Here is a 115,343-nt window from a genome sequence, read left to right as displayed (position 1 = left end):
TTATTTTTTATTAATGAATAATGTCACTTACGAAGAATAGTAGAAAATGGAAAAGATAATCCCAACGTTAGTTTTTCAAAGCGAAACCAATGAGTGTGGTTTGGCCTGTATTGCGATGCTGGCACAGACGCAAGGCATCAACGCACCGCTGGAAAGCTTACGGGAACGCTATCCTGCCTCTGCGCACGGCACGTCACTGGCCACGCTGTGTACTATTTTGTCGGAATTGGCAATACCGGCTTATCCGGTGGTGTTTGAGCATCAGGAGTTGTCGGCTTTACCGCTGCCAGCCATTTTGCACTATGGCGCAAACCATTATGTCTTGCTTGCCTACCGTAAAGGCAATTATGTCTGTGTCATGAACCCGGCTATTGGGCAGCAGTTATTGCCGATGGATGCATTAAAAGCAGAAATTAGCGGCTACGCATTGGTGCTTGATCCAGAAACACCCGCGGATCCTGAAGCGGCGAAGAAGATCGAACACAGCAAGCGGCTCAGTGCGCTTGATTGCATGAGTTTGAAAGAAACCGCCAGTGTTCGGGGTATTTACTGGCTGATGACGCTGGCATTTTTGATCTCCCTGACACTGTTTATTATGCCGACCATGGTCAGCAGCGCTATTAATGACGTGTTTTCTTCTGCGGGCGATAAAGATTTCCCTTATTTCTATTTCCTCCTGGCTTTTGTGGTGTCCACTTCACTCGCTTTTTGCGTGCGATACATCACCGAGCGTTATATCAAACACTTTGTGGTGCTTAACAGTGTCGCCGGTTTCTCCCGCTTACTGAGTCACTCGCTTAACTTCTTTGATAAGCGAGCACCGGGTGACATTTTCAGCCGGTTCTCGAACTGGCAGATGGCCGCCACCCAAAAAATCGAGCTGGATAACGGCCTGCGTACCGACTGGATAATCGGTGCCATCGCGCTGGCGGTGATGTGCTATATGAGCCCATTGTTGGCGATGGTTTCTGCTATTGGCGTTATGTTGATGGGGCTTATCAGTATTTGGGCTATCTATCGTGACCGCTATTACACCCAGCAGTTGCAGGTAAAAAGTGCCGAGCAAAGTGATTTCATTTTGGAAACCATTCAAGGTTTTTCCACCATCAAATCTGCCGGTTTATCCAGCCAACGCCAAGGGGTGTTTGCGGGCTTGGCGCTGTCATTGTTCACGGCATTACAGAAGAAGAAAATCTACGATCAGGTGAAAAATAGCCTGTATCAGCTGATTGGCAGTCTGGAAATGGTGTTCTTTATGCTGTTGGCTTTGCCATTGTTGAAGCAGGGGACTCTGAGCTTGGGCGAATTCTTTGCCTACAGTTTCGTGCGCGAGATTTTCACCTCGTACATCACCAAGATTTTCTATGCCATTTTGCAAAAGAACCAGTTGCACGTCATTGATATCCGCGCGCGTGACTTGTTCCCTGCCGGGCAGTCAACGCCGTCGGAGAAGAGTTCAGCCATTCCAGCAGCGCCGCCTACATTTGCGCATAAGCTGGTTTATCAGAACATTCGTTTTGCCTACGACGCCAGCCAGCCGGTATTGCGCGATTTGTCGTTGTCACTGACGCGCGGGCAAAGTGTGGCCATCATCGGTGAGTCCGGTGCCGGGAAAAGCACCTTGCTGAAAGTGATGGCGGGGTTGATGCCGCCACAAGAAGGGCAGGTTTTGGTCGATGGTGAAGTGGTCGATTTCCAACAGGCCCATGCGTTGTTTTTCCTGCAAAGTCAGGAAGACATTCTGTTTAATGCCTCGGTATTACAAAACATCACTTTGTTTGATGGGAATCTGGACACCGATAAACTTCAACGTATCGAACGTTCATTGCAAGGGCTGCAATTAACTTCAGTTATCAATAAGTTGCCCGGCGGCCTCAGTGCGCTGGTGCGCGAAAGTCACGCGGCACTCTCTTTAGGGCAACGTCAACGGTTGTTACTGGCTCGTGCCATGTACAGTGATTGCCCGGTATTAGTGCTGGATGAGCCTACCGCCAATCTGGACGAAGATACTGCCCAGCAGGTGATGCAGGCATTGTTGGCCCATTGTCGTGAATATCAGAAAACATTGATAACCGTGACCCACAGTGAAAGTGTCTTGCCGCTGTTTGATAAGGTTGTCCGCTTGGATGACGGCCAGTTGGCGCATTTTACTCAGCCAGCGACATCAAGTCGCCTGACACCTGCGGCGGTTAACTGATGCGTATCAAGATGACGAACAAGAAACTGCGTTTATCGCTGGCATTACTGTTGCTGCTGATTATCGGCGGCGGGATTGCGCTGTCATTATCGGGCAGTCAGCAGGATACCCCGCCGCGCACCGAAACCATTGGGCGCGGTGATATTGAAAAGTACGTCATGGCGACCGGCAGTTTAAAACCGTCATTACAGGTTAATGTGGGCGCGCAGGTTAACGGGCAGTTAACCAAACTTTATGTCAAACAGGGCGACCGCGTGACCCGTGGCCAACTGTTGGCAGAGATTGACCCAACCTTGCAGCAGAATGAATTGCGCAAGTCAGAAGCCGAATTACAAAGTGCGCTGGCGCAAAAACAAGTGGCGCAAGCCCTGTTACGCCAATATCAGTTGGAGTTCCGCCGTCAGCAAACATTGGTAGCGGAAAACGCTGGCGTGAAAAGTGCGTTAGAGAAAGCGCAGGCGCAATACGAGAGCCAGCTGGCGCAATTACGCGTTAATGAAGCTTTGATTGAGCAAAGTCAGGTCGCGCGGGAAACGGCAAAGGCTAATTTAGCTTTTACGCGGATTATGGCGCCGATTGACGGCGAAGTATTGGGCATCGTCACCAAAGAGGGGCAAACCATTGTTTCCTCGCAGACGGCACCGACCATTCTGGTGCTGGCGAATGTCGATACCATGACAGTCAACACCCGTATTTCAGAAACCGACATTCTTAAAGTCAGTGTTGGCCAACCATTATGGTTCTATGTGGTGGCTGATCCCGAGCGCCGCTATGAGAGCCAGATGGGGGCTATCCAAGCGGCTTCTACCGACAGTTTGCGCGAAGACAGCGCTGTGCCACAGACTAACCAGCAACCCTCTGCGGTTTATTACAATGGCATATTCAATATCGCCAACAGTGAGCGGCTATTGCGCACCTCAATGACTGCGCAAGTATTCATTATTACTGCACAGGCAAAAAATGTGCTTCGGGTGCCACTGGCCGCTCTTGGTGAACAACAGGCGGATAAGCGCTATCGCGTTCTGGTAAGTAAAAATAGCAGCAGTAAAAACGGGGTGAGCAAAGATCCGCAGACCATGGTGCGTTGGGTGTTGCTCGGCTTGCGTAATGACCAATATGCCGAAGTGAAAGAGGGGCTGGAGCCGGGTGAACAGGTGGTGTTAATGGGGACGCCGTCGGGAGCTAACAATGCACATTAATGCTGTTCATACCGCGGATGCTACCCATGACCCTTTGATTCAACTCAAGGGGATTTATCGTCATTTTACTTCTGGCACAGAATCGGTGGCGGTGCTTAAGAATATTTCACTGTCAATTCACAGTGGTGAAATGGTGGCGATTATTGGTGCTTCCGGCTCGGGTAAATCGACGCTGATGAATATCATCGGCTGTCTGGATAAACCGACGCAGGGTGAGATGTCAATCCACAGCATCCCGACGCGGCAGGCCAGCAGTGAACAATTGGCGCAATTACGCAGCCAATATATTGGTTTTATTTTTCAGCGCTATCATCTGATGCCGTATCTGACGGCAATGGAGAATGTGGTGATCCCGGCACTTTATACCGCGATGACCACTGCCGAGCGTCAGGAGCGTGCCGCTTATTTGTTACGCCGTCTGGGGCTGGGCCAGCATTTGTTGCACAAACCGGCGCAGTTGTCGGGTGGGCAACAGCAGCGGGTGAGTATTGCCCGTGCGCTGATGAATGGTGCCGGTATTATTCTGGCCGATGAGCCGACTGGCGCACTCGACAGTGCCAGCGGGCAGGAACTGATGGGCATTTTGCACGGCCTGCACCAATCCGGTCACACCATTATTATCGTGACTCATGACCGCAATATCGCCAATCAAGCGCAGCGTATCATTGAGATTAGTGACGGTGAAATTATTGCGGATCGCAATAATGAGGCCATCGGCACAACGGCCATCCACGCCGCATTGCCCAGCCCGGTTGCCACTGGCCGCCCACATTGGTGGCTGAGTGTGAGAGAAGCTATCAAGATGGCGTGGCGGGCACTACTTGGTCACCGAATTCGTGCCTTTTTATCCATGCTTGGCATCATTATCGGTATTTCCTCGGTGGTTTCTTCCATGGCGGTTGGGGAAGGCGCACGTCAGGAAATCCTCAGTGAAATCAGCCAGCTGGGTATCAGTAATATGGAAATTCGGCCAGGACTCGGTTGGGATAAACCGCGCCCTGATTTCGAGCGCGCCCTCAGTGTGGCGGATGTCGAGTTACTCAGCAGCCAGCCCTATGTCGAGAACCTATCGCCAGTGGTCAGTAAAATGGTGACGGCGATCCACGGGGACAAACAGGTGGCTATCATGCTATCTGGTGTCGGCCAGGGATTTTTCAAGGCGAGCGGGCTGAATATTATCGCCGGCGATAGCCTGACTCAACACCATGTTAATGCCCGCGAGCCGGTGGTCATTTTGCAACCTGAGCTGCGCGATACCCTGTTTGCTGCCGGGCAAAATCCAATTGGCGAAATTGTCCAATTGGACGGCATTCCATTGCGGGTGATTGGTGTTGCCAAGCGCGCTGGTTCGTCCTATGGCGGATTATTGGCGGCCTGGATGCCCTATACCTCTCTGACTGAACGTATTTCGGGTGATATTCCGCTGGAATCTATTGCTGTGCAGATTGGTGAAAACTACAGCCTGAATGAAGTGCAGCGCGATATTGAAAAGGTGCTGGACCGGGCCCATGGTCAGCGGGACTTTTTCATCCTGAGTAATGACCAGATGAGTAAAGCCATTCAGAAAACTTCTGACTCGATGACGTTGCTGATCACCTCGATTGCTGCGATTTCACTGCTAGTGGGCGGTGTGGGCGTGATGAATATCATGTTGGTGTCGGTGACCGAGCGCACCCATGAAATCGGTATTCGCCTGTCGGTAGGTGCCCGCCCGAGCGACATCATGACTCAGTTCCTGATTGAGGCAGTGGTGATTTGTACTCTCGGTGGCCTGATTGGCATTATAGGCTCCGCATTGGCAGGGGTGGTTTTTTCGTGGGTGACTCAAGAGTTCACCATGATTTTCACCTGGCCACCGTTAGTGATGGCATGCAGTTTCTCTGCACTTATCGGGTTAGGTTTTGGCTTTTTCCCGGCGCGCAATGCCGCTCGTTTGCACCCCACTGAGGCATTGGCACGAGAATGAAAAGATTGATTAACGCCATGTTATTTAAAAGCTTAGTGCTAATGATCAGCTTGGCACTCGCGGGCTGTGGCGCATTACTGAAAAGCGACTATCAGCGCCCGATGGTGTCCATTCCCGACGAATGGCGGATTAAAGACAGTGGCGGCAGCTACCTGCATCACAGTGTGCACTGGTGGGAGAATTTCGACGATCCACAATTATCAGAAAGCATCAGCCGCATGTTGGTCAGTAATAATGACCTGGCAACAGCGGGCTTGAAGTTACAGCAAGCGCGTTTGACGGCCGGGCTGACCAATACCAATATGACCCCGAATGTCACTTTGACCGGCGCGGGCAGCAATACCCGATCTCTGAATGAGAATACTGAGCCGCGCGAAAGTTATAGCACCTCGTTTGGCTTGAGTTACGAGCTGGATTTATGGGGTAAATTGGCCCGCGCCCGTGAGCAATCCGCCTGGTTGGTCAATGCGACTGAACAGGATCGACAGGTCACCGCCCTGTTATTGATTGGAACCACCGCCGATCTCTATTGGCAGATTGCGAAATTTAATCAGCAGTTAGATTACCAACAGACGGCACTGGCTATCTCGCAAGACACCCTCAAGATTGTGCGCTCGCGCTTGGCGGCGGGGGATGCCAGTGAAATCGAGTTGTTGCAGGCGCAACAAGCTTTGCTGGATAGGCAAAATCAGTATCAAAATCTCGAACAGCAGCGCGAAGTTGCGCGTAACGCCATGGCTTTGCTGTTTAACCGCGCCCCTAATTATCGTCAAGCGGAGCGTAAGTCATTGGATTTACAGCAACAGGTGCCGATTGCCGCCAGTTTACCGCTAGAAGTTATTGCCCAGCGTCCGGATGTACAGGCGGCCGAGTGGCGCTTGCGCGCCGCCTTAGCCGGGTCTGATGTGGCAAAACTGAATTTCTACCCGACACTTTCGCTGGGCGCCACATTGGATGCCGGTAGCTCGGTATTTTCACAATGGTTTAGCAATCCGAGCCGGACACTCAGTGTCAACAGCGCGCTGCCTTTCTTGCAGTGGAACACGGTGCAGCTCACCATCGACCAGTCAAAGGTGGACGTGAAATTAGCCGCGGTCGATTTCCGCACTAAAGTCTACAGCGCACTGAAAGATGTTGATGACGCAATGATAGGGCGGCTGAGTTATCAGCAGCAAAAACAGAATCAGTGGCAGAACCTGCAACTTAGCCAGCGTCGGCTCAGCCTGACGAACAGCCAATATCAAGCAGGTGCCGTTTCATTTCAGACCTTACTGGATGCGCAGGATGCCCTGCTGACCAGTGAAACCAGTTTGCTCGAACTTCAATATAACTATTTGAATGCCACCATGAAATTGTGGTTAGCATTAGGTGGCGGTGTTGATAACAGCAGGGACAGTAAAGGAATTAAATCATGACGAATACAGTTAAACAGCGCCGGGTTGTTGTCACCGGTTACGGCTCGGTAACTCCTCTGGGCATGACCGCGCAGCAAAGCTGGGCCGCGATTATGGATAACAAATTGGGTTATCGCTATTACGATAAATCCGAGCAGGGTATCAAATCGCGCTTTTTTGGCCTGTTGGATGCAGAACCCAATTTGAAATCAGTCCCTGCCGCGATACGCCGCCGCTTGCCGCGTTATGCCCGGTTGGCACTGGCTGCTGCCCGCGAAGCTATGGAGATGGCGTTCGCTGAGAAATCTGTCGCAGATTATTATGATTTGCTCGATTGCGGCACTATTATCGGCAGCGGTTGGGCTGGGCAGGATGAAACCCACGATAACTATGAAGGCTATCTGGAAACCGGGCTGGGCACGCCGTTCGGCTGTTTCTTATCGATGCCGAATGCCGGCACAGCCGCATGCAGTTTGTACTGGGGATTACGCGGCTATCAGAACTCCCCGATTGCTGCCTGTGCCACTGGCACCATTGCTATTGGCGATGCATTTGAAATTATCCGCAGCGGGCGAGCATCCATGATGTTGGCTGGAGCGGGTGAATCTCTGCGCAGTGATGCGGCAGTATGGAATATCGATATTTTAGGCGCATTGGCGCGCGAGCAAGAAGATGCCAGCAAAGCCAGTTGCCCATTCAGTTTGGACCGAAACGGCTTTGTATTATCCGAAGGCGCGGCGGTGCTATGTTTGGAAGAGCGGGAAGCGGCGATTGCTCGTGGTGCCAACATTCTCGGCGAAATTAAAGGTTACGGTAACTATTCCGATGCATTTGATTTCACCGCACCGGCTGAAGATCGGGTTGCACGGGTGAAAACTATTCAGCACGCCTTACAGCAAGCGGGTTTGAGCGCCGATGAGATTGATTACGTGAACTTGCACGGCACCTCGACTCAGCTTAATGACCTGAATGAAACCCAATCCATTAAACAGGCCTTTGGCGCAGCGGCTTATACTACGCCACTGTCCAGTACTAAATCCTATTCCGGTCATTTGATTGCGGCGGCGGGCAGCTTTGAGTCCATTATCTGTCTGCAAGCACTGGCGCATCAGATGATGCCCGCGACTTGTAATCTGAAAAATGCTGACCCGCAATGTGATCTTGATTACATCAGCGAAGGGCATCGGCCAAAAGCTTTGCGCAATACCCTAAACCTAAGCTTTGGCTTTGGTGGGGCGAATGCCGCATTGGTTATCGGGTTGGATTAAGCATGATGGTTAACACGACGTTTAACTACAATTACAACCTCAGTGATGCGGAACGTTGGGCTGAATTTTCTGGTGATTACAACCCGATCCATTTTGATCTGCAACATGCGCAGCATTTGGGCCAGGAACAACTGACGGTTCACGGGATGCGCGCCATGCTGGATATTAAATATCAGCTCAGCACGGCGTTATTACCGATATTGCCGCCAGCGGAGTTTCTGCGTTTTAACGCGCGCTTACGCCAACCGGTACGGTGCCATATGCCGTATCAACTGCAAGTCAGCCAAACGGCAGGGCAGGTGAGTGGCAATCTGATTGATATGAGCAGCGGTGAGAATTGCTTTAACGGCAAGCTGCGCAGTGCGCCCGCGCTGGTACAAACTCACAATGAACAGTGGGCTTCTTTGTCTGCGGATGAGGTTTTCCAGTCAAGCCAGCAATTCCTGGGTGATGTATCACAACCGGCTGAATGTTGGGGTTTTTTTGATGCCTTGCTGTTTAAACTGTTGGTTGCTGCGCCGCAAACATTGGCCACCGCCAAACAGGTGTTACCGGGGATTGAGGCCGAAACCTTGATTGATGTTTTCAAGTATGTGCCGGTTATCCAGACTCATCACGATGTGCATTTTAGTGCGGATTTACTGCGCATCAATAATCCGAATCTATTTGTCCGCAGCGCACTGCATTATGCCATTGAGCCGACACTGATTGTCGGCAACCCGAATGATGGCTGGGTATTGCGCGCGGCTATTGCGGCCCGTTCCGACTTAGGGCCATTAATTACCACAGCTGTAACATTGAAAACGTGGCCGTTAGCCGCGCATTAAAAAAGGATAAAATCATGGAAAAGTATCAACACGTTTATGACACCGTATGTGAAATGTTGTGTGACGCCAAAGACTTAGAGATGTCGGCACTGTCACCTGAAATGCCGTTGCATCAGCTAAAACTCGACAGTCTGGATTATGTCGAATTGATGGTGCTGGCAAAGCGCGAATTCGGCGCGACGCTGAATGCTGAAATGTTTATGGAAAGCCCGGACATGACTTTAGGAGAGCTTTGCCAGAAGTTGGCCGAGCAAAAGAAATAATATTATGAGCAAGCAATGGGTGTTAATTACCGGCGGCAGCCGTGGTATTGGTCGCGCCTTGGTCGAAGAATTGGCCAAAGAGTGGAATGTGGTGTTTACCTGGCGCAATGGTGAACAACAGAGCCGCGATGTTATCGACAGCTGTGAAGGGCTCCCCGGTAAGGTGACTGGCTATCGTTGCGACGGCAGCAATGAAGCGGATGTTGATGCACTTGCGCCGCAATTGTTAGAAAAGTATGGCCCACCCGGCGCGGTAATTCATAATGCCGGTATTACCGGTGACAGCTTACATATTCAGCAGAATGGTGATAACTGGCGCAATGTGCTGGATACCAATCTGAATGCGGTTTTCTACTGGAATAAGCATGTTTTGCCAGCAATGATGATGCAGGGCGAAGGTGCCGTGTTGCTGATGTCCTCAGTGACCGCGATAAAAGGCAATATCGGGCAGAGCGCTTATGGTGCCAGTAAAGCGGCGATGATTGGCCTTGGCCGATCACTGGCGCTTGAGATGGGCCGCTTTAATATTCGCGTTAATTGCTTATTGCCAGGAGTGATCGACAGCGATATGACACGCGACATGCCTGCCGATGCCTTAAAAGGGTTGCGTAAGCAGATACCCTTACGGCGTTTGGGGAGTGCGCAAGAAGTCGCTCGCGTCAGTGCTTTTATGATAGGTAATGATAGCCGCTATATGACCGGCCAGACCTTGGTGTTGGATGGCGGGTTAACAGCGTGATGAATCTTGCCATGGATGGCAATGTCATCAACGTCATACGCTATTGCCAGCCACAGGTGCTGGCAATCAGAAGTCGCTATTCGGATATATTCCATTGATGCGCTAATATGGATTTTGTCTCGCCAGCCAGCCATTGGTTTACTTCTTTCAATAACGGCTGATTATCTTTCTCCATCATATACACTTTGTAGCTACCGGTGCCGGGTAATATTTCCGGTGTTGCGACACAGAATACGCCGGGCTCTTTGCTCTGGTAATAATCCCCTTCGATTAAGTCAGTAAACATAATATCCGCACTTTGATCTCGGACACCCTGCAAATTAGCCACGTTATCTTTGGTTCGGATGATTTGGGCTTGCTTGATATTGGCGTCGACAAAAGATTGGTTGGTGCCACCAGGATTGACAATAACTTTCACCGTCTTGCGATCAATCGCCTCCAGTGTGGGGAATTTTTGGGATTGTTGGCAATTGGCCAAGGCAATTTTGCCGTTCTTCACCACTGGGCTGGATAACGCAAATTGTGCTGCACGCCCAGGTGTTTCTGTGACACCACCCATCGCTATATCAAATTTGTCTGCCGCTAAATCTTCCGAAAGCGTTGGCCAACTGCTGGGCACAAAATTGACTTTAAGCTTCAGACTTTCCCCCAGGGATTTTGCCATATCAATATCGTAACCAATCAATTCCCCCTGTTTATTATGAAAGGCCAAAGGGGCGTAGTCACCGGGAACACCAATCCGTAATTCTCCGCTTTGTTTAATTTCTTGCCAGCTTTTTGCCAACACTTGTTGACTGCTGATTAACGCTAAAATCATCATTCCCAGAGGTAACTTTTTCATTTCCATTCCTTTTTTATTATGAAATTCAAAATGAGAATAACGTGATGTCTTATTTTTAATCAATGATTTTATTGGAGAATAAAAAATGGGCTTCCTGCGTTACCACAAGAAGCCCTCTATCAGATACTTTATTTAGAAATTAACGCGGAAGCCGATGTTCGCCATTATTGGTGATTCGACATACGTGCCCTTACGATAATTGGCTTCAGCATAAACCGTGGTTTGCTTGGTCAGGTTAACATCCATACCCAGCCCATACTTAGCCGTATTACCAGAAAAATCATTATTAAAATCATTCAATTGGTTAATCGTCACGGTGTTTGACGTAATAAACTCTCGTTCAATCGCGACTTTAGCGTAAGGGCGAATAATCGCGCCATTTTTCAGATCAAATTTCGTCCCAACCTGGGTTCCTAATTCGCCTTTTGCTGAGCGGTTATGATCAATGTTCGCTTTCATGCCATTGCTAAGTGCAATATCTTTTGCTTGTGCGGTGAAATAACTGGCACGAGCATAGGGTTCTACAAACCAATTATCAGAAAGTTTGTAATGGTAACCCGCCTCAAGTGACCCACCGACGGCACTTTGGTTATAATCACTTTGTACTGAACCGCCGTTAGTCATATTGGCATTCAGTGAATTTTTAAAGCGGTTAGCTTTAAGAACAGTATCAATATAATAGCCGCTGTTATCGAAATAACTGCCATAAGCACCCAGGCTGTAACTATCAATCGAACTATTCCCACCACGGGCATGTTTCACTCGGTTATTGCTATAAGAGGTAAAACCGCCTAAGACTAACTGCCCTGAAGACAAACCAAATACTTTATCGGCACCGATTTCAAAGCCATCTTGCTGTAAACGATAGGCAGCATTATGAGTGGCATTGACGCGAGTATTATTGGTCAAATAGCGGCCCCAAACACTGGCGTTATCACCCTTACTGTTATTTAAATCACCTTTGCGTAAGCGCAGATTTTGCAATTCGCCATCAAAAATAAACTGGTTCGCAGAGGCCATACTTAATACAGCATCAGTGGATGGCGTTGTTTTCAATCCTGTGTCTGGTGTTGGCTCTACCGGAGCCGGTCCAGGTTCAGTTGTTACCGGTGCCTCAGGTTCAGGTTCTGCAGGTGTTGCGGGCTCTTCTGGCTCCGGTTCTGCAGGTGTTGCGGGCTCTTCTGGCTCCGGTTCTGCAGGTGTTGCGGGCTCTTCAGGCTCCGGCTCTGCAGGTGTTGCAGGTTCTTCAGGCTCAGGTTCTACGGGTGTTGCAGGCTCTTCAGGTTCTGTAGGGATGGCCGGTTCTTCAGGTTCAAGACCCGCATCTAAAGTGCTGCCTAAATACCATAAATTACCTCCAGCTCGTGCCGAGTTATCCCACTTTTTCAGGCCATAGACATATGTACCACCATCAATTTCAGTGATGTTTGCACCGGTGAGTGAAGCGAGAGTGAATTGAGCATGACCACTGAGATCGTGAATAAGGTCCAATGTTGTCTCGCCTGGCGCGGTTATCTCAGTGCCAGAATCATTTACCATCACTTTGTGCAAACCGCTGGCATTCGCGATAGTAACAAAGTTACCTTTACCTTCAGCAATTGACGTGTTGAACAGGAAAGAGCCTGAGCCCGAAAGTGTCCCAATATTTAATGAGGTATAATTACTGCCAGTACCTGACTGGAACGCAACCTCACCGCCATTCAAAATTAAATCATCAATGGTTGCAAAGGCATTATTCGCAGCATTATATCGCACGACTAAATGAGTATCTTCACCATTAAGCACGACATTTTGCGCGTAAGCTCCGTTAATTTCATCAGTATCAAGATATACAGAAGCAGCATTATTGACTTGCGTCAGCCCAGTTAATTTTCCTCCGGCTCGCACCCAAGAATAAGCTTGATCAAATAAGGTCGTATCTTGTGATTAACCACCGGTATAAATATTTTGGTAAGCGGCACCGTTAAATATGGCAGCACTAGCAAGCCCTGTATCATCAATGCGCTGGGAGGCTTTATCGTAAAATGTTGCATCAACACTATGACCATTGGCTGCGATAACCTGACGGCTGGAGTCTACAAATTCCGAGTTATATGATGTGGCTTTGGTATCCCAGTTTTTTGACTCTTTTTTCATTCCCCACAACATTTCATAGGACGTATCTTGATAGCGACTATTCGTTATGTATGGGTCGAACTCAATACTGCCATCCTCGGCAGTTTCAGTATAAATATTCCCACCCATTGCGAATTGTGTGGAAACCACTACCGCGGAGTTACCTTTGGCAAGCGTTTGGTCTGCCGATGTCATTACCCACATTAAGCTATTGTTTAGCGTGGTATTTTCTGCCCGCCCTTCATAGGTTGGGCCACCTTGATAATGGGTGCCAGTAATAGTAAAACGGCTGTTGTTGACCTCGGTATAGCGAATAGTACCCAGGGCTACCGCGGCAGAGAAATAATCATGAGGTTTATATAACTCATACCCTTCACCATTAAAGATGAAATGGTGATCTTCTGTCCCGGCCGTTACGCCGTCTCCGAGAGAAATACTGTGAAATTCACCTGCACCAGATTTTGTTTGTTCGCAAATATCATTGACGGTGTAGCCCACACAAGGCGCAGCATTAATATTTGCTGTGTAAATAATAGATGAAATAGCAATACTTAAATAGGTTCTTTTTATATTAATATTCATTGCGGCAAGATTCCTGGTTATTTTATAAATTTATTGATATTCGCGTATTCTCAGTTGATACGTTATTATTTAGAGGTGTTTATTGATTTGATGCGTGGTATTTTTAACAAGTATAATGATGATTATTTTAAATGATTTATAAATTCAAATTAATGAATGTCAGTGTTTTAAATCAGTGAATGGAGGGTAACAAACTAATCTTTGGTAGAGTATGGGAACTCACGAGTATCTTTGTAGGAAAAATCTTAGCTGCGCATGAAAATGATCCAGATCAATATTAAGATAATTGACTGAATATTCGTTAGGTGCGGTTATATTTGACTCATCATGAGTGAGGAATATCCGCAGATTATCAAGGCTGCGGATATTGATGATATTAATTCTTGTTACTGATGTGGAATATATTCTCCGGTCAGGCTTTCAAGGAATGCGACGATATCTTTGACGTCTTGCTGCGGTAGGTTAGTCCCCACTTGATATTTCAACATCATCTCAACGGCCTGATTCAAATCTTCGGCCTGTGCGTCGTGGAAATAAGGTGCCGTCAGAGCAATGTTCCGCAAACCCGGTGTTTTAAAACGGTGCATATCACGGGGATCTTTAGTGACATTAAAACGCCCATAATCATCAGCCGTTAGCTCTTTGGGTCGGTCGGCAAAGTAATTAGCTTTTAATCCCATCAGGTCATAGGACTGCCCGCCAATATTCTTACCCACATGGCAGGTATCACACTTATTTGGCTGGAATAATGCCAGGCCATTTTTCTGACTGGCGGTGAGGGCATTGGCGTCACCTTTCAAATAGCGGTCAAAAGGACTATTTGGCGTGGTCAACGTTTTCTCAAATTCAGCAATGGCATCAGTAATGGTGTGTTCGGAATAACCTTGCGGATAAACTTGAACAAACTCCTGTGTTAACTGTGCATCCTGTTGCAGCTTATTAATAATGTCATCCCACGAGGCTGATGCCATTTCCACCGGATTGAGTGGTGGCCCACCGGCTTGTTGCTGTAAATCAACGGCACGGCCATCCCAGAATTGATTCACATTGAATACGGCATTGAAGACCGTCGGCGCATTTATTCCGCCTTTCTGACCATCAACACCGGTTGAAGTCGCCAAATTATCGACTCCTCCTTTAGAGAGCAGATGGCAGCTGGCGCAGGAGACAGTGTTATCGCTGGACAACCGCGGGTCGTGGAATAAACGAGAACCCAAGGCCACTTTTTGACTGTCGACCGGCAATGCATCTGGCAGCGGTTGTAACGCCAAATGTTGCATGTCACTGCTGCTGGTGGAAGGGAAATGTTCCGCCCGCTGTGCTTTAACCCAATCAAGGATGTGGTTTCTTTCTTCAGCATTGATACCTGAAGCCCAGTGTAAAACGGCAAAACGCTGTGGTGGCATTTGTTCGCGAGCAATGGCCGACTCTATTTTGGCTAAATCAGCCTCCGGTATGGCGCGATTTTCTTTAATCGCTAATAAGGTCGGTTCCAGTGAGAAATATTGGCTGCCTTGTTGAATATCGTAATCCATTAATTGTTTTATACCCGGGATCGCTGCATAAAACGGCAGAGATGCACTGCTGGTGTGGCAATAATCGCAGCCTTTTTGATAAAACAGGTTACTGATCTGTTGGTTGGTTATTTTTGTATTGCTTACCGTGGGGGATGTTTCCTGGGATAATTGTTTTTCCTCGCTGATTAATGTGTTACTGCGCGTATTATCCGTCATGTAGATATAACCGGCTACACCCAGATAACCTGCAATTACTAATATACCTCCGCCAATTAGCCATTTTCTTATCACAGCAGCACTCCTTTGTTGTGTGGAAAGCGGTAGCCGCTTTCGCATTTATGTTTTTACCCTGCTAATAACCCTATTTATTAAATGGGATTATCTCTGGGTTGTGCTGAGGGAGGGTTGACTTTTATCAAGCTAGAAGGGCAGTTTTGCCTATCGTTGAGATAGCTTTGGTCTATTGATTCGTGGGGCTTCTTTCGCCTCTTCGAACAGGGGGAAGTTTGGGCGCTACTGGCATAAAGCGCTACTGTTTAAGACTCTTCTGCCATCTTCTTGAGCCAGCGAATAAAAGCATTAATTTTCGGCCATTGCCGCTCAGATAGTGTCGAGATGTAATAGCGCTGTTCACACCTCACTTCCATTCCAGGAAATGGCATGATCAGTTCCCTATTTTCCAGCCGTTTGGTCACCAGTTTCTTGCGCCCCATGGCGACACCGACATGATTAATCGCAGCAATAACGGCCAGGTCTGAGCGGTCAAAGCCCATACTGCGCTGTAGGGGCGCGAGATCAACACCCGCTTGCTGGCTCCAGGTATTCCACTCGCTGTTATCGGAATCATAACTCCAAGCTTGCCGGTCATGCAGTAAAGTACATTGTCGCAGATTGTTCAGATTGCCATAAAGTTGATGTTTTTCTGCATATTCTGGGCTACACACGGGCACCATAGATTCATCCATCAAGTGTTGATAAGACAATTTCTCCGGCGTTTTATCGTCAAAGTAAATAGCCAAATCAATACCGCCGCCTTGGAAATTGACATTCTCATTGCCGGTCAGAATATTCAAACTAATAGCAGGATAGTGATAGGCGAAATCAGCCAGTTTGGGCACCAGCCAACATTGGGCAATGGAGGGGCGAGAATAGACGGTGAGGGTGCCGGACAGCTCTTGATTCTTTATTTCCAGGATTTCCTGATTAAGGTATTCGAGTGAAGACTTCAGGACCCAAAATACACGCTCCCCCTCGCTAGTAAGTTCTACCTTGCGGTGAAAACGCTGGAATAATTTAAAACCTAATTCTTCTTCAAGACTATTAATCCGATGACTGACGGCACTGGGGCTGATTGATAACTCATCGGCGGCCAGAGCAAATGAGCTATGCCGCGCGGCAATTTCAAAGGTATAAAGTTTAGATAGCTGATAACCATTCAAGAGTTTATTGCGAGTGATATAGCTTTTTTCCGGGTACATAGCGGCCTCTCAGACAATCTATTCGTCTCAATAGCATATCTCATCACCCCGAAAACTACGTTCTTAGGATTATCTAATGTGATGCAAATCCGAATTAATGATAAAACTTTGACCCATATGACATGTTTGGTTCAATCTGGATCATCTGAAGGGCGTTTTTTATCATTTGTCAGTACCGGCTAATTCTTATTCAATGGAGACAGAACTTATTATTAGAAGAGGTTAGCTATGGACTCACAAATATGGGTAGTGGGGACGTTATTGTCGAGTATCATTATTATTATTTTCACCATTGTAAAACTGAAAATACATCCTTTTCTTGCACTATTATTAGCCAGTTTTTATGTCGGGCTATTAATGGGGATGAATCCGCTGGAGATGGTGAATTCGATTGAAGGGGGAATTGGCGGTACTCTCGGTTTTCTGGCCGCCGTGATTGGGCTGGGGACGATTTTAGGGAAGATGATGGAAATATCCGGTGCTGCAGAACGCATCGGAATCACCTTACAGCGCTGTCGTTGGTTATCTCCCGATGTCACCATGGTGCTGGTGGGGGTAATTTGTGGTATTACCCTGTTTGTTGAAGTTGGGGTTGTATTATTGATTCCATTGGCATTTTCCATCGCTAAAAAAACCAATACCTCACTATTGAAGTTAGCGATCCCTCTGTGTACGGCATTGATGGCGGTGCATTGCGTGGTGCCGCCGCATCCGGCAGCCATGTATGTCACCAATGCTTTAGGGGCTGACATTGGTACTGTTATTGTTTACGGGCTGGTGGTTGGGTTAGCTGCGTCATTAATTGGTGGGCCACTGTTCTTGCGCATTGTCGGTAATCGACTGCCGTTTAAAACAGTACCGCAAGCCTTCTCCGAAGTGAAAGTGCGTAATGAGGATGAATTACCGTCATTAGGCGCGACTTTATTTACCGTATTACTGCCCATTATTCTGATGCTGGCGAAAACAGCCGCAGAGTTGAATATGGAAAAGGGCACTACGGCTTATTTAATATTAGAGTTTATCGGTAATCCGATTACTGCCATGTTTATTGCGGCGTTTGTTGCCTATTACACTTTAGGTATCCGCCAAAATATGGGCATGAGCACTCTGTTGGCGAAAACGGAGGAGAGCTTTTCTTCTATCGCCAATATTCTATTAATTATCGGTGCCGGTGGCGCATTTAACGGAATATTAAAAGCCAGTGGGTTGGCAGATTCGCTGGCGGTGATTTTATCTAATCTGGATATGCACCCGATTCTTCTGGCATGGTTAGTGGCGTTAATCCTACACGCCGCAGTGGGTTCTGCAACGGTCGCTATGATGGGGGCAACCGCCATTGTATCCCCGATATTACCGATGTATCCCCATGTCAGCCCGGAAATTATCACTCTGGCTATTGGCTCAGGCGCAATTGGTTTCACTATTGTCACTGACTCGCTATTCTGGTTAGTAAAACAATATTGCGGCGCTACGTTGAGTGAGACATTTAAATATTACACCACCGCAACCTTTATCGCGTCGGTGATTGCATTAGGCACCACTTTCCTACTTTCTTACATCATATGATCGCAAAGAGACATTTTATGAAAAGCACCGAAATTGATAAATTAATTACCGACAACCCTTTGGTTAAAAAGCTTATCAATTTAGAGGAGGTAACTTGGTTTAACCCGCAGGCGACCACAGTTGAAAAGGGGTTGCCATATGTGGGGCTAACTGCACAGGATGTGGCTGATGCTGAGGCGCGATTGCAGCGTTTTGCGCCTTACTTATGCCTGGCATTCCCTGAAACACAGCCCACTAAGGGCATTATCGAGTCGGACGTTGTGGCTATCCCCGCCATGCAAAATGCACTGCAACAGCGCTATGGGGTGGAGATAACCGGCCGATTATTGTTAAAGAAAGATAGCCACTTGCCGATTTCCGGTTCAATTAAAGCCCGTGGCGGTATTTATGAAGTCTTAACTCATGCGGAAAAGCTGGCGCTAGAGGCCGGTTTATTACGGGAATCTGATGATTACAGTCAGCTATTTTCCGATGATTTCCGCCGGTTCTTCAGCCAATACCGTATTGCTGTGGGGTCGACCGGCAATCTGGGAATGTCGATTGGTATCATGAGTGCCAAACTGGGGTTCAGTGTCAGTGTACATATGTCGGCGGATGCGCGTGAATGGAAAAAACGCAAACTGCGCGAACATGGTGTCAATGTGGTGGAGTATGCCCAAGACTATGGCGTGGCGGTGGCTCAAGGACGTAAGCAGGCGGAATCAGATCCAAATTGCTTCTTTATCGACGATGAGAATTCACCCACTTTATTCTTGGGATATTCGGTGGCGGGCGGCCGATTGAAAAAGCAGTTTGCCGAACAACAGATTGTGGTTGATGAAAACCACCCGTTATTCGTTTATCTCCCCTGTGGTGTCGGTGGCGGCCCCGGTGGGGTGGCTTTTGGCTTGAAGCTGGCATTTGGTGACCATGTTCATTGTATTTTTGCCGAGCCGACGCATTCACCGTGCATGTTATTGGGTGTGTATACCGGGCTGCATGATGATATTTCTGTGCAAGATATTGGTATCGATAACATTACTGCCGCAGATGGTTTGGCGGTCGGCCGGGCCTCTGGTTTTGTCGGCCGTGCCATGGAGCATTTACTGGACGGTTTTTATACCTTAAGTGATGCAGAAATGTATGACTTGCTCGGATTGCTCAATCGCCATGAAGGTATCCGACTAGAACCGTCGGCATTAGCCGGTATGCCTGGCCCGGCGCGGGTTAGTATCAGCGCGGATTATTTAAAAGATCATCATTTTAGCGCAGAGAAAATGCGCAATGCGACTCATCTGGTCTGGGCGACAGGTGGGGGAATGGTACCGGTGGAGGAGATGGCAAAGTATCTCGCGACCGCGAAAATTTGATGTGATTTGATCATAACAGCATAAAAACGGGGCCGAAGCTGACCCCGTTTTTATGTGTTAATTAGCAGCGGAACAAACGCACTTTAATATCAGCGGGTGTTAGCTTTCTCTCTTTGCACAGGAAAAACGCAAATTTGCACTTATTTTGTGCGTGTCAGGGGCATTGTGACGCCACTTTCCTATCTCTCTTATCTCTCCATCAGTTTCTGCCATTGATCAATTAATCTAAAATAAAAGCATTAATTACAATGAGTTATATTTAATTTCTTTAATTCCCCTGTCACTTTACGCTGGCTGGCACAGTTCATGCTTATGTCATTACATTCAAGTCACTTGAATACACTTCACACTACTTTAAATGGGCGGCAATCATGACACGACGTAAACAGGCGATACCTTTGTGCTGGGCAATGCTGTGTGCGGCCAGCGCTTTCTCTGCTACTGCTCACAGTGCAGACTTGCTGGATAAAATTAAAGCCGATAAGACGATAACCATTGCAACCGAAGCGCGTTATGCCCCGTTTGAGTCGGTAGAGAATGGCAAGATTGTGGGATATGACGTTGATTTAATGAATCATATTTTGCAGAAAAATCTGCCCGGTGTTGAGGTCAAGCAACTTGATCTGCCTTTCCAGGGCATCTTGCCCGGTCTTGATGCTAAGAAGTTCGATTTCGTCGTCACCGCCGTGACGGTAAATAAGCAGCGTATGGATCACTTCGCGTTTACTGTGCCGATTGCTGAATCTACCGTGGCGCTACTCAAACGTAACAACGACAGTTCTATCAATACATTAGATGACCTGAGTGGCAAGGTAGTCGGCTCCCAAGCCGGTTCTGGTCAGCTTCAGGTGCTGCAAGAATTTAATGAAAAACTGAAAGCCAGCGGCAAGCCGGGCATCAAAGAAATCAAACAGTATGTCTCTTTCGACGAAGCCTATGCTGACCTGGCAAACCAGCGTCTGGATGGTGTCGCCCAATCGCTGGCCAACCTTGGCCCATTGATAAAAGCCCGTCCGGGAATCTTTACCACGCTGAAGCCGATGTTAGGGCCAACCACCTATTTTGGTTGGGTCGGGCGTAAAGGTGACGACAGTGCCACCTTGGTCAAGCTGTTCAGTGATGGCATCAGTGAAGCTAACCACGACGGCACCATGAAAGCATTGCAACAGAAATGGTTCGGCTTCGTGATGGATGTTCCGGCCGACCAAATGCCCGTACCAAGTTTGTAAGAGGACTGATGATGGGGGAATTTTTCCAGTTGCTGAAATCTTGGCTGCCGATGCTGATAGATGGCGCGGTGACTACCGCCTCGCTGTGTGTCGTAGCCATTGTTGCCGGTTTTTTTATCGGTGTGGTGATTTACCTGATGGAAAGCGGCCACTCACGATTTGGCAGAGGATTTGCCCGCGTCTATATCAGTTTATTCCGTGGTACCCCGGTTTTAGCTCAGGTTTTATTGTGTTTTTACCTGCCGGGGGAGTTGGGGTTGTCACTGCCGGGGTATCTGGCGGCGGTGATGGCCCTGACACTCAATACGGCGGCCTATCAATCACAAATTTTGCGCAGTGGTTTCGCGGCTATCCCGCCGGGGCAATTAGAAGCGGCGGCGATGTGCGGATTAAGCTCACGTCAGACGCTGTGGTATATCCAAATTCCGCAAGTGTTGCGTCTGACTATGCCGTCACTGATTTCAGAATTAATTGATGTGATTAAGGCCTCAGCGGTGGTGTCGGTTATTGCTATCACCGATTTGATGCGGGTCGGGCAGCAACTGGCTTCGGCGACCTACCGCCCGCTTGAGGTGTATATCGCGATTGCTTTGTCTTATCTGGTACTGACCAGCTTGCTGGCCCTGTTAGGCAGTTATGTTGAACGGCGCTGGCATAAGGAGAGCCGATGAACGATTTCTTCCTGTATTTGCCGGACTTTGCTCGTGCATTGGGCGTCACATTGGGCATCAGCCTGAGTGCGGCGGTCATCGGGGCTTGCGCGGGATTTATCTTGCAGGCGGTGTGCCGTAATAGCCGCTGGTTGTTCTGGCCGTGGCGCACTTATGTGTGGTTGATCCGTGGCACACCTTATCTGGCGCAACTGGCGGTGTTCTATTTCGGTTTGCCCGCCATTGGTGTGACGCTAAGTGCCGTCGAGGCCACAGTGATATCGCTGGCCATTTACAGCTCAGCCTATTTTGGCGAAATCTTTCGCACCGCCTGGAAAAGTATTGGGCACGGGCAACTGGAAGCGGCCCAAGTACATGATATTTCAGCCTGGAAAAGCTTTTGGTACATCCAAACACCACAAGCATTGCGCTTTAGTCTACCGCTGCTAGGGAACCAGTTCATTTTGACCATTAAAGAGAGTGCCGTGGCTTCAATTATCACCGTGCCTGAGCTGACCATGACCACCGGGCAGATAGTCGCGAACACCTATACCTACATTGTGCCTTATACCTTGTTGATTCTCAGTTATTGGCTACTGGCGCAAGGCGTCAGTGTTGGTGTGCGCTTACTTAGCCGTCAGGCCATAGAGGGATAACATCATGAGTCTCCAACCCATTATTGAATTACGCAATCTGGGCAAATCCTTTGCCGCCAACCGGGTGTTGACAGGGATTAATTTAACGGTGAATACCGGTGAAATTGTCACCTTAATTGGCCCGTCGGGGTCAGGGAAAACCACCGCCTTGCGCTGCATGAACTTCCTCGAAGCCTATGACGAGGGGGAGGTTCTGATTAAAGGGCAGTTGCTGGGCTATAGCAGCACTGGGCGCGAGCTAAAACACCGTGATAGTGCGGCGTTAATTGCTGAGGTGCGCCGCCCACTGGCGATGGTATTCCAGCAGTTCAACCTGTGGCCACATATGACGGTGCTGGAAAATGTCAGTGCGCCGTTGATTCTTGGTAAAAAACACTCCCGCGATGAAGCGCGCAAGAAAGCGGTGGCGGCACTGGCGCAGGTTGGCATGTCGGATAAGGCGCAAGCTCGCCCGGCACGGTTATCCGGTGGGCAGCAGCAGCGGGTTGGCATTGCCAGATCATTGGCCTTGGAGCCAGAGCTATTGCTGCTTGATGAGCCAACATCTGCTCTTGATCCTGAGCGGGTGGAGGAGGTGCTGGATGTGATTAAAACGCTGGCAAATAACGGGATGACCATGGTGATGGTGACACACGAAATGTCATTCGCCGCCAAAATTTCATCCCGTGTGGTGTTTATGGCCGATGGTTCAATTATTGAAAGTGGCGCGCCCGCGAGCTTATTCCGCCAGCCGCAGACTGACCGGTTGAAATCATTTCTTGCGCCATGGTTTAAACGCCCATTGCAATTAGATGAACTGGAGGCCGGGAATGCTTAATGGTGCAGGTGTTCAGGTCGCTGGTCATATTAGTCAACAGCGGTTGCTGGAGAAATTGGCACAATTAGCCCGCTTTGGCGCACTGGAGAATGGTGGGGTTAATCGGCAGGCTTTATCCGCAGAAGAGTTAGATGCTCGCGCTTGGCTAATTGATTGGGCCTATACATTAGGCTGCGAAGTGATTACTGACGATTGCGCAAACTTGTTTATCCGCCGCGCTGGTCGTGAGGATTTACCGCCCGTGGTGACGGGCAGCCATATTGATACTCAGCCCGGTGGCGGCAATCTTGATGGCTGTTACGGCGTGATTGCCGGAATGGAATGTTTGAGCGCTTTGGCTCAGACGGGCATCACCACCTTACGCCCAATTGAAGTGGCGGTGTGGATGAATGAAGAGGGCAGCCGTTTTTCTCCCGGCGCGATGGGGTCGAGTGCATTTGTCCAACCACAGCGCTTAATGCGTTACCGGAATCATCAGGATGCACAGGGCGTGACTTTGGCGCAGGCGCTGGAAAGTTGCCACCAGCGTTTTGCTCATTTACCGCGCCGTGCGCCGCTGCCGATGGCCGCTTTTGTCGAACTGCATATTGAACAGGGGCCGGTGCTGGAGCAGGCCAATCTGCCGCTAGCATTGGTGCAAGGAATTCAGGGAGTGCGCTGGTATCAGGTGACCTGTTTGGGGCAATCGGCTCATGCTGGCACCACCCCGATGGCGGTGCGCAAAGATGCAATGTCACTGGCGCGCCAAACAGCACAACAACTAGAGCAATGGGCCGCCACGCTGCCAGCCGATGAGTTGCGCCTGACTTTTGGCCGCTGGGAGGTAGAACCCAACGCCATTAATACTATTGCCGGTCGCGCTAGCTTTACCCTCGATTTTCGTCATGCCAGCCCGGCGGTATTAGCGCAGTTTGATGATTGGATGCAGCAAATCGCGGCTGAAAACGTGCAGGTCGAATGTGTGTTCAACCACCCACCGGTAGCATTCAATACCCAGTTATTGGCACAACAATATGCTTGCACCCAGGCATTACAGATAGATACCACGACGCTGACTTCAGGTGCCTTTCACGATGCCATGCATCTTGCCAGCCATTGCCCGACCAGTATGTTTTTCGTTCCCAGCCATAACGGCATCAGCCATAACCCGGCTGAATATACAGACCCTCAGTATCTGTACCTCGGCGCGCAGGCATTAGCCTGTTGCCTGACAGAACTGGCCAATCAACCCATAGGAGTTACTCATGAGCACCCACACTTATCCGACTTGCTGTGAAAAAGACAACGGTAGCGCGCTGGGCACCAATACTACTTTATCCTCGCCCATTTCTGCCGACGGGACACCCGTCCTTGGCGAAGTCTATACTGTGCCTGCCCGTTGTGGCCGGGCGGTGCGTTTGAGTCAAGGGCAGGTTATCCGCATCATCAACACCCCCGGCAGTCAGGTGTGTGATACCTGGTTATTCAATAGTGCTGATTTGAGTGAGTTTTCATCCATGGAACATACTCGCGCATTTATTGATAAAATCATTCCTCAGCCGGGGGATGCATTAGTCACCAACCAGCGCCGCATCATCGGCACATTGTTGACGGATACTTCGCCGGGGGTGCATGACACCCTGATCGCCGCCTGTGACCTTTATCGGTATAGCAATATGGGGATCACTGAATACCACGACAGTTGTGCTGATAATATGCGTCTGGCGCTGAATGCTATTGGGCTACGTGCGCGTGAAGTGCCACAACCTTTGAACCTGTGGATGAACATCCCGGTGAATCCGGATTACACCATTTCCTGGTTACCGACGGTGAGCCAAGCGGGGGATTATGTCGAGATCCGCGCCGAGCTGGATTGCATTGTTGTGATGTCTGCTTGCCCGCAAGATATTGTTCCAATCAATGGCTGTAACCCGCAGGATGTGCATTTTAGTGTTGCCGGGTAATGGGCCATAGTGTTCTGTAGTGATAACGTTGCCCGGCACGGATAGGCCGGGCGTTTGACTTTCTATGAGCAGCAGATATCAACTTATGAAAAAAAACGGCGATAACAGCGGTTTTGTTTTATCTGATTTAGGGATGCGTTTGCGTCATGCCCGTTTAGCGCAGGACATTACGCTAAAACAGTTGGCACTCAAGGTGGGGTGCTCAGAGAGTCTATTATCCAAATTGGAAAATGAGGTGGCCTCTCCCTCTCTGGCCATGTTGCACCGGCTGGCCAGTGCTTTGGAAACCAATATTTCTGATTTGATGGCAGAGAGTTGGGTGGCTGACTCACCGGTATTAAAGCCAGAACAGCGCATCCGTAAACGCTTTGTTCACCGCAACAAGAAAGGCGGTATCGCGCTGGAAAACCTGACTCATCATCACAAAGGCGGGTTGTTACAGGGAAATATTCATATTATTGAGCCAGGTATCGCCAGTGACGGGCAGATAGAACACCATGGCGAAGAGATGGGCTATGTGCTGGAAGGAGAGGTCGCGCTGTATTTAGGCGAAGAGACTTATACCCTCAGTGTGGGCGATTCTTTTTATTTCCCCAGCAATGTGCCCCACGGCTATCGCAATATTGGTCAGTCAATCGCGAAAGTGCTGTGGGTGAATACGCCGGTGACCTTCTGATTTTATGCCGAGGGAGATGTTGGGTTGCTATCTGGCTGATATAAAATCTGTCAGCAGATCATTTCCTTCTGGCTGTTTTTATATTTATGACATTTTATTTATTTGAAGTTCATTGTTTCACCCTATTTATTGATGCTGGCATTAAGGGGAATCTAATGCTGCGGTTTTAATCAATGCTATGTTAAGGGGGAGGGGTGAAAATCGGCGGTCTAGGGTTTCCTGTTTATAATAATAAAATTAAAAACAAATCTCAGAAAGAAAAGGAGATATTTAAACGTATACCTTATCTTTCGATAAAGCATGGCGGGAGTATTAGAAATGATAACTGCAAATTTAATTTCCGTGAAGATGATGGAAACCAAATAGTTTGCCGTCACTTGGCTGCACAATATGCTCTTGATGTACTTAATAATATGGTTCGTGGTAAAGTGAAAATGAGTGATTTCGCTACCCCTAAGAGCATACAGAACCATGTCACTAGTGAGGTTGAATTATATTACAAGGAAATTATTGAAAAATCACAGACAGTATATCTGATAGATAATAATGATTTTGGCCGTATGTTGGCCGATATTTTTAAAACTATGGAAAGCCATGGTGAAACTCACTTGGCATTATTTTTAGCGAATTATTATCATGCTATGGCAGTGCGTCTGAGTATTAAACGTGATAATAGATTGTATTATGTTATAAATTTTTATGATCCTAATGTCACAAACCATACAGTACGTTGTAAAATCTATGATTTATCATTGCTTGAAACTCACACATTAAAAAATTACTTAGAGGAAAAAGATTACTTTGAGTATTATCAGAATGATTGTGTCAATATAACAACAGCATCCATCTGTGAAGATCCTAATATCCTTTCCGTTCGGCAGCGAAACAGTGATAGAGAATTGACCCTAATTAACAACCAATTACCATTGGTTCCCTCTGGTCGCTTACTCATGTTGTTGGTAATAAATAATTTCCCGTTGGAGGTGATTAAATTAGTTAATAAGATAATAGAAGAATCTCTGTTATCTCCAAATGAAATTTATGACATTTTTAATGTCAACAAATCAGATGACATGCCTATACTTTACTACGCCTTACAACAGGGAGAATATTTAATAGTGCTTGCTTTAGGACGGTTAATTGAATGTATACCTGAGGAACGGCGTAAGGAAGTGCTGGACGCCAAAGATGACCGTGGCATTCCAGGTCTGCATATGGCAATGCTGGGAGGGCATGTTAGCAGCATAAAAGCATATGGCAAGTTACTCGAGTTGATACCAGAGAACCAACGTGCTGAGTTATTGGATATAAAAAACCCAACGGAGGATCACATTTTTTTTCAGGCCATAAAGAGGGGCGATAAGGAGGCGGCAATCGCATTTTTTGGATTGTTAGACTATTTATTACTGTTAGAAGAGGAAGGATTTATTGCCGCCACAGATAAGAACGGAAACTCGCTGTTAACACTTTGTTTAAAAACAGGTGGGAATATCGCCAGGGATACATTTAACGCCGTATTAGACAGTGTAAAAAATAACAGTGAAAATACCGCTGGTCAGGATTAACCAGCGGCGTTTTGTTATTACAGTGAGTTAGCCTTTATTACCCCGCGCGGCAATAATGGCATCGGCCACATTACGGGGCGCTTCGGCGTAATGCTTGAACTCCATAGTATAAGTCGCGCGGCCCTGTGACATGGAACGCAACACGGTGGAGTAACCGAACATTTCTGATAACGGCACTTCCGCTCGAATAATTTTCCCGCCACCGACCATCTCTTCCATGCCTTGCACCAAGCCACGGCGAGAAGAAAGGTCACCCATCACACTACCGGCATATTCTTCCGGTGTTTCCACTTCGACGCTCATCACGGGCTCGAGGATCACCGGCGAGGCGCGCTTAACCGCTTCTTTAAAACCAAAGATGGCGGCCATTTTAAACGCCAGTTCCGATGAATCCACTTCATGATAAGAACCGAACGTCAGGGTCACTTTCACATCTACGACGGGATAACCGGCTAGAACCCCAGTGTTAGTGGCTTCGATCACCCCTTTTTCTACGGCACCGATATATTCACGCGGCACCACGCCGCCTTTAGTTGCATCAACAAAAGCGAAACCGCTGCCCGGTGCTTGCGGTTCGAGGGTAAAGACCACATGGCCGTATTGCCCTTTACCGCCGGATTGACGGACAAATTTACCTTCAACGTCCGTCACAGTCTTGCGCACTGTTTCACGGTAAGTCACCTGCGGTTTACCAATATTGGCTTCCACACCGAACTCACGTTTCATGCGGTCGACAACTATCTCCAGATGTAATTCCCCCATGCCGGAGATAATGGTCTGGCCGGACTCTTCATCAGTCCGGATGCGGAATGACGGATCTTCCGACGCCAGCCGTTGCAGTGCGATACCCATTTTCTCTTGATCGGCTTTGGTCTTCGGTTCAATGGCTTGCGAAATAACCGGCTCAGGGAATTCCATGCGCACCAGTGTAATCACCGCATCCGGGTCACACAGGGTTTCTCCGGTGGTGACATCTTTCAAGCCGACACAGGCGGCAATATCACCGGCGCGAATTTCATCCACTTCAATCCGGTTATTAGCATGCATCTGAACAATACGGCCAATACGCTCTTTTTTGCCGCGAATCGGGTTGTAAACACTGTCGCCTTTGCTCAGCACCCCAGAATAGACGCGCACGAAAGTCAGCTGGCCGACATAGGGGTCGGTCATTAATTTGAATGCCAGCGCCGAGAATTTTTCATTATCATCAGCTTTACGATTCACTTCGTTACCGTCTTCATCTGTGCCGCTGACCGGCGGAATATCTATTGGTGATGGCATCAGTTCAACCACCGCATCCAACATGCGTTGCACACCTTTGTTCTTAAAAGCACTGCCGCACATCATCGGTTGAATTTCACCGGCAATCGTCCGGATGCGCAGACCTTGGGTAATTTCATCCACCGTCAGGTCGCCGGTTTCCAGATATTCTGTCATCAGCGCTTCAGAGGCTTCAGCCGCCTCTGACACCATTTTCTCGCGCCATTCATTGGCGGTCGCCAGCAAGTTTTCTGGGATGGGTTCATAGCTAAAGGTCATGCCCTGAGAAGCTTCATCCCAGATAATGGCGCGCATCAGCCGCAAATCTACCACGCCGGTGAAGTGCTCTTCACTGCCGATGGGGATCACAATGGGCACCGGATTGGCCTTCAGACGGTCAATCATCATCTGGCGTACGCGGAAAAAATCAGCGCCGGGACGATCCATTTTATTAACGAATGCCAAGCGTGGAACACGATATTTATTGGCCTGACGCCAGACGGTTTCGGATTGTGGCTGCACGCCACCGACCGCGTCATACACCATGACCGCACCATCAAGCACCCGCATGGAACGTTCCACTTCAATGGTGAAATCCACGTGCCCGGGGGTGTCGATAATATTGATGCGGTGCTCAGGTAAGGTTCCGTCCATCCCTTTCCAGAAGCAGGTCACGGCAGCCGATGTAATGGTAATGCCACGTTCCTGCTCCTGTGCCATCCAGTCAGTAGCCGCGCCGCCATCATGCACTTCACCCAGCTTATGACTGACGCCGGTGTAGAACAAAATACGCTCGGTAGTGGTGGTTTTACCGGCGTCGATGTGGGCTGAGATACCAATGTTGCGATAGCGCTCGATAGGAGTTTTACGTGCCATATTAAGTCCTTAGTGATGATGGCAATTTCGGGGCGGGCGGTTTGATGCCCTACCGGGAAGTTGTGAGTTTGGTTTAAGTTCAGCGTTGCTGCTAATGATCACTTGATCACCACTAGTATAATCTCATTGTACGAATATACACGTACAATTTAATTGTTTGTTCTAAAACTGTGCAATAATAGTGTTGAGCAATGGTTGAGGGGGTTTTCATCATTGCACTAGAATTTTTAGTAGGGCCAAAATGGAGTATAGGCTATATTGCCGCCCGCTAAGGGCCGTTTTATATGGTCGAATCTGGCAGTTTGACGGGGAATTTGTTCGTCGTCTGTGACTTATTAATAGGAACACTATGATTGCAAATCATCCTGAGCGTGAGCAGATCCGGCTGGAAAATGTGCTGACGGCTTTAGGTAATCCACTGCGGTTGGCGGTGGTGCGTAGATTGGCTGCGGGTGGCGAACATGCCTGTGGCACTTTGGTGCAAGGTTTATCTAAATCTACCCTGACACATCATTGGCGTGTATTGCGGGAAAGTGGTGTTATCTGGCAACGGCCTTGTGGTCGCGAGAGTTTGTTATCACTGCGGCGCGATGATATTGATGCCCGTTTCCCCGGCTTATTGGATGTGTTGCTCAATGCGGTAGCCAATGATGCGACTACCGATGAGTCGACGGCAAAACATCTACCGGAAGAGTGAGTTGAGGGCGGTTATGATATCAACCGCCCTTGATTGGCAGGTTAAATCTCTTGGGCGTGCGCCAGGACAAAATCTTCGGCGGCTTTTGACCACAATCCATCAGTTTCGCGCAAAATGACTTGCAGTTCCTGTAATAATGGCGAATCTTGCTCGGTACTCATCAGTTCACTTAATGAGGTCAGGGGCATATTTTTGCCGGTATAAACCAACTTTTTACCGCCGATAATTTGCGGTAAATTCAAGGTGGTTTCCGCCGCATCATTTAACCCGAGAATGTGAGATACCACTTTCCCCGCGTTCACTTTCTTCGCTTCAATTAACTTCACCGCTTCGCGCATGTCGTCGGTATTACCGCCTGAGGTGCCGACATAATGGGTAAAGGAGTAATGGAGGTCGTAGAAATTAACCGACGCCATAAAATTCTTATCCTGCGGGCCAGCAAAGAAATTAAAGCAGCCATCCGGAGCTAATAGGCTTGAAGCTAATGTGACCAACTCAGCTGAAGGGACGAAAACGAAGATATCGTCATAACCTTTGCCCTCCGTCAGTGCCATTAAACGTTCAAACTGATCATCAGTGTGTTTGGTATTCAGATAATGCACTTGAGTCTGCGGCTCGCTCGGATATAAGCGGGCGGCATAATCCAGCTTTTGCTGGTGGCGATCGGTAATAACCAATAATTGCGGATTAACGGGTCCATGCAACGCGTAATCAATGGCTAATAATCCCATCGGGCCGGTGCCACCCAGAATTAATACATTACCACCGGGTTTGATCCCCATTTTATGCTGATAAGTGCCGGGAACCAGATGGTAATTGGCATTAAATGCGCCGATAACACAAGAAAGTGGCTCTACCAATGAACCTTCAAAATAACTTTCCCCTTCATACGGCAGCAGGCAATCTTGCTCCATCACTTCATTGGGAATAACCACATGAGTGGCTTCACCGCCGACATAAGGGAAAGAGTAGCCGGGGCAATCTGGGCGGTCGGGTAATTGTAGATTAGCCTGAATCACATAACGGCTACCGGGTTTGAATTTATGCTGCCATTTTTTGCCGACTTGTAAAATATCGCCGCAAAACTCATGACCAATAATAATCGGATTTTCCGCCACATTATCTGGCACTTTTTTATGGTCAGCGCCCAAATTGGCTTCTTTCCATGAAGAGAGACAAATACTGTCAGTCACGACAGTGGCCAGAATTTCATCATCGCCTATTTCCGGTAAGTCGAAGCTTTCCAGCCGCAGGTCATTCTTGCCATATAAACGCAGTGCTTTAGTTTTCATTTGGAACCACCTCAATTATTTGTAAATACAAAACAGCCGATCGAATAAAAAACTTCAAATAGAATAAAAAACCTCCCGGCATTAATCAGGAAAGAATGCCAAGCCATGAGCCCAAAATTCCGAGGCCAAACAGGGAGAAGATGAGCCAAATAGGGTTAATTTTGCGCTTGAGTAAACGCATCATTAACAGGGTAAGCCCCAGCGCCAGCAAACCTGGGCAAAGCTGATCCAGAATATTCTGCACCGTCATGGTCACAGTGGTGCCGTCGTGACCCGGCGTTTTCGATATCACCAGCGGCACATTGATACTGGTCCATTTGGTGACCAATACCCCCATGATAAACAAGCCCAAAATGGAGGCGCCCTCGGTCAGTTTTTGCAGCAAATTCCCGCCAAGATCTTTGACGATATTGATGCCCTTGTTGAAACCGTATTGCAGACCGAACCATTTCAGCGCCAGGCGCACAGAATTAAAGGAAAGGAAGAACAGAATCGGCCCTAGCACATTACCACTCAGTGCCAGCGAGGCTCCCAAAGCGGCTGTGATTGGGCGCAAAGTCCCCCAAATCAACGGGTCACCGACCCCAGCCAGCGGCCCCATCAGCCCGATTTTCAAGCTATTGATTGCCCCTTCATCAATATCCGCACCATTGGCTCGCGCCTCTTCCATCGCGGCGGTGACGCCAATTACTGGCCCACAAACTGCTGGAGTGGTGTTAAAGAACACTAAATGGCGTTTCAGGGCGGCAATTTGGTCTTCTTTTAGCGGATACAAGCGCTTAATGGCGGGTACCATGTCGTAGCAGAAACCCAGGCCGTGAATACGTTCATAGTTAAAAGAGGCCTGTTGCAAGTTACTGCGTAAAAACATTTTAAACAGATCAGACCGGGTTAATCGTTTGTTTAATGTGGTCATGTCGGCGTCTCCTAATCTTCTAATTCATCAAGTTTGGCTTGGTTGGCTTGGGCTACAGCTGCTGCCGGTTTCTGATAAAGCGGGTTTAACTGGATATACAGCAAGGCAATAATCAGACCGATGCCGCCGAACGCGAGCAGGCTGAAACCGAGATAGCCTCCGACAATAAAACCGAGGAAGAAGAAGGGCATAAGGTATTTCACGCCCATCATGTTGAGCACCATGGCGTAGCCGACCACCACGATAAATCCGCCCGCAATTTGCAACCCATGGGTCACTACCGTTGGAATAGCACTGAGCATATGGCTAACGGTATCGGCGCTGACAAAGATAGACACGATCAATACCGGAATGGCAACTCGCATGGCCTGAACCAACAATGCCGATACATGCATAAAATCAATCATGGCGAAATTGGCTGTTTCCGCGGCTCGGTCAGCTGCGTGCTGGAACGCTACAGTGATGGTGCGGGCAAAGACCGTCAACACTTGGCCAGCAGCGGCTACCGGCAGGGCAATGGCGATCCCGGTGGCAATATTCTGATGGCCGACAATCACCAGAATGGTGGCGATAATACTGGCGAGCGCAGAGTCGGGAGATTGCGCGGCACCCACATTCATCCAACCAAGGGCGATTAACTCCAACGTACCGCCGAGGATAACGCCGGTGGTCATATCGCCAAGAATTAAACCAGTAATAGTGCAGGCGATTAATGGCCGGTGAGTTTGGAATTCATCCAGCACGCTGCCGATACCGGCAATGCATGAGAAAATAAAGATTAAGATTATTTGTAGTAAACTTATTTCCATGGTGGACCCCTTTGGACAATACAACGCGGTCATCACTGCTATAGTCGTGGACTATAATTAAATAGTTGTATTGCCCAGGTTAAGTAATAGGATTTAAATGTTTAATAAAACCTGAGTTATTATTTGTCTATTAATTGACGTGCCGTTATTTAGACTCCAACTCACGTAGTTTTTTAATCACATCCACATCAGGATCGGAAGTGACTACTCGTAAATCTAAATGAACACCACGTTCAGCTAATGCATAAAAGGCGTTAATATCATTTTTATCCACTGATACTGCTTTGGTTAATTGTGTTTTTCCTTGTTTAAAGGCCATGCCGCCAATATTAATCACGGAAATTTTCACGCCCTGATCTACCAATCGTAAAACATCATTTGGATTGGTGAATAAATAAAAAACTGTGTCGTTGATATAATTCGGGTTGTGATAAACTGCCACCGCCTTTTCAATATTAACGACATTCACTTTGATTCCCGGTGGTGCGGCCTGTTTTAATAATGTTTTCCGGATTTCATCGTTATAAACTTCGTCGCTACAAATAATAATACGCTCGGCTTTGGCTTCTTTGGCCCAAACCGTGGTGACCTGACCATGAATCAGCCGGTCGTCAATTCTTGCCAGATTGATTTTCATATAAAGTCGGCCTCTTCTTCTTCGCTATTTTGTTGGTGTCGGAATGACTGCACGCACTGTGTGCCGATATCGAGTAAATAGTCCGTCAGTTCTTCCGCCGCCATCACTTGCTGGTTATCAGCAATTTCCAATGCCAATGGCAAAGATAATCCGCTGATGACTTGAATTCGATTATCACTGAATGCCAGACGCGCGGCGGCGTTATAAGGGCTGCCACCTTGTAAATCCACCGCAATTAGCCAGGCGTCATTGTGATTTTTTGCCATGACATCCTGCATTTTCTTCACTAAGTCTTCGGCGTTTTCGCCTCGGTTAAATAGCAGCGGGGTAATATTTTGTGTTTCGCCATACACCATATTGACGGAGTTGAGCATTGAAACCGCTAAGTCACCGTGACCACAAAAAATGACATTAACCATTATGCCTCCTGTTAACCGCGAGTTTTGCCGCCGGCAATGTTATAGGTCACACCCGTGATATAGCTGGCGCGTTCGGATAATAGGTAAGTGACGAAATCAGCAATTTCAGAGAGTTTCCCTGCCCGGCCAATTGGAATGGCATTCTTGGTATAACCGTCGCGCAATTGTTCAACGGTGATATTGCGGGTGTAGGCCAGTGCTTCTTCATAATCGAGAGTGCGCAAACCGGTTTTTTCTAAAATGCCGGGTGCGACACCCACTACGCGGATACCGTATTTCCCCAGTTCTTTGGCCCACGAGCGGGTAAAGCTGTATAGCGCGGCTTTAGTCGCGGCATAGCAACTTTGGCCTTCTGAACCTTCCAATCCGCTTTCTGAGGTGAGGTTAATAATGACGCCATTTTTATTTTCTATCATATTGCGTGCTACAGCTTGTGACATCAGATAGACCCCTTTCTGATTCACATTAACCATTTTTTCAAATTCATTATCTTTCAGTTCATATTGGCTATGACTTTGCTTGGGATCGACCAACAGTCGTGGGAGATTAATCCCCGCATTGTTAACCAGCGCATCAATATGCCCGTGTTGAGCCAAAATATTATCTATTGCGGCTTGTACGCTATTACGGTCAGAAATATCCAATTGAATAAAATTCAATTGCGGATTATTTTTAATCTCACCCTCAAGTGGATTAACATCAGCTAATTGTACCTTGGCTCCCGCCGTCAGTAATTCTTCTACAATGGCATAACCAATCCCTGACGCACCACCGGTGACAATAACCACTTTATCTTTTAAATTTAGCCAATCGCTCATAATATTTCCCTGTCTATCTAATTTTGGATAATACTCGGCCACATACCGAAAGTATGATTTGTTAAATGGTCTTTAGGTTTTAAGGGGGAGTTAACCCCCCACTGTCATTATTAATGAATACGTTATGCCGTGAGTTTTAATATCTCCTCGGCAGTTTCTTTGGTGGTCACCAGGCTATTAATATATTTTCCTTTAATCGCGCCGATGATCCCGCTAATTTTCTCGTGAGAGTGCGCTATTCCAATGGAATAACGGGCTTTCTTAATTTTGTCCAATTGAATGGTAATGGTTTTATCCGAGATAGTGGTTTCAACCGGATTACCCTGTAAATCATAAAAGCGAGAACAGATATCACCCGCCACCTGTCGGTCATTAAAGTGGTCAATAACATCGCTACCATAAAAGGCACGCCAGGTAGAATTGCCAGAAATATTGGGTGAACCAATACCAAATATAGCGATATCCAGTCGCTGCCAATAATCGGCAATCGCCTGATAATGCTGAGATTGCACAATACCATCGCGGATAACACTTTTTTCCAGAATAGCCGGGAAATCGATCAGCAATGACTCGCCTTTTAATTTCATTGCGGCGCTGTAGACCAGTGTATTGACATGAAAGCGGCTTTCCAATTTACCTGAAGGGCCGCCAACCATGGGAATACAGGTTAATTGGCGCGATACTGGCGAGACATCCATTTGCTCAACCAGTGTGGCAATCGCACTGCCCCAGGAGAAGCCCAGAATATCGCCATTTTCAATAATTCTATTCAGTAATGCGCTACATTGTTTTCCCATCAATATCAGTTGCTGTTCCGGCGAGGTGTCCTGCTCGCAAGAAACGACAATCGCTTCGCGTAATTTAAAGCGCGATTTCAACTGCTGTTCCAACAACAAATTTTCGTTATAGTTATAGTTGATTGAAATAGTGACAATACCTTGTTCGCGTACTTTTTTGAGCATTCGGCTAATGCTGGTGCGGTAAATCCCCAGCGCCCGCGCTATCTCAGCTTGTGTGAAATTTTGCTCATAATACATTTGTGCAACTTTCACCATCAGGCGCAGATCATCGCTTTTTTCCATTTCAGCCTCTTGCACATTTGTGCAGATGTCATTAAGTTATCTATGACCTGATATAATCACTTTCTATTTTTTAAGTCAAAAGTACAAAATAACGAATATCTCACCAATGGCAAAACAATCCCCTAATAGACTCATTGGAATTAATTTCAGATATCGCACATCTGTGCAAGCTTCTTTAATGGATTGATTTGTATTAAATAAATATAAAAACGGTTTTTGTGTCTGCCCGCTTTATTCCGAACAAATATTCGATTCTGATCACATTTTTATTTTGCGTGATGTGGTGGGTTTTGCACATATGTGCAAAAAGCTCATTGCACAACCACTCCCGGCAGTCTTTAACCGAGAGTTGTTAGGGAGGGGGCTTAGCTCAGCAGCGGTTTATAGTGATGGGGCTGGCGCATGGCAACCAAATCTTTACGGCGCACCACATTGGTAGGGTAGGGGCTGCCCGCGAGGGAGCGAGTATCAATGGTTTGTGTGACGGTTTGCGTTTCTTGCCAAAGCAGCCGCTCAAGCCGTGGAAAAGTAAAGGTTTCTGGCCCGAACACTCCGCTATATCCTCCGCGTTGGTTGCTGCCATCGAGTGCATTGGCAAAGGCCAGATAAAGATTATTTTCCCCGGCACGGGTTCTGAATAAGTGCCAGTGCAGCGGGTCGGCCCCAGTCGGAATAGGGTAATTTTGTACCACAGCACTGCCCTTATGTGCGGCGGTAAAACCGGCCGGAAGGGCGGCAGAACAGGCGATAATATCACATCCCATCAGGGCCAGAATGCGCGCTGACTCGGGGAGTAGAGCATCATGGCCCAGCAACAATCCGACCCTGCCAAGCGCTGTATCAAACACCTGCCAGTGCTCCCCAGCGCTGGCCCACTGTTGATTTTGTTGAGAAAGATGGATTTGCCGGTAGCCGCCTATTATCCCCTCCGGGCCAAATAACATCTGCGTATTGTAGTTTTTATTCTGCTGTTTTTCAGCCATTCCCACCACCAGATAGACCCGCAATCTCATGGCCAGGCGAGCTAACGCCTGCACGGCGGGGCTTTCTGGCGTCTGTGCATTGACTGCACCGGCGTGATAGCCGGTCAGGGCTAACTCTGGAAACACAATTAGCTCGCTACCTTGTTGTAAAACGGCACTTTCTGTCATGGCGGTAATGGTCGCCAGATTCTCTTCCACCTGTTCAGTTGAGCAGAATTGCGCCACCGTGATGCGGCTCTGTTTGCCCGGAGGCAAAGGCTGCTGGCCGTAAAGCCCAAAGAAATCTTGCGGGTTCCACAAAAAACTGTCACTTAATAGCGCGTGATAATAGTCAGGGCGGCGCTGTTCAAACACTAACTCGCCCAATACCTGGCGCTGGCGGCTGCGGCTGATATCAACTTCGGCATAAGCTATTCCGTTGCCGTCATCCACCACTGCTGCAATGTTGCCATCAGGTTCAATGATGCAGCTGCCGCCGCTAAATTGGACTCCGCGCTCTCGCCCCCAGCGGTTGCTTTCCAGTAAATAACAGCCATTTTCCATCGCCCGGCTGATCCAGTAAGGGGCAGGGGTGCGCTCCGCCAGCCAATTGCTGATATGGCAAATCACATCAGCGCCATCCAGCGCCAGCAAGCGGGCGGTTTCGGGAAAATGAATATCCATACACACCAACATGCCGATACGCCCTAGCGGCGTATCAAACACTTGATGCCCGACATCTCCTGCAGCGGCCCATTTCGGTTCTGATATATAGGCGTGACTTTTGCGATGACAGCCAATGACCCCTTGCGGCCCGATGAGTACCGCACTGTTGTAATACAGCGCGGTTTCTTGGTCTACCTCCGGCATACCTAACACGATATAGCATTGATAACGTTGCGCTAATTCAGCGAAACGGGCAGTGCTTTCGCCGGGGACGGTTTCGACCATTGGTGCAATTTCCTGTCGATCAAACCAGCAGTAGCCGGTGGTCGCCATTTCTGGGGTGGTAATCAGACGAGCACCTTTCTGTGCCGCCTGTTCTACCAATGCCAATAATTGCTGCAAATTTGCTTCTTTGGCAAACATGCGGGGTTCAAATTGAATGGCGGCTGCAAGGTAAGGGGCTATCGACATGATTATCCTCATAAATTCTGAATGATGTTCTGGGGGAGCTCCGAACAATCGAAACTCAGTTCTTCCGGTTATTGGTGGCTCCTGGGGTGGTCCAGGAGAAAATATCATTGGCTTGAATCAGTGCGCATGAGATCTCTTCGACGGTAATGCGTTTATCCATGGCCTGATGGCGCAGGATTTCGTAGGCCTGTTCTTCGCCAATGCTGTGCATCCGCATCAGAATGGCTTTGGCCTCACTGACCTGGCGAACGCCCAGCACTTTTTTCTCCAATCGCTCAATACGATCACTCATTTGCCGCTGCTGTTGGGCATGGTGTAAAGCAAACACCATCGCCGACAGTAAACCTGAGGCGCGCAGCGGGGTGGTTATGGTGCTGTCCGCGCCCATCTTGAGTGCTTGATCAATAAATGTGGGGTTCTCATAGGCGATAACCGTTATCAGCGCATGTTTGTTGGGGGTGAACCATGACACATCTGGTTCTGGGTTATCTGATTGTAATGCATAGAAAATTAAGTCGGTATCGGCGGGCAGTTGCTCGGGAATGGGCCAGAAAGCCTGCACTTTAAACCCCATTCGGCGCAAATGATTGGTCAGGGTTTCGCCATCGTCGTCGTCGGGGTGTAGCACCACACAGCGGATCCCGCGGCTGAGTAAGAGGGCTGTCGCGCTGATTCTGCTGTCGCTAGGTCGCATGTGGATACCCCACTGTCGTGAGTTTGGTGACCCAATCGCCCTGAATTTGGTTGGTCATATAGGGGTCGGGTTCGACGATACGGCGAGATTCTTGCACGATAGTAAATTGCCCGCTTTCATTCGCCATACCAATGCGCGGATAAAGCCCGGTGTGTTGGTTCAGCGGGTCAATACGAATGCGGCCTTGTGGCGCATCAAATTGGCTGCCGCGCAAGGCGGCGGACAGCGGATAAATATGGTCACTGCCGCACTCGGCCATAGCTTTGGCGAATAAATGCACCTGACTGTAGGTGGCTTCCCAATTCATGTCGGTGGTGAATTCCGGCCCGAATTGCTGATGGAATTGTTTGAGTGCTGATTGATTCGCTTTTGTGCCAATGCTTTGGAAATAAGGGGCTGAGCTAAAATGGCCCTGTGCCACTTCCGCCCCCATAATGGCAATCTCAGTTTCTGATGTATTCAGGCTGCCAATAGGCATGCGGGCAGGATCTAGCCCTGCCGCCTGATAAGCTTGATACAAGAAAGGGACGGTTTGCCCGACCACCGTGCTGAAGATAAAATTGGGCTGCTTTTTGGTTATTTCCTCGATAATGGGCAGGAAAGCCTCATAAGGGGCATTCAGATCCAGGTAGCGCTCGCCAATCACTGCACCATCATGGCGTTGCAGAATGAGTTCCTGCATATTGCGATTACATTCGTAGGGATAGATATAGCGGGAGCCAATCAAATACACTCGCGCGCCAAATTGGCCCGTCAGATAGTCTGCTAGTTGTACGCAGTTTTGATTAGGTGCTGCGCCGCCATAGAAAATATTGTCAGAAAACTCAAAGCCTTCATACAGTTGTGAATAGAACAGCAGCCGCCGATATTTCTCTACAATCGGCGACATGGCTTTGCGGCTACTGGAGGTATAGCCGCCAAAAATTACATTAACCTCATGCTCGACGATCAATTGTTCGGCCAGAGCACGGAACTGCGCATCATCAGATTTTGGGTCAAAATGAATGGCATTCAGCAGCCTGCCGTTGATACCGCCATTTTGGTTAATTTCAGCAATCGCCTGTGTCGCCCCACGCCACTGCGACAATTCTTGTGCCGCCGTCACACCACTGAAGGAGTACAGCAAGCCAATATTGACCGGTGTTTCTGAACTCATAGCCACCTGCTTATGCTGTTGAGAATGGCGATTAGATAAACTTGAATAACAGCCCAGACTGCTGACAAAGTTGATAAGCGGGGAAATGTGCCGAATGGGTCGTAGTCGCGTAAGCGACCGGAGTGCCCATCGGTGCAGTCGCACCGCCAATCTCCGAGCTTTATCAATAACCTCACCCCGTTAACCTGGAGGCAAGGATGCTTGTGCTAGCCGTTTTTACTGCGCTAAAAGTTCTTTGTTAAGCATTGCGCCGACGGTGTATTTGGGGTCAACCATATTACCCAGCCGCACTTTGCCGCATTGGCTCAGTAGCATGTAGGCATCCCATTGTTCGAAACCAAAATCGGCCACCAACCAGTAAATCAGGTCACGATAAGCAATGCGGGTGGCATCCTCTAGTGGGCGTGCGCTGCCGATACTCATGATGGTTTCGGCGTTTTCCATCCGTGGCCAGGAGAGCTGCCAGTTTTTAATCAAATCCACTTTGATGGTGGTGATAGAGGCGAATTCCACCGCGGTGCCGCAAATTTCGCCATCCCCCTGACAAGCATGGGCATCGCCAATAAACAGGCGGCCGCCGGGGGCGCGTACCGGCAGATAAGTAATACTGCCCGGCCCGATGTCCGGCACATCCATATTCCCGCCGTGATTATCCGGTGTCAGAGAATTGATGGAGTCAATTTCCGGCGACACACTCAGGGTGCCAATATGCGGCTTATAGGGCAGGGTATGGCGCTCGCTCCAGTAGACTTTTTCACTATCGAGCTTAATCATGCGCACTTTTTCCGGCAGCGGATCATTGAGCATGGCGGTCAAATCTGTGCCGGTCAGCCCACCAAAGTGCGGGATCATGGCGCAGATGCCGTGCGGATTAACCCCACGCGGCAACATGGATTCGATATAGACCGCAATCACATCGCCTTTCTCGGCACCATTGACCATAATCGGGCCATTTTGCGGGTTGAGAAACGGCATTTTGAGCAGTTGGCTCGGGATATCCTGCTCTGAGCTAATCGCTCCCTCGAAAGCATCTCGCGTGTCTACAATCACCCGGTCACCGGGTTCAATGGTCAAAACCGGCGTTGAGTAAGGGCCGATGGTGTAGTGAAACTCTTTTTGCATCTCTTCCGTCAAATGATGAGTGACCGGTTTACGACCTGCACCGACACCGCGTTTAACCATGATTGATTCTTCCAGCCATTTCATTAGCAATTCTCCACATCATTAGGGCACCCGGCTACAGAGCCAGATGACGGCGCATTAAAAGATCATCAGAAAGTTGTTGTTTTGACAGGTTTTCGACTACATGGCCTTTATCCATCACCGCACAACGTTGTGCGGCCCGCTGGATCATCGCGATATCCTGCTCGACCAGAATCACCGCCACATGCAGCTCGCGGGCAATGCGCACCAAGGTATCGGCAATGATGTTGACGATAGAGGGTTGGACGCCTTCAGAGGGTTCATCCAGCAATAACACTTTGGGCGAACCGACCAAGGCTCTGGCGATAGCCAACTGTTGTTGCTCACCACCACTCATGGTGCCGGCTTTTTGTTTGAGTCTTTGACGCAAAATCGGGAAGTAATCTAGTACTCGCTCCAGTAAGTCTTGGGCAAACTCGCGGTGTTCACGGACAAACTGCATGCCGACTTGCAGGTTTTCTGCCACAGTTAGCCCGGCAAATACCTCGCGCCCTTGCGGAACATAGCCGATTCCCAGACGGGCGCGGCGCTGCGGCGAGGCCTGGGTGATGTCAATTTCCCCCAACAAAATCTGGCCTTGTCGCGCCGGAACGGCACCCATCAACGTGCGCATTAAGGTGGTTTTCCCCACGCCATTGCGGCCAATCAACCCCAAGACTTCCGCCGCGTGCAGTTGTAGCGTGACGCCATTGAGCACTTGCCCGCCGCCATAACCGCCAGTCAGTCCTTCTATGTGTAAAACCACGTTATTCATACTGCTTTCCCCAAGTAGATATCTGCCACATCCTCACGGGCTAGCACCTCGGCGGCATTACCGTCGGCAAACACTTGTCCGCCATGGAGCACAGTGACCTGTGAAGCTATTTGCCGCACGAATGTCATGTCGTGTTCCACCACCATCAATGTCAGGCCGTCACTTTGCATCTGCTTAATCAGCTCGCCGGTGAGATAGGTTTCATCAATAGATAACCCCGCGACCGGCTCATCCAGCATCAGTAAAGTGGGTTGTAGCGACACCGCCATGGCAATTTCCAACCACTGTTTCTTGCCGTGAGATAAATTACCGGCCAGCTGGTGGTATTCCGCTCTGAGCTTAAAGCGCTCTAATAGCTCATCGACACTGACCGCTTGCGCGCGAACCTCTGGGCGTAAGTGACTGAGTGATAGCTGTAAATGCTGCTCAACTGTCAGTTCAGGAAAGATGCCGGGGATCTGAAACTTAATGCTCATGCCCATACGAATGCGCTGGAAGGGCGGCAGAGTGTTCAGCCGTCGATTAAAAAAGCGGATATCCCCATCACTTGGCGTATGTTCGCCAGTCAGCAGTTTGAAAAAGGTACTTTTACCCGCGCCATTTGGGCCAATCACACAGCGGACTTCACCACGACGGATTTGCAAATCAACTTGATTGATAACCTGAATACCGCCAAAGCGTTTGCTTAGCCCACGGGTTTCGAGGATCAAATCTTGCGCTGCTGGATTCATAGCGACTCCCCTTTTTTCTGACGCGCAGTAGACCTGCGGGTGATTCTCTCTGCCAGCCAAGGTAATAAGCCGTTGGGCGCGGCCAGCACCACAAACAGCAGAATGGCACCCAGCAAGATCATGGCGTATTCGCTGCCGTAAATAGCCAGCCATTGGGATAACCACACCAACAGGGCGGTGATAACCGCGGTGCCAAAAATATTTTTCCGCCCAGCGGTCGCCACCCAGATAACTGGCATCGCGGCGGCGGTCAGCCCCATGGAGGACGGTGTAATATAAGACCCCCATAAGGTATACAGTGCGCCGGATAACCCGGAGAGCACACCGCCGAGCACGAACACCAGTAATTGGTAGCGGCGGATATCAATACCGAGCATTTCTGCCCGCCGGGGGTTCTCGCGGATAGAGGCCAAAGTCAGGCCAAAATCAGAGCGCAATACCCGCCTAACCCCCCAGTAAACACCGGCAAGCAACAGGATAATCAGGTAGTAAAAGGCATTGCCCTCCAGGGTCAGTAATTTGCCATCAAACCACGGCAGAGAGAGCGGCGGCATACCGGACATGCCATTAAAACCATTCAGTCGCGCGCTGCCGATCGCCCATTGCGGGCCAGCGGTCTGTGACATAAAGGTTTCCAGCACCAGTGTGAAAGACAAGGTCACAATGCCGATAAAAATGCCGGTCACTCCGCCGTAAAACATCAGATAACCCAGTGCCGCAGCCACGGCGGCGGCTACCAGCAAGGCCATAATCAAGCCCGACCAGGTGGAGAGCACACCATCGCCGAAATTTAAGGTCATCACGCCGTAGGTGTAACCGGCAAGGCCAAAGAACGCAGTCTGGCCGAAAGATAAAATGCCGCCATGCCCCCACATTGCCGCTAACCCAATGGCACAGAATGTCCACAGTAGGAAGTAGGAAAAATCGCCGATCATGGCGCTATCGACCACTAACGGCAGGGCAAGCGCACCCACCAAAATGAGCAGCGCTGCTAGCCGAGTGGTGGACGGCGTGCGTTGTTTTGCCGCCGATAAATGAACAGAAGTCGTTGTCACATGCAGCTCCTAGCGGTTACGGGTAAACAGGCTGCCAATACCGTTAGGTAATAAGCGGATAACCAAGACGGCGGTGACCAATAAGCCAACTTGCCCAGCTAATTGCCCATACCAGGAATTCAGCCCAGTTTGTATCGCGCCTAATGCAATCGCTGCAGGAATGGTGCCAACAAGTACATTTGCGCCACCCACCACCACTGAAACAAAGGCTTGAACAATAAAACTGCTGCCCATGGTGGGAACGGCCGTGAGTGTCGGGGCATAAATGGCCCCGGCCAATCCTGCCAGCCCAGCGCCTAGTGCGAATGTCAGGGTATAAATCCGGTCAGTTTCTAATCCCAAACAGGCAGCCATGCGGGCATTTTGAATCGTGGCTCTGGCACAGACGCCGTAATTGGTGTGGAAAAATAGCCAATAGAGCACCATTAAAATGGCAATGGCAAAGAAGGGCAGTAATGCTCGGTAAGTGGCAAAGGAGTATTCGCCGAGGGTGAATGAGCCGAACGGCGTAGACAGCCCCTCCAGTGATGGGCCGGCAATTAGCAGCATACTTTGCTGTACAATCAAGCTGATAGCCCAAGTGGCTACCACCGAATCATACAAACGGCCATAGAGATGGCGCACCACCAGGCGCTCGATGACGCCGCCGAAGAAGGCCGCCGCCAAAGTCCCGGCCAGCATGGCAAAAGGCAGTGGCAATCCCGCTTTATTCATCAGAATGGTGACATAAGCACCACACATAATGAATTCGCCGTGCGCCAGATTGATCACCCCCATCATGCCAAAAATAACCGCCAGCCCCAGTGCTGCCAGCACCAGATAGGCGAAGTTATCGCCAAACTGATAAATCACCGAATAGAGAAAGGATAGCGTTAACATCGATTGGCAATCCTGGGTGTCTTGATTGACACCATTGAAAATGGATAACACAGGGAAGTTCGCTCAAGCGGTGACTTCCCGACAAAGTTGCCCTTTCAGACTGCTGACAGAGCCAAATGAAGGGGAACCGTGCCGTTGGGGCCGTAACGGTATGAGCCGTCGAAGTGCCTCTAGGTGCGGTCAACCCTTCACTCACCGGTTTTGTTAGGCTTTTTTCGGTGGCGATGATGGGGTGTATTGGCTGTTATCCGGTTTCACCGGCAAATTACAACCGGCCTCACCCAACCAATACGGTTTGATGTCTGTCCACACTTTCGGAATCTCGATCGAGTGGTCGTCTTTGACATGGGCCAGATAGATGGTGTGGCTCAAATGATGACTTTTCGGATCGATACAAACTTTTCCTGAGGGGCCGTCAGTACAAATATCGCCACTTTCCAGTGATTTACGCACGGCATCCATATCTGTGGTGCCCGCTTTTTCCACGGCGGCTTTGTACAGATAAACCGCGTCATAAGCATTGGCCGCTTCCTGATTGATATAAGGTTCATTCGGGAATTTGGCGTGGAAACGCTGTTTGAAATCATTACTGGCGGGGCTATCCACCTCTTCAATGTAGTTAGCCGTGATATACATATCTTTCAATGCTGGGGCTTTAAAGCGCTTGTGCTCATAAGCCTGGCCGACACTGACGGAGCTGCCCATGGGCAAGTTCAGTTTTGCCGCCGCTTGTTGCTCGTAATAAGAGGATTGGTTTGCCCCGACCAGCAAGGTCATCACGAAATCAGGCTTGGCTTTCTGGATGTTTTGAATGGTTTGACCAAATTGTGAAACGCTCAGCGGGATAAACTCCTCACCCACCATGGTGCCGCCATTTTCTTCGACAATTTTGCGTACCCATTCAGCGGAGATTTGCCCGAAATTATAGTCGGCAGCAATGGTGTAAACTTTTTTGCCGTACTTCTCCATCATCCACGGGATCAAGGTTGAGAATTGCTGTTCAGGTACTGCGCCGGTGACGAACACATTGGAGTCACACACCCCGCCTTCATATTGATTGTTATACCAATAGAGCTGTTTTTCGCGATCCATTATCGGGCGGATAGCTTCGCGTGAGGCACTGGAAAACGCCCCAAATATCACATCCACTTTGTCATTTTTAATTAAGCGGCGCGCCATTTGTTGGAAGCGGGTGTTATCGGATTGTGTATCGTATTTGACCAATTCGATTGGGCGTCCGAGGATGCCGCCTTTGGCATTAATTTCTTCTACCGCAAGTTCTGTGGCATGAATTTTGGGAATCACCGGTAAAGCAAAGTTACCGGATGCATCTTCCAACAAACCAATTTTCACCGGTTTTTCTGCCGCCATCGCCATATCTGAGTAGGTCACGGCACAGGCAACGGCCAGCGCGATTGAGAGTGTGGTGGGATGACATTTCATTCTCGACCATTTTATTTTCGACATAAATACCCCTGATATTGGTTAAAAAAGTGGGTCTGAAAAAAAGCCAAAAAAAAAGCCCGGCAAAGTCAGATGACATTGCGAGGGCTCTATTGCCATAACCACAAGCCGACAACGTTGGCGTTCTTGCGGAGAAGTCATGGCCACTATAAAAAGCATTTAGAGTGGTTGTCAACGAAGAATTTTCAATAAAAATCAAATAGTAAAATTGAAAATCGTTGCACTAAATCAGGGCTTTCTGTTGCACGAAAATGGCTCATTAATGCGCAAGCGCTAACGGCGGGTGAAGAATAGCAAAGCGGTGAGATTATCTAACAGGAACGGGTGGAATATGGCGGTAGAGGTTAATAAATTGCACCAGTGGGGTGCTTAAAAATTATTCAAAATTTTGTCTGTTTTTACCGGTAATCATTTCATTGGTAATAGGTCCAACCCCGGCGAAACTACCGAGGTTGGATTTTGATGCTAACCGCAGCGGTTACATTTCGATGCCTGAATCTGTTGGAAGAAATCATTACCTTTATCATCCACCAAGATAAAGGCCGGGAAGTCTTCCACTTCAATTTTCCAGATGGCTTCCATACCCAATTCAGGATATTCCACACATTCCAGACTTTTGATACTGTTTTGCGCCAACACCGCAGCCGGGCCGCCGATGCTGCCCAGATAGAAGCCACCGTGTTTGTGACAAGCATCCGTCACTTGTTGGCTCCGGTTGCCTTTTGCCAGCATGATCATGCTGCCACCGTGGGATTGCAGTAGGTCGACATAGGAATCCATGCGGCCCGCCGTGGTTGGCCCAAGGGATCCGGAGGCATAACCTTCTGGTGTTTTGGCTGGTCCCGCGTAGTAAATCGGATGGTCTTTAATGTATTGCGGTAACCCTTCGCCGTTATCCAGCCGCTCTTTTAATTTTGCATGGGCAATGTCACGGCCAACAATAATAGTGCCGGTCAATGACAAACGGGTAGAAACTGGATACTGCGACAGCTCTTTTAAGATATCGGCCATGGGGCGGTTAAGGTCGATTTTAACCACTTTGCCTTCGGTGCTGTTGCGCAGGTGCTCAGGGATATATTTCCCCGGATTCTGCTCCAGTTTTTCCAGCCAGATACCTTTGCGGTTAATTTTGCCTTTGATATTGCGGTCAGCGGAGCAGGAAACGCCCATCCCGACCGGGCAGGATGCACCGTGGCGTGGCAGGCGAACGACGCGCACATCGTGAGCAAAGTACTTGCCGCCAAATTGCGCGCCCAGACCTAAGTCCTGTGCGGCTTCCAATAATTCTTGTTCAAGCTGAACATCACGGAAAGCTTGCCCGTGCTCATTCCCCTCGGTTGGCAGGCCATCGTAATACTTGGTGGAGGCCAGTTTGACGGTCTTGAGGGTGCTTTCAGCTGAGGTGCCGCCGATAACAAAAGCAATATGGTAGGGCGGGCAGGCCGCTGTACCCAAGGTGCGCATTTTCTCCACCAGATAGTCTTTCAACTTACCCGGTGACAACAGCGCTTTAGTTTCCTGATACAGATAGGTTTTGTTGGCGGAGCCGCCACCTTTGGTGACGAACAGGAATTTGTAATCTTCGCCCTCGGTGCTGTACAGATCGATTTGCGCTGGCAGGTTGGTGCCGGTGTTCACTTCTTTGTACATATCCAGCGCCGCGTTTTGCGAGTAGCGCAGGTTATCTTCAATAAAGGTGTTATACACGCCGCGCGACAGGGCTTCAGCATCATTGCCGCCCGTCCAAACACGTTGGCCTTTTTTACCCACGATAATGGCGGTGCCGGTATCCTGGCAGGTCGGTAAAATCCCTTTGGCCGAGATTTCCGAGTTGCGCAGGAATTGCAAGGCCACATATTTGTCATTTTCGCTGGCTTCCGGGTCATCCAAAATTGCGGCGACTTGCTTTTGGTGCGCGGGGCGGAGCAGGAATGAGGCGTCATGGAAAGCATGTTGGGCGAGGAGGGTCAGGGCTTCTGGCTCGACTTTCAGAATGTCGTGGCCTTCAAACTGTGCAACCGAGACGTGATTATTACTGACAAGGTAATACTCAGTATCGTCTTCCTTTAGCGGGAAGGGATCCTGATAGTGGAACGGTTTGTTTGACATATTTTTCTCACATTCAACATCAGTTAGCGAAAGTGTTCGATAACAGAAACAATCGTTAGAGGAACCATTAGCGGAGCCAAGTCGATATTTTTTTAACTCTGACTTTGGCGATGATCTTACTATAGATTGTCAGCGCGAGGCGACGGCTCAACCCTCTTTATAAAGGATGGGTCTCATTTTCCGCACTTATCGATGGTTCTCGTTGGATTACGGTGGGAAACTGGCCGACCGCCAATATTTATCTCTGTATAAGAATGCTTTTCAGTGTTGAAGTCTACATGCTGAGAGGTTACATCAGAGGCCAGCTCAGCTGGCATCGACGTTCGAGATAACCTGTTCAACATCATCCAGGGTGCCGATTTTCACTTCGCCGGTTCTGCACATTTTACTTTTGTCGATCAGTAAAATGGATTGTGTGGCGCGCTTCAGCAGCATGGTTTTGAATTCGGCATTAAATGGGTTGGAATCCCACATAATGCCGTCAGTATCAATGCCTTCACATGAGAAGATAAACAGGTCAATTTCGATGCTTTTCAGTAAGGAAAACAGTGCTGGATTAACATAACAGGCATATTTGCGCTGTAACCGCCCTCCGGCACTGATCAACTCGATATTTTGGTGTTTCGCCAATTCCTGACAAATCCGCACACTATTGGTAAACACCGTAATATCAATATCTGGCAGCTTCTTCGCTAAATACCAACAGGTGGAGCTGGCATCCAGCGCAATCACCATTCCGCTGTCAATCAGAGATAGGGCGTGGGCGGCAATACTGGCCTTACTGGAAAGATGGCTTTTCAGCCGCCTGGTGAAAGGATCACCGCTGTCTTTGGTGGCGCGTTTAATACTTTTGGCTCGTCCGTGCTGACGGATGATCAATCCCTGTGCTTGTAACTCATTCAGGTCACGACGAATGGTTTCCTGACTGACTGCAAGTAAGCGAGCCAGGTCTGCCGTCGTCAGCATTTCATGCTGTTTGATCTGTTGCAGTATTTCCTGGTGACGGGATGCTTTCATGATCCTCTCCATCAGCAATGCCATGTATTACATGCCAGTTTAATACCAACACTAAATACATGGCTAAAGGCGTGAGGTTACGTGATCATCGATTTAAAAAACAGGCGTTACCCCCTTCTTTAGGAGAATATTGCCATATTTGGCGGTCTCTCCTGTGATGACGATCGCAAATGCTTGTTGGGCGCGTTGGTAAAAAGCAAAACGGTCAATGCGCTCAATCGGTAAAGCTTTTTCTGCACCGAACAGAGCCTGTAGATAACGTTGTTCAACCGACGCGTCCAGCGTATCCCCCTCAACTGCGGCCATCATCACCAGTGGTGGGGCGTAGCTGTCTAGTTCGAACAGTGGAATAGTGGCTGCCAGTAAAGCGCTGACAGATAACCCATCAGCATGAATCACTTGTGGCCCACCATTTTTGCCAATGGCATGAGCGGGAAAATGGGCATCTGAGAAAATGATTTCATCACCGTGCCCCATTTCCGCCAATGTTTTTAGCAGTTGTGGTGATAGCAGTGGCGAGATAGTTTTAAGCATGACACTCTCCTGTTAAAGGTATGGTTGCAGCTAATGGGGCAGGACTTGCGTTAAGCGATTGATAAAACGGCTGTTGTTCGCCAGGATAATAATATTGATAGCGATAATTGACCTGTGCTCTGGCCTGTTCGGCACTGGCGTAGTAACCCGTTGCGTGCCAGGCAAATAGCGCTGCTCCCAGCACCGTGGTTTCCGACTCATCAATGACTTTAACCGGCAAATTGAGCACGTCAGCTTTGATTTGGTTCCACAGCATATTGCGGCTGCCGCCGCCGACCAGCAGTAATTCCCGAGTACGGAATTCGCCAATCCTTTCCAGCACTGCCAGATTATCCTTCAATTGCCAGGCCAGACTCTCTAACGCGGAACGGTAAAAGTGCCCACGCCCGCTCGATAGCGACACTCCTTGCCAGCCACCGGACAAATGATGACCCGCACTCCCCAGCAAGTTGCAATCCATGCGCATACCATTCGCACCCGGCGCAATAGCTGTCGCCTCGGCAATCATTTGCCGGTAAATGTCGGCACAGGCATCATCGTGCCAGTACAGTTTTCGTACCCATTCCAACACCCCTGAGGCCAACCACTGCAACCCTGGGTTAAATAAGCGCGAGCAACTGTCTAACTCACAGGTCGAACCGGTAAATTGTGGCAGCAGGGCGGTATTCACGTTCGGCGTGCGTACCATCAGGATTTCCCAAGTTCCTGATGACAACACCGGCTGGTCTAAATCTGCCCCTGAACCGAATAAAGCAAATTGGGTATCATGACCGGCAGAAATCACCGGTAAGCCCGCTGGTAGCCCCAAATCAGCGGCAATGCTCGGTAACAATTGGCCGATAATTTCACCCGCGGCGACCATCGGCGGGAATAAATCGGCTTGTATACCTATCTTTTGTAAAATAGCGTCACTGAATTGTTCCCGTTTCACATCGAGCAACTGGCTGGTGCCAGCCATAGTGCGGTCAGTGGTAAATTCCCCTGTGAGGCGCTGATTGATCAATGATGAAATAAATAGCCAGGCATGGGCCTGCTCAACCAAGTCCGGCTTATTCTCTTGTAGCCAAATCAGCTTGTATAAGGTGTTAAAACTGAACTGACCAATACCGGATATCTGTTGTAATTTTTCGGCAGACATATAGCGGGAGATATCTTCCATTATCGCTATGGTGCGCGGGCACTTCCAACTGATAATCGGGTACAGCATATTGCCACTGGCATCCACTAAAGCCCCGTCCACCCCAAAGGTGGTCACGGTCAGCGCATGGATCTTACATTGATGAATCTGTGGCAGTAATTGGCGACAACACTGGGCAAAACTGTGCAAAATGCCCTCCAGCGGCCACAATTGCCATTGTGGATTGGCTGAATCGGGCTGGCTGTGGTTGGATAACACGGCTTTGGCAACCACCACACCTTGAGGATCGACCGCAATCGCCCGGATATTGGTGGCGCCGCAATCTAAAACGATGACCACATCGCGCTTCATACATGCTCCTGTCACTCGGCCCAAAGGTTTTCCCCTTGGTTTGATATTGTTTGCTGTCGGAGAAGGGCGCTTCCCTGCACCCCATCTCAAACATCACATTATTTTTTATATAATGGGCCGTAATTGTGGCAGGCACGGTAATCCTGCCCTTCAATATCCATACCGTGTGCACCCCAAGCTGTTGGCCGGTAAACACTTTCTTCTTCTACGTTGTGCATACAAACCGGGATACGCAGCATCGAGGCCAACGTAATCAAGTCTGCGCCCACATGGCCGATGGTCAGTACGCCGTGGTTGGCCCCCCAATTCGCCATCACTGAATACACATCGCTGAATGGCCCTTTGCCGGTCAGGCGTGGTGCAAACCAGGTGGTTGGCCAGCTTGAGTCAGTGCGTTTATCCAAGGTGTCATGCACGGATTTCGGCAGCTCGACACTCCAGCCCTCGGCGATTTGCAACACCGGCCCGACGCCCTTAATCAGGTTGATGCGACTCATAGTAAATGGCACGCCACCGCGGGTCAGGAAGCGAGATGAGAAGCCACCGCCACGGAAGTATTCATGAATTGCCGGGCACCATTCGGTTGCCGCCAGACAAGCATCGGCTTCTTGTTGGCTGATTTCCCAGTGCGGTTTGATGGTCGGTTTACCTTGTGCATCGTTTTGGCTGCATGTGCCATCCAGTGCCGCAGAACCTGAGTTAATCAGATGGATAATGCCGTGCTCAGCTGCCCCTTCAAGTTGATACCCTGTCACACGCTGCACCGCCTCTGGAGACCAGTAGGTGCGTACATCGGCAAAGATCTGCGCGGTCCCCGTCAGAGTATGACCAAACAACATTGCCACGCCGTTCAGACTGTCGTTCTCGGTGGCGATAACCATCGGTTTACGCACTCCGTTCCAGTCAAACGAACTGTTTAGCAGAGCTTCGGCGGTGTCGCCGTTCGGGTATTGATCCGTCCAGTGGCGCTGGCCTTGGAAACCGGCTGCAATGGCGTTATAACCCAATGCTTCTTCACCAAAACCTTTGGTCGCCAGCTTATCGTTACCTTGCATCATGTCGCGGATACAGATGGCCATTTGCAGACTTTCACGTAGCACCGCTCGGCTACTTTCTGGTGAACGGCGATATTGCTCAGCGTTTTTATCTGGCCCAAACTTGAAGTTGTTATCGGCCCATGACAGTGCCAATTCCAGTTCTTGTTCGTCATAGATTTTGTGATCGATACGGCGGCGCAGTTCAGTCATATCAACCGCTTGCACTTTCATACCTAACCAGGACTCAAAGAAATTATGGTCAACGATGGAACCGGCAATCCCCATTGAGACTCCGCCCAGTGACAGGTAGCTTTTGCCTTTCAAACTGGCAACGGCTAACCCGGCACGGGCAAAGCGCAGCAGTTTTTCTTGCACATCAGCAGGAATGCTCGTGTCATTGGCATCTTGTACGTCATGGCCGTAAATCGAGAAAGCAGGTATCCCTTTCTGATTATGGGCAGCCAGTGCCGCAGCCAGATAAACCGCCCCAGGGCGCTCGGTGCCATTAAAGCCCCAAATAGCTTTCGGGCGGAACGGGTCCATATCAATGGTTTCGCTGCCGTAGCACCAGCAAGGGGTTACGGTAATGGTTAGCCCGATATTCTGTGAGCTGAATTTATCATCACAGGCGGCAGATTCGGCCATGCCAGCAATACAGGTATCTGCAATGACGCATTCAACGGGCGTTCCACAAGGATGGCGAACCAATTCTTGCAGGAACTCTGCTGTGGCACGGGCCATTTTCATGGTTTGTTCTTCCAGCGATTCACGAACGCCCATTCTGCGGCCATCAATAACCGGACGAATACCAATTTTTGGTAATTGAATTGTCTTTTTCATAATAGATCCTTATGTTCTGTAGCAAATTTGATTTATCAGTCACCGGCGAAATTAATTCGTAGGTACAGTCTTGAACTTGGCGAAAATAAAGATAATAGCGAAGCACAGTGCAGGAATAAGTTCTGCGGTCGGTATATTTCCTGCCGCATCACTCACCAGCCCCATAATAGGTGTCACAATACCGCCACCAACAATCGTCATTACAATAATCGATGCACCATATTTGGTATCTTGATTCAGGTTTTTAATACCTAAAGAGAATATGGTTGGATACTGTATTGACATAAACATACTACATAAAGTCAGTGCTAATAATCCAAAATGCCCCCCTAGTGCTGCTGAAATAATACAGAGCACCATTGAAATGAAAGCGTAGGCGGCTAATACTTTCTCAGGTGCGAAGCGGGTGATTAACCAAGTGCCACTGAATCGACCGATGAAGAAACAGACCATGGTGGCGGTTAAATAATTAGCTGCGTATCCGGGAGTTATATTAGGTAACTCCTCAATGGCGTAACGAATTAAATAACTCCAGCACGCAGTTTGTGCACCGACGTAGCAAAATTGTGCTAATACAGCCCAGCGCCAGTGAGTTATTTTTAATAAACGTGGTAATGATGCAAAGAATGAACCGTTATGTGTGTCGTCTGACTCGCTTTTTATTGTTGGGAAACGGGTAATAAGAATTAACAGCGCAACAAAAATAACCACTGCCACAATAATCAAATAAGGCAGTTGTACCGCTTTGACCAAACTATGATGGTAGCTATTTAAATCCTCAACCGACAATTTATCTAATACTTCCTGTGTCTGATGAGGGACATTGGAGAGGATTAAACTTTGCCCGAATACCACGGCGATAATGGCACCAAAGGAGTTAAATGTTTGCGCCAGGTTGATACGGAAATGGCTGCTTTTCTCAGGCCCCAACACGGTAACAAACGGATTAGCGGCAGTTTCAAGGCAACCTAAACCCGCAGCGATAATGAATAAACCGATTAAAAACAAGGTGTAATTCATCGTCTCAGCAGCAGGCCAAAACAGGGCTGCCCCAAAAGCGTAGAACAGTAATCCGGTAATGATCCCAGCTTTATAACTGAATCTTTTCATCAAGATGCCAGCCGGTATTGGGATCAAAAAGTAACCAAAATAGAAAGATGATTGAATCAGACCAGCTTGGAAATTGGTCAGAGTAAATGCCTGTTGAAACTGAGGTAATAAAATATCATTCAGGTTGTTTGCTACTGCCCAAAGAAAGAACAGTGAGCACAGCAATGCGAAAGGAATCAGATATCTTTTTTTATTTGCCGACTCGTCACTTACCGAGGCGGAAATTTTAGCGCTATCTGTTTGTATTAAAATATTTCCCATGATGCCCTCGTCAGATGTTGCACTTATTCTACTCGTCTTGAAATACGAAATGCTCGACGGAAGTCTTTTATTTAATGAATGATATTTTTCTCTAGCTGATATGAACTGCCTGAGTGCAAATTAAAATATCCTCATTGCGTTAAGTCCCGTTCTTTATAAGGTAAAAATCGCCAAAAAGTATGAGCTAAATCACATTGATAACTCAATGCTTATATTTTGTGATGATAGTCACTTTAAATAAAAATAATTAATGACCGTTTGAAATGAATTGTGTTTCAAACACACAGTCGAGATGACCGATTTTTTTGTTTCTGTCACAAACGGTCAATTAGGTATAAATATATATGTAAACAATAATTTGACCGTTTAATCATATTGTATTTCCAAACGGACATTTTATAAAAATAAATAAGACTTAAATCATCATTAAGTGATGAATACTCATGATCTGGTTCACACTTTTGCGTGCTTCATTTTTGACTTTAATTAAATAAGAGAAAAATATGCCGAATATTCACAATCATTAACCCATATCCATTATTTAATGCATTTCACTATTTAAGCATTTGCATTCCAAGAGAGGAAAAAATGAAAAAAGAAGTATTGGCGCGCGACATAATAAATACTTGTCTGGAAATGACCCGTTTAGGTCTGAATCAAGGCACTGCAGGCAATGTGAGTGTGCGCTATCAAGAGGGTTTTTTGATTACCCCATCCGGTATTGCTTACGACAAGCTCACTGAATCGCACATTGTTTATATTGACGCCGACGGCCACCACGAGGCGGGCAAAGTTCCGTCCAGTGAATGGCGTTTTCATCAGGCGGTTTACCAAACCCGACTCGATGCCAATGCGGTGGTACATAACCATTCTATCCATTGCACCGCCGTTTCGATCCTTAATCGCCCGATCCCGGCAATTCATTACATGATTGCCGCGGCGGGGGGCGATGATATTCCCTGTGCGCCTTATGCCACCTTTGGTACCAAAGCGCTGTCGGAACATGTCGCGGTGGCGATGAAAAACCGTAAAGCGACTTTGTTACAGCATCATGGTCTGATTGCTTGTGAAGAAAATCTGGCAAAAGCGCTGTGGCTGGCCCATGAGGTGGAGGTTTTGGCAACACTGCTGCTGGCTATCTTGCCGATTGTTGATGAAGTACCCGTGTTATCCAAAGAAGAAATTAGTGTGGTGTTGGAAAAGTTCAAAACCTACGGTTTGCGGGTTGAAGAGTAGTGGGTAGGCAAAACAGCCGTTGGATTAAAACACCGAGGAATCAAGCATGAACAGAATGATTTTAAATGAAACTGCGTGGTTTGGTCGTGGTTCACTGGCGGCGCTGACCGATGAAGTTACGCGCCGCGGTTATCAAAAAGCATTGGTCGTTACGGATAAAATGCTACTCGAATGTGGCGTGGCAACCCGTTTAATCAGTCGCCTGGAACAGGCCGGACTCGATTTTGCCGTTTTTGATGCTGTTAAACCTAATCCCACCATCCACATTGTGCAGCAAGGGGTGAATGCTTTTCGCCAAAGTGGGGCGGACTATCTGATAGCACTAGGGGGCGGCTCGCCACAAGATACTTGTAAAGCTATTGGTATCATTATCAATAACCCTGAATTTGCTGATGTGCGCAGCCTGGAAGGAGTCGCCAACACTCGAAAACCCTGTATCCCCATTCTGGCTATCCCCACCACGGCGGGGACTGCCGCTGAAGTGACCATTAACTATGTGATTACTGACGAAGAGCGGAGGCGCAAATTTGTTTGTGTTGATCCTCACGCCATTCCCGCCGTGGCATTTATTGATGCCGACATGATGGACAGCATGCCTGCGGCACTTAAAGCGGCTACCGGTGTAGATGCTTTAACGCATGCGATTGAGGGATATCTGACCAAAGGTGCCTGGGAGCTGACTGATACTTTGCATCTCAAGGCCATTGAGGTCATTAGCCGCGCCTTGCGGGCATCAGTAATGGGGGATGCTGCGGCGAGCGAAGATATGGCGCTCGGGCAATATATTGCTGGAATGGGATTCTCAAATGTGGGGTTGGGTCTGGTGCATGGTATGGCTCACCCGTTAGGGGCGTTTTATAACATGCCACACGGTGTGGCCAATGCCATTTTATTGCCTTATATCATGCGTTATAACGCCCCTTATACCGGTGAGCGTTTCCGTCAAATTGCGGTGGCGATGGGGTTGGAAAAGGCATTGAGTGCGCCGCTGGAGCAGGTGCGCGAGCAAACTATTGCGGCGGTATTCGCACTAAACCGTGATATTGGCATTCCAGCCTCTCTGAGTGCTGTCGGGATGCGGGCTGATGATATTCCAGCGCTGGCTGCGGCGGCGTTTGCTGATGTTTGTACTGGGGGTAACCCGCGTGAAGCCTCAGTTGCAGAGATTGTGGCGCTTTATCATCAAGCTTGCTGAAAAGAACGGATAATTGTCACAAATATACAATAAAGTCATGAGGGAAGTTTAATCCCCATGGCTTTATTGATACCAAACAACTCCCACACCACCCAAAAGAGGTAGGGTTGCTGGTGCGGGACGGGCTATTTATTACCCTAATTATAACAATTGCTGTCATTGGGCCACTGGGTTCCGTCTTAATCCCCCTCCCGCTGAATTACTCATTTTTTTGAATTAATCGGATTCCATCCCTTGGGGGTGTTATCTATTTTCTGGAATGCAACCAAGTGGGAATCTTATGAAAGAGACCAACGAATCCCGGCTGTTTACGGCAGAAGTTACTCGCCGAAAACTGGTCCAAACCACCCTTATCGGCGGCCTCGCTGTGGCGACTGGGGCATTTTCGCTACCGTTTTCGCGCACTGCCCGCGCGGTTCAATCTGCTATAAACCCGGCTAATGATGGCAAAGTGATATGGAGCGCTTGCACTGTTAACTGCGGTAGCCGCTGCCCATTACGCATGCATGTGGTTGATGATGAAATTAAATATGTCGAAACCGACAATACCGGTGACGACAATTTTGAGGGTTTGCACCAAGTGCGAGCGTGTTTACGTGGCCGCTCCATGCGCCGCCGCGTGTATAACCCTGACCGATTGAAATACCCGATGAAACGCGTCGGGGCACGCGGGGAAGGCAAGTTCAAACGGATCTCATGGGATGAGGCTTTTGATACCCTTGCGGCCAGCATGAAAAGCATCATTAATGAGTATGGAAACGAAGCCATCTATCTGAATTATGGCACGGGTACGTTGGGTGGCACCATGACCCGCTCGTGGCCGCCGGGTTCAACCTTATTGGCGCGGCTGATGAATTGCTGCGGCGGCTATCTTAATCATTATGGTGACTACAGCACTGCACAGATTGCCGCCGGATTGAATTATACCTATGGCGGCTGGGCTGACGGCAATAGCCCCTCAGATATCGAAAACAGCAAACTGGTGGTGTTGTTTGGCAATAACCCCGGCGAAACCCGGATGAGTGGCGGTGGTGTCACTTATTATCTGGAACAGGCAAGGGAAAAATCCAATGCCAAGATGATTGTGATTGATCCGCGTTATACCGATACCGCCGCAGGTCGTGAGGATGAGTGGATCCCGCTGCGACCGGGGACAGATGCCGCACTCGCCAGTGCGCTGGCTTATGTGATGATCACTGAAAATCTGGTGGATCAGCCGTTCCTCGATAAATATTGCGTTGGCTATGACGAAAAAACCCTGCCAGAAAGCGCGCCGAAAAATGGCCATTACAAAGCCTATATTTTAGGACAAGGTGCGGATGAAACCGCTAAAACGCCGCAATGGGCAGAGGCCATTACCGGTATTCCGGCGGCGAAAATTATTAAATTAGGGCGCGAAATCGGCTCGGTCAAGCCCGCTTATATCGCGCAAGGTTGGGGCCCACAGCGCCATGCCAACGGTGAAACGGCCAGCCGTGCTATTGCCATGCTGGCGATCCTGACGGGTAACGTAGGGATCAATGGCGGTAATTCCGGTGCGCGTGAAGGTTCCTATAGCTTGCCGTTTGTCCGTATGCCGACCTTGGAAAACCCGGTTAAAACCAGTATTTCAATGTTCTTGTGGACTGATGCCATTGAGCGCGGTCCGGAAATGACCGCCACCCGCGACGGGGTGCGCGGCAAAGATAAACTGGACGTGCCTATCAAGTTTATCTGGAACTACGCCAGTAATTGCCTGATTAATCAACATGCTGAAATTAACCGCACCCATGACATTCTGCAAGATGATAAAAAATGCGAAATGATTGTAGTCATTGATAACCACATGACTTCGTCAGCCCAATATGCCGATATTATCCTGCCAGACTGCACGGCCTCTGAGCAGATGGATTTCTGCCTTGATGCTTCCAGCGGCAATATGGCGTATGTCATTTTTGCCGATCAGGCCATCAAACCGCGCTTTGAATGCAAAAACATCTATGAAATGACCAGTGAGCTGGCAAAACGCATGGGGGTTGAGCAGCAATTTACTGAAGGACGCTCGCAGGAGGGGTGGTTACGCCATCTTTATCAGCAATCACAACAGGCTATTCCTGAGTTGCCGTCATTTGAGGAATTTCGCGAGCAGGGCATCTTTAAAAAGCGCGATCCGGCAGGGCACCATGTGGCCTATAAAGCATTCCGCGCCGATCCCTTGGCTAATCCGTTAACGACTCCATCGGGCAAAATCGAAATTTACTCCGCCGAATTGGCACAAATTGCCGCCACTTGGGAGTTGCAGCCGGACGATATTATTGATCCATTGCCCGTGTACGCCGCGGGTTTCGAGAGTTTTGACGACCCGCTAAACCAAAAATATCCGTTGCAGCTCACCGGCTTCCATTACAAAGCCAGAACTCACTCAACTTACGGCAACGTCGATGTACTGAAAGCGGCCTGCCGTCAGGAAATGTGGATTAATCCGCTAGATGCCCGCGCGCGCGACATCAAAAATGGCGACATTGTGCGCATCTTCAATGGCCGTGGCGAAGTCCACATTGATGCAAAAGTCACGCCGCGCATGATGCCGGGGGTGGTGGCGCTGGGGGAGGGGGCGTGGTACAGCCCGGATAAAAACCGCATCGACAGGGCCGGCAGTATTAACGTATTGACCACACAGCGCCCCTCTCCGTTGGCGAAAGGGAACCCATCCCATACCAACCTCGTTCAAGTAACCAAGGCTTAAGGAGCTAACTGATGACGCAATATGGTTTTTACATCGACTCCAGCCGCTGCACGGGGTGCAAAACTTGCGAACTGGCTTGCAAGGATTTCAAAAACTTATCAACTGATGTCAGTTTCCGGCGCATTTACGAATATGCCGGAGGTGACTGGCAGCAGGATAACGGTGCATGGCACCAGAATGTGTTTGCTTACTATCTCTCTATCGCCTGCAACCACTGTAGTGACCCCGCCTGTACCAAAGTGTGCCCGAGTGGCGCGATGCATAAGCGCGATGATGGTTTTGTGGTGGTGAACGAGGATATTTGTATCGGTTGTCGCTACTGCCATATGGCTTGCCCGTACGGTGCACCGCAATATGACGAAGCAAAAGGGCATATGACTAAGTGTGACGGTTGCTATGAGCGCGTGGCAGCAGGTAAAAAGCCAATTTGTGTCGATTCTTGTCCATTGCGAGCGCTGGATATGGCCCCTATTGATGAATTGCGTGAGAAATATGGTGAGTTAGCTGAAGTTGCACCACTGCCCGCCGCGCATTTTACCTTGCCGAATATTGTCGTGAAACCAAATGCCAACAGCCGCCCGGTCAGAGATACCACCGGTCATCTGGCAAATCCGAAGGAGGTATAACATGGGTATGGGATGGCATGAATGGCCATTAATGGTCTTTACGGTACTAGGGCAGTGCGTGGTCGGGGGCTTTATTGTTCTGGGGCTGGCGCTGTTATTTGGCGGCTTGAGCCGCGGGCAGCAACAGCGGATTCACCGCAGTATGTTTGTCTTGTGGGGGCTAATGGCGCTGGCCTTTATTGCCTCAACGCTGCATCTGGGGTCGCCGATGCGGGCATTCAACTCATTAAATCGGGTCGGAGAATCGGCACTGAGTAATGAGATAGCCGCGGGTTCGCTATTCTTTGCCGTAGCCGGTTTTTACTGGTTGTTGGCGGTTTTGGATAAGATGCCCGCCGTGCTGGGTAAGATCTGGCTGGTGGTCGCCATGGTGCTGGGCGTGGTATTTGTCTACGCCATGTGTCGGGTTTACTCTATTGATACTGTACCCACTTGGGATAGTGTCTATACGCCGCTGGGCTTTGTGCTGACCGTCTTTATCGGTGGGCCGATTTTGGGTTATCTGCTGCTGCAACTGGCTGATATTCATGGGCGAGCAATGCTGCAATTGCCAATGATCAGTGTATTGGCGCTGATCATCAGTATCGCCAGTGTCATTATGCAGGCGGCGAGTTTGCCGCTGATTTACAGCTCAGTACAGCAAGCTTCTGAGCTTATTCCTCATTACGGCACCTTGATGGTTTGGCGCTTGGTGCTGTTGGTGTTGGGTTTGGGTTGCTGGATTTGCCCGTTAATCCGAGGGCGCGCGCCCATGACTCTCGGAATGATTTTTGCCATGTTATTGATTATTATTGCTGAATTGATTGGCCGTGGCGTGTTTTATGGGCTGCATATGACGGTGGGAATGACATGATTTATCAGCAGGTTGAACTGACGGGGCGAGTCTTAGGTATATTGTTTTATTGTGAGCCAGATAGCCCTGAATGCCGTGATATTGTGGCGCAATTGAGCAATGGCTCATGGGCCGCACAGTGGCCTTATGGATCTGAAGAACAATTGCTGCCAATTGCGGATTTATTGGCGCAATCGGCAGGTGAAGAAACACGAGAAGAAGCCTGGCAGCGGCTGTTTATTGGCCCTTATGCTTTGCCCGCGCCACCTTGGGGCTCCGTCTATCTCGATAAAGAAATTGTGTTATTTGGCGACTCCACCCTAAAACTGCGTAACTGGATGGCGCAAAAGCATGTAGAAGTCACATTGGAACAGGGAGAACCGGAGGATCAGTTCGGTTTAATGCTCATGATGGCCGCCTGGCTGGCAGAACATCAACCCGCTGATTTACCCGAGTTACTGGCAGATCATTTACTGCCATGGGGGTATCGTTATTTAGCTTTGCAGCAGTCTGCTGCGGGGCATCCGTTTTATCAAGGGTTGGCCGAGTTAGCCACTCTGACACTTACCCATTGGCAACATGAATTGCAGGTAACTCCAGCAGTGGTTGAGATATATCACTGAACAAGCTCATCTCTTCAAACCCATCTTCTGATGGGTTTTTCTTATTAAAAACACCTTTTCTCCGCGTTCTTCTTTGTTGTTTTAGCTAATGTTTTCCTCAATCGACGCGTTTGTGACCTGCTACTGCTTTTCTTGCCGTCACTCCCCATGCCATCACCAGTATTATTACTGTTGAGAATTACCCTCAGGTGGGTTTTCTGTGGGTTCCTTTTCTGCTTCAGATTGATCGGGGGGCGGCATAATGTCGTGGATCAGTTGTTCATCAAAACTGGGATTTAGTGCTGGAGATAAAGGCGAACTGACCAAGCTGTCGGGGATTGCCATATGTGGCACCGGAGCATCGTTAACAAATTCGTCTTGATCTTGTTTAATCGTTCGGCTGAATGCTATCAGACTTAAACCGCACAGTGAGAAGAACGCATACAAAATATTGCCTCCCAGCGGTGCAATCAACGCCCCCACAGCAAGTGGGCCGATACTCGCGCCTACCCCGAATGACATCAGTAAACATGCGGCTAAAGAAACTCGCCGCTCTGGGGCAATCAGGTCATTGGCTAACGCAACGACCAACGGATAAAGGGTGAACTGCAACATACTGACTATAAAGCCTAAAACCAATAAAAAATGAAACGAGATATGAGGCACCAGCGCCAGCGGCAGTGCAGTCAATGCCAGCAATAATGCGTTAATACGGAGCAATAGTGTGCGGTTATAGCGGTCGGACAACCAACTGAGTGGGAGTTGAGCAACCAATCCGGCAAAAATAGATAACGCCATGAACAAACCAGTTTCTTGCGTTGAAAGCGATTGTAAACTGGCATAGACCGGTGCCAGGCCATAAAACGAACCGACAATCATGCCAATGACTAATGTTGAAGCCAGTATTTTGGGGATTGAGCTGATAAAGAATTTCAGCTCCATGGGGGCTGGTGACATCTGCTGGGCATTACTGCGAGTTGTCAGTGCAACCGGCACAAGACAAAGAGCAAAGAACAAAGCAATAATCATGAGTGTGCTTAAACCTAATTCAGGTTGAAGCATTAATACCACCTGGCCTAATGCCATACCGGCATAGGTTGCCGCCATATAAAAGCCAAATACTGTACCGCGCTGATTGGACTCGGCCTGATCATTAAGCCAGCTTTCCAGTACCATAAACTGGCACATCATACACAGGCCAATAATCAAGCGTAGAACCACCCAGGCAGGGATGTATTCCGTAAGCCCATGGCTCAAGACCGCCGCCGTAATAATACCTGCACAGGCTACATAGGCGCGTATATGGCCCACCCGAGCAATCAGGAAATGGCCTACCTTGCCTCCGATAACCAACCCAATATAGTTTGCGGCGATAATTGCCCCGATTAATGCGCCAGACACATGTATGGCGGTCAACCGTAACGAGATATAGGTGGTCAATAAACCTGAACCCAATAACATCAACACGGTTGCGCTATAGAGGGGGAAGAAGGCATTAAGAATTTTTTTCACTGCCACGTCCTTAGTTCATCATTCCGGATAAATTACCGGTACCACTGATATTACCAGCCGCATCTTCTTTATTTTGATACTAACAGCTGAGCCTCTGAGGTAAAGCTTTGTTAGAGAAAGCGCTTTTTTTCATTGTACCCTGCGAGGCGTTTCGCATAACTGACAGTGGTTGCCGTTACGGGCTAAAGAAGTGCTACTATCAGCACCAGAAGATTTAATAAGAGTAAGGGGCAACAATGAGCGAGAAACAATTACGTCAGCTCAGTATTGCAATTGGTCATAAGTTAAAGGCCCGAGGTGCTTGGGTGACCTGTGCTGAATCCTGTACTGGCGGCTGGGTCGCCAAAGCCCTGACGGATATCGCGGGCAGTTCAGCCTATTTTGACCGTGGCTTTGTCACATACAGCAATGCGGCAAAGCATGATTTATTGGGTGTAAAAGAAAGCACATTGGCACAATACGGTGCTGTCAGTGAAGCTGTGGTCCAGGAAATGGCGCAGGGCGCATTGCACGCAGCCAGTGCGGACTTCTCGGTATCGATCAGCGGGATTGCCGGGCCTGATGGTGGCACAGCAGAGAAGCCTGTGGGTACCGTGTGGTTTGCTTTTGCTACGCGTGATGGTCAGCTCAGTGCTACAAAACAACTTTTTCTTGGTGATCGTGACGAAGTCAGATTGCAAGCAGCTGTTTTCGCACTACAAACACTATTAGATGATTTTCTGCAAAATTAGTCTTGATACTGTATGATTGTACAGTATAATTAGTGGTAATTTCCTGCATAAAACAACATTCAGTGGTGATGACAGGGGCAACCCGGCATCCCAGAGAGGGAGTAAAAATGGCTATTGATGAGAATAAACAAAAGGCGTTAGCAGCAGCACTGGGCCAAATTGAAAAACAATTCGGCAAAGGTTCTATCATGCGCCTTGGCGAAGACCGCTCAATGGATGTTGAAACCATCTCTACTGGTTCACTTTCTCTTGATATCGCATTGGGGGCTGGTGGCCTGCCGATGGGGCGTATTGTTGAGATTTATGGACCAGAATCATCAGGTAAAACAACACTGACTTTACAGGTTATTGCTGCCGCGCAGCGTGAAGGCAAAACCTGTGCATTTATCGATGCTGAGCATGCGCTTGATCCTATTTACGCCAAAAAATTAGGTGTAGATATTGATAACTTGCTGTGCTCTCAGCCAGATACCGGCGAGCAAGCCTTGGAAATCTGTGATGCGTTGACTCGCTCCGGTGCCGTTGATGTCATTATCGTTGACTCCGTAGCCGCACTGACACCAAAAGCTGAAATCGAAGGTGAAATCGGTGATTCTCACATGGGCCTCGCGGCACGTATGATGAGCCAGGCGATGCGCAAGTTAGCGGGTAACCTGAAGAACGCCAATACCTTATTGATCTTCATTAACCAGATCCGTATGAAAATCGGCGTTATGTTTGGTAACCCAGAAACCACAACGGGGGGGAATGCCCTTAAATTTTATGCTTCCGTGCGTTTGGACATCCGTCGTATTGGTGCAGTAAAAGACGGTGATGTGGTTGTGGGGAGTGAGACTCGCGTTAAAGTGGTGAAAAACAAAATCGCAGCACCATTTAAACAAGCTGAATTCCAGATCCTGTACGGTGAAGGCATTAACATCAACGGCGAACTGGTTGATTTAGGTGTTAAACACAAACTGATTGAGAAAGCTGGTGCATGGTATAGCTATAACGGTGACAAGATTGGTCAGGGTAAAGCGAATGCCAGTAACTACTTAAAAGAAAACCCAGCGGTTGCCGCTGAGTTGGATAAGAAATTGCGTGAAATGCTTCTCAATGGCGGTAATGGCGAACAACCTGTAGCCACAGCAGTACTTGCTGATGAAGCAGATGAAACCAGCGAAGAGTTTTAATTTGTAAGGCCATCGGCCTGATTAGTAAATTAAGTAGTTAACATGCGGCTCACCTAATACGTGGGCCGTTTTAGTCAATGATGTATCCGTTTTAGTCAATCCTGGTGTGCGCAACAATCTGAATTTATGTTCATATCCAACATAATCGAAGTGGCAGCAAGTCTACAAACGAATGAATATCTCAGTCAGTAATGAGGGGCAGCTTCTTATAGACAATTAGCATTGGAGACTGAATTGAATAAGTTTGCAGTGGTGAGGCCACGGATAGGCTGAGTAATAAGTGTCGCTAACACTGCTGCGGCTCAAGTAAAAAGGATATTTATGAATGACCTATTAAGCCGTGCCATGAGACTCCTCTCCCAACGTGATCATAGTGAATCTGAACTGCGTCGCAAGCTTGCTGCACAACCATTTTCGGCAAAAGGAAATTGGGGAAAACGCACTGGTAGTGGGGATTGCGAACCTGCCGCAGAGATTGATCCGAAAGTTATTGAGCAAATTGTTGCTTATTGCTACCAACATAATTGGTTAGATGATTCCCGCTTTGCGGCCAGTTATATTAAGAGTCGTAGTCGTAAAGGATATGGCGCACAGCGTATCCGTTCTGAATTGATACAAAAGGGAGTTGATAAAGAACTCATTCAGGCTGCTTTTGAAATCAGTGAAATAGATTGGTGTTTACTTGCCAAAGAGATCGCGCAGCGTAAATTTAGTGAAGTTTTACCTGTTGAATGGAAAGAAAAGGCTAAGGTTCAGCGCTATCTTCTCTATCGTGGTTTCTTCCAGGAAGAAATTCAGTCGATTTACAATGATTTTGTCGAATGAATGCACACAGGATTTTACTTCCCCTCGAAGAAAATTTATCTTAGTCCCACTTTTTGTTCGTGAGCTTACCCTTTGTGTTGCTATTTAAAGTAACGCGATCCGCTCGCGGGCTATTCTTTTAGCTTGTTTCCGGGGCAATTATGAGCAAGAGCACCGCTGAGATTCGTCAAGCGTTTCTCGATTTCTTCCATAGCAAGGGACATCAGGTTGTATCAAGCAGCTCTTTGGTCCCTAATAATGACCCTACGCTGTTGTTTACCAATGCCGGGATGAACCAGTTTAAGGATGTTTTCTTAGGTTTGGATAAACGGGCATACTCTCGTGCGACGACCTCTCAGCGCTGTGTGCGAGCAGGTGGTAAGCATAATGACCTTGAAAACGTAGGCTATACCGCGCGTCATCACACATTCTTCGAAATGTTAGGTAACTTCAGCTTCGGCGATTACTTCAAACATGATGCCATCAGTTTCGCTTGGGAGTTATTAACTAGCGCACAGTGGTTTAATCTACCGAAAGAAAAACTGTGGGTAACTGTTTACGAAACCGATGACGAAGCTTATGAGATCTGGGCCAACGATATCGGGATCCCGCGTGAGCGTATTATTCGTATTGGTGATAACAAAGGCAGTGCATTTGCATCAGATAACTTCTGGCAAATGGGCGATACTGGCCCTTGCGGCCCATGTACAGAGATTTTCTTTGACCATGGTGACCATATTTGGGGCGGCCCGCCAGGATCGGCTGAAGAAGACGGTGATCGTTATATTGAGATCTGGAATATTGTCTTCATGCAGTTCAACCGCCAGTCTGATGGCACGATGCTGCCATTGCCTAAGCCATCGGTTGATACCGGTATGGGGCTTGAGCGTATTGCTGCGGTATTACAACATGTTAACTCAAACTACGAGATTGACCTGTTCCGCGATTTAATTAAAGCGGTAGCGGAAGTTACTGGTGCGACGGATCTTTCTAGCAAGTCGCTGCGAGTTATTGCTGACCATATCCGCTCTTGTGCTTTCCTTATTTCTGATGGTGTTATTCCGTCGAATGAAAACCGTGGTTATGTACTGCGTCGTATCATTCGTCGAGCTATCCGTCATGGCAACATGCTGGGTGCGAAAGAGACTTTCTTCTACAAACTGGTTGCTCCGCTGATTACTGTCATGGGTTCTGCGGCTGATGAATTGAAGCAACAGCAGGCGATGGTTGAACAGGTTCTGAAAACCGAAGAGGAACAGTTTGCGCGGACATTAGAGCGCGGCTTAGCTCTGTTGGATGAAGAACTGAGTAAATTGACCGGTGATACCCTCGATGGTGAAACGGCTTTCCGCCTGTATGACACCTACGGCTTCCCGGTTGATTTAACTGCAGATGTCTGCCGTGAGCGCAATCTGAAAGTGGATGAAGCCGGTTTTGAGCAAGCAATGGAAGCCCAACGTCGCCGTGCTCGTGAATCCAGTGGTTTTGGTGCCGATTATAACAGCTTGATCCGGGTCGATAGTGCCAGCCAGTTCTCTGGCTATGACCATGTTCAACAGCAGGCAACTGTTACCGCGTTGTTCCGCAATGGCGAAGCTGTTGATGAGATTCATGAAGGTGAAGAGGCGGTTGTTGTCCTGAATCAAACCCCATTCTACGGTGAGTCTGGCGGCCAAGTTGGCGATAAAGGCGAACTGAAAAATGCGACTGCTACTTTTGCGGTGGCTGACACTCAGAAATATGGTCAAGCTATCGGTCATTTAGGGCAGTTAACTCATGGAACATTAAGGGTTAATCACAGCATTGATGCTCAGGTGGATGTCGCGCGGCGTAACCGTATTCGTTTGAACCATTCTGCAACTCATTTACTACACGCAGCATTACGCAAAACACTGGGCGACCACGTTGCTCAAAAAGGCTCATTAGTTAATGATAAATACCTGCGTTTCGATTTCTCTCATTTTGAAGCAATGAAACCGGAACAGATTCGCCTGGTAGAAGATATGGTTAACGAGCAAATTCGCCGTAATATGCCAGTTCAAACTGAAGTGATGGAGTTGGATGCGGCGAAAGAAAAAGGCGCGATGGCTCTGTTCGGCGAGAAGTATGATGACCAGGTGAGAGTCTTGACCATGGGTGATTTCTCAACCGAGCTATGTGGTGGTATTCATGCTAACCGTACCGGTGATATCGGCTTGTTCCGTATTTTGTCTGAATCAGGTACTGCCGCCGGAATTCGCCGTATTGAAGCAGTCACTGGCGAGGGGGCTATCGCGCTACTACACCAGCAGAGTGACCTGCTTTCGGATGTTGCTCATTTGGTTAAAGGTGATACCAATAATCTGGCAGATAAAGTTCGTGCGGTGCTGGATCGCAGTAAAATGCTCGAGCGTGAACTCCAGCAATTGAAAGATCAGCAAGCTGCTCAGGAAAGTGCTTCATTATCGTCTAGTGCGAAATTGATCAATGGTGTGAAACTTTTAGTGAGTCAGTTGGATAATGTTGAGCCAAAAATGTTGCGTACCATGGTTGATGACCTTAAAAATCAACTGGGTTCTGCAATTATTGTGCTGGCAACGACCGCAGATGATAAGGTCAGCCTAATCGTTGGTGTAACCAAAGATCTCACCGGTAAAGTAAAAGCGGGTGAGTTAATCGCTGATATTGCTCAACAGGTCGGCGGTAAAGGCGGTGGGCGCCCTGATATGGCTCAGGCGGGCGGTACTGATGTGCAAGCATTGCCATCAGCATTAGCCAGTGTTGAAGCATGGGTAGCATCGCGATTATAAGTCAGTAATGGCCTATTAAATCAATACGCCATATCTGTATGTTGGGTATGGCGTTTTTCAATTTTCCTGTCATAGTTCGAAAACAAAGTTAAACGCAAAGTTGTTTGCTTCAGCTAAACTTGTATTAGTTAGAGACTTGACCAAGCTACTTACATTTTATGTGAATGTGATAGCTTACGTTTTCACGGTGTATGATGGATAATGGCGGGGAAACTGAGAGACCCGACTCTTTTAATTTTTCAAGGAGCAAAGAATGCTTATTCTGACTCGTCGAGTTGGTGAAACACTCATGATTGGCGATGAGGTTACGGTTACTGTATTAGGGGTTAAAGGCAACCAAGTCCGTATTGGTGTAAATGCTCCGAAAGAGGTTTCTGTTCACCGTGAAGAAATCTACCAGCGTATCCAAGCAGAAAAGTCTCAACCGACGACTTACTGATTTTGAAGAAGCGTCTCGTGTTACACGAGGCGCTACTGCTGTTAATTCCCCTCTCATTTTGCTCTTCATTCCCTTTTTATGTTCTTATTCCTGTAATAATTATCTGTTCACGACTCATTTAATGGGGTGGTCAGGATAATTTCTTTTTTTTTCGTTCTCTGGCTGCATCACAATAAACGCTATCTTCTCTGTTGATAAAACACTCTTTTTGACGTGAAACTGCCCATGTTGTGTGTGAATTGTGCAAATGAACGTGAGTTAGGAAAAATTGTTTGACTTATAAGTGCGGGAAAGTAATATGTGCGCCACGCAGTGCCGATGAGCTTCTTCAAAAGCAAGTTAGGCACAATTCGAAAGAAGCGTATGGTGAGGTGGCCGAGAGGCTGAAGGCGCTCCCCTGCTAAGGGAGTATACGGTCAAAAGCTGTATCGAGGGTTCGAATCCCTCCCTCACCGCCATTTACTATGCACCCATAGCTCAGCTGGATAGAGTACTCGGCTACGAACCGAGCGGTCGGAAGTTCGAATCTTCCTGGGTGCACCATATTTTGCAGTATGGTGAAATAGTCAAATGAACATCAGGTAGTGTCAAAGAATTAATTGCACCCATAGCTCAGCTGGATAGAGTACTCGGCTACGAACCGAGCGGTCGGAAGTTCGAATCTTCCTGGGTGCACCATCTTCTCGGTCATCAATCTTGTTGTTAAGTTTCACTTGGTGAAACTCCCTCGTAAAATTAGAAATACAAAATTGCACCCATAGCTCAGCTGGATAGAGTACTCGGCTACGAACCGAGCGGTCGGAAGTTCGAATCTTCCTGGGTGCACCATATTAAGAAACCTCGCTACGGCGGGGTTTTCTGCTTTTAGACCTTACGTCACACTGCCATTTAGATTTTTTCAGCCCCTTATCTAGTTATGCCTCTCAACTCATTGATTTTTACTATGTGTTATAGCGCTACTTCCTATCGGGAATGACATTTTATCGATTAAATTCAACTGATTATACAGTGAGCGACAATTTAGTTAGTTTGCGATAAAGTAGCTTTTCATTTTCTCCCTGGTCGTGGGGTCACGATGTACGATCGCTATGAAGGCCTGATTTTTGATATGGATGGCACCATCCTGGATACTGAGCCTACGCATCGTCAGGCATGGCGGCAGGTGCTGACGCCTTATGGTATGGCCTTTGACGAGCAGGCTTTGGTCGCTTTGAATGGCGCGCCGACGTGGCAAATTGCTAGCGTAATTATTACTAATCATCAATCGGATCTGGATCCTCATTTGCTGGCTGCTGAGAAAACCGCACTGTTTAAATCATTGTTGATGGATAATGTGAAGCCTCTGCCGCTCATAGACGTGGTTAAAGCCTATCATGGGCGTAAACCTATGGCTGTTGGTACTGGAAGCGAGCACGGTATGGCAGAGCTGCTTTTACGCCACCTGGGCTTACGTGACTATTTTGATGTCATTGTCGGTGCCGATGATGTTACTCAACATAAGCCAGCACCTGAGACATTCTTGCGCTGTGCGCAGTTACTTGGTGTGCCTGCACAGAAGTGTGTGGTCTTTGAAGATGCTGATTTTGGTGTTGAGGCGGCAAAAAGAGCCAATATGGCAATAGTTGATGTGCGTCTACTGTGAGTAGTACGCTGGCTATTGCATCATTATTTGGGAGTAGCTTTCTCAGCGCAACGCTCTTACCGGGAAATTCTGAAATTCTGTTAGTCACCCTCTTAACGGCAGGGAGTGCGCCAGCCATGATGCTGGTGTTGTCTGCTACCGTCGGTAATACCCTTGGGGGGCTAACTAATGTTGTTATAGGCCGTTTATTACCGGAACTAAAGCCACAGCGCGGGATGAGTACAGCCCTTGGCTGGCTTCAACGTTTTGGCCCGGCAGCTTTATTATTGAGCTGGCTACCGGTAGTGGGCGATTTGATGTGTGTGTTGGCAGGCTGGTTGCGTATGCCTTGGGGTCTTGTGGCTTTTTTTCTGTGTCTGGGAAAAGCATTGCGTTATATCGTGTTAACGGTAGTTACGTTACAAGGAATTACCTGGTGGCAGTAAAGAGTGTGACAAACTTACATAGTCACATCTATGCAGTTTCAGTATGCTGGCGAGTTATGGTTTTCAAGAGCGGGAGGTCGATTTGATCCCGGATGTATCACACGCGCTGACTTGGTTGGAAGCGCACCCTAAAGCCCTGAAAGGTATCCGCCGCGGTATCGAGCGGGAAACATTGAGAGTGACTGCCGATGGCCAATTAGCCTCGACGGGCCATCCAGAGTCATTGGGTGCCGCATTAACACATCAGTGGATTACCACCGACTTTGCTGAGGCATTGCTGGAATTTATTACACCAGTAGATGGCGATATTGACCATCTGCTGGCTTTTTTGCGCGATATCCATCGCTATACCGCCCGTAAGCTAGGCGATGAGCGCATGTGGCCACTGAGCATGCCTTGCTTTATTGGCGCAGAGCAGGATATTGAGCTGGCTAAATATGGCTCTTCTAATATTGGTCGTTTCAAGACACTTTACCGTGAGGGTTTGAAAAATCGTTATGGTGCCTTGATGCAGACGATTTCCGGTGTCCACTATAACTTCTCTTTGCCGCTAGAGTTTTGGCAGGCATGGGCGGGTGTTACCGATGAAAAAAGTGGCAAGGAAGAAATTTCAGCTGGTTATTTCCGACTGATCCGCAATTATTATCGTTTTGGCTGGGTTATCCCTTATCTGTTTGGTGCTTCACCGGCCATTTGCGCGTCATTCCTGCAAGGGCGTGAAACTGCATTGCCGTTTGAGCGCAATGATAAAGGCATGTGTTATCTGCCTTATGCCACCTCATTACGTTTGAGTGACTTGGGTTATACCAATAAATCACAAAGTAATTTGGGCATTACCTTCAATGACCTGCATACCTATGTTGCTGGGCTAAAGCGCGCAATTAAAACGCCTTCAGAAGAATATGCCGCATTGGGGCTAAAAGACGGTGACCGTCATCTGCAATTGAACACTAATGTGTTACAGATTGAAAATGAACTCTATGCTCCGATTCGGCCTAAGCGAGTGACTCGTGCTGGTGAATCACCCTCTGATGCTTTGTTGCGCGGTGGGATTGAATATATTGAAGTTCGTTCTTTGGACATTAACCCATTCTCACCCATTGGTGTTGATGCCGTACAAGCGCGTTTCCTCGATTTATTCTTGATTTGGTGTGTGTTGGCTGATGCGCCTGAAATGAGCAGCGACGAATTACTGTGTACCCGGAAAAACTGGAATCGGGTCATTTTGGAAGGGCGTAAACCCGGTCAGACTATCGGTATGGGCTGTAATGATACCCGTGAACCGCTAGAGAAAGTGGGTAAAGATCTGTTTGCAGACTTGCGCCGTGTTGCCGAAGTATTGGATGGTAAAGATAGCATTGAATATCAACAGGTTTGTGACGAACTTGTCGCGTTCTTTGATGATCCAAGTTTGACGTTTTCAGCGCGTATTTTGCAAGCAATGAAAGACGGTGGTATTGGTGGTGTTGGTCTTGAGTTAGCAGAACGCTACCGGGAAATGCTGCAAAATGAACCTTTGGAATTACTCACTGAAGAGCAATTATCTGAAGAGGGTGCAGCCTCTTGGGTGCGTCAACGTGAGCTGGAACTCAAAGATAAGCTAAGCTTTGAAGAGTATTTGGTACTTCACGGCGGCCAATAAAAAAGAAAAGGCCACATTGCTGTGGCCAAATTAACATCTCTGATAACAGGGATGATGATAACAAATGCGCGTCTTTCACATATTAAGACGCGCAGGATAGAAAAAAGTTTCATAGGTTGCGAAAAAAGATCGAATAAAAATTATTTTTTTATGAGGAGGTGACTAAATGCCATTATTGGATAGCTTTACCGTAGACCATACCATCATGAATGCACCGGCTGTGCGTGTTGCTAAGACGATGAAAACTCCTCATGGTGACGAGATAACTGTATTTGATTTACGCTTCTGTAAACCCAATAAAGAAGTGTTGCCAGAGAAAGGAATCCATACGCTGGAGCACCTATTTGCTGGTTTTATGCGTAACCATCTCAATGGTAATGGTGTTGAGATTATTGATATCTCGCCAATGGGGTGCCGTACCGGTTTCTATATGAGCCTAATTGGTACTCCAGATGAGCAACGTGTTGCTGATGCTTGGAAAGCAGCCATGGCCGATGTACTGAAAGTCACCGACCAGCGAAAAATTCCTGAGCTGAACGAATATCAGTGTGGCACTTATCATATGCACTCACTGGAAGAAGCACAGGAAATTGCCAGACACATTCTTGAGAGAGATGTGGGTATCAACGACAGTGAAAAACTGGCTCTGCCAAAAGAAAAACTGGCTGAATTACATATCTAATTCTTGAATGGTAAATGCAAAAAAGACGCTGTAAAGCGTCTTTTTTATTGTCCCGATATCGCCGGGGCGGCGGATTATCCTGAATGGCTATTAAATAGAATGGGGGTGACGCGTACCCGCTTAATCATGTTTTCTTGAACATCCAGCACATCAATCAGATAGTTTCCAATACGAACCTGAGCATCTATCTGGGGAATATCCTCCAGCTCCTCCAATAACATGCCATTGATAGTGCGGGCGTCCACAGGGAGTGACCAGTTGAATGCTTTATTCAGTTCACGCACATTGGCGCTACCATCAATCAGTACTGAGCCATCACTTTGTGGATTAACCTCTTCTGCCAGGCTAGGTGACATGGATGTGGTAAAATCGCCGACGATCTCTTCCAGAATATCTTCCACTGTCACTAATCCTTGAATATCACCATATTCGTCGACGATCATGCCGACTTTCTCTTTATTACGTTGAAATTTCACCAGTTGTACATTCAATGGTGTGCCTTCGGGAATGAAATAGATTTCATCAGCCGCCCGCAACAGATTTTCTTTATTGAATTCTTTCTTCTCTGTCATCAGCCGGTAGGCTTCCCGCACCCGCAACATACCGATAGCATCATCCAATGATTGGCGATACAACACAATGCGACCATGCGGCGAGTGTGTTAGCTGCCGCATGATTGATTTCCAATCATCATTGATATCAATTCCGACCACTTCATTACGCGGCACCATAATATCGCTGACAGTGACTTTTTCCAGATCCAGCACTGATATCAACATATCTTGATTACGACGAGAAATTTGTGAGTGTGATTCATTCACAATACTGCGTAATTCATCCGGACTTACTGCATCACTGCGATGCACATTTCCGCGAATACCACACAGACGCATCAGTCCACGGGTGATGATGTTGAGTAACCATACCAGTGGCAGCATGATTTTTTGTAACGGAGCCAGTAAAACACTGCTGGGGAATGCTACGCGCTCAGGATAAAGGGCGGCGATGGTTTTCGGCATGACTTCAGCAAAAATCAGCACCACAAAAGTTAATACGCCCGTGGCGATGGCAACCCCGGCATTGCCATAGAGCCGGATGCCAACAATTGTTGCCAGTGCTGAGGCCAGAATATTGACCAGATTATTGCCAATTAAGACCAAACTTATCAGGCGGTCAGGGCGGCGTAGCAGCTTTTCAACTCGCCGCGCGGCCCGGTTACCCTGCTTGGACAAGTGACGTAATCGGTAGCGATTAAGCGTCATCATGCCGGTTTCGGAGGCAGAAAAATAAGCCGAAACCACGACCATAATGACCAGAATAATGATCAGCGTGCTAGTGGAAACATGATCCAACACAGTGTTCCTTTAATGATATGAAGGCCCTGCTAGTTCAGTTCAACAAGGTCATGTACGGATGGTAACGGCTAAGAGATCATAATTTCCTGCAGTAAGCGGCTGCCAAAATAGGCCAAAGTTAGCAAAAATGCGCCTGCAAAACTGAACCAAATCACTCTACGCCCGCGCCAACCTTCATGGTAATGGCCCCACAATAAAACAATATAAACAAACCAGGCCATGATCGATAACACCGCTTTATGGACGTTCTCTTTACTGAATATGTCATCCATATAAAGCAGGCCAGTACACAGCGTTAGGGTCAGCAAGACCACCCCAATTTGGGTGATATGAAACATTTTGCGTTCAATGCTCATCAAGGGCGGCATATCAGCATTAAAGGTGACTTTCTTATTTTTTAATTGATAATCAAGCCAAGCTAATTGCAGGGCATACAGTGCTGCGATGATAAGTGTTGCATAGGCAAAGAGGGCTAGCCCAATGTGGACAAAAATGGCAGGGCTGGCTTCCAGATGGGTAATGAATTCACCTGGCAACAAACTGGCAAGTGCCAGATTAATCATGGCAAAGCTGTAGACAATCGGCAACAAGAACCAACCACGCCCCTGTGAGGCGACGATAGTCATAATAGTGCAGATCATCAGCCCGACAATGGAGCCAATATTCAATAAAGTAAGATTTTGACCGCCGCCGACATCAAAAATCTGATGCTTCAGAGCAATAGCATGGCACACTAGCGCCACGACGGCAGAAATCAGCGCTAGGCGCCGGTAAGCACTATTTTTCTGCACCAGACTTGGGACAATCAAGCCCAGACTGAGTGAGTAAGCGATCAAAGCCAAAATGGAGAACACGGGCATAGCGGTATATGGGCATCGGCTAAGTGAATTAGATAGCCAGTATAGCGTTGAGAGCGTCCCTCTCCAACCGTTCTCCGATGTGAGAGCAGAGATCGTTTAAGCTTCGTGTTATAATCCCCCCATTGTGTCGCCAGAGCGGCCTGTTTCCACGTTGAGTATGAGACAATGTTTGAGAACTTAACTGATCGATTGTCGCGCACACTGCGCAATATCAGCGGCCGTGGCCGGCTGACAGAAGAAAATATTAAAGAAACGCTACGTGAAGTGCGCATGGCGTTACTGGAGGCTGACGTAGCTCTGCCGGTGGTTCGTGACTTTATTAACCGGGTAAAAGAGCGTGCTGTCGGGCATGAGGTGAACAAAAGCCTCACGCCGGGTCAGGAATTCGTCAAAATCGTCAAGAATGAACTTATTGCCGCCATGGGCGAGGTCAATAACGAACTGAATCTGGCAGCGCAACCGCCAGCAGTGGTGTTAATGGCGGGTCTACAAGGTGCAGGTAAAACCACCAGTGTGGCTAAACTGGGTAAGTTCCTGAAAGAAAAGCAGAAGAAAAAAGTGCTGGTGGTGTCTGCTGACGTTTATCGCCCTGCGGCGATCAAACAGTTGGAAACCTTGGCTGAAGGTGTTGGTATTGATTTCTTCCCGTCTGATGTACAGGAAAAACCGATTGATATTGTCAATCAGGCTCTGCAACAGGCGAAACTGAAGTTTTATGATGTCCTGATTGTCGATACCGCCGGTCGTTTGCACGTTGATGAAGCGATGATGGACGAAATCAAGCAAGTTCATGCCGCGATTAACCCGGTTGAAACCTTGTTTGTTGTTGATGCCATGACCGGTCAGGATGCGGCCAATACAGCTAAAGCATTCAATGAAGCGCTGCCGCTCACCGGTGTCGTGCTGACCAAAGTTGATGGTGATGCTCGCGGTGGTGCTGCGCTGTCTATCCGCCATATTACCGGCAAGCCGATTAAATTCCTCGGTGTTGGTGAAAAATCAGATGCGCTTGAGCCGTTCCACCCAGACCGCGTGGCTTCACGTATTCTGGGGATGGGCGATGTGCTGTCCCTGATTGAAGATATCGAAAGCAAAGTTGACCGCGTACAGGCGGAAAAACTGGCCAATAAGCTGAAAAAAGGCGATGGCTTTGATCTTAATGACTTTCTTGATCAACTAAAACAAATGCGCAATATGGGCGGGATGGCCAGCATGTTAAGTAAAATGCCGGGTGCCGGTCAGTTGCCAGAGAACGTGAAATCGCAGATGGATGACAAGGTAACCGTGCGGATGGAAGCCATCATCAATTCGATGACGATGAAAGAACGCGCTAAACCAGAAATCATCAAAGGTTCACGTAAACGCCGTATCGCCACTGGTTCTGGTGTGCAAGTGCAGGATGTTAACCGCTTGCTCAAACAGTTTGATGATATGCAGCGCATGATGAAGAAAATGAAAAATGGCGGTTTGGCCAAAATGATGCGTGGCATGAAAGGTATGATGCCACCAGGTTTTCCGGGCCGCTAAATGTCATACCCAAAGTAATTGGGGTTGCAGGTAGGCAGCCAGTAAACTAATCCCGATGAACTTACTCAAGTAAGTGATTCTGGTTAGTGCGCGCAGCCAACAACCCTGCGGTTTCAAGTACGAAGGGTATATTTCACGCTGTGAGGTAAACCAGCGTGGGGTGAATAAAGATTTCCCGCTGAAAAACAGCGGTAAACGAAGAAAATTGTGCTTATTACAAAACTGGCGCATAGGAATCTACGCTTTAGATTGCTTTTTGCGCCAAAATGAGTAAAATTTTCGGGCTTTTTATATTGCAACTGGACCCCGTTCCCCGATGGGGTCCAGTTGTTTTATTAACTAAAGAGGATGTTATGGTAACAATTCGTTTGGCTCGTGGCGGCGCTAAAAAGCGTCCGTTCTATCAAGTAGTAGTGACTGACAGCCGTAATGCTCGTGACGGCCGTTTCATCGAACGTGTAGGCTTCTTTAACCCGATCGCATCTGGTCAGGCTGAAGCTCTGCGTTTGGACCTGGACCGTATCGAACATTGGATTGGCCTGGGCGCAACCGTTTCTGATCGCGTATCTGTGCTGATCAAAGACGCTAAGAAAGCAGCTTAATCTGTCGCGGTGGTGGTTATTATGAGCAAGCAACTCAATCCAGTGGTTCCCGAACAGCCGATTGTTCTCGGTAAAATGGGTTCAACTTACGGCATTCGCGGTTGGCTCAGAGTATTTTCATCCACCGAGAACGCCGAAAGTATTTTTGATTACCAGCCGTGGTTTATCCAGCAGGATGGTAAGTGGCAGCATGTCGAGTTGGAAGACTGGAAGCGCCACAGTCAGGATCTGATCATCAAGGTAAAAGGCGTTGATGATCGGGATGCCGCGAATTTACTGACTAATTGCGAAATTATCGTAGATTCCCAACAACTGCCTGAACTGGAAGAGGATGATTACTACTGGAAAGACCTTATGGGCTGTCAGGTAGTAACAACCGCGGGTTACGAACTAGGTAAAATCATCGATATGATGGAAACCGGTTCTAACGATGTGATGGTAGTCAAGGCAAACCTGAAAGATGCATTCGGTATGAAGGAGCGGTTGGTCCCGTTTCTTCATGGGCAGGTTATCAAGAATGTCGATCTCACTGCTCAACGTGTTGAAGTAGATTGGGATCCTGGTTTTTGACCTCCGAATTAAACGGCAAAGATGAGTGGAACAAAACAATGTGGATCGGTGTTATTAGCCTGTTTCCCGAGATGTTCCGCGCAATAACCGATTACGGGGTAACTGGCCGGGCAGTAAAAAATGGCCTGCTGAGCGTGCAGTGTTGGAGTCCTCGTGATTTCACCTACGACCGGCATCGTACCGTGGATGACCGCCCGTATGGCGGTGGCCCGGGAATGCTAATGATGGTGCAACCGTTAAGGGAAGCCATTCATGCAGCAAAAGCAGCGGCAGGCGAGGGAGCAAAGGTGATTTATCTGTCACCTCAAGGACGCAAACTGGACCAACAGGGTGTTTGCGAACTGGCGACCAACCAGAAGATGATTCTGGTGTGTGGTCGGTACGAAGGAGTTGATGAGCGCGTAATCAAAACTGAAATTGATGAAGAATGGTCAATTGGTGATTACGTTCTCAGCGGTGGCGAGCTGCCGGCAATGACTCTGATAGATTCAGTATCCCGTTTTATCCCGGGCGTGCTGGGTCATCAGGCCTCAGCGGAGGAAGATTCCTTTGTTGATGGGTTGCTGGATTGCCCACACTACACTCGTCCTGAGGTGTTAGAAGGGATGGAAGTTCCGCCAGTTTTACTGTCGGGTAACCATGCCGAGATTCGTCGCTGGCGCTTAAAGCAGTCGCTGGGCCGTACCTGGCTTAGAAGACCTGAACTTCTAGAAAGCCTAGCTCTGACTGACGAGCAAATGGTGTTGCTGGCTGAGTTCCAACGGGAACACAAGCCCTGAGCAACAGAACTATGAAAGGAATGTTGTGCCGTGTGCCAACTTCCTGATATATCAGTTTACCTAGGGTAAGAGACTTATTATGAGCAATATTATCAAGCAAATCGAACAAGAGCAGATGAAGCAAGACGTGCCTGCATTCCGTCCGGGTGATTCCGTGGAAGTTAAGGTATGGGTTGTTGAAGGTTCTAAAAAGCGTCTGCAGGCATTCGAGGGCGTGGTTATCGCTATTCGTAACCGCGGTCTGCATTCTGCGTTCACCGTTCGTAAAATTTCCAACGGCGAAGGTGTTGAGCGTGTATTCCAAACTCACTCCCCAGTAATCGACAGCATTACTGTGAAACGTCGTGGTGCCGTTCGTCAAGCGAAACTGTACTATCTGCGTGAGCGTACTGGTAAATCTGCTCGTATCAAAGAGCGTCTTAACCGTACTAACTAAGGTACAGCTCAGGCTTCATCCAAAAGTTAATAGTTATGAAGGGGTTAGCCATTGGCTGACCCCTTTTTTTATTTCTAAGACGATAAAATAGCGACAGAGATCTCCGCACGAAAAGTCAGTGAGGGAAATAGAAGGGATATCAGAGGGGATTAGCGTGACATTACACCACGCTAAAGAGACTAACAGATGATTACAGGCCGTAAACCAGAGTGACTGATGTTGTGGTATCTGTATTCTTTGGCGCGCTGGCCGGTGGCTTGGTGTTATAGGTTACGACATAGGCTAAACGCAATGCGAAGCTTTTATTGATAGCAACATTCAATGCCGTTTCTGAGTTTAATGTCGTTTCTTCGTTTGCCAGTGCTGAAACCCCTTCACTGAAGACGGTGTTGTCAGTCAACTGATAAGTATAGTTACCCCCCGCATAGGCTAATGCTCTCGTCGAGCGGCCGCCTTGATAATATTCATCGTGACGGACACCCGGACCAAATTCCACCCGCAGATTGTGCAATGGAGTGGTCATAATCTGTCGACCATAACCTGTGGTCAATACAGAGCGGGAATCAAAACCGTTATAACGGTCATTTAACCAACCTGCTTGCCCAAACAAATAGTTACTATCTGTCAGATTATAGCGAGTACGGCCGCCTAATTGGTAACGCTCAGAAGAACGCTGATCATTAGAGCTGGTATTGCGCGCCGCGCCCCACAAACTATAAGCAGTATTCGACTGGAACCAAGTCAACGTTGAGTTAGCGGTCAATGTTGAGTTGTTGGTATTGCCTGACTGTGCGGTATAACCTGCTTCAACGGTGCCATCAAAGCTCTTTTTGGCTGTGGCTGGATCATCTAAAGCAGTAAAAACAGTCGCGTCAGCAAGAACCGCGGTACTGAAGAGGGATAATGCGAGTGTACTGATATAAAACGGTAACGCCCTGGTATGACGTAAAGAAAACATAATAGGTCCATGGTGAAATAGATGGTTTTTGTGATGCGGCCCGCATTGTAGCAGTTGTGATCCGACTTACTCATAAGATATTTCAGATTGAATAATTAATTATAATAAGAGGTTTTTTTTGATAAGTTCATTCTTAAAATGTCATAAGCAGAAAGGAATTTGTATTTGAATACTGGCGAAAAGAAAGGATGAAAAGAGCCAGAATTGCTCTGGCTCTTAGCTCAACAGTGACTCATTAACTACATAAAAGTCGTTACAAGCAGGTAGCCAGTGATGCACGAACAGATGACACCGATAAGACCTGGAATGATAAAGCTATGGTTAATAATAAATTTACCAATTTTAGTGGTGCCCGAGCGGTCAAAACCGATGCAAGCAAGGTCACTTGGATAGGTTGGTAAAACAAAGTAGCCATAAGCTGCCGGGAAGAAGGCGATGAGCATTTTAGGTTCAACACCGAGCTGCAAACCCATGGGGGCGATTGCTGCTAATGCCGCGGCTTGGCTATTGACCAACTTGGAAACCAAGAACAACACAATGGCATAAGTCCACGGTTGGCTTTTCACCACGTCTTCTAGTACCAGTTTTAAGTCGCCCATGTGGGCTTGGAAGAAGGTATCGCTCATCCAGGCAACACCGAATACAGAGAATATGGCGACCATACCGGCTTTGAATACGGCGCCATTAGAGATATCGCTGGGTTTCACTTTGCAGCCAATAAGAATAACTGCACCAGCAATCAGCATCATCATCTGAATAACCAGGTTCATTGATAATGACTGCATTTTGCCTTTAACTTCAAAAGCAGGGCGCAGATCTGCAAATGCACCCAGTAATACCACGATTGCGATAGCGGCAAAAAATATCAAGGTAGACCAATAAGCCTGTTTCGGGAAAACCTGATTTAACAATGTATCGGTAGATCCATAGATAAAGTCGCGCTGTTCAGGGTCTTTGATTCTTGCCTGAAAATCAGGGTCTTTATCCAGATCTTTGCCGCGTCGCAGGCTCCATAAGGCAGCTACCAGTACGCCGACGAGTGAAGCGGGGACAGAGATTGCCAAAATCTCCAGGATACTATAAGCATGGCCTATGCCGTGATTGGCACCAATGATGGACACCAATGAGACGACCGCTACCGAGACAGGCGAAGCTGTAATCGCCATTTGTGATGCGACCGATGCCACCGCCATTGGGCGTTCCGGGCGAATACCTTTTTTAATCGCAATATCAGAAATAATAGGGAACATGGTGTAAACAACATGTCCAGTGCCGCATAAAAAGGTTAATGACCAAGTAGTGAATGGTGCAAGTAGCGTAATATGCTGAGGGTGTCGCCGTAATAATCGCTCAGCATATTGCATCATTACATTCAATCCGCCTGCAGTTTGTAATACAGCAGCACAACCAATAACAGCTAATATTGTGAGCATGACATCGACAGGCGGTTTACCGGGTTCGAGGCCAAAGATAAAGGTTAGAATAAATAAGCCAATACCACTTATTAACCCCAGCCCCATACCCCCATAGCGTGTACCGACTAATAGACAGAGAATTATAATTATAAATTGTAGTGTTATCATAACGTTACCTTGCTTCCAACATGAATGAAATTCGGTTGTATATTGGCTGCTTTTAAGCAATGAACATGGCTCATACTCGTTTTTATCTATCAGAGCACATTGGCATTGATTAAAACCTTGCGAATATCAAGGCTATATTGTTCAGTTATGTAACTAATTAAATCTGAGATCTGCCTCTATTTTTATATCAGCCCGGACTTTTCTAATTAATTAAAGTGGAATGAAATGGCATTAATAGAATATAAAACCTGGTTGTGAAAATAATGTATTAACATTGTTTTTTAAAAATTCACTAATAGTACAATGATGCAACATATAAATATATTTCAGACCGAAATAGCTTTTAATTAATTCCCAATTTCTCCTTTAGGGATTTTAAGTAACGGCGGCTCACGGGGATATGTTTACCACTGCGGGTGATCACTTCGGCAGAACCGTTATCCATCAGTTGGATTTCGCCTAACTGCTCGGTATTGACCATATATTGTCGATGACAGCGGACAAAGGGGGTTTTCTCTTCTAACGTTTTGAGTGATAGCTGGGTATAGCCAGATTGTACGGTTCCTATAACATGCACCCCACTGAGCTCAGAACTGAGATATTCGACTTCCTCAATTTTCAGTAAAAAAATGCGATTGTGGCCAGAGCAGGGAATATGGCGCAACATCGGTTCTGTTATTTTGTGTAAATTATTGTTTACACCAAGACCTCTTCTTAAGCGAACTAGCGTTTTCGCTAACCGTTGATGATCGAGAGGCTTTAGCAGATAGTCAAAGGCATGTTCTTCAAAAGCACGGATAGCATATTCATCATAAGCCGTGACAAACACGATGTGCGGCATATTTTCTGGATTCAGCATTGAGGCTAATTCCAGGCCATTAATTCTTGGCATTTGGATGTCGAGAAATATCACATCGGGTTGTAGGCGCTGGATTGCGGGGATGGCTTCCAGTGCGTTGCTGCATTCGGCGACGATCTCAATATCATGTTCTTCAGTTAATCTTTCGCGTAAATCTTCACGCGCAGGTTGTTCATCGTCGACGATGATGACTCTTAACATACAGCCTCCAAAAATTTTCCGCATTTTATCATGACCTCAGAGGGAGGTTAGGGCCATCTGTTGAAACTGCGACTCACCGCAAAACTCAGACCTAAAAGTACCTGTAAATTTAGTGGTAATTATTTATTTACACATATGGATTGAAAACTTTACACACCATGGTATTGTGGTGCTCTCAAACGACAAACACGCCCAACGACATCCGCTAAACAGAGATAGGTAAAGAATATGATCATGCAAAAAGATGCGCTCAATAATGTCCATATCAGTGCCGAACAAGTATTGATAACGCCGGAAGAACTGAAAAATCAGTTTCCATTGAGCCAAAATGATCAGTATGCGATTGAAGCTGCCCGCAAAACCATTGCTGATATTATTCAGGGTCGTGACTCACGCCTATTAGTCGTGTGTGGCCCATGTTCTATCCATGATGTAGATGCTGCTCTGGAGTATGCGCGTCGTTTGAAAACTCTTTCTGCAGAATTGAGTGATAGCTTATATATCGTTATGCGTGTCTATTTTGAAAAGCCGAGAACCACTGTCGGTTGGAAAGGGTTGATTAATGACCCAGCAATGGATGGCTCTTTCGATGTGGAAAGAGGTTTACATATTGCTCGTCAATTATTGCTGGATTTAGTGGGCATGGGCTTGCCTCTGGCAACCGAAGCTTTGGATCCGAATAGCCCGCAATACTTAGGCGACCTATTTAGCTGGTCAGCTATTGGCGCACGTACCACTGAATCACAAACTCACCGTGAAATGGCTTCCGGTTTGTCGATGCCGGTTGGGTTTAAAAACGGTACTGATGGTAGTTTAGGTACGGCAATCAATGCCATGCGCGCTGCTGCTATGCCGCACCGCTTCATGGGAATTAATCAGTCGGGCCAGGTTTGCTTATTGCAAACTCAGGGGAATCCGCACGGTCATGTGATTTTACGTGGCGGTAAAACCCCTAATTACAGTGCGCAAGATGTCGCGCAGTGTGAAAAACAGATGCAGGATGCGGGACTCGTTCCATCCTTAATGATAGATTGCAGCCATGGTAATTCGAATAAAGACTACCGTCGTCAGACTGCGGTCGCTGAATCTGTGGTTGAACAGATCAAGGCTGGCAATCGTTCTATCACTGGTGTGATGCTGGAAAGTAACATCCATGAGGGTAATCAATCATCTGAGCAACCACGTGCCGATATGCGCTACGGTGTTTCAGTGACAGATGCCTGTATTGATTGGGAAAGTACCGAAACCCTGTTACGTGGCATGCACCAGGAATTACGTTCAGCGCTGGCGGCACGGACTGCAGAGGAAAAGTAAGTATGGTGGCTGAACTGACCGCTTTGCGCGATCAAATTGATGAAGTTGATAAAGCACTGTTGGACTTGTTGGCGAAGCGCTTACATTTGGTGGCAGAAGTAGGTGAAGTTAAAAGCCGTTATGGTTTACCTATTTATGTTCCGGATCGTGAGGCTGCGATGTTAGCCTCACGCCGACAGGAAGCCGAGGCTTTAGGTGTCCCGCCTGATTTGATTGAAGATGTATTGCGTCGGGTTATGCGAGAGTCTTATACCAGCGAGAATGACAAAGGGTTTAAGACACTGTGCCCTCAGTTACGCCCGGTGGTTATCATCGGCGGTGACGGGCAGATGGGGCGGTTATTCAGCCGAATGCTCACTTTGTCTGGTTATCAGGTAAAAACGCTAGAACAAGAGGACTGGCCGCAGGCTGAATCTATTCTGGCGGATGCCGGGATGGTAATTGTCAGTGTACCCATCCATATCACTGAAGAAGTGATAGCCCGCTTGCCGAAATTACCGCCAGATTGCATTTTGTTAGATCTCGCTTCCGTCAAAAATAAGCCGTTGCAAGCTATGCTCGCCGCCCATGAAGGGCCAGTTGTCGGCTTACATCCGATGTTTGGGCCAGATGTTGGCAGTTTGGCGAAACAAGTTGTGGTGTATTGCGATGGTCGTTCCCCACAAGCTTATCAGTGGCTACTTGAGCAGCTACAGGTATGGGGGGCAAGATTACATCGCATCAGTGCGGTTGAACATGATCAGAATATGGCGTTCATTCAAGCATTGCGCCATTTTGCAACCTTTGCCTATGGGTTACATTTAGCAGAGGAAAATGTGCAGCTTGAACAACTATTGGCGCTGTCTTCACCGATTTATCGTTTGGAACTGGCAATGGTGGGGCGGCTGTTCGCGCAAGATCCGCAGCTTTACGCCGACATTATTATGTCATCAGAAGATAATTTGGCGCTGATTAAACGCTATTACAAACGTTTTGGTGAGGCGATCACCTTGTTAGAACAAAGTGATAAACAAGCCTTTGTGAAAAGTTTTCAGAAAGTTGAGCATTGGTTTGGTGATTATGCAGAGCGCTTCTTGGTGGAGAGCCGTTCATTATTGCGTCAGGCGAATGACAGCCGCCAATAACAGTTATTTGTAATTTATCCGTTTTATCAAAGTCATCCCGACAGTGTCGGGGTGACTTTTTGCTATTAAGATTATAGAGAAAGAGGGTTAACTGGGATTGACCGGAACCACGTTTTCACTCGGATAACAGCCCAATACTTTTAATGACCGGGTAATGGGGGTCAGATCCGCCAGCGCTTTTTGCATAGATTCAGAACGCAAGTTGGCCTGCACATCGATATAAAACATTTCTTCCCACGGATTGCCATTTATTGGTCGTGATTCAAGCTTCGTCATGATGATCCCGTGATCTCTCAGCACCAGTAGCGCTTCCACCAATGCCCCAGATTGTTGACCTGTCGCCATAATTAAGGTGGTTTTTGCCGGGATCTGGTCAGAAACATCAATAGCTTTACGGGCAAGAATAATAAAGCGAGTGATGTTCTGCTGCTGATTCGCCAGATTGTGTTCCAACACCTGTAAATTATAAAGCGCGCCACCCGCTTCACTCCCTAGTGCCGCCGCATGCGGTGAGTTTAACTGCGCCACTTTCTCCATTGCAGCCGCTGTGCTTTCGCAATACTCGATTTTCCAATGTGGGAAACGGTTAATGAACTGGCTGCATTGCTGGAAAGGTTGTGGATGGCTGTAGACGTTTTTGATTTGGCTCAGGTCAGTTTCGCTGGCGATCAGTACGCAGTGGTCAATAGGATTGGTTATTTCCCCGACAATCGACAAACTGGTGTGTTGCAGCAAGTCATAGACGTCATTGATGGAACCTGAGCTGGTGTTCTCTATGGGTAATACCGCGTAATCCGCCTGGCCGGTTTCTACCTGAGTAAAGATATCCTGGAATTTTTGGCAACCACATTCAATCAATTGTTCAAAGTGGCGAGCAGCATATTGCCGTGCGGCTAAATGTGAGTAAGAACCTTTCGGGCCGAGGAAAGCGATACGGGCAGAGTGCTGGGCGGTCTGATTAAGCTGATGTTGTAACAGTGCCTGCTGAGTCAATACTGAATCTTCAATAATCAGTTGGAACAAGCGGGTGATATAAAATCCATCCAGGTCATAAGGTTTGGCGGCGGTGATAAGTGCATCCAGCAAATCACGCTCACGTTCTTTATCGCGAATCGGGCGATGATGGCGTTGTTTGGCTTTAGCCACATCCACCGCTAATTCACGCCGCTCTGCCAGCAACGCCAGCAGTTTTAAGTCTAGTGCGCTGATGCGCTCACGTAGCACCAGTAATGGGTTATCGGTCATAGGGATTTGCCTTATTATTTTTTCTGAATGTTTTTCGCATAAAAAAAGCCCCCCGATTTGGGAGGCTTTGTTGTTCGTCTTCGCATTATTTATCACACGACGAAACGCCTCCCAATCAGGGGAAGGTAAAAAAGAATGCGAAGAAAAACACTTTATTGATCATCGTTGCTGGTTACCTGTTGTTGATGCTGACGGAAATAACATGTTATAGCCAAAACAAACATAACCGCCAGTCTGAATTGCTGTCAATAAAAAACGCGCCCGAAAGCGCGTTAGATCCGAAATGAGATGGATTGTCCCGGCTATTGCTCCTGCTCGGACTCTTCTTCGGCATCTGCTGAATCTGCTGACTCCAGATTCGCCTCTTTAACACTGCTTGCTGCGCGACGAGCTTCACCTTTGTGTTGAACTTTATTTAATTGGCGTTCTAGTTTGGTGATGAGTTCATTAATTGCAGCATACATATCATCATGTTTGGCACTGGCAACCAAGGGCCCCATCGGGGTACTGATAGTTGCATCAGCAACGAATCCTTGCGGATCTTTTGACAGTACAATATGTGGGTTTATCAGCTGGGCCTGCCATTTATCCAGTTTGGTGAGACGGTCTTCAACATGCTTGCGAATTGCTGGGGTGATATCCATTTGCTTACTGGTAATGTTGACTGTCATATGACTTACCTCTCTGTCTGCTCCGTCTTGGATAACTTCAGCATACCTCTCTTTTTCACAAAATGTATGATCGAGATCACTTATTTTTGTCACTTTTTGCAAAGGTCATGGGAACTGTGATTTAACGTCAGGAATAGGTGCTGAGAGCTTGAATCATTGATTAGAATGCCGCATTATCGATAAGTTATATCGTCTGGATATAGATATCAGATGCATCATTTTTGCGGTTTAGACAGGCTCCCAGCGCGATAGTCTAACAACATGAATCGCCTCAGTTTGTGGCAATAAAGACAGAATTAAAAACGGCAGCCTGAGCTGCCGTTTGTTATTTTATCGTTCCAGACTTATTTTTCGTTACAAACGGTATTAAGCTGGGTTCGCCGCAATTATCTTGGCAACTTTGTCTGCCTCGGCATTGAGTTGCAATTGTTTGTAAGCATTTTCCATCAACGGCAGCGCATCGCGAGTGGCTTGAGTATCAGGATAATCTCTTAGCATTTGTTCGACACGGTTAACTACCGCGACGTAAGCGCCTCGTTTAGTGTAATATTGCGCCACGGCCAGTTCATGCTTGGCCAGACGATTCTTCAGGAAGGTTAGGCGTTTTTGCGCGTCAGTTGCGTATTGGCTGTTCGGATAGCTTTGAATCAACTGATTAAAATCGCGGAATGCGGCTTTAGCATGTTGCGGATCGCGGTCTGAACGGTCAATCCCGAAGAAACCTTGCAATGCACTGTCATCCAGAGCCATGTCGGTCAAACCACGCATATATAACACGTAATCGATGTTAGGATGTGTTGGATTGAGGCGCATAAAGCGATCAATTGAGGCTTGCGCCAACGGCAGATCAGCAGATTTATAATACGCATAAATCAAATCAAGCTGAACTTGTTGGGAGTAAGGCCCGAAAGGATAGCGGTTATCTAACGCTTCTAGTTGCGTAATCGCTCCCTTAAAGTTACCGTCCTGCAGTTTTTGCTGAGCGGTAGCATAGAGCTCAGAAGGCGGGTTATCGGGAACCACGTCCTTGTTACTGGAGCAACCGGTCAGCACCAGGCTCAACGTGGCGGCAGCCACCAGATATTTCATACGCGTCATGACGTTTTGATTATCCTCGAAGTGTTATTCCGGGAGACTGTCCGTTAAGCTCCCGACAAAGATCTAGATACAATAGCACATTATATTAAACGGCATCGCCGTCAAAACCCAACGTTAACGAACAAGAAGCTGCATATGGCACAACAAGTACAACTCAGCGCAACGGTGGCCGAATCACAACTCGGTCAACGGTTAGATCAGGCTTTGGCCGAATTGTTCCCTGATTATTCAAGATCTCGCATAAAAGAATGGATCTTAGAAGATAGGGTCACCGTCGACGGTAAAACAATTAACAAACCTAAAGAAAAAGTGTTGGGTGGCGAGCTCGTCGCAATTGACGCGCAAATTGAGGAAGATGCCCGCTGGGCGCCTCAAGAAATCCCACTGGATATCGTCTATGAAGATAACGATATTCTGGTTATTAATAAACCCCGTGGTTTAGTCGTGCATCCTGGTGCTGGTAACCCGGATGGTACAGTTTTGAATGCATTACTCTATTATTATCCAGAAATCATGGATGTCCCACGGGCGGGTATCGTACATCGTCTGGATAAAGATACCACCGGCTTGATGGTAGTGGCGAAAACTGTTCCGGCTCAGACTCGATTGGTTGAAGCACTGCAAGCACGCGAAATTACCCGTGAATACGAAGCGGTGGCCATCGGCAATATGACGGCTGGTGGCAGAGTTGATGAGCCTATTTCTCGTCACTCTACCAAGCGGACACATATGGCGGTACACCCGATGGGCAAACCGGCGACAACGCACTACCGGATTATGGAGCACTTCCGTGCTCATACTCGCCTGCGTCTGCGTTTAGAAACGGGCCGTACGCACCAGATCCGTGTGCATATGTCCCATATCAACCATCCGTTGGTAGGGGATCAGCTTTATGGTGGTCGCCCGCGCCCACCACGCGGCGCATCAGACTCCTTTATCGCTATTCTGCGTGGTTTTGACCGCCAGGCGCTGCATGCAACTATGCTGCGTTTGTATCACCCTATCAGTGGCATTCAAATGGAATGGCATGCGGCATTACCAGAAGATATGGTTGAGCTGATTAATGCGCTGAAAGCGGATACCGAAGAATTCAAAGATCAGATGGATTGGTAATGAACAAGCTGATACTTCCCGATTGGCCAGTGCCTGCTGGCGTTAAAGCATGTAGCACGACTCGTCATGGTGGTATCAGCGAATTCCCTTATGATTCATTAAATCTTGGCACCCATGTTGGGGATGTTGCCGCGAGTGTGACTGCAAACCGCCAATGTTTAGTGGAACAAGCGGGTTTACCACAAATGCCGGTCTGGTTAGAACAGGTACACGGCACTCGTGTCCTGCATCTGGATGGTAAGGCTATTTCTGATGTTCAGGCTGATGCGGTCTACAGCCGTATTGCTGGGCAAGTTTGTGCGGTAATGACCGCAGATTGCTTGCCGGTACTATTTTGCTCATTGGCGGGTGATGAAGTGGCTGCTGCCCATGCGGGGTGGCGTGGCCTTTGTGCCGGTGTTCTGGAACAAACGCTCACTCAGTTCAATGCCAATCCTTCCTCTATTATTGCCTGGTTAGGCCCGGCTATTGGCCCGCAGCAGTTCGAAGTGGGCGAAGAAGTAAAACAGGCCTTTCTCCAGGTCGACGCACAATCCGCTGCTGCATTCACACCTTCCGGCTCTAAATATCTCGCCGACATCTATTTATTAGCCAAATTGCGGTTGCAAGCCGCAGGTATTCACGCCATTTATGGTGGTGATCACTGTACCGTGACTGAAAAACAACATTTTTTCTCTTATCGGCGCGATGGAATTACCGGACGTATGGCAAGTTTAATCTGGCTGATATAACCTATTGAATTAGGACGATCCGCTGACGCATAACGTTTTACTTTAAATATAGTGTCGAAATAACCTTGAAAATTTGAGGGATGACCTCATCTAATCTCCAGTAGCAATTTTGACCAATATTGGAGGTGTTATGCGTCTGGATCGTCTTACTAGCAAATTCCAGCTAGCCCTCGCCGATGCCCAATCTTTAGCGCTTGGGCGCGACAACCAATTTATTGAACCGTTACATTTGATGAGCGCATTGCTCAATCAGGATGGGGGGACGGTTCGCCCATTGTTGACCTCAGCGGGGATTAATGTCGCTAATTTGCGCAGCGACATTGATCAAGCATTAGGTCGTCTTCCACAAGTTGAAGGGACTGGCGGTGATGTTCAACCATCAAACGAGCTGGTTCGTGTATTGAATCTCTGTGACAAATTAGCGCAAAAACGTGCAGATAAATTTATCTCGTCAGAACTGTTTGTGCTGGCGGTACTTGAAGACCGCGGCACCTTAACTGACATGTTAAAAGCTGCTGGTGCAACAAAAGATAAAATAAATAAGGCAATTGAAGATATGCGTGGTGGTGACAAAGTTGATGACCAAGGTGCTGAAGACCAGCGCCAGGCATTGAAAAAATTCACTATCGACCTGACTGAGCGTGCGGAGCAAGGCAAGCTCGACCCGGTTATTGGCCGTGACGAAGAAATTCGCCGCACTATTCAGGTATTACAACGCCGGACCAAAAATAATCCGGTGTTAATTGGCGAGCCTGGTGTCGGTAAAACAGCCATTGTTGAAGGTCTGGCACAACGAATCGTCAACGGCGAAGTGCCGGAAGGCCTGAAACATAAACGTGTACTTTCATTAGATATGGGTGCACTGATTGCGGGTGCGAAGTATCGCGGTGAGTTTGAAGAGCGCTTGAAAGGCGTGTTGAATGATTTATCAAAACAAGAAGGTAGTGTGATCTTGTTCATTGATGAATTGCATACCATGGTCGGCGCAGGTAAAGGCGACGGGGCGATGGATGCCGGCAACATGCTAAAACCTGCATTAGCACGCGGTGAATTACATTGCGTGGGTGCAACAACACTCGATGAGTACCGTCAATATATAGAGAAGGATGCGGCACTAGAGCGGCGTTTCCAAAAAGTGTATGTGGCGGAGCCGACTGTTGAAGACACTATCGCCATTTTGCGTGGGCTGAAAGAGCGTTATGAACTGCATCATCATGTGCAGATAACTGACCCGGCAATTGTGGCTGCGGCAACGCTGTCGCACCGCTATATTTCGGATCGTCAGCTACCGGATAAAGCTATCGACCTTATTGACGAGGCCGGTTCCAGCATCCGTATGCAGATGGATTCAAAACCAGAATCATTGGATCGGCTGGAACGCCGGATTATCCAATTGAAACTGGAACAGCAGGCGCTGAAGAAAGAGTCTGATGACGCCAGTAAAAAACGTCTCGAAATGCTCAACACTGAGTTAGAGCAGAAAGAACGTGAATATTCTGAGCTGGAGGAAGAGTGGAAAGCGGAAAAAGCGGCCCTCACCGGTACTCAGAATATTAAAACTGAACTGGAACAAGCCAAAATTACCTTAGAGCAGGCTCGCCGTGTGGGTGACTTGGCTCAGATGTCAGAACTTCAGTACGGTAAAATTCCTGAGCTGGAAAAACAGCTGGCGGCGGCAACGGCGCTTGAAGGGAAAACGATGAAGTTGCTGCGTAACCGGGTCACTGAAGCAGAGATTGCAGAAGTGCTGGCGCGCTGGACGGGTATCCCAGTCTCTCGCATGCTGGAAAGCGAACGCGATAAGCTGCTGCGCATGGAGGAAGATCTGCATAAGCGCGTGATTGGACAGGATGAAGCGGTTGAAGCTGTTTCCAATGCTATCCGTCGTAGCCGTGCTGGGTTGTCAGATCCGAACCGCCCGATTGGTTCCTTCTTATTCTTAGGGCCAACAGGGGTTGGTAAAACCGAACTGTGTAAAGCGCTGGCAATGTTCTTGTTCGACAGTGACGATGCTATGGTGCGCATTGATATGTCTGAGTTTATGGAGAAACATTCTGTATCTCGGTTGGTTGGTGCGCCTCCAGGCTATGTAGGCTATGAAGAAGGTGGGTATTTGACGGAAGCTGTACGCCGTCGTCCTTATTCTGTCATTCTGCTGGATGAAGTGGAAAAAGCACATCCGGATGTCTTCAACATACTGTTACAGGTGTTGGATGACGGACGCTTGACTGACGGGCAGGGCAGAACGGTCGACTTCCGTAATACAGTGGTCATCATGACCTCGAACCTCGGTTCAGATTTGATTCAGGAACGTTTCGGTGAAAGAAGTTATACCGAAATGAAGGAAATGGTGATGGAAGTTGTCACTCATCACTTCCGCCCTGAATTTATCAACCGTATAGATGAGGTTGTTGTCTTCCATCCGTTGGGTCGCGCACATCTGGCTTCTATTGCCAGCATCCAACTGGCGCGTTTGTACAAACGTCTGGAAGAACGTGGCTATCAGGTCACCATTACTCAGCCTGCGTTGGAGTTCTTGGGTGAAACTGGGTTTGACCCTGTTTATGGGGCACGGCCATTGAAACGTGCTATTCAGCAGGAAATCGAGAATCCATTGGCACAACAGATACTTTCCGGCAAATTAATACCGGGAGTTCCAGTGACTCTGGATGTAGAAAATGGACATATCATTGCTAAGCAGTAATTGTTAATGCTTATGGGGGCGAGAAATCGCCCCCTTTTTGTTGGTTTTTCCGCCGGATCCGGTGTTTTTGCCGCATTAATGAGCGGTTGAAAAGTTTTTTCAAATTAGGGGTTGCAGGCTGTCAGGAACTCCCTATAATGCGCATCCATCGACACGGCGCTGTGAGCAACTTCACAGAGTGGCCGGGGAGAACAGAGAAAATTTAACTGATTAAGTGGTTGACTCTGTAGCGGGAAAGCGTATTATCTGCCTCCCGCGTTACCGTAAGATTCGCCGAAAGGCAAACGGGTAACGAACGCTCTTTAACAATTTATCAGACAATCTGTGTGGGCACTCGCAAGACGATATCGAAGCCTGTTTCGGCAGGCAGAAGAAATATCAAAGTCTTGAAGAGTGACCAAAGCAGTACACATTTGAACTTCGGTTCGAATGCTTATTTGCAGAAAGTAATCTTTGAGCATCGCTATGTTAACTCATAGCAAATCAAACAAATCTTAAATTGAAGAGTTTGATCATGGCTCAGATTGAACGCTGGCGGCAGGCCTAACACATGCAAGTCGAGCGGCAGCGGGAAGTAGTTTACTACTTTGCCGGCGAGCGGCGGACGGGTGAGTAATGTCTGGGAAACTGCCTGATGGAGGGGGATAACTACTGGAAACGGTAGCTAATACCGCATGACCTCGCAAGAGCAAAGTGGGGGACCTTCGGGCCTCACGCCATCGGATGTGCCCAGATGGGATTAGCTAGTAGGTGGGGTAATGGCTCACCTAGGCGACGATCCCTAGCTGGTCTGAGAGGATGACCAGCCACACTGGAACTGAGACACGGTCCAGACTCCTACGGGAGGCAGCAGTGGGGAATATTGCACAATGGGCGCAAGCCTGATGCAGCCATGCCGCGTGTGTGAAGAAGGCCTTCGGGTTGTAAAGCACTTTCAGCGAGGAGGAAGGGTTCAGTGTTAATAGCACTGAGCATTGACGTTACTCGCAGAAGAAGCACCGGCTAACTCCGTGCCAGCAGCCGCGGTAATACGGAGGGTGCAAGCGTTAATCGGAATTACTGGGCGTAAAGCGCACGCAGGCGGTTTGTTAAGTCAGATGTGAAATCCCCGCGCTTAACGTGGGAACTGCATTTGAAACTGGCAAGCTAGAGTCTTGTAGAGGGGGGTAGAATTCCAGGTGTAGCGGTGAAATGCGTAGAGATCTGGAGGAATACCGGTGGCGAAGGCGGCCCCCTGGACAAAGACTGACGCTCAGGTGCGAAAGCGTGGGGAGCAAACAGGATTAGATACCCTGGTAGTCCACGCTGTAAACGATGTCGACTTGGAGGTTGTGCCCTTGAGGCGTGGCTTCCGGAGCTAACGCGTTAAGTCGACCGCCTGGGGAGTACGGCCGCAAGGTTAAAACTCAAATGAATTGACGGGGGCCCGCACAAGCGGTGGAGCATGTGGTTTAATTCGATGCAACGCGAAGAACCTTACCTACTCTTGACATCCACAGAACTTAGCAGAGATGCTTCGGTGCCTTCGGGAACTGTGAGACAGGTGCTGCATGGCTGTCGTCAGCTCGTGTTGTGAAATGTTGGGTTAAGTCCCGCAACGAGCGCAACCCTTATCCTTTGTTGCCAGCACGTAATGGTGGGAACTCAAGGGAGACTGCCGGTGACAAACCGGAGGAAGGTGGGGATGACGTCAAGTCATCATGGCCCTTACGAGTAGGGCTACACACGTGCTACAATGGCAGATACAAAGTGAAGCGAACTCGCGAGAGCAAGCGGACCACATAAAGTCTGTCGTAGTCCGGATTGGAGTCTGCAACTCGACTCCATGAAGTCGGAATCGCTAGTAATCGTAGATCAGAATGCTACGGTGAATACGTTCCCGGGCCTTGTACACACCGCCCGTCACACCATGGGAGTGGGTTGCAAAAGAAGTAGGTAGCTTAACCTTCGGGAGGGCGCTTACCACTTTGTGATTCATGACTGGGGTGAAGTCGTAACAAGGTAACCGTAGGGGAACCTGCGGTTGGATCACCTCCTTACCTAACGATACGCATTGCGCAGTGTCCACACAGATTGTCTGATGAATGTAAATGAGCAAGAGCACCTGTTGATGAGGGTGATGACTTGTGTTGTAAAACCTCGATATTGAGATTTCACTGCATCAGTCGTTCGAATGTGTCACCACATTCTCACCTTTACACAAAAATACTGAATCTGTGATTTAGTAGAAATTTTTGTGTCCCCATCGTCTAGAGGCCTAGGACACTGCCCTTTCACGGCTGTAACAGGGGTTCGAATCCCCTTGGGGACGCCATTCCGATAATGTGTGAAAGACATTATCACCTGAATATCTTAAAGATGACTTTAACGAGTCGTGTTTAAGATATTGCTCTTTAACAATCTGGAACAAGCTGAAAATTGAAACAATACAGCTGAAACTTATCTCTCCGTAGATGTACTGAGGTAAGGATTAACCTGTATTAGAGTCTCTCAAATAATCGCAATGCCAATGTGTTTATCATTGTTGCAGTGTGAGCGAGAAGATACTCAGCAAGGCGTACAGCGCACAGCAACCGGAGTGAACGCTATGTTCATGAGGATTGCGCGCACTGCACAACAACGCAGAGTGTGTTCGTAGCCACACCAATAAAGAAGAAACACCTTCGGGTTGTGAGGTTAAGCGACTAAGCGTACACGGTGGATGCCTAGGCAGTCAGAGGCGATGAAGGGCGTGCTAATCTGCGAAAAGCGTCGGTAAGGTGATATGAACCGTTATAACCGACGATACCCGAATGGGGAAACCCAGTGCAATTCGTTGCACTATTGCATGGTGAATACATAGCCATGCAAGGCGAACCGGGGGAACTGAAACATCTAAGTACCCCGAGGAAAAGAAATCAACCGAGATTCCCCCAGTAGCGGCGAGCGAACGGGGAGGAGCCCAGAGTCTGAATCAGTTTGTGTGTTAGTGGAAGCGTCTGGAAAGTCGCAGGGTACAGGGTGATACTCCCGTACACAAAAACACACTTGCTGTGAACTCGATGAGTAGGGCGGGACACGTGACATCCTGTCTGAATATGGGGGGACCATCCTCCAAGGCTAAATACTCCTGACTGACCGATAGTGAACCAGTACCGTGAGGGAAAGGCGAAAAGAACCCCGGCGAGGGGAGTGAAATAGAACCTGAAACCGTGTACGTACAAGCAGTGGGAGCACCTTCGTGGTGTGACTGCGTACCTTTTGTATAATGGGTCAGCGACTTATATTTTGTAGCAAGGTTAACCGAATAGGGGAGCCGTAGGGAAACCGAGTCTTAACTGGGCGTCTAGTTGCAAGGTATAGACCCGAAACCCGGTGATCTAGCCATGGGCAGGTTGAAGGTTGGGTAACACTAACTGGAGGACCGAACCGACTAATGTTGAAAAATTAGCGGATGACTTGTGGCTGGGGGTGAAAGGCCAATCAAACCGGGAGATAGCTGGTTCTCCCCGAAAGCTATTTAGGTAGCGCCTCGTGAACTCATCTTCGGGGGTAGAGCACTGTTTCGGCTAGGGGGCCATCCCGGCTTACCAAACCGATGCAAACTCCGAATACCGAAGAATGTTATCACGGGAGACACACGGCGGGTGCTAACGTCCGTCGTGAAGAGGGAAACAACCCAGACCGCCAGCTAAGGTCCCAAAGTCATGGTTAAGTGGGAAACGATGTGGGAAGGCATAGACAGCCAGGATGTTGGCTTAGAAGCAGCCATCATTTAAAGAAAGCGTAATAGCTCACTGGTCGAGTCGGCCTGCGCGGAAGATGTAACGGGGCTAAACCATGCACCGAAGCTGCGGCAGCGACGCTTAGGCGTTGTTGGGTAGGGGAGCGTTCTGTAAGCCGTTGAAGGTGACCTGTGAGGGTTGCTGGAGGTATCAGAAGTGCGAATGCTGACATAAGTAACGATAATGCGGGTGAAAAACCCGCACGCCGGAAGACCAAGGGTTCCTGTCCAACGTTAATCGGGGCAGGGTGAGTCGACCCCTAAGGCGAGGCTGAAAAGCGTAGTCGATGGGAAACAGGTTAATATTCCTGTACTTGGTGTTACTGCGAAGGGGGGACGGAGAAGGCTAGGCTAGCCGGGCGACGGTTGTCCCGGTTTAAGCATGTAGGCGGAGTGACTTGGTAAATCCGGTTGCTTATCAACGCTGAGGTGTGATGACGAGTCACTACGGTGATGAAGTAGTTGATGCCAAGCTTCCAGGAAAAGCCTCTAAGCATCAGGTAACATTAAATCGTACCCCAAACCGACACAGGTGGTCAGGTAGAGAATACTCAGGCGCTTGAGAGAACTCGGGTGAAGGAACTAGGCAAAATGGTGCCGTAACTTCGGGAGAAGGCACGCTGGCATTAGGTAAAGGGACTTGCTCCCGGCGCCGAAGCCAGTCGCAGATACCAGCTGGCTGCAACTGTTTAATAAAAACACAGCACTGTGCAAACACGAAAGTGGACGTATACGGTGTGACGCCTGCCCGGTGCTGGAAGGTTAATTGATGGGGTCAGCCGCAAGGCGAAGCTCTTGATCGAAGCCCCAGTAAACGGCGGCCGTAACTATAACGGTCCTAAGGTAGCGAAATTCCTTGTCGGGTAAGTTCCGACCTGCACGAATGGCGTAATGATGGCCAGGCTGTCTCCACCCGAGACTCAGTGAAATTGAACTCGCTGTGAAGATGCAGTGTACCCGCGGCAAGACGGAAAGACCCCGTGAACCTTTACTATAGCTTGACACTGAACATTGAGCCTTGATGTGTAGGATAGGTGGGAGGCATTGAAGTGTGGACGCCAGTCTGCATGGAGCCAACCTTGAAATACCACCCTTTAATGTTTGATGTTCTAACTCGGCCCCGTAATCCGGGGTGAGGACAGTGTCTGGTGGGTAGTTTGACTGGGGCGGTCTCCTCCCAAAGAGTAACGGAGGAGCACGAAGGTTAGCTAATCACGGTCGGACATCGTGAGGTTAGTGCAAAGGCATAAGCTAGCTTGACTGCGAGAGTGACGGCTCGAGCAGGTACGAAAGTAGGTCTTAGTGATCCGGTGGTTCTGAATGGAAGGGCCATCGCTCAACGGATAAAAGGTACTCCGGGGATAACAGGCTGATACCGCCCAAGAGTTCATATCGACGGCGGTGTTTGGCACCTCGATGTCGGCTCATCACATCCTGGGGCTGAAGTAGGTCCCAAGGGTATGGCTGTTCGCCATTTAAAGTGGTACGCGAGCTGGGTTTAGAACGTCGTGAGACAGTTCGGTCCCTATCTGCCGTGGGCGTTGGAAGATTGAGAGGGGCTGCTCCTAGTACGAGAGGACCGGAGTGGACGAATCACTGGTGTTCGGGTTGTCATGCCAATGGCATTGCCCGGTAGCTAAATTCGGAAGAGATAACCGCTGAAAGCATCTAAGCGGGAAACTTGCCTCGAGATGAGTCTTCCCTGGGGCTTTAAGCCCCCTGAAGGAACGTTAAAGACTATGACGTTGATAGGCTGGGTGTGTAAGTGCAGCGATGCATTGAGCTAACCAGTACTAATGATCCGTGAGGCTTAACCTTACAACACCGAAGGTGTTTTGTATTTGAGAGATTGATTGATATTTTCAGCGAAGTTCCGAGATTGGGCTGACTGGCGAGGTAGAGATACTGAGCGGGTTAGTTTAGACAGAATTTGCCTGGCGGCCATAGCGCGGTGGACCCACCTGACTCCATGCCGAACTCAGAAGTGAAACGCCGTAGCGCCGATGGTAGTGTGGGGTCTCCCCATGCGAGAGTAGGACACTGCCAGGCATCAAACACGAGTTATCAGAATGACATCTGGTAACTGACAAAATCGCCATGAGCGGTTTTGCACAGCGCGGAGCGCTGGCCCTGTTTAGGGTAAGTATCGGGAAGATACACGTAAAAGAATCGGTGGAGCGGTAGTTCAGTTGGTTAGAATACCTGCCTGTCACGCAGGGGGTCGCGGGTTCGAGCCCCGTCCGTTCCGCCACTTATTGCAAAACCCCTGAATCAATGATTCAGGGGTTTTTTGCATTGTTAGATTTTTATTTTTGAAATAGTCGATATTTTCTTCCTTTCTCCCTCGATTTCCTATTACTTAGCATCATCCTCTTATCCTAGCCACTAAATATCCCACTCATGCACTGGTCACATAACTCCGTTTGACCGAATACCTTTAGCTTATTGATTGTAATATTTGATTTATAATCAAAAGTATTATGCCTAATGCCCCATTTTTTGTTGGTAAAACTCTTGTCATAATTAATTCAGTTTTTTATTAGACCTATGATTTACGACTAAATGAAAATTCTTAATTACATTTCAAGACAAACTTACTATCAAAAATAAGGAATTATAATGAGTGTACCTGCATTCGGGCTTGGAACTTTTCGTCTTCAAGATCAAGTTGTTATTGATTCAGTTAGCCAAGCATTGAAATTGGGCTATCGTGCTATCGATACAGCACAAATATATGAAAATGAAGCCGCCGTTGGTCAAGCTATCGCAGAAAGTGGTGTGAAACGTGATGAGTTATTCATCACAACCAAGATTTGGATTGCGAATTTAGCGCCAGGGAAATTAATTCCGAGCCTACAAGAGAGTTTGCAGAAACTGAAAACTGATTATGTAGATTTGACATTAATTCACTGGCCGTCACCAAATGACGAAGTCTCTGTTGCTGAGTTTATGGCCGATCTAATGAAAGCCAAAGAGTTGGGATTAACTCGCCAGATTGGCATCTCTAACTTCACCATTGATTTAATGCAACAGGCTATAGCGGCAGTGGGGGCAGAGGAAATCGCAACCAACCAAATTGAATTATCCCCATTATTGCAAAACAGCAAGGTTGTAGAGTTCGCTCAGGCAAATGGCATTGCAATTACTTCTTATATGACATTGGCTTATGGCAAGGCATTAGAAGAGCCGGTCATTAAGATAATTGCTGAGCAGCACGGCGCCACACCTGCACAGGTCATTTTAAGCTGGGCATTGCAATTGGGCTACAGCGTTATTCCTTCATCAACTAAAGTGGCTAATTTAGCCAGCAATCTGTTAGCTCGTGATTTACGCCTAAGCGCAGAAGATATGGCGCTAATTGCTACGTTAGATCGCGAAGAGCGCTTGGTCAGCCCTGATGGTCTCGCACCAAAGTGGGACTAAACACTTCCAGTAATAGATTAAGCCACCTCATATGAGGTGGCTTTTATTGTGTAGGGTTAGGCGTTCATTGATAAAATCAATAAAGCAGCGCAGCCGATTACTGACTTCCTGGTCACTGTAATACACGGCATTAATTGGCATTGCGACTGGCAAAGTGTGCTCTTGGAGTATCGGTATCAAATCCCCACGTTGTAGATCTTGCTGGATCATAAAATCTGATAGACAGGCAATACCATTCCCCTCAAGACACAAGCGGCGCTGCGTTTCCCCATTATTTGATGTCAAATCTGAATTAATTTCATAAAGTTGCCCATCAGCTCCAGCTAAAGGCCAGCGATTTAATGCGGGTAAGTCATTAAACCCTAAGCATAAATGATGCTGCAAATCTGCGGTTGTCTGTGGGGTACCATTCTGCTTCAAGTATGCCGGTGAGGCTAGAATATGGCGATAACTTGTCATGAGTTTTTTGGCTCGCAAAGTTGAGTCCTGTAAACTCCCCACCCTGATAGCAATATCCACTTTTCGCTCAATAAGATTGATAAATGTCTCAGACGAAACCAGCGATAAAGTCACCAACGGGTAGCGCTGACGAAACTCAGCCATCAATGGCGCGATAATATGCAGTACCACTGGAGTAGAGGCATCGATACGAAGTAATCCTTTAGGATTCAATTGATTATCAAGAATTTCATTCTCTGCTGTTGCCATTTCCCGCAAGATATTTTGTACCCGCCGAAAATAATTCTCACCTTCTTGAGTCAGGCTGATTTGCCGAGTAGTACGATTGAGTAAAGTGACACCCAGCTTATTCTCCAGCTTTTTTATTGTTCGACTTACTACCGAATTTGCTTGTTCAAGCTGTTCTGCCGCACGGCTGAAGCTGCCACATTCCACCACTGTTACAAAGGTAATCAGTTCATCTGAGTTTGCTTTCATTATTGCCACTCCAGCAAAAATATTTTGATATTTTGAGCATTTTTGTCATTTAAACATGGGCTCATAATGGCTGTCATCAAATTGACTTATTTTTCATTAACTATTTTCTGGAGTTGATATGCCACTCGCTTTACTGGCACTGGCCATCAGTGCATTTGCTATTGGTACCACAGAGTTTGTTATTGTTGGACTGGTGCCGACGATCGCCGAGCAACTACAGGTTTCTGTCCCTTCCGCCGGTTTATTAGTCTCAATTTACGCATTGGGGGTGGCTATTGGTGCTCCGGTGCTGACTGCATTAACAGGGCGGATTCCTCGTAAAATGCTATTGATTGGACTTATGGTTTTGTTCACGTTAGGTAACTTATTAGCGTGGCAATCACCAGGTTATGAATCACTGGTTGTTGCTCGTTTATTAACCGGCTTGGCCCACGGGGTATTTTTCTCAATAGGCTCAACTATTGCAACCAGCCTGGTACCCAAAGAGAAAGCCGCCTCGGCTATCGCTATTATGTTTGGTGGCTTGACTGTGGCACTGGTGACAGGGGTTCCGTTAGGGACATTTATTGGGCAGCATTTTGGCTGGCGTGAAACCTTTCTTGCAGTATCACTTATTGGGATTCTTGCCATTATTGCCAGTGCTATTTTGGTGCCAAATAATATTCCTAATAAAGCTTCAGCTACGATAAAACAACAGTTTCAGGTACTTACTCACCCACGTTTATTGTTGATTTATGCTATTACGGCATTAGGATACGGTGGTTTCTTTACCATGTTTACTTTCCTTGCTCCCGTCATGCAAGAGTTGGCGGGCTTCTCGGCTGCTGCCGTGAGTTGGATTTTATTGGCATACGGTGTGTCAGTCGCGATTGGTAATATCTGGGGGGGCAAACTGGCTGATCGCTATGGCGCAGTGCCTGCTTTGAGCTTTATTTTTACTGCATTGGCTGGTCTGTTATTTGTTTTCCAGTTCAGTACCAGTCACAGTATTGCGGCACTAATTACCTTGCTAGTTATGGGGATTTTTGCTTTCGGTAATGTCCCTGGTTTACAGGTTTATGTGGTGCAAAAGGCGGAAGAATATACACCACATGCGGTTGATGTTGCCTCTGGTTTGAATATTGCTGCGTTTAACGTAGGTATTGCATTAGGGTCAGTTCTTGGGGGGCAAGCGGTTACTCGCGTTGGTTTAGCGCAGACGCCATGGATTGGTGGGATCATCATCATCGCTGCATTATTATTGGTGAGACTCAGTGGTAAGCTTGATAAAAAATACTCGCGTGAGGTTGTTACAAGCTAGGTTTTACTTCCAGCCCGCATGGCGGGCTTTTTTATTAATAGAAGTCTTATTAGTGCGTTATGAATAACATAGATTGAATCTATCCTTGAGTCTCCCTATATCAAAAAGACAATATGGGTAAAAGACATTACTGACCGGAACATCTGAGCGTATAATCAGTGAACTATGCACTGAGGTTATCTTACAAGCCAGAGTGATTTCGAATAAGGAATAGGCCATTAAAGTGCCGAAACGAACATATGCAATGCGGTATGTTGCAGGTCAACCGGTTGAACAGATTTTCCCTGGCTCTACTAAACAATTGGGGCAAGGGTTACCGCCAGGCGCACCATTGCCGACCACGGAATTTCTACGTGTGATGGTGTGGAATATCTTTAAGCAACAGCGGGCTGAGTGGCTATCTGTGCTTAAAGAATTCGGGCGTGATGCGCAATTGATGTTACTGCAAGAAGCACAAACAACACCCGAGCTGGTGAGATATGCTACGTCCCACTATCAGGCGGCTGACCAGGTTCCTGCCTTTGCGCTACCTCAGCACCCCTCAGGGGTGATGACGTTAGCGGCTACTCACCCAGTCTACTGTTGCCCATTGCGAGAACGAGAGCCGCTGTTGCGTTTGTCTAAGTCGGCATTAGTCACAGTTTATCCCATTCATGATGGTCGGTTATTGATGGTCGTGAATATTCATGCCGTGAATTTCAGTCTTGGCGTCGATGTATACAGTAAACAGTTAGAGCCTATTGGTGAGCAAATTGCTATGCACCGCGGCCCAGTGATTTTGGCCGGGGATTTTAATGCATGGAGCCGCCAGCGGGTTAATGCTTTGCAGCGCTTTGCACAAGGCTCTGGTCTGGAAGAAGTTGAATTTACTACCGATAACCGTAGCCGCGCTTTTGGTAAGCCCCTCGATTTCGTGTTTTACCGTGGCCTTACGCTGGCAAATGCCTCGGTATTAGTGACGAGAGCCTCTGACCACAATCCACTTTTGGTTGAGTTCCAGCCATAAAAAAAGCACCCCGAAGGGTGCTTTTTAACAGCTTTACTAGCGATTCTGACTTTATGCGTCCGGGGTTGATTTGCCGTTAACGAACAGCGTCAATTTCAAACCTGGCAGCAATTTATTAGCTTTGCTGACTACCGAATTCCATCGCATCACATCGTCGGTGTTTACACCGTGACGCTTGGCAATACTGGCAAAAGAATCACCTTTACGAACTTGATAGGTGATGCTGTTGCTGCTTGTTGTATTGCTTGCCAGTTGCAGGGTTTGCCCAACTTTTAAGGTGCTCTTGGCACGTAAGTTGTTCCAACTCTGCAAATCGCTGGTCTTGATATTCAACCGCTTGGCAATCGTAGATAAGGTGTCGCCGGGGCGAACTTTATACTGCGAGTTTGATGCTGATTTTGCGCTGTTCTGTGCCAACTTGGTTGGCTGAATTGCAGCAATATCAGTATCTGCCAATGAATCTTTAAGCTGCTCAGCATGGGATTTCGGCAACATAATATAACGAGGACCGTGTCCAGCTGGTGCCGTTACATTGCGCTTATACCCAGAATTAAAGGATTTCAACTTTGTCAGTGACATCCCCGCCATCTCAGCCGCCTGAGTTAGCTCTATCTGCTGACCAACATCAACCCGCGCTAATGCACGATCTTTGTCGGTGTCAGGCAAGTTTATACCGTACTTTTTGCTGTTCTTGATTAAATCACCCAAGGCCAGCATTTTTGGAACATAAATTGACGTTTCACGAGGAAGCGACAATGCCCAAAAATTCGTCGGTTTACCCTTTGCCTTATTTGCTTTCACCGCTTGCATGACTCTGCCTTCACCGCTGTTATACGCAGCGACTGTTAACAACCAGTCACCGTCAAACATCTTGTTCAGGCGCTCCATCATATCAAGCGCTGCTTTGGTAGAGGCCACTACATCTCTGCGGCCGTCATACCATTGGTTTTGTTTCAAGCCATAATTTCGACCGGTACTTGGCACTATCTGCCACAGCCCTGCGGCGTTGGCGGATGATGTCGCGTGTGGGTCAAAAGCGCTCTCCACTATGGGTAGCAGTACCAGCTCCATCGGCATCTTACGTTTCTTAATTTGCTCGACTATCAGGTACATGTACGGCTCTGCCCGTAATGTTACATCGTGGAGATAGCTCTTATTTTTTAAGTATTTTTGCTTCTGTTCACGGATCCGAGAATTTTCCGGAACCTTCATCTTCAGCTCGTCGCTAATGAAGTTCCACAAATCTTGCTGCGCGAGGCCACTTTCACTATCCAGCCATCGCGCGCTACCCTCTCGGGCGCTATTTGTGTACTCTCCTGCTTCACTTTCTTGACCTGCCGAAGACAAACTCTGTGCATGCTGTACAGGAGCCTGAACGCCCGTCTTGGACGTCTGGCACCCAACAAGCAAGACTGAGGCGAGAAATATCGCTTTGGTCTTCATGTGTGTGTCAATGTAGTTGCTTAAAAGACGAGCAATCATACTTTGCTTCGATAAAAAACACAACTAAAAGCTCAGAAGCGGTCTTTCTGTGCACGTAATTCGGAAAAAACTGAGACAAGTGAGTCTGGTGGTGACATTACGCCTATTTTTCTTTGTAAATCAATGTCATTACAGCGTAAAAAAACATTAATTTTCCTCTCAATTTGCAATTTTACGGGTAAGCTAGGCAGGTGTTTTGCCCGTAATTGCATGATTTCCTGCTGATATGTGGCAATGTCTTGATCTGAAGGCAGAATAAAACGGGCAAACTTAAGATTTGCGAGAGTATATTCATGCGCGCTGCAAATTAAGGTTTCGTCGGGGAGTTGCGCGAGCTGTTGAATAGACGCGTACATTTGTGCTGGAGTGCCTTCAAATAGCCTGCCACAGCCCGCGGAAAATAGCGTGTCACCACAGAAAAGATAAGGCTCGCTGTAGTATGCGATATGCCCAAGTGTGTGGCCAGGAACGGCAATAATTTGGTAGTTTTGGCCGTTAATGGTCAGGTTATCACCCCCATTTACAATAATTGTTGCCCCTTTATTCGCGGTTTCTTGTGGTCCATAGACCGGAATGTCAGGGTAGTGGCGACGTAAATCCGCTACCCCACCCACGTGATCGTGATGGTGATGGGTCAATAAGATGGCCTGAGGAAGGTACTGGCCTTGGCTCAGAGCCGCCAGCACGGGGGCTGATTCTCCAGGGTCCACAATGACACAGTGTTTTTGTTCGTCGGCCAATAACCAAATGTAATTGTCTTGAAATGCCGGAATGCTGATAAGATTCATTAGATACCTCTTTTATTGGCAACAGTTTGAAAGAAGACGTTAAAACATGAAACCAGCACAAACACGCCAAAAGATTGATACGCCCACGTCTTGGGCTGAGTTACCTTGGGGAGAGTATTATCGTGCGGCGATTGAGCAGCAATTGCAGCCCTGGTGGCCGAAGTTCTTTGGTTTCCACTTATTGAAGATAGGCCATTTGAGCGCTGAAATCGCTAGCGATAAATGCGCAATCTCTCATCAGGTGAATGTGGGGGAGCAGGGCAAAAATATGCAGGTGCTTGCCAGCCCATATCAGTTACCTTTTGCTGAGAAATCTGTGGATGCTTGCTTACTGTCCCATACTTTAGCCTATGCCACTGATCCGCACCGCATTTTACGTGAGGTGGATCGGGTACTGATTGATGACGGCTGGCTGGTTATCAGCAACTTTAATCCCATGAGTCTATTGGGCGCAGGGAAGCTGGTGCCGTTATTACGCCAGCGGCAACCCCATGTTAGCCGCATGTTTACTCAGATGCGCTTGTTAGACTGGTTGAGTTTATTGAATTATGAAGTTTTGTATTTATCGCGCTTTCACGTGTTGCCGTGGCATAAAGAAGGTGGGCGCTTTATCAGCACCCATCTGCCCGCTTTGGGTTGTGTCAGCTTGATTGTTGCCCGCAAACGCACTATTCCATTGACGTTTAATCCGATGAAGTTCGGCGCACGTAAACCTTGGTTTAGCCGGGCAGTGGGTGCGACCAAAAGCTATCGTGACCAACCCTGAGTTGGCAGTCACGCATTAATTAGGGATATACCCGGTATCTTCCATCGTCGGTGAGTTTGCGCCTTCGCGGGCCAATTCATCGCAGCGTTCGTTTTCTGGATGACCGGCATGGCCTTTGACCCATTCCCATTGAATTACATGAGTTTGGATAGCTAAATCAAGACGTTGCCATAAATCGACATTACGCACCGGTTTGCGGTCAGTGGTTTTCCAACCGCGTTTTTTCCAGTTATGAATCCACTGAGTAATCCCCTGGCGTACATATTGGCTGTCGGTGCTGAGTGTGACTTCACAAGGTGAGGTCAACGCCTCCAGCGCGACGATAGCGGCCATTAGCTCCATGCGGTTGTTTGTTGTCAGGAAATAGCCAGCGCTAAAAGTTTTTTCATGTTGCTTGTAACGCAAAATTGCGCCGTAACCACCGGGGCCAGGATTGCCAAGGCAAGATCCATCGGTGAAAATTTCTACCTGTTTAGTCATCTCTGGTAGACTCTTCCTATCTGTTTAAACGTTAAGTCTGACATAAACGAGCGCTATGAGCACTGGCAATATGCAAGTTACACCGACCCGACAGATTGTTCTGGATACTGAAACCACCGGTATGAATAAGCTTGGCGTTCATTATGAAGGCCATAAGATTATTGAGATCGGTGCCGTTGAAGTGATCAACCGCCGTCTGACCGGCAGAAATTTCCATGTTTATATCAAACCTGACCGGCTGGTAGACCCAGAAGCTTACGGTGTTCATGGTATCAGTGATGAGTTTTTGGCGGATAAACCTACTTTTGCTGATATAGCATCGGAGTTTCTTGAGTTTATCCGCGGCGCTGAATTAGTCATCCATAACGCGGCGTTTGATATCGGCTTTATGGACTATGAATTCCGCATGTTGCAGCAGGACATTCCGAAAACGGAAACCTTCTGTACCATCACTGACAGCTTGTTGCTGGCACGCCGCCTGTTCCCCGGCAAGCGAAATAACCTTGATGCTTTGTGTGATCGCTACCTGATAGATAATACCAAGCGGACATTGCACGGCGCATTACTCGATGCCGAAATTTTGGCGGAAGTTTATCTGGCGATGACTGGCGGCCAGACGTCACTTTCTTTTTCAATGGAAGGTGATCAGTCGCAGAATAATTCCTCAGAAGACATCCAGCGCATTACTCGCCCAGCATCTGGGTTGAAAATAATTTATGCCGCTGAAGAAGAAATAGCCGCCCATGAATCTCGTCTGGATTTGGTGATGAAAAAGGGCGGTAGCTGTTTATGGCGGATGCCTCTTGAAACAGAAGACAGTGCAAACGCAGAATAAAACGACATCCAGATGGAAAACTGTGCAAACGGCTTATTTTACTGGAAAAAGTGTTGACGAGATTGCATTGCATCCGTAATATTCGAGTCGTTCTTAACCGGAACAGCAGCGTGGTGCGGTAGTTCAGTCGGTTAGAATACCGGCCTGTCACGCCGGGGGTCGCGGGTTCGAGTCCCGTCCGCACCGCCAACATTCAGAAGCCCTGAGTTAGCAATAACTCAGGGCTTCGTTGTTTTGGGATTTCCTGAACTTAATCTTTACTCATCTCAGGGCGCATAAACAGGCCTGCATGGTTGGCTGCGAGTTCGTGGCGGGCCGCAAACCGGTAAAAACCCCCGCCCAGTAACACGCCGATAAACCAACTAAAGTTAGCCACCTGATGCAGGCTGGGAATAAAGCTGATCACCAGACCAATAGCGACGGCAGGCAACAGCGCCATGATGGCTTTCGGATTAAAACCACCCCGATACCAATAACGCCCTGATGGTGTGGCATTAAACAGGTCATCCACATGTAATTGGCTGCGTTTTATCAGATAGAAATCAGCTATTAAAATACCAAACAGCGGCCCGATAAAGGCACCCAGTACATCAAGCGTATAGTGGATTATTTCGGGTGATTGGAACAGGTTCCACGGGGTCAGTAAGACAGAGCCCACGGCGGCTATCATCCCACCGGTACGGAAACTGATTTTCTGCGGTGAACAGTTTGAAAAGTCAAATGCAGGAGAGACAAAGTTAGCCACAATGTTAATCCCGATAGTGGCAATTATCATGGTCAGCAAGCCCAAAGCAACGGCAACACTGTTACCGACGCGAGTGACTGTTTCTATTGGATCGGTGATCATTTGACCAAATAAAGATTGTGTCCCGGAGACAATCACGACAGTGACGATGGAGAACAGCAGAAAATTGAAGGGCAGGCCCCAGCGGTTACCGCGGCGGATTTCCTGCATACTTTTACCATAACGGGAGAAATCGCCAAAGTTCAGTAATGGCCCGGAGAAGTAAGATACTACCAGCGCGGTAGCGGTCAGCATTTGCCAGCCTTGCTCGGACGTAGTTAAGGTTTTACTGGCTAATGTGAATGAAATATTGCTCAAACCGGTCTGATAAATAATCCATCCGGCCAATGAAAGCATCACGACGTATACCGCTGGCCCCGCAACATCAATAAAGCGCTTAATTGCGTTCATCCCGTGCCAAAACACCATCGCCTGCAATACCCACATAATAGAGAAGCAGATCCAGCCCAGAGCCGATAACCCCAGCCAATGACTTTGCGTCAGTGGTATCAGTGATGGAAAGAATTTTAACATCACCAACATTAATGCATTGGCGGCCAGATAGGTTTGGATACCGTACCAGGCGAAGGCAATTAACCCACGGATGACCGCCGGGATATTGGCTCCAAACACACCAAATGCTTGCCGACAAATAACAGCATAAGGCACGCCGGCCATTTGGCTGGGCTTAGCCACCAAATTGGCACAAATTTGCACAATACAGATACCGGCTAGTAAGCATAACAACACTTGCCAACTGGATAATCCGAGTGCGAAGAAGCTGGCGGCAACCACATAACCTCCCATGCTGTGCACATCTGACATCCAGAAAGAAAAAATATTGTACCAACTCCAATTCTGGTCACGTGTCGGAGCCAGATCCTCATTACAGAGTTTCGGGCTGTAATGGGGATTAAAACTACCGTTTCCCGAGACTCTTTCATTATTTGGCATAGAACGTGCTCCTATCAAAGATAACACTCAGATGATGTGATGAACCTCACGAGAGAAGTATTTGCAGGAATCAGGCCAAAATAAATTTTTGTATACAAAGAATCTATTTTTATGTGTACGATTTGATGACTAAAAAGTATACGGAGAGATAAGAATGATTACATGGGATGGTCGGAAAATCGCCTATTTTACTGATGTTCAAGACGATCATATCTATAACGCGTTGGTCACGGCCATTGTTGAGCACCAATTATTGCCGGGCAGTAAATTACCAGAAGTGGCGTTGGCAGAAGTGTTTGGCATTAGCCGGACGGGGATCCGCAGTGTATTGCAACGCCTTGCGGCGGAGCAATTGGTGACATTAATGCCCAAACGTGGTGCACAAGTGACTACGCCGGGTATTGCAGAAGCGCGGGATGTGTTTAATACCCGCCGTATTTTGGAGTGCGCCAATTTACCTGCCGTGGTGTCTCAGTGCCAGCCGCTGCATATTGCCGCATTGGAGCAGATCCTCCGTGATGAACAGCAGGCGCATCAGGATTATCAGGGCGCGGCCGCTATACGTCTATCCGCGCTTTTTCACCTTCAACTGCAAGCTATTGCGGGCAATGGCGTGCTGACCGAAATGGTTTCGCAACTGACATTGCGTTCCTCGCTGGTGATTGCGGCTTATGGTGCGCCGTGGCAGCAAGGGTGCCGCTGCCATGACCATCACGCGCTGGTGGAGTTGCTCAAGCAAGGTGATGCGGCCAGTTTATCGAGCCGAATGGCACAGCATTTTGATGAGATTGTCGCCAGTTTGCATTTTACTGAGAAAGACAGTCACGCCCCTGATTTCAATCGTATTTTTTCCAATGTTAGTGCTGGGAAACCCGCTCAGGAGTTGTTATGACTTTGCCATTGTCACGGTCTCTAGTTATTCAGGTGATCAATCCCAACACCAGTGAAGCCATGACTCAAACTATCGGTCAGGCCGCGGCACAGGTTGCAGCTCCGGGCACGAAAATTGTTGCGGTCTGCCCCTCACAAGGTGTGCCGTCTATCGAAGGGCATTTTGATGAGGCCATTGCGGCGATCGGCGTTTTGGAGCAAGTGAAGCAAGGGCGAGCGGCGGGGGTTGATGGTCATATTATTGCCTGTTTTGGTGACCCTGGATTACTGGCTGCCCGTGAGTTAGCCCGTGCGCCGGTGATAGGTATCGCGGAGGCCGCCATGCATATGGCCACACTGGTGGCGACTCGTTTTTCTATTGTCACCACCTTACCGAGAACATTGATTATCGCCCGTCATTTATTGCAGCAATATGGTTTTGAGCATCAGTGTGCTGCATTGCACGCGATTAATCTGCCGGTGTTGGCGCTGGAAGATGGCAGCGGGTTAGCACAACAGAAAGTGCGGGAAATGTGTATACAAGCGAAGCAACAAGATGGTAGCGGCGCAATCGTGTTGGGGTGTGGAGGGATGGCGGATTTAGCCCGAGAACTGACGCAAGAGTTGGGCATTCCGGTGATTGATGGTGTCAGTGCGGCAGTCAAAATGGTGGAATCGCTGGTGGTGCTAGGGCTTTCCACCAGTAAACACGGCGATTTGGATTTCCCGGTCACTAAGCCGTTATCAGGGATGTTCAGCATTTTTAATGAATAGCTTCTATGAATAAACCGCTTCAATCAATAAGCAGACAATAATGGGATGTACCAATGCGCGAGACTGATTTCAGCCAAGAATATCCAAGAGATTTAGCCGGTTATGGTGGGCAGCCTCCTGTGGTTCACTGGCCGGGGCAAGCAAGAATTGCCGTGCAGTTTGTACTCAATATTGAGGAAGGGGCAGAAAACAATGTCCTGCACGGTGATGTGGGCTCGGAGCAGTTTCTCTCGGATATTATCGGCGCGGAGAGTTTTGCCGCTCGGCATATGTCGATGGAATCACTTTACGAATATGGCACGCGAGCCGGTTTCTGGCGAATTCATCAAGAGTTTGCCCGCCGCGGCTTGCCCCTGACCGTGTTCGGCGTGGTAATGGCATTGGCGCGTAATCCATTGATTGTTGAGGCAATTAAGGCGGCGGATTATGATGTGGTTTGCCACGGCTGGCGCTGGCTGCACTATCAACATATTGATGAACACACAGAATTGATGCACATGCAGCAGGCGATTGCGGTGATGCGCGACCTGTTTGGTCAGTCACCGTCGGGTTGGTATACCGGCCGTGATAGCCCGAATACCCGGCGGCTGGTGGTGGATAATGGCAATTTTCTGTATGACAGTGATTATTATGGCGATGATTTGCCCTTCTGGATGCAAGTTCAGAGTGCTAGTGGGGCGGTGATTCCACATTTAATTGTGCCTTATTCCTTGGATACCAATGACATGCGGTTCGCTTCCGCGCAGGGGTTTAATTCCAGTGAGCAGTTTTACACTTATTTAAAAGACAGTTTTGATGTGCTGTACGCGGAGGGGGAAACTGCGCCAAAAATGATGTCGGTGGGGATGCATTGCCGTTTGTTAGGGCGGCCAGGGCGCTTTCGTGCATTACAGCGCTTTTTGGATTATATCGCGCAACACGAGCGGGTGTGGGTGTGTCGGCGGCAGGATATTGCTGAACATTGGGTGAGAAATCATCCGTTTACGGGAATTCCCGCCAGATAAGAAAAAACAGATACCCGAAAGTATCTGTTTAACATGACTTACTGTGCTGCTTGAGCATTACCGGCTTCAGCCGCAGTTTTCACCCAGCCATCAAAGGTCGTCTGATGAGCTTGGATCCAACCATTCACATGGCGTTCAATATCGGCATCTGAAGATTCACCGGCATGCATCCGCATGTTCTGAGCATTCACATCATTGATTGATAATTTCATGATGGAGAACAGTTTGGCGGCAGCAGGGTTAGCTTCGGCCCATTTTTTGTTGGCGACGATATGCATCACACTCGGCGGGAAGCCGTAGTTCGCACCGTTAGAAAGCTGAGTGTCGATCGTTTTGTCCGGCAGAGAAGAGAACGGCACCTGTAGCCAGATAACATCACGGCCGGGAACCAGCACGTCACTGACCCAATACGGCGTCCAGGTGTAATACAGGATTGGCTTACCTTCTTTGTAGCGCGTGATGGTATCGGCAATCATCGCGGCATAGTTACCCTGATTATGAGTGACGGTGTCGCTCAGACCATAAGCTTGAATCTGATGGTTAATCGGGGCTTCACAACCCCAGCCCGGATTACAGCCGGTGAGATCGGCCTTGCCATCATTATTCGCATCAAACAATTTGGCGATTTTCGGATCTTTTAGCTGCTCAATATTGGTGATGTGGTATTTATCGGCGGTTTTTTTGTCAATCAAATACCCTTGTGCCAGCCCTTCAATAAAGTTGCCCTGACGGTAGAATTTCGCATCGCCACCGGCGGCTGCGTATTGGTCATTATGCAGCGGCTCCCAGTTGACGGCCAAATAAGTGGCATCACCTGCGGCGATAGAAGAATAAGCGACATTGTAGTCAACTTCTTTGGTCGGCTGGACGTCGTAACCCAGTTTTTCCAGCGCTTTATTGACTAATGAGGTCTGGAAAGTTTCTTCTGAAATAGTGCTTTGCAGAGGTTGGACAGTGACGCCTTTGCCCGGCAACTCAGCGGCGGATAACTGAGTGCTGATTAGTGTGGTGAGGGCTAACACCCAAACTCCTGTCTTACGCATAATTTTCCCCTTTTAAGCTATTTTACTTGCCAGTTTGAACCAGGGCAGTGCTCATCATCCTCACGTACTGCGTGTACGCTGCGGTGATTGCGCGCTGTCCGTGTCCAAACTGTCTGCGACAATTACGCTTAAATTCAGCGCAATAAGTTGAAATTACTTGGTTTTTAAAAATGGTTTGGTCAGCAGCCCGATAGGGCCGGTAGCATACCAGCGGCCAATGCCTTTGCTGCGACGGTCACGACCTAATGATTGAGTCAGACGGTCAAGAATAATTGCCAAAATCACGATACCGACACCCCCGACAGCGGCTAGCCCCATATCAAGGCGACCAATACCGCGCAGCACCATCTGGCCCAATCCACCAACGGCAATCATTGAAGCAATAACCACCATCGACAATGCGAGCATTAAGGTCTGATTGACACCCGCCATGATGGTCGGCATCGCCAGTGGTAACTGTACTTTGAACAATAATTGGCGTGGATTGGCCCCGAAGGATTCAGCCGCCTCAATGAGGTCTTCCGGCACCTGCTTGATACCCAAAATAGTCAGGCGGACGATGGGCGGCAGGGCAAAGATAATGGTCACTACCACACCGGGCACATTACCTATACCAAACAGCATGACAATCGGCACCAGATAGACGAAGGCCGGTGTAGTCTGCATCGCATCCAGTAATGGCCGAATAATTCGTGCGGCATTATTACTGCGTGCCAGCCATATCCCGAGCGGTAGCCCGATAAGGATACAGAAGAACAGCGAGGTCAGAACCAACGCCAATGTCACCATGGCTTGCGACCATGCGCCGATAGCGCCGATAGCAATCAGGGAGACCAATGTCGCCACGCCCATCCCTAAGGTAGAAAACTGCCACGCGATCAGAGCGAAAACCAGAATCGCCACCGGTGCTGGCATGCCCAGCAACAGGTGTTGGAAGCCGCTGAGAATAAAGTCAACCGGCACACGAATGCCCTGGAACAGCGGGCGGAAATGCAGCACTACCCAATCAATGCCGTGGGTGACCCACGAATCCAGTGGCACCCAAGTGTTATGGAACGGGTCCATCAGGCTGAAATGTTCAGGAACGGCCGCGGGAGCGCTGTTCAGCCAATCGGTACTTTGTGCGGCTTGGCTCTGTACGGCCTGAGAAGCAACCTCATGGCTGGCACTGCTGGCGGCATGGCTACCCTCGGCCATGCTGGCTCCCCACGGGTCAGCAGCCGCTGACAAGGTCTGAGAGGTAGAGTCGGCCGCTACCGGTGCTGCTGATGTTGCCGCTTCCGTTGCCCAAGGGTTGCTGTCTACGGGGGTGCCGCTTTGGATTTGATTACTCATTTGGCGTCTCCTTATCTAAAGCATGCAGCAGCATGGCTTTGGAAATAATACCGATATAACTGCTGTCTTCACCGACCACAGGAACCGCGCACGGGGCCTGTGCAACCAGTGAAATCAGCTCACTGAGGGGCATGTCGGCGGGAACCGGTGCCGGATCTGCCAATAAGGCGCTATCCAGCGATTGGTTCTCTGCCAATGCCTTTTTCAGTGAATCTATCGATACCACGCCGATAAACTTCTGCCCGCGTTCCAGCACATAGCCGTAATCGCGGTCTTCATCCTGAAGCAGTTTTAATGCCGAACGCGGGCCGAAACCCGGCGTTTTGCGGATCAAGGATACCGGGCGGCGGCGCGCGATATCTTTGGCACTGAAGACATGACTGATGTCGACGCCACGGAAGAAGGTGCGTACATAGTCATTGGCCGGATTATTCAAGATTTCATCCGGTGTCCCGACTTGTACCACTTCGCCGCCTTGCATAATGGCGATGCGATCGCCAATGCGCATGGCTTCGTCCAGATCATGAGAGATAAAGACGATAGTGCGTTGATGTTTGGCCTGTAGCTTGACCAGCTCATCTTGCATCTCGGTACGGATTAAGGGGTCGAGCGCCGAGAAAGCTTCATCCATTAACAGAATATCGGGGTTATTGGCCATGGCGCGGGCTAAACCCACACGCTGACGCATCCCGCCGGATAACTCATCGGGATAAGAATGCGCGTAGCTTTCCAGACTCACCTGACGTAATGCTTCTAAAGCTTTTTCGTGACGTTCCTGTTGCGGGACGCCCGCTAATTCCATACCGAATGCGGTGTTATCAAGCACATTCAAATGGGGCATTAATGCAAAGGATTGGAAGACCATGCTTATCTTATTACGGCGTACGGTGCGCAGGGCACTATCAGATATTTTGGCAATATCTTCGCCGTCGATCAGCACT

Annotated in this window: 97 protein-coding genes, 7 tRNA genes, 3 rRNA genes, 1 pseudogene and 1 other annotated feature (2 of these 109 running past the window's edge); of the genes and pseudogenes, 63 read left to right on the top strand and 45 right to left on the bottom strand. The window is 48.3% G+C overall.

From position 1 onward, the window contains the following. The 9 genes in view from DX162_RS01945 to DX162_RS01905 are tightly spaced (at most 25 nt apart) and all read left to right on the top strand, a layout consistent with a single transcriptional unit that may run on beyond the window. Positions 1-21 carry the end of a lysophospholipid acyltransferase family protein gene (locus DX162_RS01945; RefSeq protein WP_004389128.1) on the top strand. It extends 936 nt beyond the left edge of the window, so 21 of the gene's 957 nt are visible here — the last part of the coding sequence; the start codon falls outside the window, past its left edge; the stop codon is at positions 19-21. 25 nt (positions 22-46) lie between these two features. After that, positions 47-2,197, top strand: a complete 2,151-nt coding sequence (locus tag DX162_RS01940; RefSeq protein ID WP_004389129.1) for a peptidase domain-containing ABC transporter — start codon at positions 47-49, stop codon at positions 2,195-2,197. Further along, positions 2,197-3,396 (top strand): efflux RND transporter periplasmic adaptor subunit, encoded by a 1,200-nt coding sequence (locus tag DX162_RS01935; protein WP_032819199.1) that lies wholly within the window; start codon positions 2,197-2,199, stop codon positions 3,394-3,396. The genes DX162_RS01940 and DX162_RS01935 overlap by 1 nt, the downstream gene beginning before the upstream one ends. Next, the gene (locus DX162_RS01930; RefSeq protein WP_032819201.1) at positions 3,386-5,362 is read left to right on the top strand and encodes a MacB family efflux pump subunit; all 1,977 of its coding nucleotides are present in this window, start codon (positions 3,386-3,388) and stop codon (positions 5,360-5,362) included. The genes DX162_RS01935 and DX162_RS01930 overlap by 11 nt, the downstream gene beginning before the upstream one ends. Further along, on the top strand, positions 5,359-6,777 hold the full coding sequence (locus tag DX162_RS01925; protein ID WP_227744190.1) for an efflux transporter outer membrane subunit: 1,419 nt from the start codon (positions 5,359-5,361) through the stop codon (positions 6,775-6,777). The genes DX162_RS01930 and DX162_RS01925 overlap by 4 nt, the downstream gene beginning before the upstream one ends. Continuing rightward, positions 6,774-8,024: a beta-ketoacyl-[acyl-carrier-protein] synthase family protein gene (locus tag DX162_RS01920; protein WP_032819202.1), complete on the top strand. Its 1,251-nt coding sequence runs from the start codon at positions 6,774-6,776 to the stop codon at positions 8,022-8,024. The genes DX162_RS01925 and DX162_RS01920 overlap by 4 nt, the downstream gene beginning before the upstream one ends. 2 nt (positions 8,025-8,026) lie before the next feature. After that, the gene (locus DX162_RS01915) at positions 8,027-8,851 is read left to right on the top strand and encodes a MaoC family dehydratase (RefSeq protein WP_004389133.1); all 825 of its coding nucleotides are present in this window, start codon (positions 8,027-8,029) and stop codon (positions 8,849-8,851) included. Between the two features lie 14 nt (positions 8,852-8,865). Continuing rightward, a complete protein-coding gene (locus DX162_RS01910; protein ID WP_004389134.1) occupies positions 8,866-9,114 on the top strand; it encodes an acyl carrier protein in 249 nt (82 codons plus the stop codon). Positions 9,115-9,118: 4 nt separating this feature from the next. Then, positions 9,119-9,853, top strand: coding sequence for an SDR family NAD(P)-dependent oxidoreductase (locus tag DX162_RS01905; RefSeq protein ID WP_004389135.1), 735 nt, complete (start codon positions 9,119-9,121; stop codon positions 9,851-9,853). A gap of 76 nt (positions 9,854-9,929) precedes the next feature. Here the strand turns inward: DX162_RS01905 and DX162_RS01900 are convergent, their stop codons facing one another. The 5 genes and pseudogenes from DX162_RS01900 to dsdC form a co-directional block, all read right to left on the bottom strand. After that, complete coding sequence (locus DX162_RS01900) at positions 9,930-10,694, bottom strand: transporter substrate-binding domain-containing protein (RefSeq protein ID WP_032819204.1); 765 nt, start codon at positions 10,692-10,694, stop codon at positions 9,930-9,932. A gap of 132 nt (positions 10,695-10,826) precedes the next feature. Beyond that, positions 10,827-12,449 (bottom strand): autotransporter outer membrane beta-barrel domain-containing protein, encoded by a 1,623-nt coding sequence (locus DX162_RS22505; RefSeq protein WP_227744210.1) that lies wholly within the window; start codon positions 12,447-12,449, stop codon positions 10,827-10,829. A 248-nt stretch (positions 12,450-12,697) separates the two neighbouring features. Further along, positions 12,698-13,391: pseudogene (locus DX162_RS01890) on the bottom strand (autotransporter outer membrane beta-barrel domain-containing protein); the annotation flags it as partial. A gap of 386 nt (positions 13,392-13,777) precedes the next feature. Next, positions 13,778-15,199 (bottom strand): cytochrome c peroxidase, encoded by a 1,422-nt coding sequence (locus DX162_RS01885; protein ID WP_004389139.1) that lies wholly within the window; start codon positions 15,197-15,199, stop codon positions 13,778-13,780. Between the two features lie 245 nt (positions 15,200-15,444). Beyond that, positions 15,445-16,386, bottom strand: a complete 942-nt coding sequence (dsdC, locus tag DX162_RS01880; RefSeq protein WP_004389140.1) for a DNA-binding transcriptional regulator DsdC — start codon at positions 16,384-16,386, stop codon at positions 15,445-15,447. A gap of 228 nt (positions 16,387-16,614) precedes the next feature. On the opposite strand from dsdC, the gene dsdX reads away from it, so the two are divergent. The 10 genes from dsdX to DX162_RS01830 all read left to right on the top strand — a co-directional run bounded on the left by dsdX (position 16,615) and on the right by DX162_RS01830 (position 26,837). Continuing rightward, positions 16,615-17,952: a D-serine transporter DsdX gene (gene dsdX / locus DX162_RS01875; protein ID WP_004389141.1), complete on the top strand. Its 1,338-nt coding sequence runs from the start codon at positions 16,615-16,617 to the stop codon at positions 17,950-17,952. Between the two features lie 17 nt (positions 17,953-17,969). Next, positions 17,970-19,301, top strand: a complete 1,332-nt coding sequence (locus DX162_RS01870) for a D-serine ammonia-lyase (protein ID WP_004389142.1) — start codon at positions 17,970-17,972, stop codon at positions 19,299-19,301. Positions 19,302-19,672: 371 nt separating this feature from the next. Then, the gene (locus tag DX162_RS01865; RefSeq protein ID WP_032819206.1) at positions 19,673-20,530 is read left to right on the top strand and encodes a transporter substrate-binding domain-containing protein; all 858 of its coding nucleotides are present in this window, start codon (positions 19,673-19,675) and stop codon (positions 20,528-20,530) included. Between the two features lie 8 nt (positions 20,531-20,538). Next, a complete protein-coding gene (locus DX162_RS01860) occupies positions 20,539-21,201 on the top strand; it encodes an amino acid ABC transporter permease (RefSeq protein WP_004389145.1) in 663 nt (220 codons plus the stop codon). After that, positions 21,198-21,836 carry an amino acid ABC transporter permease gene (locus tag DX162_RS01855; protein WP_032819207.1) on the top strand — a complete coding sequence of 213 codons (639 nt, stop codon included), beginning with the start codon at positions 21,198-21,200 and terminating at the stop codon, positions 21,834-21,836. The genes DX162_RS01860 and DX162_RS01855 overlap by 4 nt, the downstream gene beginning before the upstream one ends. Position 21,837: 1 nt before the next feature. Next, the gene (locus DX162_RS01850; RefSeq protein WP_080548226.1) at positions 21,838-22,653 is read left to right on the top strand and encodes an amino acid ABC transporter ATP-binding protein; all 816 of its coding nucleotides are present in this window, start codon (positions 21,838-21,840) and stop codon (positions 22,651-22,653) included. Continuing rightward, on the top strand, positions 22,646-23,929 hold the full coding sequence (locus DX162_RS01845; protein ID WP_032819209.1) for a M20 family metallo-hydrolase: 1,284 nt from the start codon (positions 22,646-22,648) through the stop codon (positions 23,927-23,929). The genes DX162_RS01850 and DX162_RS01845 overlap by 8 nt, the downstream gene beginning before the upstream one ends. Then, the gene (locus tag DX162_RS01840; RefSeq protein ID WP_032819210.1) at positions 23,898-24,596 is read left to right on the top strand and encodes a DUF1989 domain-containing protein; all 699 of its coding nucleotides are present in this window, start codon (positions 23,898-23,900) and stop codon (positions 24,594-24,596) included. The genes DX162_RS01845 and DX162_RS01840 overlap by 32 nt, the downstream gene beginning before the upstream one ends. Positions 24,597-24,681: 85 nt before the next feature. Next, entirely contained in the window at positions 24,682-25,272 is a 591-nt protein-coding gene (locus DX162_RS01835; RefSeq protein ID WP_004389150.1) for a cupin domain-containing protein, read from the top strand. Positions 25,273-25,466: 194 nt separating this feature from the next. Further along, positions 25,467-26,837 (top strand): ShET2/EspL2 family type III secretion system effector toxin, encoded by a 1,371-nt coding sequence (locus tag DX162_RS01830; protein ID WP_004389152.1) that lies wholly within the window; start codon positions 25,467-25,469, stop codon positions 26,835-26,837. 27 nt (positions 26,838-26,864) lie between these two features. Here the strand turns inward: DX162_RS01830 and fusA are convergent, their stop codons facing one another. After that, positions 26,865-28,973, bottom strand: a complete 2,109-nt coding sequence (gene fusA, locus DX162_RS01825; protein ID WP_004389153.1) for an elongation factor G — start codon at positions 28,971-28,973, stop codon at positions 26,865-26,867. Positions 28,974-29,322: 349 nt separating this feature from the next. Here fusA and DX162_RS01820 point away from each other — a divergent pair, with 349 nt between their 5' ends. Then, the gene (locus DX162_RS01820; RefSeq protein WP_004389154.1) at positions 29,323-29,670 is read left to right on the top strand and encodes an ArsR/SmtB family transcription factor; all 348 of its coding nucleotides are present in this window, start codon (positions 29,323-29,325) and stop codon (positions 29,668-29,670) included. A gap of 41 nt (positions 29,671-29,711) precedes the next feature. Here DX162_RS01820 and DX162_RS01815 read toward each other — a convergent pair whose 3' ends face one another. The 22 genes from DX162_RS01815 to fucP form a co-directional block, all read right to left on the bottom strand. Continuing rightward, entirely contained in the window at positions 29,712-30,962 is a 1,251-nt protein-coding gene (locus tag DX162_RS01815) for a zinc-binding dehydrogenase (RefSeq protein WP_004389155.1), read from the bottom strand. Between the two features lie 85 nt (positions 30,963-31,047). Next, complete coding sequence (locus DX162_RS01810) at positions 31,048-31,878, bottom strand: PTS system mannose/fructose/sorbose family transporter subunit IID (protein ID WP_032819211.1); 831 nt, start codon at positions 31,876-31,878, stop codon at positions 31,048-31,050. A gap of 11 nt (positions 31,879-31,889) precedes the next feature. Then, the gene (locus DX162_RS01805) at positions 31,890-32,687 is read right to left on the bottom strand and encodes a PTS mannose/fructose/sorbose transporter subunit IIC (RefSeq protein ID WP_004389157.1); all 798 of its coding nucleotides are present in this window, start codon (positions 32,685-32,687) and stop codon (positions 31,890-31,892) included. Positions 32,688-32,832: 145 nt separating this feature from the next. After that, positions 32,833-33,324 (bottom strand): mannose/fructose/sorbose PTS transporter subunit IIB, encoded by a 492-nt coding sequence (locus tag DX162_RS01800; RefSeq protein WP_032819212.1) that lies wholly within the window; start codon positions 33,322-33,324, stop codon positions 32,833-32,835. Beyond that, positions 33,321-33,743: a PTS sugar transporter subunit IIA gene (locus DX162_RS01795; protein ID WP_004389159.1), complete on the bottom strand. Its 423-nt coding sequence runs from the start codon at positions 33,741-33,743 to the stop codon at positions 33,321-33,323. The genes DX162_RS01800 and DX162_RS01795 overlap by 4 nt, the downstream gene beginning before the upstream one ends. Positions 33,744-33,754: 11 nt before the next feature. Beyond that, positions 33,755-34,561: an SDR family oxidoreductase gene (locus tag DX162_RS01790; protein WP_032819215.1), complete on the bottom strand. Its 807-nt coding sequence runs from the start codon at positions 34,559-34,561 to the stop codon at positions 33,755-33,757. Between the two features lie 122 nt (positions 34,562-34,683). Further along, positions 34,684-35,643: a sugar-binding transcriptional regulator gene (locus tag DX162_RS01785; protein WP_032819216.1), complete on the bottom strand. Its 960-nt coding sequence runs from the start codon at positions 35,641-35,643 to the stop codon at positions 34,684-34,686. A 365-nt stretch (positions 35,644-36,008) separates the two neighbouring features. Next, the gene (locus tag DX162_RS01780) at positions 36,009-37,742 is read right to left on the bottom strand and encodes a nitrilase-related carbon-nitrogen hydrolase (RefSeq protein ID WP_032819217.1); all 1,734 of its coding nucleotides are present in this window, start codon (positions 37,740-37,742) and stop codon (positions 36,009-36,011) included. Between the two features lie 55 nt (positions 37,743-37,797). Then, a complete protein-coding gene (locus DX162_RS01775) occupies positions 37,798-38,436 on the bottom strand; it encodes an ANTAR domain-containing response regulator (RefSeq protein ID WP_032819219.1) in 639 nt (212 codons plus the stop codon). Next, on the bottom strand, positions 38,426-39,592 hold the full coding sequence (locus DX162_RS01770; protein WP_032819220.1) for a transporter substrate-binding domain-containing protein: 1,167 nt from the start codon (positions 39,590-39,592) through the stop codon (positions 38,426-38,428). Before DX162_RS01770 ends, DX162_RS01775 begins: the two co-directional genes overlap by 11 nt. Positions 39,593-39,808: 216 nt before the next feature. Further along, positions 39,809-40,798 (bottom strand): acetamidase/formamidase family protein, encoded by a 990-nt coding sequence (locus tag DX162_RS01765; protein WP_004389165.1) that lies wholly within the window; start codon positions 40,796-40,798, stop codon positions 39,809-39,811. Between the two features lie 31 nt (positions 40,799-40,829). Further along, positions 40,830-41,549: an ABC transporter ATP-binding protein gene (locus DX162_RS01760; RefSeq protein WP_032819221.1), complete on the bottom strand. Its 720-nt coding sequence runs from the start codon at positions 41,547-41,549 to the stop codon at positions 40,830-40,832. After that, a complete protein-coding gene (locus DX162_RS01755; RefSeq protein ID WP_032819223.1) occupies positions 41,546-42,280 on the bottom strand; it encodes an ABC transporter ATP-binding protein in 735 nt (244 codons plus the stop codon). The genes DX162_RS01760 and DX162_RS01755 overlap by 4 nt, the downstream gene beginning before the upstream one ends. Further along, entirely contained in the window at positions 42,277-43,335 is a 1,059-nt protein-coding gene (locus DX162_RS01750) for an ABC transporter permease subunit (protein WP_032819225.1), read from the bottom strand. Before DX162_RS01750 ends, DX162_RS01755 begins: the two co-directional genes overlap by 4 nt. Before the next feature lie 9 nt (positions 43,336-43,344). Beyond that, positions 43,345-44,214: an ABC transporter permease subunit gene (locus DX162_RS01745; protein ID WP_032819226.1), complete on the bottom strand. Its 870-nt coding sequence runs from the start codon at positions 44,212-44,214 to the stop codon at positions 43,345-43,347. A gap of 204 nt (positions 44,215-44,418) precedes the next feature. Beyond that, the gene (locus DX162_RS01735) at positions 44,419-45,585 is read right to left on the bottom strand and encodes an urea ABC transporter substrate-binding protein (RefSeq protein WP_080548232.1); all 1,167 of its coding nucleotides are present in this window, start codon (positions 45,583-45,585) and stop codon (positions 44,419-44,421) included. 558 nt (positions 45,586-46,143) lie between these two features. Then, positions 46,144-47,787 (bottom strand): class I fumarate hydratase FumA, encoded by a 1,644-nt coding sequence (gene fumA / locus DX162_RS01730; protein WP_004389171.1) that lies wholly within the window; start codon positions 47,785-47,787, stop codon positions 46,144-46,146. Positions 47,788-48,093: 306 nt separating this feature from the next. Continuing rightward, a complete protein-coding gene (gene fucR, locus DX162_RS01725; protein ID WP_032819228.1) occupies positions 48,094-48,804 on the bottom strand; it encodes an L-fucose operon activator in 711 nt (236 codons plus the stop codon). Between the two features lie 93 nt (positions 48,805-48,897). Beyond that, positions 48,898-49,338 (bottom strand): L-fucose mutarotase, encoded by a 441-nt coding sequence (gene fucU, locus DX162_RS01720; protein ID WP_032819229.1) that lies wholly within the window; start codon positions 49,336-49,338, stop codon positions 48,898-48,900. Then, a complete protein-coding gene (gene fucK / locus DX162_RS01715; protein WP_004389174.1) occupies positions 49,331-50,827 on the bottom strand; it encodes an L-fuculokinase in 1,497 nt (498 codons plus the stop codon). The genes fucU and fucK overlap by 8 nt, the downstream gene beginning before the upstream one ends. A gap of 98 nt (positions 50,828-50,925) precedes the next feature. After that, a complete protein-coding gene (fucI, locus tag DX162_RS01710; protein ID WP_004389175.1) occupies positions 50,926-52,704 on the bottom strand; it encodes an L-fucose isomerase in 1,779 nt (592 codons plus the stop codon). 51 nt (positions 52,705-52,755) lie between these two features. Further along, positions 52,756-54,075: an L-fucose:H+ symporter permease gene (gene fucP / locus DX162_RS01705; protein WP_004389177.1), complete on the bottom strand. Its 1,320-nt coding sequence runs from the start codon at positions 54,073-54,075 to the stop codon at positions 52,756-52,758. A gap of 588 nt (positions 54,076-54,663) precedes the next feature. Here fucP and DX162_RS01700 point away from each other — a divergent pair. The 6 genes from DX162_RS01700 (at position 54,664) to dmsD (ending at position 61,312) form a co-directional block, all read left to right on the top strand. Next, a complete protein-coding gene (locus tag DX162_RS01700; RefSeq protein ID WP_004389178.1) occupies positions 54,664-55,311 on the top strand; it encodes an L-fuculose-phosphate aldolase in 648 nt (215 codons plus the stop codon). 46 nt (positions 55,312-55,357) lie between these two features. Beyond that, the gene (fucO, locus tag DX162_RS01695; protein ID WP_049559159.1) at positions 55,358-56,506 is read left to right on the top strand and encodes a lactaldehyde reductase; all 1,149 of its coding nucleotides are present in this window, start codon (positions 55,358-55,360) and stop codon (positions 56,504-56,506) included. 280 nt (positions 56,507-56,786) lie between these two features. Then, on the top strand, positions 56,787-59,231 hold the full coding sequence (gene dmsA, locus DX162_RS01690; RefSeq protein WP_004389181.1) for a dimethylsulfoxide reductase subunit A: 2,445 nt from the start codon (positions 56,787-56,789) through the stop codon (positions 59,229-59,231). An 8-nt stretch (positions 59,232-59,239) separates the two neighbouring features. Next, on the top strand, positions 59,240-59,857 hold the full coding sequence (locus tag DX162_RS01685; protein WP_032819231.1) for a DMSO/selenate family reductase complex B subunit: 618 nt from the start codon (positions 59,240-59,242) through the stop codon (positions 59,855-59,857). A gap of 1 nt (position 59,858) precedes the next feature. Beyond that, complete coding sequence (locus tag DX162_RS01680; protein WP_004389183.1) at positions 59,859-60,710, top strand: dimethyl sulfoxide reductase anchor subunit family protein; 852 nt, start codon at positions 59,859-59,861, stop codon at positions 60,708-60,710. Then, positions 60,707-61,312 carry a Tat proofreading chaperone DmsD gene (gene dmsD / locus DX162_RS01675; protein ID WP_032819233.1) on the top strand — a complete coding sequence of 202 codons (606 nt, stop codon included), beginning with the start codon at positions 60,707-60,709 and terminating at the stop codon, positions 61,310-61,312. Before DX162_RS01680 ends, dmsD begins: the two co-directional genes overlap by 4 nt. A gap of 165 nt (positions 61,313-61,477) precedes the next feature. On the opposite strand, the gene DX162_RS01670 is transcribed toward dmsD, so the two are convergent. After that, complete coding sequence (locus DX162_RS01670; RefSeq protein WP_032819236.1) at positions 61,478-62,803, bottom strand: MFS transporter; 1,326 nt, start codon at positions 62,801-62,803, stop codon at positions 61,478-61,480. A gap of 236 nt (positions 62,804-63,039) precedes the next feature. Here DX162_RS01670 and pncC point away from each other — a divergent pair, with 236 nt between their 5' ends. The 13 genes from pncC (at position 63,040) to luxS (ending at position 73,129) form a co-directional block, all read left to right on the top strand. Further along, positions 63,040-63,534 (top strand): nicotinamide-nucleotide amidase, encoded by a 495-nt coding sequence (pncC, locus tag DX162_RS01665; protein WP_004389186.1) that lies wholly within the window; start codon positions 63,040-63,042, stop codon positions 63,532-63,534. Between the two features lie 107 nt (positions 63,535-63,641). Beyond that, positions 63,642-64,706, top strand: coding sequence for a recombinase RecA (recA, locus tag DX162_RS01660; protein ID WP_004389187.1), 1,065 nt, complete (start codon positions 63,642-63,644; stop codon positions 64,704-64,706). Between the two features lie 321 nt (positions 64,707-65,027). After that, positions 65,028-65,531, top strand: a complete 504-nt coding sequence (gene recX, locus DX162_RS01655; RefSeq protein ID WP_004389188.1) for a recombination regulator RecX — start codon at positions 65,028-65,030, stop codon at positions 65,529-65,531. Positions 65,532-65,671: 140 nt separating this feature from the next. Continuing rightward, on the top strand, positions 65,672-68,299 hold the full coding sequence (gene alaS / locus DX162_RS01650; RefSeq protein ID WP_032819238.1) for an alanine--tRNA ligase: 2,628 nt from the start codon (positions 65,672-65,674) through the stop codon (positions 68,297-68,299). Between the two features lie 253 nt (positions 68,300-68,552). Next, positions 68,553-68,738 (top strand): carbon storage regulator CsrA, encoded by a 186-nt coding sequence (gene csrA, locus DX162_RS01645; RefSeq protein WP_002209449.1) that lies wholly within the window; start codon positions 68,553-68,555, stop codon positions 68,736-68,738. Between the two features lie 365 nt (positions 68,739-69,103). Next, positions 69,104-69,196, top strand: a tRNA-Ser gene (locus tag DX162_RS01640). A gap of 8 nt (positions 69,197-69,204) precedes the next feature. Beyond that, a tRNA-Arg gene (locus DX162_RS01635) sits at positions 69,205-69,281 on the top strand. Between the two features lie 58 nt (positions 69,282-69,339). Further along, positions 69,340-69,416 (top strand) — tRNA-Arg (locus DX162_RS01630). 73 nt (positions 69,417-69,489) lie between these two features. Next, positions 69,490-69,566 (top strand) — tRNA-Arg (locus DX162_RS01625). 247 nt (positions 69,567-69,813) lie between these two features. Continuing rightward, a complete protein-coding gene (yqaB, locus tag DX162_RS01620; protein ID WP_004393416.1) occupies positions 69,814-70,380 on the top strand; it encodes a fructose-1-phosphate/6-phosphogluconate phosphatase in 567 nt (188 codons plus the stop codon). Next, entirely contained in the window at positions 70,377-70,805 is a 429-nt protein-coding gene (locus tag DX162_RS01615) for a YqaA family protein (protein ID WP_032821196.1), read from the top strand. The genes yqaB and DX162_RS01615 overlap by 4 nt, the downstream gene beginning before the upstream one ends. A 43-nt stretch (positions 70,806-70,848) precedes the next feature. Next, positions 70,849-72,447: a glutamate--cysteine ligase gene (gshA, locus tag DX162_RS01610; protein ID WP_004393418.1), complete on the top strand. Its 1,599-nt coding sequence runs from the start codon at positions 70,849-70,851 to the stop codon at positions 72,445-72,447. Positions 72,448-72,613: 166 nt separating this feature from the next. Beyond that, positions 72,614-73,129 carry an S-ribosylhomocysteine lyase gene (luxS, locus tag DX162_RS01605; RefSeq protein ID WP_049559189.1) on the top strand — a complete coding sequence of 172 codons (516 nt, stop codon included), beginning with the start codon at positions 72,614-72,616 and terminating at the stop codon, positions 73,127-73,129. A 74-nt stretch (positions 73,130-73,203) separates the two neighbouring features. Here luxS and DX162_RS01600 read toward each other — a convergent pair whose 3' ends face one another. Both DX162_RS01600 and DX162_RS01595 read right to left on the bottom strand, forming a co-directional pair. Continuing rightward, positions 73,204-74,481, bottom strand: coding sequence for an HlyC/CorC family transporter (locus tag DX162_RS01600; protein ID WP_169311125.1), 1,278 nt, complete (start codon positions 74,479-74,481; stop codon positions 73,204-73,206). A gap of 71 nt (positions 74,482-74,552) precedes the next feature. Next, positions 74,553-75,344, bottom strand: coding sequence for a cytochrome C assembly family protein (locus DX162_RS01595; protein WP_004393421.1), 792 nt, complete (start codon positions 75,342-75,344; stop codon positions 74,553-74,555). A 165-nt stretch (positions 75,345-75,509) separates the two neighbouring features. Between DX162_RS01595 and ffh the strand changes: the two genes are divergently transcribed. From ffh to rplS, 5 genes are all read left to right on the top strand, one after another. Next, the gene (gene ffh, locus DX162_RS01590) at positions 75,510-76,871 is read left to right on the top strand and encodes a signal recognition particle protein (RefSeq protein WP_004393422.1); all 1,362 of its coding nucleotides are present in this window, start codon (positions 75,510-75,512) and stop codon (positions 76,869-76,871) included. Between the two features lie 353 nt (positions 76,872-77,224). Further along, the gene (gene rpsP / locus DX162_RS01585) at positions 77,225-77,473 is read left to right on the top strand and encodes a 30S ribosomal protein S16 (protein ID WP_002209458.1); all 249 of its coding nucleotides are present in this window, start codon (positions 77,225-77,227) and stop codon (positions 77,471-77,473) included. Positions 77,474-77,494: 21 nt separating this feature from the next. Further along, positions 77,495-78,043, top strand: coding sequence for a ribosome maturation factor RimM (gene rimM, locus DX162_RS01580; RefSeq protein WP_032821198.1), 549 nt, complete (start codon positions 77,495-77,497; stop codon positions 78,041-78,043). Between the two features lie 38 nt (positions 78,044-78,081). Next, positions 78,082-78,822 carry a tRNA (guanosine(37)-N1)-methyltransferase TrmD gene (trmD, locus tag DX162_RS01575; protein WP_004393426.1) on the top strand — a complete coding sequence of 247 codons (741 nt, stop codon included), beginning with the start codon at positions 78,082-78,084 and terminating at the stop codon, positions 78,820-78,822. A gap of 79 nt (positions 78,823-78,901) precedes the next feature. Then, positions 78,902-79,258 (top strand): 50S ribosomal protein L19, encoded by a 357-nt coding sequence (gene rplS, locus DX162_RS01570; protein ID WP_004393427.1) that lies wholly within the window; start codon positions 78,902-78,904, stop codon positions 79,256-79,258. Positions 79,259-79,448: 190 nt separating this feature from the next. Here the strand turns inward: rplS and DX162_RS01565 are convergent, their stop codons facing one another. From DX162_RS01565 to btsR, 3 genes are all read right to left on the bottom strand, one after another. After that, on the bottom strand, positions 79,449-80,216 hold the full coding sequence (locus DX162_RS01565) for a DUF481 domain-containing protein (protein WP_115155830.1): 768 nt from the start codon (positions 80,214-80,216) through the stop codon (positions 79,449-79,451). Between the two features lie 239 nt (positions 80,217-80,455). After that, positions 80,456-81,799, bottom strand: coding sequence for an anaerobic C4-dicarboxylate transporter (locus DX162_RS01560; protein ID WP_032821200.1), 1,344 nt, complete (start codon positions 81,797-81,799; stop codon positions 80,456-80,458). Between the two features lie 343 nt (positions 81,800-82,142). Next, on the bottom strand, positions 82,143-82,859 hold the full coding sequence (gene btsR, locus DX162_RS01555; RefSeq protein WP_004393431.1) for a two-component system response regulator BtsR: 717 nt from the start codon (positions 82,857-82,859) through the stop codon (positions 82,143-82,145). Between the two features lie 234 nt (positions 82,860-83,093). On the opposite strand from btsR, the gene DX162_RS01550 reads away from it, so the two are divergent. Together DX162_RS01550 and tyrA are read left to right on the top strand one after the other, a co-directional pair. Then, positions 83,094-84,173, top strand: coding sequence for a 3-deoxy-7-phosphoheptulonate synthase (locus DX162_RS01550; RefSeq protein ID WP_032821204.1), 1,080 nt, complete (start codon positions 83,094-83,096; stop codon positions 84,171-84,173). A gap of 2 nt (positions 84,174-84,175) precedes the next feature. Next, positions 84,176-85,297 (top strand): bifunctional chorismate mutase/prephenate dehydrogenase, encoded by a 1,122-nt coding sequence (gene tyrA, locus DX162_RS01545; protein WP_004393433.1) that lies wholly within the window; start codon positions 84,176-84,178, stop codon positions 85,295-85,297. Positions 85,298-85,384: 87 nt separating this feature from the next. On the opposite strand, the gene pheA is transcribed toward tyrA, so the two are convergent. From pheA to bamD, 3 genes are all read right to left on the bottom strand, one after another. Further along, a complete protein-coding gene (gene pheA / locus DX162_RS01540; protein WP_004393434.1) occupies positions 85,385-86,542 on the bottom strand; it encodes a bifunctional chorismate mutase/prephenate dehydratase in 1,158 nt (385 codons plus the stop codon). Between the two features lie 38 nt (positions 86,543-86,580). Continuing rightward, positions 86,581-86,706, bottom strand: a sequence feature (Phe leader region). A 138-nt stretch (positions 86,707-86,844) separates the two neighbouring features. Further along, the gene (gene raiA, locus DX162_RS01530) at positions 86,845-87,213 is read right to left on the bottom strand and encodes a ribosome-associated translation inhibitor RaiA (protein WP_004393436.1); all 369 of its coding nucleotides are present in this window, start codon (positions 87,211-87,213) and stop codon (positions 86,845-86,847) included. A gap of 366 nt (positions 87,214-87,579) precedes the next feature. Beyond that, a complete protein-coding gene (gene bamD, locus DX162_RS01525) occupies positions 87,580-88,311 on the bottom strand; it encodes an outer membrane protein assembly factor BamD (protein ID WP_032821201.1) in 732 nt (243 codons plus the stop codon). A gap of 135 nt (positions 88,312-88,446) precedes the next feature. Between bamD and rluD the strand changes: the two genes are divergently transcribed. From rluD to dkgB, 9 genes are all read left to right on the top strand, one after another. Further along, positions 88,447-89,424: a 23S rRNA pseudouridine(1911/1915/1917) synthase RluD gene (gene rluD / locus DX162_RS01515; RefSeq protein WP_004393439.1), complete on the top strand. Its 978-nt coding sequence runs from the start codon at positions 88,447-88,449 to the stop codon at positions 89,422-89,424. Then, positions 89,424-90,155, top strand: coding sequence for a purine nucleoside phosphorylase YfiH (gene yfiH, locus DX162_RS01510; RefSeq protein ID WP_032821202.1), 732 nt, complete (start codon positions 89,424-89,426; stop codon positions 90,153-90,155). Before rluD ends, yfiH begins: the two co-directional genes overlap by 1 nt. Before the next feature lie 130 nt (positions 90,156-90,285). Next, positions 90,286-92,859 (top strand): ATP-dependent chaperone ClpB, encoded by a 2,574-nt coding sequence (gene clpB, locus DX162_RS01505; RefSeq protein ID WP_004393440.1) that lies wholly within the window; start codon positions 90,286-90,288, stop codon positions 92,857-92,859. Between the two features lie 496 nt (positions 92,860-93,355). Next, a 16S ribosomal RNA gene (locus tag DX162_RS01495) occupies positions 93,356-94,898 on the top strand. A 199-nt stretch (positions 94,899-95,097) separates the two neighbouring features. Beyond that, positions 95,098-95,173, top strand: a tRNA-Glu gene (locus DX162_RS01490). Positions 95,174-95,533: 360 nt separating this feature from the next. Continuing rightward, positions 95,534-98,440, top strand: a 23S ribosomal RNA gene (locus DX162_RS01485). A gap of 115 nt (positions 98,441-98,555) precedes the next feature. Next, positions 98,556-98,671 (top strand): 5S ribosomal RNA (gene rrf / locus DX162_RS01480). Together the 16S, 23S and 5S rRNA genes with 2 tRNA genes alongside form the textbook arrangement of a ribosomal RNA operon. Before the next feature lie 125 nt (positions 98,672-98,796). Continuing rightward, positions 98,797-98,873, top strand: a tRNA-Asp gene (locus DX162_RS01475). A 368-nt stretch (positions 98,874-99,241) separates the two neighbouring features. Next, positions 99,242-100,045: a 2,5-didehydrogluconate reductase DkgB gene (gene dkgB / locus DX162_RS01470; RefSeq protein WP_004390352.1), complete on the top strand. Its 804-nt coding sequence runs from the start codon at positions 99,242-99,244 to the stop codon at positions 100,043-100,045. Between the two features lie 27 nt (positions 100,046-100,072). On the opposite strand, the gene yafC is transcribed toward dkgB, so the two are convergent. Then, a complete protein-coding gene (gene yafC / locus DX162_RS01465; RefSeq protein ID WP_032819769.1) occupies positions 100,073-100,981 on the bottom strand; it encodes a DNA-binding transcriptional regulator YafC in 909 nt (302 codons plus the stop codon). A gap of 118 nt (positions 100,982-101,099) precedes the next feature. On the opposite strand from yafC, the gene DX162_RS01460 reads away from it, so the two are divergent. Together DX162_RS01460 and DX162_RS01455 are read left to right on the top strand one after the other, a co-directional pair. After that, positions 101,100-102,281 carry an MFS transporter gene (locus DX162_RS01460; RefSeq protein WP_004390354.1) on the top strand — a complete coding sequence of 394 codons (1,182 nt, stop codon included), beginning with the start codon at positions 101,100-101,102 and terminating at the stop codon, positions 102,279-102,281. A gap of 223 nt (positions 102,282-102,504) precedes the next feature. Beyond that, entirely contained in the window at positions 102,505-103,287 is a 783-nt protein-coding gene (locus DX162_RS01455; RefSeq protein WP_071777601.1) for an endonuclease/exonuclease/phosphatase family protein, read from the top strand. 51 nt (positions 103,288-103,338) lie between these two features. On the opposite strand, the gene mltD is transcribed toward DX162_RS01455, so the two are convergent. Further along, a complete protein-coding gene (gene mltD / locus DX162_RS01450; protein WP_032819833.1) occupies positions 103,339-104,730 on the bottom strand; it encodes a murein transglycosylase D in 1,392 nt (463 codons plus the stop codon). Positions 104,731-104,801: 71 nt separating this feature from the next. Next, complete coding sequence (gene gloB / locus DX162_RS01445; protein WP_004390357.1) at positions 104,802-105,557, bottom strand: hydroxyacylglutathione hydrolase; 756 nt, start codon at positions 105,555-105,557, stop codon at positions 104,802-104,804. A gap of 46 nt (positions 105,558-105,603) precedes the next feature. On the opposite strand from gloB, the gene DX162_RS01440 reads away from it, so the two are divergent. After that, positions 105,604-106,323, top strand: a complete 720-nt coding sequence (locus DX162_RS01440) for a class I SAM-dependent methyltransferase (protein WP_004390358.1) — start codon at positions 105,604-105,606, stop codon at positions 106,321-106,323. A 15-nt stretch (positions 106,324-106,338) separates the two neighbouring features. On the opposite strand, the gene rnhA is transcribed toward DX162_RS01440, so the two are convergent. Beyond that, positions 106,339-106,803: a ribonuclease HI gene (rnhA, locus tag DX162_RS01435; protein WP_004390359.1), complete on the bottom strand. Its 465-nt coding sequence runs from the start codon at positions 106,801-106,803 to the stop codon at positions 106,339-106,341. A gap of 70 nt (positions 106,804-106,873) precedes the next feature. Between rnhA and dnaQ the strand changes: the two genes are divergently transcribed. Both dnaQ and DX162_RS01425 read left to right on the top strand, forming a co-directional pair. Further along, positions 106,874-107,638: a DNA polymerase III subunit epsilon gene (gene dnaQ / locus DX162_RS01430; protein WP_032819770.1), complete on the top strand. Its 765-nt coding sequence runs from the start codon at positions 106,874-106,876 to the stop codon at positions 107,636-107,638. 112 nt (positions 107,639-107,750) lie between these two features. Beyond that, positions 107,751-107,827, top strand: a tRNA-Asp gene (locus DX162_RS01425). A gap of 61 nt (positions 107,828-107,888) precedes the next feature. Here the strand turns inward: DX162_RS01425 and DX162_RS01420 are convergent. Next, positions 107,889-109,376, bottom strand: a complete 1,488-nt coding sequence (locus DX162_RS01420; protein WP_004390362.1) for an NCS1 family nucleobase:cation symporter-1 — start codon at positions 109,374-109,376, stop codon at positions 107,889-107,891. 154 nt (positions 109,377-109,530) lie between these two features. Here DX162_RS01420 and DX162_RS01415 point away from each other — a divergent pair, with 154 nt between their 5' ends. From DX162_RS01415 to puuE, 3 genes are read left to right on the top strand one after another with little or no spacing between them, the layout of a single operon-like run. After that, positions 109,531-110,268 (top strand): GntR family transcriptional regulator, encoded by a 738-nt coding sequence (locus tag DX162_RS01415; protein ID WP_004390363.1) that lies wholly within the window; start codon positions 109,531-109,533, stop codon positions 110,266-110,268. After that, positions 110,265-111,020 carry an allantoin racemase gene (gene hpxA, locus DX162_RS01410; RefSeq protein WP_115155829.1) on the top strand — a complete coding sequence of 252 codons (756 nt, stop codon included), beginning with the start codon at positions 110,265-110,267 and terminating at the stop codon, positions 111,018-111,020. Before DX162_RS01415 ends, hpxA begins: the two co-directional genes overlap by 4 nt. Before the next feature lie 53 nt (positions 111,021-111,073). Further along, positions 111,074-112,024, top strand: coding sequence for an allantoinase PuuE (gene puuE / locus DX162_RS01405; RefSeq protein ID WP_004390365.1), 951 nt, complete (start codon positions 111,074-111,076; stop codon positions 112,022-112,024). Positions 112,025-112,062: 38 nt separating this feature from the next. Here the strand turns inward: puuE and proX are convergent, their stop codons facing one another. The 3 genes from proX to proV all read right to left on the bottom strand — a co-directional run. Further along, positions 112,063-113,067: a glycine betaine/L-proline ABC transporter substrate-binding protein ProX gene (gene proX / locus DX162_RS01400; protein WP_032819771.1), complete on the bottom strand. Its 1,005-nt coding sequence runs from the start codon at positions 113,065-113,067 to the stop codon at positions 112,063-112,065. 153 nt (positions 113,068-113,220) lie between these two features. After that, positions 113,221-114,402 (bottom strand): glycine betaine/L-proline ABC transporter permease ProW, encoded by a 1,182-nt coding sequence (gene proW / locus DX162_RS01390; protein WP_032819772.1) that lies wholly within the window; start codon positions 114,400-114,402, stop codon positions 113,221-113,223. Further along, positions 114,395-115,343, bottom strand: partial view of a glycine betaine/L-proline ABC transporter ATP-binding protein ProV gene (proV, locus tag DX162_RS01385; RefSeq protein WP_004390368.1) — the 3' portion only. It continues 251 nt past the right edge of the window; the window shows 949 of its 1,200 coding nt (coding positions 252-1,200); its start codon lies beyond the right edge, outside the window; it ends in the stop codon at positions 114,395-114,397. The genes proW and proV overlap by 8 nt, the downstream gene beginning before the upstream one ends.

This window comes from Yersinia kristensenii (assembly GCF_900460525.1).
GTDB classification, from domain to species: Bacteria; Pseudomonadota; Gammaproteobacteria; order Enterobacterales; family Enterobacteriaceae; genus Yersinia; species Yersinia kristensenii.
This window is presented reverse-complemented; position numbering and strand designations above follow the sequence as displayed.

Coding starts and splice junctions, on each gene's coding strand:
- dsdX (WP_004389141.1), top strand. CDS start 16,615: ATGGACTCACAAATATGGGTAGTGGGGACGTTATTGTCGAGTATCATT.
- DX162_RS01860 (WP_004389145.1), top strand. CDS start 20,539: ATGATGGGGGAATTTTTCCAGTTGCTGAAATCTTGGCTGCCGATGCTG.
- DX162_RS01420 (WP_004390362.1), bottom strand. CDS start 109,376: ATGCCAAATAATGAAAGAGTCTCGGGAAACGGTAGTTTTAATCCCCAT.
- rnhA (WP_004390359.1), bottom strand. CDS start 106,803: ATGACTAAACAGGTAGAAATTTTCACCGATGGATCTTGCCTTGGCAAT.
- DX162_RS01855 (WP_032819207.1), top strand. CDS start 21,198: ATGAACGATTTCTTCCTGTATTTGCCGGACTTTGCTCGTGCATTGGGC.
- fucR (WP_032819228.1), bottom strand. CDS start 48,804: ATGAAAGCATCCCGTCACCAGGAAATACTGCAACAGATCAAACAGCAT.
- clpB (WP_004393440.1), top strand. CDS start 90,286: ATGCGTCTGGATCGTCTTACTAGCAAATTCCAGCTAGCCCTCGCCGAT.
- recX (WP_004389188.1), top strand. CDS start 65,028: ATGAATGACCTATTAAGCCGTGCCATGAGACTCCTCTCCCAACGTGAT.
- DX162_RS01745 (WP_032819226.1), bottom strand. CDS start 44,214: ATGTTAACGCTATCCTTTCTCTATTCGGTGATTTATCAGTTTGGCGAT.
- DX162_RS01920 (WP_032819202.1), top strand. CDS start 6,774: ATGACGAATACAGTTAAACAGCGCCGGGTTGTTGTCACCGGTTACGGC.
- DX162_RS01680 (WP_004389183.1), top strand. CDS start 59,859: ATGGGTATGGGATGGCATGAATGGCCATTAATGGTCTTTACGGTACTA.
- rimM (WP_032821198.1), top strand. CDS start 77,495: ATGAGCAAGCAACTCAATCCAGTGGTTCCCGAACAGCCGATTGTTCTC.
- rluD (WP_004393439.1), top strand. CDS start 88,447: ATGGCACAACAAGTACAACTCAGCGCAACGGTGGCCGAATCACAACTC.
- DX162_RS01560 (WP_032821200.1), bottom strand. CDS start 81,799: ATGATAACACTACAATTTATAATTATAATTCTCTGTCTATTAGTCGGT.
- DX162_RS01780 (WP_032819217.1), bottom strand. CDS start 37,742: ATGTCGATAGCCCCTTACCTTGCAGCCGCCATTCAATTTGAACCCCGC.
- fucO (WP_049559159.1), top strand. CDS start 55,358: ATGAACAGAATGATTTTAAATGAAACTGCGTGGTTTGGTCGTGGTTCA.
- hpxA (WP_115155829.1), top strand. CDS start 110,265: ATGACTTTGCCATTGTCACGGTCTCTAGTTATTCAGGTGATCAATCCC.
- DX162_RS01700 (WP_004389178.1), top strand. CDS start 54,664: ATGAAAAAAGAAGTATTGGCGCGCGACATAATAAATACTTGTCTGGAA.
- DX162_RS01565 (WP_115155830.1), bottom strand. CDS start 80,216: ATGTTTTCTTTACGTCATACCAGGGCGTTACCGTTTTATATCAGTACA.
- alaS (WP_032819238.1), top strand. CDS start 65,672: ATGAGCAAGAGCACCGCTGAGATTCGTCAAGCGTTTCTCGATTTCTTC.
- DX162_RS01460 (WP_004390354.1), top strand. CDS start 101,100: ATGCCACTCGCTTTACTGGCACTGGCCATCAGTGCATTTGCTATTGGT.
- gloB (WP_004390357.1), bottom strand. CDS start 105,557: ATGAATCTTATCAGCATTCCGGCATTTCAAGACAATTACATTTGGTTA.
- DX162_RS01765 (WP_004389165.1), bottom strand. CDS start 40,798: ATGAAATGGCTGGAAGAATCAATCATGGTTAAACGCGGTGTCGGTGCA.
- DX162_RS01595 (WP_004393421.1), bottom strand. CDS start 75,344: ATGCCCGTGTTCTCCATTTTGGCTTTGATCGCTTACTCACTCAGTCTG.
- DX162_RS01815 (WP_004389155.1), bottom strand. CDS start 30,962: ATGAAAACTAAAGCACTGCGTTTATATGGCAAGAATGACCTGCGGCTG.
- yafC (WP_032819769.1), bottom strand. CDS start 100,981: ATGAAAGCAAACTCAGATGAACTGATTACCTTTGTAACAGTGGTGGAA.
- DX162_RS01755 (WP_032819223.1), bottom strand. CDS start 42,280: ATGAATCCAGCAGCGCAAGATTTGATCCTCGAAACCCGTGGGCTAAGC.
- gshA (WP_004393418.1), top strand. CDS start 70,849: ATGCTGGCGAGTTATGGTTTTCAAGAGCGGGAGGTCGATTTGATCCCG.
- proW (WP_032819772.1), bottom strand. CDS start 114,402: ATGAGTAATCAAATCCAAAGCGGCACCCCCGTAGACAGCAACCCTTGG.
- pncC (WP_004389186.1), top strand. CDS start 63,040: ATGAGCGAGAAACAATTACGTCAGCTCAGTATTGCAATTGGTCATAAG.
- tyrA (WP_004393433.1), top strand. CDS start 84,176: ATGGTGGCTGAACTGACCGCTTTGCGCGATCAAATTGATGAAGTTGAT.
- dsdC (WP_004389140.1), bottom strand. CDS start 16,386: ATGTACCCGGAAAAAAGCTATATCACTCGCAATAAACTCTTGAATGGT.
- yqaB (WP_004393416.1), top strand. CDS start 69,814: ATGTACGATCGCTATGAAGGCCTGATTTTTGATATGGATGGCACCATC.
- DX162_RS01865 (WP_032819206.1), top strand. CDS start 19,673: ATGACACGACGTAAACAGGCGATACCTTTGTGCTGGGCAATGCTGTGT.
- DX162_RS01940 (WP_004389129.1), top strand. CDS start 47: ATGGAAAAGATAATCCCAACGTTAGTTTTTCAAAGCGAAACCAATGAG.
- dnaQ (WP_032819770.1), top strand. CDS start 106,874: ATGCAAGTTACACCGACCCGACAGATTGTTCTGGATACTGAAACCACC.
- pheA (WP_004393434.1), bottom strand. CDS start 86,542: ATGACCGATAACCCATTACTGGTGCTACGTGAGCGCATCAGCGCACTA.
- fucU (WP_032819229.1), bottom strand. CDS start 49,338: ATGCTTAAAACTATCTCGCCACTGCTATCACCACAACTGCTAAAAACA.
- DX162_RS01925 (WP_227744190.1), top strand. CDS start 5,359: ATGAAAAGATTGATTAACGCCATGTTATTTAAAAGCTTAGTGCTAATG.
- DX162_RS01440 (WP_004390358.1), top strand. CDS start 105,604: ATGAAACCAGCACAAACACGCCAAAAGATTGATACGCCCACGTCTTGG.
- DX162_RS01415 (WP_004390363.1), top strand. CDS start 109,531: ATGATTACATGGGATGGTCGGAAAATCGCCTATTTTACTGATGTTCAA.
- DX162_RS01810 (WP_032819211.1), bottom strand. CDS start 31,878: ATGACCACATTAAACAAACGATTAACCCGGTCTGATCTGTTTAAAATG.
- DX162_RS01770 (WP_032819220.1), bottom strand. CDS start 39,592: ATGAGTTCAGAAACACCGGTCAATATTGGCTTGCTGTACTCCTTCAGT.
- ffh (WP_004393422.1), top strand. CDS start 75,510: ATGTTTGAGAACTTAACTGATCGATTGTCGCGCACACTGCGCAATATC.
- DX162_RS01760 (WP_032819221.1), bottom strand. CDS start 41,549: ATGAATAACGTGGTTTTACACATAGAAGGACTGACTGGCGGTTATGGC.
- DX162_RS01915 (WP_004389133.1), top strand. CDS start 8,027: ATGATGGTTAACACGACGTTTAACTACAATTACAACCTCAGTGATGCG.
- DX162_RS01835 (WP_004389150.1), top strand. CDS start 24,682: ATGAAAAAAAACGGCGATAACAGCGGTTTTGTTTTATCTGATTTAGGG.
- recA (WP_004389187.1), top strand. CDS start 63,642: ATGGCTATTGATGAGAATAAACAAAAGGCGTTAGCAGCAGCACTGGGC.
- DX162_RS01795 (WP_004389159.1), bottom strand. CDS start 33,743: ATGGTTAATGTCATTTTTTGTGGTCACGGTGACTTAGCGGTTTCAATG.
- mltD (WP_032819833.1), bottom strand. CDS start 104,730: ATGAAGACCAAAGCGATATTTCTCGCCTCAGTCTTGCTTGTTGGGTGC.
- DX162_RS01870 (WP_004389142.1), top strand. CDS start 17,970: ATGAAAAGCACCGAAATTGATAAATTAATTACCGACAACCCTTTGGTT.
- fucK (WP_004389174.1), bottom strand. CDS start 50,827: ATGAAGCGCGATGTGGTCATCGTTTTAGATTGCGGCGCCACCAATATC.
- btsR (WP_004393431.1), bottom strand. CDS start 82,859: ATGTTAAGAGTCATCATCGTCGACGATGAACAACCTGCGCGTGAAGAT.
- DX162_RS01800 (WP_032819212.1), bottom strand. CDS start 33,324: ATGAAAATCAATCTGGCAAGAATTGACGACCGGCTGATTCATGGTCAG.
- dkgB (WP_004390352.1), top strand. CDS start 99,242: ATGAGTGTACCTGCATTCGGGCTTGGAACTTTTCGTCTTCAAGATCAA.
- DX162_RS01840 (WP_032819210.1), top strand. CDS start 23,898: ATGAGCACCCACACTTATCCGACTTGCTGTGAAAAAGACAACGGTAGC.
- DX162_RS01820 (WP_004389154.1), top strand. CDS start 29,323: ATGATTGCAAATCATCCTGAGCGTGAGCAGATCCGGCTGGAAAATGTG.
- bamD (WP_032821201.1), bottom strand. CDS start 88,311: ATGACGCGTATGAAATATCTGGTGGCTGCCGCCACGTTGAGCCTGGTG.
- DX162_RS01905 (WP_004389135.1), top strand. CDS start 9,119: ATGAGCAAGCAATGGGTGTTAATTACCGGCGGCAGCCGTGGTATTGGT.
- DX162_RS01900 (WP_032819204.1), bottom strand. CDS start 10,694: ATGAAAAAGTTACCTCTGGGAATGATGATTTTAGCGTTAATCAGCAGT.
- proX (WP_032819771.1), bottom strand. CDS start 113,067: ATGCGTAAGACAGGAGTTTGGGTGTTAGCCCTCACCACACTAATCAGC.
- rpsP (WP_002209458.1), top strand. CDS start 77,225: ATGGTAACAATTCGTTTGGCTCGTGGCGGCGCTAAAAAGCGTCCGTTC.
- yfiH (WP_032821202.1), top strand. CDS start 89,424: ATGAACAAGCTGATACTTCCCGATTGGCCAGTGCCTGCTGGCGTTAAA.
- DX162_RS01805 (WP_004389157.1), bottom strand. CDS start 32,687: ATGGAAATAAGTTTACTACAAATAATCTTAATCTTTATTTTCTCATGC.
- fusA (WP_004389153.1), bottom strand. CDS start 28,973: ATGGCACGTAAAACTCCTATCGAGCGCTATCGCAACATTGGTATCTCA.
- rplS (WP_004393427.1), top strand. CDS start 78,902: ATGAGCAATATTATCAAGCAAATCGAACAAGAGCAGATGAAGCAAGAC.
- DX162_RS01935 (WP_032819199.1), top strand. CDS start 2,197: ATGCGTATCAAGATGACGAACAAGAAACTGCGTTTATCGCTGGCATTA.
- DX162_RS01550 (WP_032821204.1), top strand. CDS start 83,094: ATGCAAAAAGATGCGCTCAATAATGTCCATATCAGTGCCGAACAAGTA.
- raiA (WP_004393436.1), bottom strand. CDS start 87,213: ATGACAGTCAACATTACCAGTAAGCAAATGGATATCACCCCAGCAATT.
- DX162_RS01845 (WP_032819209.1), top strand. CDS start 22,646: ATGCTTAATGGTGCAGGTGTTCAGGTCGCTGGTCATATTAGTCAACAG.
- DX162_RS01910 (WP_004389134.1), top strand. CDS start 8,866: ATGGAAAAGTATCAACACGTTTATGACACCGTATGTGAAATGTTGTGT.
- fucP (WP_004389177.1), bottom strand. CDS start 54,075: ATGGGAAATATTTTAATACAAACAGATAGCGCTAAAATTTCCGCCTCG.
- puuE (WP_004390365.1), top strand. CDS start 111,074: ATGCGCGAGACTGATTTCAGCCAAGAATATCCAAGAGATTTAGCCGGT.
- DX162_RS01785 (WP_032819216.1), bottom strand. CDS start 35,643: ATGGAAAAAAGCGATGATCTGCGCCTGATGGTGAAAGTTGCACAAATG.
- fumA (WP_004389171.1), bottom strand. CDS start 47,787: ATGTCAAACAAACCGTTCCACTATCAGGATCCCTTCCCGCTAAAGGAA.
- dmsA (WP_004389181.1), top strand. CDS start 56,787: ATGAAAGAGACCAACGAATCCCGGCTGTTTACGGCAGAAGTTACTCGC.
- trmD (WP_004393426.1), top strand. CDS start 78,082: ATGTGGATCGGTGTTATTAGCCTGTTTCCCGAGATGTTCCGCGCAATA.
- DX162_RS01775 (WP_032819219.1), bottom strand. CDS start 38,436: ATGCGACCTAGCGACAGCAGAATCAGCGCGACAGCCCTCTTACTCAGC.
- DX162_RS01930 (WP_032819201.1), top strand. CDS start 3,386: ATGCACATTAATGCTGTTCATACCGCGGATGCTACCCATGACCCTTTG.
- dmsD (WP_032819233.1), top strand. CDS start 60,707: ATGATTTATCAGCAGGTTGAACTGACGGGGCGAGTCTTAGGTATATTG.
- luxS (WP_049559189.1), top strand. CDS start 72,614: ATGCCATTATTGGATAGCTTTACCGTAGACCATACCATCATGAATGCA.
- DX162_RS01735 (WP_080548232.1), bottom strand. CDS start 45,585: ATGGCGGCAGAAAAACCGGTGAAAATTGGTTTGTTGGAAGATGCATCC.
- fucI (WP_004389175.1), bottom strand. CDS start 52,704: ATGAAAAAGACAATTCAATTACCAAAAATTGGTATTCGTCCGGTTATT.
- csrA (WP_002209449.1), top strand. CDS start 68,553: ATGCTTATTCTGACTCGTCGAGTTGGTGAAACACTCATGATTGGCGAT.
- DX162_RS01790 (WP_032819215.1), bottom strand. CDS start 34,561: ATGAGCGATTGGCTAAATTTAAAAGATAAAGTGGTTATTGTCACCGGT.